This window comes from Streptomyces alboniger, from assembly GCF_008704395.1.
GTDB lineage: Bacteria > Actinomycetota > Actinomycetes > Streptomycetales > Streptomycetaceae > Streptomyces > Streptomyces alboniger.
On record NZ_CP023695.1, the window covers coordinates 3130657 to 3244650 of the forward strand.

Annotated in this window: 96 protein-coding genes, 1 tRNA gene, 3 pseudogenes and 1 riboswitch (1 of these 101 only partly in view); of the genes and pseudogenes, 41 read left to right on the top strand and 59 right to left on the bottom strand. The window is 71.9% G+C overall.

Going from position 1 to position 113994, the window contains the following annotated elements; translation table 11 throughout:
• Positions 1 to 7 precede the first annotated feature (7 nt).
• Positions 8 to 2119: a fructose-specific PTS transporter subunit EIIC gene (locus tag CP975_RS13725; RefSeq protein WP_055532027.1), complete on the top strand. Its 2112-nt coding sequence runs from the start codon at positions 8 to 10 to the stop codon at positions 2117 to 2119.
• 113 nt (positions 2120 to 2232) lie between these two features.
• Here CP975_RS13725 and CP975_RS13730 read toward each other — a convergent pair whose 3' ends face one another.
• From CP975_RS13730 to CP975_RS13760, 7 genes are all read right to left on the bottom strand, one after another.
• Positions 2233 to 3192 (bottom strand): cation diffusion facilitator family transporter, encoded by a 960-nt coding sequence (locus tag CP975_RS13730; protein ID WP_055532029.1) that lies wholly within the window; start codon positions 3190 to 3192, stop codon positions 2233 to 2235.
• Between the two features lie 111 nt (positions 3193 to 3303).
• Entirely contained in the window at positions 3304 to 4455 is a 1152-nt protein-coding gene (gene manA / locus CP975_RS13735) for a mannose-6-phosphate isomerase, class I (protein ID WP_055532031.1), read from the bottom strand.
• A gap of 76 nt (positions 4456 to 4531) precedes the next feature.
• Complete coding sequence (locus CP975_RS13740) at positions 4532 to 5740, bottom strand: SIS domain-containing protein (RefSeq protein WP_055532033.1); 1209 nt, start codon at positions 5738 to 5740, stop codon at positions 4532 to 4534.
• 148 nt (positions 5741 to 5888) lie between these two features.
• Entirely contained in the window at positions 5889 to 6065 is a 177-nt protein-coding gene (locus tag CP975_RS13745; RefSeq protein WP_150476927.1) for a Trm112 family protein, read from the bottom strand.
• A gap of 187 nt (positions 6066 to 6252) precedes the next feature.
• Positions 6253 to 7617: a phosphomannomutase/phosphoglucomutase gene (locus CP975_RS13750; RefSeq protein WP_150476928.1), complete on the bottom strand. Its 1365-nt coding sequence runs from the start codon at positions 7615 to 7617 to the stop codon at positions 6253 to 6255.
• A gap of 141 nt (positions 7618 to 7758) precedes the next feature.
• A complete protein-coding gene (locus CP975_RS13755; RefSeq protein ID WP_055528719.1) occupies positions 7759 to 9375 on the bottom strand; it encodes an L-lactate permease in 1617 nt (538 codons plus the stop codon).
• Positions 9376 to 9513: 138 nt separating this feature from the next.
• A complete protein-coding gene (locus tag CP975_RS13760) occupies positions 9514 to 9936 on the bottom strand; it encodes a DUF3499 domain-containing protein (RefSeq protein ID WP_055528720.1) in 423 nt (140 codons plus the stop codon).
• 262 nt (positions 9937 to 10198) lie between these two features.
• On the opposite strand from CP975_RS13760, the gene CP975_RS13765 reads away from it, so the two are divergent.
• Positions 10199 to 10651 carry a metallopeptidase family protein gene (locus tag CP975_RS13765; RefSeq protein WP_055528721.1) on the top strand — a complete coding sequence of 151 codons (453 nt, stop codon included), beginning with the start codon at positions 10199 to 10201 and terminating at the stop codon, positions 10649 to 10651.
• An 18-nt stretch (positions 10652 to 10669) separates the two neighbouring features.
• On the opposite strand, the gene CP975_RS13770 is transcribed toward CP975_RS13765, so the two are convergent.
• From CP975_RS13770 to CP975_RS13780, 3 genes are all read right to left on the bottom strand, one after another.
• Positions 10670 to 12166: a DUF5719 family protein gene (locus tag CP975_RS13770; RefSeq protein ID WP_055528723.1), complete on the bottom strand. Its 1497-nt coding sequence runs from the start codon at positions 12164 to 12166 to the stop codon at positions 10670 to 10672.
• Positions 12163 to 15828, bottom strand: coding sequence for a glycosyltransferase family 2 protein (locus CP975_RS13775; protein WP_055528724.1), 3666 nt, complete (start codon positions 15826 to 15828; stop codon positions 12163 to 12165). Before CP975_RS13775 ends, CP975_RS13770 begins: the two co-directional genes overlap by 4 nt.
• Positions 15829 to 16038: 210 nt before the next feature.
• Positions 16039 to 16302, bottom strand: coding sequence for a WhiB family transcriptional regulator (locus CP975_RS13780; RefSeq protein ID WP_016642094.1), 264 nt, complete (start codon positions 16300 to 16302; stop codon positions 16039 to 16041).
• A gap of 648 nt (positions 16303 to 16950) precedes the next feature.
• On the opposite strand from CP975_RS13780, the gene CP975_RS13790 reads away from it, so the two are divergent.
• From CP975_RS13790 to CP975_RS13800, 3 genes are read left to right on the top strand one after another with little or no spacing between them, the layout of a single operon-like run.
• Positions 16951 to 17466 carry a cysteine dioxygenase gene (locus tag CP975_RS13790; RefSeq protein ID WP_055528725.1) on the top strand — a complete coding sequence of 172 codons (516 nt, stop codon included), beginning with the start codon at positions 16951 to 16953 and terminating at the stop codon, positions 17464 to 17466.
• 34 nt (positions 17467 to 17500) lie between these two features.
• Positions 17501 to 18457 (top strand): 2-phospho-L-lactate transferase, encoded by a 957-nt coding sequence (gene cofD / locus CP975_RS13795; protein ID WP_055528734.1) that lies wholly within the window; start codon positions 17501 to 17503, stop codon positions 18455 to 18457.
• The gene (locus tag CP975_RS13800) at positions 18454 to 19818 is read left to right on the top strand and encodes a coenzyme F420-0:L-glutamate ligase (RefSeq protein ID WP_055528726.1); all 1365 of its coding nucleotides are present in this window, start codon (positions 18454 to 18456) and stop codon (positions 19816 to 19818) included. Before cofD ends, CP975_RS13800 begins: the two co-directional genes overlap by 4 nt.
• 31 nt (positions 19819 to 19849) lie before the next feature.
• On the opposite strand, the gene CP975_RS13805 is transcribed toward CP975_RS13800, so the two are convergent.
• The 3 genes from CP975_RS13805 to CP975_RS13815 form a co-directional block, all read right to left on the bottom strand.
• Positions 19850 to 20845 carry a DNA-3-methyladenine glycosylase family protein gene (locus CP975_RS13805; RefSeq protein WP_055528727.1) on the bottom strand — a complete coding sequence of 332 codons (996 nt, stop codon included), beginning with the start codon at positions 20843 to 20845 and terminating at the stop codon, positions 19850 to 19852.
• A gap of 49 nt (positions 20846 to 20894) precedes the next feature.
• Positions 20895 to 21977 carry a mannose-1-phosphate guanylyltransferase gene (gene manB, locus CP975_RS13810; RefSeq protein WP_055528729.1) on the bottom strand — a complete coding sequence of 361 codons (1083 nt, stop codon included), beginning with the start codon at positions 21975 to 21977 and terminating at the stop codon, positions 20895 to 20897.
• A 96-nt stretch (positions 21978 to 22073) separates the two neighbouring features.
• Positions 22074 to 23468, bottom strand: a complete 1395-nt coding sequence (locus CP975_RS13815; RefSeq protein WP_246201500.1) for a peptidoglycan recognition protein family protein — start codon at positions 23466 to 23468, stop codon at positions 22074 to 22076.
• A gap of 137 nt (positions 23469 to 23605) precedes the next feature.
• Here CP975_RS13815 and CP975_RS13820 point away from each other — a divergent pair, with 137 nt between their 5' ends.
• The 4 genes from CP975_RS13820 (at position 23606) to CP975_RS13835 (ending at position 29742) form a co-directional block, all read left to right on the top strand.
• Complete coding sequence (locus tag CP975_RS13820; RefSeq protein ID WP_055528731.1) at positions 23606 to 24358, top strand: TIGR03089 family protein; 753 nt, start codon at positions 23606 to 23608, stop codon at positions 24356 to 24358.
• A 352-nt stretch (positions 24359 to 24710) separates the two neighbouring features.
• On the top strand, positions 24711 to 25946 hold the full coding sequence (locus tag CP975_RS13825) for an LCP family protein (RefSeq protein WP_055528736.1): 1236 nt from the start codon (positions 24711 to 24713) through the stop codon (positions 25944 to 25946).
• Positions 25947 to 26171: 225 nt separating this feature from the next.
• Positions 26172 to 27926: an LCP family protein gene (locus CP975_RS13830; protein ID WP_150476930.1), complete on the top strand. Its 1755-nt coding sequence runs from the start codon at positions 26172 to 26174 to the stop codon at positions 27924 to 27926.
• A gap of 100 nt (positions 27927 to 28026) precedes the next feature.
• A complete protein-coding gene (locus CP975_RS13835) occupies positions 28027 to 29742 on the top strand; it encodes an LCP family protein (protein WP_055528732.1) in 1716 nt (571 codons plus the stop codon).
• A gap of 48 nt (positions 29743 to 29790) precedes the next feature.
• Here CP975_RS13835 and CP975_RS13840 read toward each other — a convergent pair whose 3' ends face one another.
• Positions 29791 to 30828 (bottom strand): glycosyltransferase family 2 protein, encoded by a 1038-nt coding sequence (locus CP975_RS13840; RefSeq protein WP_030793862.1) that lies wholly within the window; start codon positions 30826 to 30828, stop codon positions 29791 to 29793.
• 151 nt (positions 30829 to 30979) lie between these two features.
• On the opposite strand from CP975_RS13840, the gene CP975_RS13845 reads away from it, so the two are divergent.
• Complete coding sequence (locus CP975_RS13845) at positions 30980 to 32464, top strand: LCP family protein (protein ID WP_478492190.1); 1485 nt, start codon at positions 30980 to 30982, stop codon at positions 32462 to 32464.
• Between the two features lie 6 nt (positions 32465 to 32470).
• Here CP975_RS13845 and CP975_RS13850 read toward each other — a convergent pair whose 3' ends face one another.
• Positions 32471 to 33013, bottom strand: a complete 543-nt coding sequence (locus CP975_RS13850; RefSeq protein WP_055536059.1) for an acyl-CoA thioesterase — start codon at positions 33011 to 33013, stop codon at positions 32471 to 32473.
• 129 nt (positions 33014 to 33142) lie between these two features.
• Between CP975_RS13850 and CP975_RS13855 the strand changes: the two genes are divergently transcribed.
• The gene (locus CP975_RS13855; RefSeq protein ID WP_150476933.1) at positions 33143 to 34486 is read left to right on the top strand and encodes an LCP family protein; all 1344 of its coding nucleotides are present in this window, start codon (positions 33143 to 33145) and stop codon (positions 34484 to 34486) included.
• A gap of 125 nt (positions 34487 to 34611) precedes the next feature.
• Positions 34612 to 35808: a membrane dipeptidase gene (locus CP975_RS13860; RefSeq protein ID WP_055536057.1), complete on the top strand. Its 1197-nt coding sequence runs from the start codon at positions 34612 to 34614 to the stop codon at positions 35806 to 35808.
• A gap of 17 nt (positions 35809 to 35825) precedes the next feature.
• Here CP975_RS13860 and CP975_RS13865 read toward each other — a convergent pair whose 3' ends face one another.
• Both CP975_RS13865 and CP975_RS13870 read right to left on the bottom strand, forming a co-directional pair.
• The gene (locus tag CP975_RS13865) at positions 35826 to 36248 is read right to left on the bottom strand and encodes a VOC family protein (RefSeq protein ID WP_055536056.1); all 423 of its coding nucleotides are present in this window, start codon (positions 36246 to 36248) and stop codon (positions 35826 to 35828) included.
• A 59-nt stretch (positions 36249 to 36307) separates the two neighbouring features.
• Positions 36308 to 36670 (bottom strand): VOC family protein, encoded by a 363-nt coding sequence (locus CP975_RS13870; RefSeq protein WP_055536055.1) that lies wholly within the window; start codon positions 36668 to 36670, stop codon positions 36308 to 36310.
• Between the two features lie 91 nt (positions 36671 to 36761).
• Here CP975_RS13870 and CP975_RS13875 point away from each other — a divergent pair, with 91 nt between their 5' ends.
• The 3 genes from CP975_RS13875 (at position 36762) to CP975_RS13885 (ending at position 39578) form a co-directional block, all read left to right on the top strand.
• Entirely contained in the window at positions 36762 to 37295 is a 534-nt protein-coding gene (locus CP975_RS13875) for a CGNR zinc finger domain-containing protein (protein ID WP_055536054.1), read from the top strand.
• A gap of 119 nt (positions 37296 to 37414) precedes the next feature.
• Positions 37415 to 38620 (top strand): NAD(P)/FAD-dependent oxidoreductase, encoded by a 1206-nt coding sequence (locus tag CP975_RS13880; RefSeq protein WP_055536053.1) that lies wholly within the window; start codon positions 37415 to 37417, stop codon positions 38618 to 38620.
• Positions 38621 to 38678: 58 nt separating this feature from the next.
• Positions 38679 to 39578: an RNA polymerase sigma-70 factor gene (locus CP975_RS13885; RefSeq protein ID WP_150476934.1), complete on the top strand. Its 900-nt coding sequence runs from the start codon at positions 38679 to 38681 to the stop codon at positions 39576 to 39578.
• 102 nt (positions 39579 to 39680) lie between these two features.
• On the opposite strand, the gene CP975_RS13890 is transcribed toward CP975_RS13885, so the two are convergent.
• Positions 39681 to 41024 (bottom strand): UDP-glucose dehydrogenase family protein, encoded by a 1344-nt coding sequence (locus tag CP975_RS13890; protein ID WP_150476935.1) that lies wholly within the window; start codon positions 41022 to 41024, stop codon positions 39681 to 39683.
• A 187-nt stretch (positions 41025 to 41211) separates the two neighbouring features.
• Here CP975_RS13890 and CP975_RS13895 point away from each other — a divergent pair, with 187 nt between their 5' ends.
• Positions 41212 to 42369, top strand: coding sequence for an acyl-CoA dehydrogenase family protein (locus CP975_RS13895; protein ID WP_055536393.1), 1158 nt, complete (start codon positions 41212 to 41214; stop codon positions 42367 to 42369).
• Positions 42370 to 42553: 184 nt separating this feature from the next.
• Here CP975_RS13895 and CP975_RS13900 read toward each other — a convergent pair whose 3' ends face one another.
• Both CP975_RS13900 and CP975_RS13905 read right to left on the bottom strand, forming a co-directional pair.
• Positions 42554 to 42796 (bottom strand): hypothetical protein, encoded by a 243-nt coding sequence (locus CP975_RS13900; protein WP_055536394.1) that lies wholly within the window; start codon positions 42794 to 42796, stop codon positions 42554 to 42556.
• A 30-nt stretch (positions 42797 to 42826) separates the two neighbouring features.
• Positions 42827 to 43315, bottom strand: coding sequence for a glycine-rich domain-containing protein (locus CP975_RS13905; protein ID WP_055536395.1), 489 nt, complete (start codon positions 43313 to 43315; stop codon positions 42827 to 42829).
• Between the two features lie 285 nt (positions 43316 to 43600).
• Here CP975_RS13905 and CP975_RS13910 point away from each other — a divergent pair, with 285 nt between their 5' ends.
• Genes CP975_RS13910 through CP975_RS13920 form a run of 3 tightly spaced genes read left to right on the top strand, consistent with a single transcriptional unit; the run spans position 43601 to position 45079 of the window.
• Complete coding sequence (locus CP975_RS13910; protein ID WP_055536396.1) at positions 43601 to 43861, top strand: hypothetical protein; 261 nt, start codon at positions 43601 to 43603, stop codon at positions 43859 to 43861.
• Positions 43833 to 44216 carry a DUF6879 family protein gene (locus CP975_RS13915; RefSeq protein ID WP_055536397.1) on the top strand — a complete coding sequence of 128 codons (384 nt, stop codon included), beginning with the start codon at positions 43833 to 43835 and terminating at the stop codon, positions 44214 to 44216. The genes CP975_RS13910 and CP975_RS13915 overlap by 29 nt, the downstream gene beginning before the upstream one ends.
• Positions 44217 to 44230: 14 nt before the next feature.
• Entirely contained in the window at positions 44231 to 45079 is an 849-nt protein-coding gene (locus tag CP975_RS13920) for a helix-turn-helix domain-containing protein (RefSeq protein ID WP_055536398.1), read from the top strand.
• Between the two features lie 85 nt (positions 45080 to 45164).
• On the opposite strand, the gene CP975_RS13925 is transcribed toward CP975_RS13920, so the two are convergent.
• Genes CP975_RS13925 through CP975_RS13935 form a run of 3 tightly spaced genes read right to left on the bottom strand, consistent with a single transcriptional unit; the run spans position 45165 to position 48023 of the window.
• The gene (locus CP975_RS13925) at positions 45165 to 46349 is read right to left on the bottom strand and encodes a dipeptidase (protein ID WP_055534253.1); all 1185 of its coding nucleotides are present in this window, start codon (positions 46347 to 46349) and stop codon (positions 45165 to 45167) included.
• A 4-nt stretch (positions 46350 to 46353) separates the two neighbouring features.
• Positions 46354 to 46887 carry a 5-(carboxyamino)imidazole ribonucleotide mutase gene (purE, locus tag CP975_RS13930; protein WP_150476936.1) on the bottom strand — a complete coding sequence of 178 codons (534 nt, stop codon included), beginning with the start codon at positions 46885 to 46887 and terminating at the stop codon, positions 46354 to 46356.
• The gene (locus CP975_RS13935; RefSeq protein WP_030793909.1) at positions 46884 to 48023 is read right to left on the bottom strand and encodes a 5-(carboxyamino)imidazole ribonucleotide synthase; all 1140 of its coding nucleotides are present in this window, start codon (positions 48021 to 48023) and stop codon (positions 46884 to 46886) included. The genes purE and CP975_RS13935 overlap by 4 nt, the downstream gene beginning before the upstream one ends.
• 223 nt (positions 48024 to 48246) lie before the next feature.
• On the opposite strand from CP975_RS13935, the gene CP975_RS13940 reads away from it, so the two are divergent.
• Positions 48247 to 48783, top strand: a complete 537-nt coding sequence (locus CP975_RS13940; protein WP_055534254.1) for a GtrA family protein — start codon at positions 48247 to 48249, stop codon at positions 48781 to 48783.
• Positions 48784 to 48834: 51 nt separating this feature from the next.
• On the opposite strand, the gene CP975_RS13945 is transcribed toward CP975_RS13940, so the two are convergent.
• Both CP975_RS13945 and CP975_RS13950 read right to left on the bottom strand, forming a co-directional pair.
• A complete protein-coding gene (locus CP975_RS13945) occupies positions 48835 to 50106 on the bottom strand; it encodes an ATP-binding protein (RefSeq protein ID WP_055534260.1) in 1272 nt (423 codons plus the stop codon).
• Between the two features lie 312 nt (positions 50107 to 50418).
• Positions 50419 to 51096 carry a response regulator transcription factor gene (locus CP975_RS13950; RefSeq protein ID WP_055534262.1) on the bottom strand — a complete coding sequence of 226 codons (678 nt, stop codon included), beginning with the start codon at positions 51094 to 51096 and terminating at the stop codon, positions 50419 to 50421.
• A gap of 472 nt (positions 51097 to 51568) precedes the next feature.
• On the opposite strand from CP975_RS13950, the gene CP975_RS13955 reads away from it, so the two are divergent.
• Together CP975_RS13955 and CP975_RS13960 are read left to right on the top strand one after the other, a co-directional pair.
• Positions 51569 to 53056, top strand: coding sequence for a peptide MFS transporter (locus CP975_RS13955; RefSeq protein ID WP_055534264.1), 1488 nt, complete (start codon positions 51569 to 51571; stop codon positions 53054 to 53056).
• Between the two features lie 128 nt (positions 53057 to 53184).
• Complete coding sequence (locus CP975_RS13960; protein WP_055534266.1) at positions 53185 to 54027, top strand: alpha/beta hydrolase family protein; 843 nt, start codon at positions 53185 to 53187, stop codon at positions 54025 to 54027.
• Between the two features lie 138 nt (positions 54028 to 54165).
• Here the strand turns inward: CP975_RS13960 and CP975_RS13965 are convergent, their stop codons facing one another.
• From CP975_RS13965 to CP975_RS13985, 5 genes are all read right to left on the bottom strand, one after another.
• Entirely contained in the window at positions 54166 to 55161 is a 996-nt protein-coding gene (locus tag CP975_RS13965) for a hypothetical protein (protein WP_425474317.1), read from the bottom strand.
• A 23-nt stretch (positions 55162 to 55184) separates the two neighbouring features.
• Positions 55185 to 56174, bottom strand: a complete 990-nt coding sequence (locus CP975_RS13970; RefSeq protein ID WP_208835560.1) for a COG1470 family protein — start codon at positions 56172 to 56174, stop codon at positions 55185 to 55187.
• A gap of 55 nt (positions 56175 to 56229) precedes the next feature.
• A complete protein-coding gene (locus tag CP975_RS13975; protein WP_055529409.1) occupies positions 56230 to 56982 on the bottom strand; it encodes an LPXTG cell wall anchor domain-containing protein in 753 nt (250 codons plus the stop codon).
• Positions 56983 to 57186: 204 nt separating this feature from the next.
• Positions 57187 to 57696 (bottom strand): ATP-binding protein, encoded by a 510-nt coding sequence (locus CP975_RS13980; protein ID WP_055529407.1) that lies wholly within the window; start codon positions 57694 to 57696, stop codon positions 57187 to 57189.
• Positions 57697 to 57946: 250 nt separating this feature from the next.
• Positions 57947 to 58318: an STAS domain-containing protein gene (locus CP975_RS13985; protein ID WP_030793930.1), complete on the bottom strand. Its 372-nt coding sequence runs from the start codon at positions 58316 to 58318 to the stop codon at positions 57947 to 57949.
• Positions 58319 to 58568: 250 nt separating this feature from the next.
• On the opposite strand from CP975_RS13985, the gene CP975_RS13990 reads away from it, so the two are divergent.
• On the top strand, positions 58569 to 59522 hold the full coding sequence (locus CP975_RS13990) for an RNA polymerase sigma factor SigF (protein WP_055529413.1): 954 nt from the start codon (positions 58569 to 58571) through the stop codon (positions 59520 to 59522).
• Positions 59523 to 59763: 241 nt separating this feature from the next.
• Here the strand turns inward: CP975_RS13990 and CP975_RS14000 are convergent, their stop codons facing one another.
• The 5 genes from CP975_RS14000 to hutU form a co-directional block, all read right to left on the bottom strand.
• Positions 59764 to 59988, bottom strand: coding sequence for a hypothetical protein (locus tag CP975_RS14000; RefSeq protein ID WP_150476937.1), 225 nt, complete (start codon positions 59986 to 59988; stop codon positions 59764 to 59766).
• A gap of 104 nt (positions 59989 to 60092) precedes the next feature.
• Positions 60093 to 61265, bottom strand: a complete 1173-nt coding sequence (gene hutI / locus CP975_RS14005; RefSeq protein WP_150477886.1) for an imidazolonepropionase — start codon at positions 61263 to 61265, stop codon at positions 60093 to 60095.
• Between the two features lie 91 nt (positions 61266 to 61356).
• Positions 61357 to 62742 carry a formimidoylglutamate deiminase gene (locus CP975_RS14010; RefSeq protein WP_055533744.1) on the bottom strand — a complete coding sequence of 462 codons (1386 nt, stop codon included), beginning with the start codon at positions 62740 to 62742 and terminating at the stop codon, positions 61357 to 61359.
• A complete protein-coding gene (locus CP975_RS14015) occupies positions 62739 to 63941 on the bottom strand; it encodes an allantoate amidohydrolase (protein WP_150477887.1) in 1203 nt (400 codons plus the stop codon). Before CP975_RS14015 ends, CP975_RS14010 begins: the two co-directional genes overlap by 4 nt.
• Before the next feature lie 32 nt (positions 63942 to 63973).
• A complete protein-coding gene (gene hutU / locus CP975_RS14020) occupies positions 63974 to 65638 on the bottom strand; it encodes a urocanate hydratase (protein ID WP_055533741.1) in 1665 nt (554 codons plus the stop codon).
• 135 nt (positions 65639 to 65773) lie between these two features.
• Here hutU and CP975_RS14025 point away from each other — a divergent pair, with 135 nt between their 5' ends.
• The 3 genes from CP975_RS14025 to CP975_RS14035 all read left to right on the top strand — a co-directional run bounded on the left by CP975_RS14025 (position 65774) and on the right by CP975_RS14035 (position 69531).
• A complete protein-coding gene (locus CP975_RS14025; protein ID WP_055533740.1) occupies positions 65774 to 67174 on the top strand; it encodes a type III PLP-dependent enzyme domain-containing protein in 1401 nt (466 codons plus the stop codon).
• Positions 67175 to 67296: 122 nt separating this feature from the next.
• Entirely contained in the window at positions 67297 to 68664 is a 1368-nt protein-coding gene (locus CP975_RS14030) for an APC family permease (protein ID WP_055533738.1), read from the top strand.
• Positions 68665 to 68775: 111 nt separating this feature from the next.
• A complete protein-coding gene (locus CP975_RS14035) occupies positions 68776 to 69531 on the top strand; it encodes a dienelactone hydrolase family protein (protein WP_055533737.1) in 756 nt (251 codons plus the stop codon).
• 302 nt (positions 69532 to 69833) lie between these two features.
• On the opposite strand, the gene CP975_RS14040 is transcribed toward CP975_RS14035, so the two are convergent.
• Positions 69834 to 70421, bottom strand: coding sequence for a hypothetical protein (locus tag CP975_RS14040; RefSeq protein WP_055533736.1), 588 nt, complete (start codon positions 70419 to 70421; stop codon positions 69834 to 69836).
• An 83-nt stretch (positions 70422 to 70504) separates the two neighbouring features.
• Positions 70505 to 73468, bottom strand: coding sequence for an AfsR/SARP family transcriptional regulator (locus CP975_RS36235; RefSeq protein ID WP_281292885.1), 2964 nt, complete (start codon positions 73466 to 73468; stop codon positions 70505 to 70507).
• Between CP975_RS36235 and CP975_RS35760 the strand changes: the two genes are divergently transcribed.
• From CP975_RS35760 to CP975_RS14065, 5 genes and pseudogenes are all read left to right on the top strand, one after another.
• Entirely contained in the window at positions 73424 to 73702 is a 279-nt protein-coding gene (locus CP975_RS35760; protein ID WP_246201851.1) for a hypothetical protein, read from the top strand. The two genes, CP975_RS36235 and CP975_RS35760, sit on opposite strands and share 45 nt — an antisense overlap.
• A 350-nt stretch (positions 73703 to 74052) precedes the next feature.
• Positions 74053 to 74928, top strand: coding sequence for a hypothetical protein (locus tag CP975_RS14050; RefSeq protein ID WP_246201502.1), 876 nt, complete (start codon positions 74053 to 74055; stop codon positions 74926 to 74928).
• 76 nt (positions 74929 to 75004) lie between these two features.
• Complete coding sequence (locus CP975_RS14055; RefSeq protein WP_055536485.1) at positions 75005 to 77236, top strand: protein kinase domain-containing protein; 2232 nt, start codon at positions 75005 to 75007, stop codon at positions 77234 to 77236.
• Positions 77233 to 79437, top strand: a complete 2205-nt coding sequence (locus CP975_RS35030; protein WP_167532694.1) for a protein kinase domain-containing protein — start codon at positions 77233 to 77235, stop codon at positions 79435 to 79437. Before CP975_RS14055 ends, CP975_RS35030 begins: the two co-directional genes overlap by 4 nt.
• A 95-nt stretch (positions 79438 to 79532) precedes the next feature.
• Positions 79533 to 79847, top strand: a pseudogene (locus CP975_RS14065) (MarR family transcriptional regulator); the annotation flags it as partial.
• Between the two features lie 43 nt (positions 79848 to 79890).
• On the opposite strand, the gene CP975_RS14070 reads toward CP975_RS14065, so the two are convergent.
• Positions 79891 to 80724, bottom strand: a complete 834-nt coding sequence (locus tag CP975_RS14070) for a MurR/RpiR family transcriptional regulator (protein WP_055535025.1) — start codon at positions 80722 to 80724, stop codon at positions 79891 to 79893.
• A gap of 182 nt (positions 80725 to 80906) precedes the next feature.
• Between CP975_RS14070 and CP975_RS14075 the strand changes: the two genes are divergently transcribed.
• Positions 80907 to 81335, top strand: a complete 429-nt coding sequence (locus CP975_RS14075) for a hypothetical protein (RefSeq protein ID WP_055535028.1) — start codon at positions 80907 to 80909, stop codon at positions 81333 to 81335.
• A gap of 18 nt (positions 81336 to 81353) precedes the next feature.
• Here the strand turns inward: CP975_RS14075 and CP975_RS14080 are convergent, their stop codons facing one another.
• Positions 81354 to 82133, bottom strand: a complete 780-nt coding sequence (locus CP975_RS14080; RefSeq protein WP_055535030.1) for an SDR family oxidoreductase — start codon at positions 82131 to 82133, stop codon at positions 81354 to 81356.
• A 152-nt stretch (positions 82134 to 82285) separates the two neighbouring features.
• Between CP975_RS14080 and CP975_RS14085 the strand changes: the two genes are divergently transcribed.
• Positions 82286 to 83116: a helix-turn-helix transcriptional regulator gene (locus CP975_RS14085; RefSeq protein ID WP_055535032.1), complete on the top strand. Its 831-nt coding sequence runs from the start codon at positions 82286 to 82288 to the stop codon at positions 83114 to 83116.
• A 272-nt stretch (positions 83117 to 83388) separates the two neighbouring features.
• Here CP975_RS14085 and CP975_RS14090 read toward each other — a convergent pair whose 3' ends face one another.
• On the bottom strand, positions 83389 to 84780 hold the full coding sequence (locus CP975_RS14090) for a cystathionine beta-synthase (protein WP_030792370.1): 1392 nt from the start codon (positions 84778 to 84780) through the stop codon (positions 83389 to 83391).
• Between the two features lie 187 nt (positions 84781 to 84967).
• Between CP975_RS14090 and CP975_RS14095 the strand changes: the two genes are divergently transcribed.
• The 3 genes from CP975_RS14095 (at position 84968) to CP975_RS14105 (ending at position 88673) form a co-directional block, all read left to right on the top strand.
• Positions 84968 to 85999, top strand: a complete 1032-nt coding sequence (locus tag CP975_RS14095) for an SGNH/GDSL hydrolase family protein (protein ID WP_199783173.1) — start codon at positions 84968 to 84970, stop codon at positions 85997 to 85999.
• Between the two features lie 368 nt (positions 86000 to 86367).
• Positions 86368 to 87588 (top strand): acetyl-CoA C-acetyltransferase, encoded by a 1221-nt coding sequence (locus tag CP975_RS14100; protein ID WP_055535036.1) that lies wholly within the window; start codon positions 86368 to 86370, stop codon positions 87586 to 87588.
• A 236-nt stretch (positions 87589 to 87824) separates the two neighbouring features.
• On the top strand, positions 87825 to 88673 hold the full coding sequence (locus CP975_RS14105; protein ID WP_199783174.1) for a hypothetical protein: 849 nt from the start codon (positions 87825 to 87827) through the stop codon (positions 88671 to 88673).
• 48 nt (positions 88674 to 88721) lie between these two features.
• On the opposite strand, the gene CP975_RS14110 is transcribed toward CP975_RS14105, so the two are convergent.
• Positions 88722 to 89003: a hypothetical protein gene (locus CP975_RS14110; RefSeq protein ID WP_055535038.1), complete on the bottom strand. Its 282-nt coding sequence runs from the start codon at positions 89001 to 89003 to the stop codon at positions 88722 to 88724.
• A 132-nt stretch (positions 89004 to 89135) separates the two neighbouring features.
• Between CP975_RS14110 and CP975_RS14115 the strand changes: the two genes are divergently transcribed.
• Entirely contained in the window at positions 89136 to 89366 is a 231-nt protein-coding gene (locus CP975_RS14115; RefSeq protein WP_030792355.1) for a DUF4287 domain-containing protein, read from the top strand.
• Between the two features lie 114 nt (positions 89367 to 89480).
• Here CP975_RS14115 and CP975_RS14120 read toward each other — a convergent pair whose 3' ends face one another.
• The 3 genes from CP975_RS14120 to CP975_RS14130 all read right to left on the bottom strand — a co-directional run bounded on the left by CP975_RS14120 (position 89481) and on the right by CP975_RS14130 (position 93036).
• Positions 89481 to 90407 carry a Bax inhibitor-1/YccA family protein gene (locus CP975_RS14120; RefSeq protein ID WP_055535040.1) on the bottom strand — a complete coding sequence of 309 codons (927 nt, stop codon included), beginning with the start codon at positions 90405 to 90407 and terminating at the stop codon, positions 89481 to 89483.
• Between the two features lie 67 nt (positions 90408 to 90474).
• The gene (locus tag CP975_RS14125) at positions 90475 to 91833 is read right to left on the bottom strand and encodes an MFS transporter (protein WP_246201503.1); all 1359 of its coding nucleotides are present in this window, start codon (positions 91831 to 91833) and stop codon (positions 90475 to 90477) included.
• 15 nt (positions 91834 to 91848) lie between these two features.
• Entirely contained in the window at positions 91849 to 93036 is a 1188-nt protein-coding gene (locus CP975_RS14130; RefSeq protein ID WP_150476939.1) for a 4-hydroxybenzoate 3-monooxygenase, read from the bottom strand.
• Positions 93037 to 93203: 167 nt separating this feature from the next.
• Between CP975_RS14130 and CP975_RS14135 the strand changes: the two genes are divergently transcribed.
• Positions 93204 to 94823, top strand: coding sequence for an IclR family transcriptional regulator domain-containing protein (locus CP975_RS14135; protein WP_150476940.1), 1620 nt, complete (start codon positions 93204 to 93206; stop codon positions 94821 to 94823).
• A 31-nt stretch (positions 94824 to 94854) separates the two neighbouring features.
• On the opposite strand, the gene CP975_RS14140 is transcribed toward CP975_RS14135, so the two are convergent.
• Positions 94855 to 94937: transfer RNA gene (locus tag CP975_RS14140), tRNA-Leu, on the bottom strand.
• A 374-nt stretch (positions 94938 to 95311) separates the two neighbouring features.
• Here CP975_RS14140 and CP975_RS14145 point away from each other — a divergent pair.
• Positions 95312 to 96082 (top strand): ABC transporter ATP-binding protein, encoded by a 771-nt coding sequence (locus CP975_RS14145; protein ID WP_055528633.1) that lies wholly within the window; start codon positions 95312 to 95314, stop codon positions 96080 to 96082.
• A 128-nt stretch (positions 96083 to 96210) separates the two neighbouring features.
• A complete protein-coding gene (locus tag CP975_RS14150) occupies positions 96211 to 98721 on the top strand; it encodes an ABC transporter permease (protein WP_055528632.1) in 2511 nt (836 codons plus the stop codon).
• A 97-nt stretch (positions 98722 to 98818) separates the two neighbouring features.
• Here the strand turns inward: CP975_RS14150 and CP975_RS14155 are convergent, their stop codons facing one another.
• From CP975_RS14155 to CP975_RS14165, 3 genes are all read right to left on the bottom strand, one after another.
• A complete protein-coding gene (locus CP975_RS14155) occupies positions 98819 to 100120 on the bottom strand; it encodes an SAM-dependent methyltransferase (RefSeq protein ID WP_055528634.1) in 1302 nt (433 codons plus the stop codon).
• Between the two features lie 228 nt (positions 100121 to 100348).
• Entirely contained in the window at positions 100349 to 101752 is a 1404-nt protein-coding gene (locus tag CP975_RS14160) for an NAD(P)/FAD-dependent oxidoreductase (RefSeq protein WP_055528631.1), read from the bottom strand.
• A 362-nt stretch (positions 101753 to 102114) separates the two neighbouring features.
• Positions 102115 to 102708 carry a TetR/AcrR family transcriptional regulator gene (locus CP975_RS14165; RefSeq protein ID WP_150476941.1) on the bottom strand — a complete coding sequence of 198 codons (594 nt, stop codon included), beginning with the start codon at positions 102706 to 102708 and terminating at the stop codon, positions 102115 to 102117.
• A 103-nt stretch (positions 102709 to 102811) separates the two neighbouring features.
• Here CP975_RS14165 and CP975_RS14170 point away from each other — a divergent pair, with 103 nt between their 5' ends.
• Positions 102812 to 103234, top strand: a complete 423-nt coding sequence (locus CP975_RS14170) for a VOC family protein (protein ID WP_055536435.1) — start codon at positions 102812 to 102814, stop codon at positions 103232 to 103234.
• A gap of 7 nt (positions 103235 to 103241) precedes the next feature.
• On the opposite strand, the gene CP975_RS14175 is transcribed toward CP975_RS14170, so the two are convergent.
• The 11 genes and pseudogenes from CP975_RS14175 to CP975_RS14220 all read right to left on the bottom strand — a co-directional run.
• Positions 103242 to 104213, bottom strand: coding sequence for a Ppx/GppA phosphatase family protein (locus CP975_RS14175; RefSeq protein ID WP_055536436.1), 972 nt, complete (start codon positions 104211 to 104213; stop codon positions 103242 to 103244).
• Positions 104210 to 104743: a DUF501 domain-containing protein gene (locus CP975_RS14180; protein ID WP_055536437.1), complete on the bottom strand. Its 534-nt coding sequence runs from the start codon at positions 104741 to 104743 to the stop codon at positions 104210 to 104212. Before CP975_RS14180 ends, CP975_RS14175 begins: the two co-directional genes overlap by 4 nt.
• Positions 104744 to 104787: 44 nt before the next feature.
• Positions 104788 to 105267, bottom strand: a complete 480-nt coding sequence (locus CP975_RS14185; RefSeq protein WP_055536438.1) for an FtsB family cell division protein — start codon at positions 105265 to 105267, stop codon at positions 104788 to 104790.
• Positions 105268 to 105392: 125 nt separating this feature from the next.
• The gene (gene eno, locus CP975_RS14190) at positions 105393 to 106673 is read right to left on the bottom strand and encodes a phosphopyruvate hydratase (protein ID WP_030792311.1); all 1281 of its coding nucleotides are present in this window, start codon (positions 106671 to 106673) and stop codon (positions 105393 to 105395) included.
• Between the two features lie 353 nt (positions 106674 to 107026).
• Positions 107027 to 107230: pseudogene (locus CP975_RS36600) on the bottom strand (LysM peptidoglycan-binding domain-containing protein); the annotation flags it as partial.
• Positions 107231 to 107349: 119 nt separating this feature from the next.
• Positions 107350 to 107752: pseudogene (locus CP975_RS36605) on the bottom strand (transglycosylase family protein); the annotation flags it as partial.
• Positions 107753 to 107756: 4 nt separating this feature from the next.
• Positions 107757 to 107943, bottom strand: a riboswitch (cyclic di-AMP (ydaO/yuaA leader).
• A gap of 194 nt (positions 107944 to 108137) precedes the next feature.
• Complete coding sequence (locus CP975_RS14200) at positions 108138 to 109220, bottom strand: transglycosylase family protein (protein ID WP_055532420.1); 1083 nt, start codon at positions 109218 to 109220, stop codon at positions 108138 to 108140.
• 140 nt (positions 109221 to 109360) lie between these two features.
• Positions 109361 to 110671 carry a cytochrome P450 family protein gene (locus CP975_RS14205; protein WP_150476942.1) on the bottom strand — a complete coding sequence of 437 codons (1311 nt, stop codon included), beginning with the start codon at positions 110669 to 110671 and terminating at the stop codon, positions 109361 to 109363.
• A gap of 179 nt (positions 110672 to 110850) precedes the next feature.
• Entirely contained in the window at positions 110851 to 111888 is a 1038-nt protein-coding gene (locus tag CP975_RS14210; RefSeq protein ID WP_150476943.1) for a nucleoside triphosphate pyrophosphohydrolase, read from the bottom strand.
• A gap of 59 nt (positions 111889 to 111947) precedes the next feature.
• Positions 111948 to 112616 carry a SurA N-terminal domain-containing protein gene (locus tag CP975_RS14215; RefSeq protein WP_150476944.1) on the bottom strand — a complete coding sequence of 223 codons (669 nt, stop codon included), beginning with the start codon at positions 112614 to 112616 and terminating at the stop codon, positions 111948 to 111950.
• 185 nt (positions 112617 to 112801) lie between these two features.
• Positions 112802 to 113994, bottom strand: the 3' portion of a protein-coding gene (locus tag CP975_RS14220; RefSeq protein ID WP_281292905.1) for a serine/threonine-protein kinase. Its footprint extends 307 nt past the window's final position; the window shows 1193 of its 1500 coding nt (coding positions 308–1500); its start codon lies beyond the right edge, outside the window; it ends in the stop codon at positions 112802 to 112804.

Consider the following 113994-nt stretch of genomic DNA (forward strand, 5'->3'; position numbering starts at 1 on the left):
GATCCAGGTGACCAGTCCGGCCGGCCCGACCACGGGCGGCGACAGCAGCGGGCGGAAGAGGGTGAAGCTGCTCGCGGTGACCGCGTGCCCGACCGGCATCGCCCACACGTACATGGCGGCGGAGAAGCTCTCGCAGGCGGCGGAACGTCTCGGGGTCGACATGAAGGTGGAGACGCAAGGTTCCATCGGGGCCGAGAACGTCCTCACTGACAACGATGTCAAAGACGCCGACGGCATCATCATCGCGGCGGACAAGGACGTGGACCGCAGCCGTTTCGCGGGCAAGCGCGTGCTGTCCGTCGGGGTGTCCGAGGGCATCAGTCGTCCGGAGCAGCTGATCGAGCGGGTGCGGAGCGCGCCGGTGCACGGCGGTGGCGGGGGTGGTGGCTCCGTCGAGGCCCCTGCCGTGGGCGGTGGGGGCGGCCGGGAGCGGAGCGTCGCGTACAAGGCGCTGATGAACGGCGTCTCGTACATGATTCCGTTCGTGGTGGTCGGCGGGCTGCTGATCGCGATCTCGCTGGCGCTCGGCGGTGATGCCACGTCGAAGGGCTATGTCATCCCGGAAGGGACCTTCTGGGCGCATGTCAACGCCATCGGGGTCATCGGCTTCACGCTGATGGTGCCGGTCCTGTCGGGGTACATCGCGTACGCCATCGGGGACCGGCCCGCGCTGGTGCCGGGCATGATCGGCGGGTGGATCGCCAACACCGGTGAGCTGTACGACTCCAAGGCGGGGGCGGGCTTCATCGGGGCCATCGTGACCGGGTTCCTGGCCGGTTATCTGGTGGTGTGGATCAAGAAGGTCGAGGTCCCGAAGTTCGTCCGGCCGATCATGCCGATCATCGTGATCCCGATCCTCGCGACGACGGCGCTCGGACTGTTCTTCATCTACGTCATCGGCAAGCCGATCTCGTGGGTCTTCGAGCATCTGACGGACTGGCTCAGCGGTATGACCGGGACCAGCGCGATCCTGCTCGGCGCGATTCTCGGGCTCATGATCGCGTTCGACATGGGCGGTCCGGTCAACAAGACCGCGTTCCTCTTCGGTACGGGGCTCATCGCGACCGGCAACCAGACCGTGATGGGCATGTGCGCCGCGGCCATCCCCGTGATGCCGCTCGGGCAGGGGCTCGCCACGCTGATCCGGCGCAGGCTCTACTCGGAGCAGGAGCGCGAGACAGGCATGGCCGCGCTGTTCATGGGGTTGTTCGGGATCTCGGAGGGAGCGATTCCGTTCGCTGCCGCGCGGCCCGCGCAGGTCATCCCCGCCAATATGCTCGGCGGCGCGGTCGCCGGTGCCGTCGCCGGTATGGCGAGCGTCAAGGACGCGGTGCCGCACGGCGGGCCGATCGTGGCGGTGCTGGGCGCCGTCGGCGGCGTGCCGATGTTCTTCGTGGCCGTCGCCATCGGCACGGTCGTCACCGCGCTCGCCACGGTCACGCTGGTCGACCTCAGCGAGCGCAAGGGGCGGGGGGCCTTGCCCGTCGGCGACCGGGTCGGCAGGCCCGAGCCGGCGCTCGCGGGGGCAGGGGTGGCCTCGGGTGGCGCGACGGTCGCGGGCGGGGCGCTGCGGAAGGGGCCGTCGGCTCGGCCTGCGGCTCCGGCTTCGGATTCCGCTTCCGCTTCGGCTTCGGCTTCGGCTTCGGCTTCGGCCGACGCCCCCGAAGTCCTCTCCGGTTATCTCACCGAGCGGACCGTGAAGGTCCAACTGGACGCCCGCGACAAGGACACGGCGATCCGGGAGATGGCCGCGCTCCTCGCTACCACGGGCAGGGTCAACGACCTGGAGGAGCTGGTGCGGACCGCGCTGAGGCGCGAGGAGCAGGGCACCACCGGGCTCGGCGAGGAGATCGCCATCCCGCACGCGAAGACCGATGCCGTGGACGCGCCGGTCGTGGGGTTCGCCCGGTCCGCCGAGGGCGTCGAGTGGGGTTCGCTCGACGGGACGAAGGCCAAGTTGATCTTCATGATCTCCGTACCGGAGGCGGCCGCCGGGGACGAGCACCTGCGGATTCTCGCGCTGCTCTCGCGGAAGCTGATGGACACGGACTTCCGGGAGCGGCTGATGGCGGCGCCGGATGACGCCGCGGTCCTCGACGTGTTGCGCGAGGTGCGGTAGCCGGCGATCCGCTTCCGTCGTACGTCGACGGGCCCCGCACCAGCGTCGATGGGGCCCCGCACCAGCAAGGTGCGGGGCCCCATCGACGTACGTACGCGGCTACGGGAGCAAGGTCAGTGGCCGCCGGGCGACTTGCCCGGGTTGGTGCCCTCGGCTGCCGCCGCCTCACTGAAGATGTCCGGTTCGAGGTAGATCACGCGGGCGATCGGGACGGCGGCGCGGATGCGGTCCTCGGCGGCGTTGATCGCGGCGGCGATCTCGGTGGCCGTGTCGTCGTGCTGGACGGCGACCTTGGCGGCGACGAGGAGTTCCTCGGGGCCGAGGTGGAGCGTGCGCATGTGGATGACCTTGGTGACGGTGTCGCCGTCGACCAGGGCCTTCTCGATCTTCGTGACCTCTTCGGTGCCCGCGGCCTCGCCCAGCAGGAGGGACTTGGTCTCCGCGGCGAGGATGATCGCGATCGCGATGAGCAGTACGCCGATGCAGAGCGTGCCGATGCCGTCCCAGACGCCGTCACCGGTGGCCAGGGCGATGCTGACGCCGCCGAGGGCGAGGACCAGGCCGACCAGCGCGCCGAGGTCCTCCAGGAGGACGACCGGCAGCTCGGGGGCCTTCGCGCGGCGGACGAACTGCGTCCAGGAGAGGTTGCCGCGCAGGAGGTTGGACTCCTTGATGGCGGTGCGGAAGGAGAAGCTCTCCGCGATGATCGCGAACACCAGGACCCCGACGGGCCAGTACCAGTGCTCGATCTCGTGCGGGTCCTTGATCTTCTCGTAGCCCTCGTAGATCGCGAACATGCCGCCGACCGAGAAGAGGACGATCGAGACGAGGAAGGCGTAGATGTAGCGCTCGCGGCCGTAGCCGAAGGGGTGCTGCGGGGTCGCCTCGCGCTGGGCCTTCTTGCCTCCGACGAGCAGCAGCCCCTGGTTGCCGGAGTCGGCCAGCGAGTGGACGCTCTCGGCGAGCATCGATGAGGAGCCGCTGAAGATGAACGCGACGAACTTCGCCACCGCGATCGCGAGGTTCGCGGCGAGTGCCGCGACAATCGCCTTTGTTCCGCCTGACGCGCTCATAAGTGCCCGGGGTCCCTTCGCCTTCGAATGTGCTCGGCCATCGCCGGCGGGCTGTGCTTTGCCCGCCCTTTGCGGTGGGTCATTGTTGCAGCACGGGAGGGTGCCGCCGTGTCAGGCCACCACAGTGGCCCGGAAAACCGTGCCCACTCCGGACACTTCGACTCCTTCTCCCGCGGGGACGAATGCGGACTGGCCGGGCGTCAGGGGCAGTTCGCCCGCGCGGACCGAGCCCGCGGTGCAGAGCAGGATCTGCGGGGTGGTGGCGGTGAGGTCGTGCGGGGCCGCGCCCTCGGGCAGTACGAAGCGGGAGAGGCGGAACTCGTCGATCGGGGTTTCGTAGACCTCTTCACCCGTGGGCGCCGCCTCGGGGCGCAGGACGCCGGGGTCGGTCGCCTCGAAGCGGACCACGCGCAGGAGTTCGGGTACGTCGACGTGTTTGGGGGTCAGGCCGCAGCGCAGGACGTTGTCGGAGTTGGCCATGATCTCGACGCCGAGGCCGTCGAGGTAGGCGTGCGGGACGCCCGCGCCGAGGAACAGGGCCTCGCCGGGCTGGAGCCGTACGTGGTTGAGGAGCATCGCCGCGATGACGCCCGGGTCGCCGGGGTAGTGGTGGGCGATGCCCGCGTACGGGGCGTAGACGCCGCCGAGGCGCTGGGCGGCGGCTGTGAACTCGGTGACCGTCTCGGCCATCTGTTCGGGGTCGGCGCTCAGTACGGCCGTCAGGACCTCGCGCAGGGCGGCGTCCTCGGGGTGGGCGCGCAGCAGGTCGACGTACGGCTTGAGGGAGTCGACGCCGAGGGCGTCCAGGAGGTCGGCGGTCTCACCGGGGGCGCGGAAACCGCACAGGCCGTCGAACGGCGTGAGGGCGCAGATCAGTTCGGGCTTGTGGTTGGCGTCCTTGTAGTTGCGGTTCGGGGCGTCGACGGGGACGCCGCGGCGCTCCTCGTCCGCGTACCCCTCCTTGGCCTGCGCGAGGTCGGGGTGCACCTGGAGGGAGAGCGGCGCGCCCGCGGCGAGGATCTTGAGGAGGAAGGGCAGGCGCGGGCCGAACCTGTCGACCGCCGCCGGGCCCAGCTCGCGCTCCGGGTCCGCCTCGATGACCTCGTTCAGCGCGCCGCGGTCGGTGCGCGAGGGCGCGCCCGGGTGGGCGCCCATCCACATCTCGGCCTGCGGATCGCCGCTCGGCTCGACGCCCAGGAGTTCCGCGATGGCGGTGGTGGAGCCCCAGGCGTAGGGGCGGACGGTGTTGGTGAGGCGGTCCACGGAGGGGCTCTCCCTTACTGCGTACGCGAATGCTGAACTGCCGCCGGTTCGGCCGGCGGGGCTGTGACCTGCGGGGTCATGATCGGTCCCCCGAGGCGAGCGCCAGGTAAACGGCGGCGAAATCCGTGACGGCGATCAGCTCCGCGAGCGCTTCCAGTTCGTCGTCCGCCTCCGGTTCCAGCTCGCTCAGCGCGACGTCGTGGCCGTGCGCCAGTTCGCGGGCGGCGGGCGCAGCGGTGAGCCCTCCGGCGTCGACCGGGCGGTCGCGGAGCAGCACGACGCGCGCGCGGAGGGCGGCCGGGTCGTCGACGCGGTCGCGGAAGAAGTCGTCGGTGCCGTCGGTGTCCACGCCGCCCGCGGGGTTGCCCGCGAGGAGCGCGCCGTGGGCGGGCAGGGCCTCGGGAAGCTCGGAGGCGAGAGCGGCGTGCCCGGCCAGCTCGGCGAGGGTGGCGGCGAAGCGGCGGCCCGCGGCGCCCGCGGCACGGCCCTCGGTCCAGATCAGCGGGAACGCGTCGGCCAGCTCGGCGGCGAGCGTCTTGGCGGGGTTGCTGTAGGTGGCGATGGCCGGTCCGCAGCGTTCCGCCACGCGGTCGAGGCGGTCGGCGACCTTCTGGAGGGCGTCGACCGGGGCGGCGATCAGGCCGGTGCGGTCCAGGAGCACGAGGAGCGGGACGAGGAGGGCCCACAGGGTGCCGGGGGCGCCGGGCGCGGCCTCGTCCTCCACACGGCGCGCCTCGTACGAGCCGGAGTCGCGGTCGGCTTCGTCGTGCACGCCTTCGTACGCGCCGTAGGGCGAGGTGGCCAGGGGGACGGTGAGGCCGTGGCTGCCCTCCACGCTCTCGGCCAGGGGGGTGCGCGCGGGGGCGACGGCGACGACCGTGCAGCCGCGGCGGTACGCCTGTTCGGCGAGGAGCGTCAGGCCCGGTTCCGAGCCGTCCGGGGTGGCGATGAGCAGCAGGTCGACGGGGCCGACCCAGCCGGGGAGCGCCCAGCGCAGGGCGCCCGCGGCGGGGGCGACGCCGGTCGGCGCCAGCCGGACGACGGGGCAGCCGGCTCCCGCGAGCCCGTCGAGGAGGTCCGCCACGCAGACCGCGGCGGTGCCGGGGCCCGCGATCAGGATGGCGCGGGGGCGGCCGTCGGGCTTGAGGTCCGTCAGCCCGGCCTCCGTGGCGTGCCGGACCGCGGTGCGGACGCGGGCGCCCGCTTCGGCCGCGCCGCGCAGCAGGCCGCGTCGGTCGGCGCGGGCCAGCGCCTCGGGGGCGTCGAGCAGCGACTCGTCGAGCATGGGGGTGAGGCCTCCGATTCGCCGTGCGCGGCTTGGCGCGCGCTGCTGGGTCGTGCCGGGGCGGGTGCCCCTGCGCGGGGTGTGCCTGCGGGGTGTCCCTGCTCGGGGTGCGCCACGCGGGGTGCCCCTGCGCGGGGGTGCTCCACCGTTACGCGGGGCGGCGGGCCTCGTCGACCAGGAGTACGGGGATGCCGTCGCGGACCGGGTAGGCCAGGCCGCACTTCTTGGCGTCCGCCGTGCAGAGCAGCTCGGTGTCCGTCTCCTTGAGGGGGGCGTGGCAGGCCGGGCAGGCGAGGATCTCCAGGAGGCCGGCTTCGAGCGCCATGGGGTGGGTCCCTTCGAGCTGATGTGGTGAGGTTTTCCGAGCCAATGGGGTGCGGCTCGCGCGGTGCCGCGGTGGCGGTGTCCGGTGCTGCCACATCGCGGGCCGCGGCCTGGTCAGCCTACCTCCGCGCGGGGTGGGGCGCGGGGGGTGCGGGGAGGCCGGCGCCCCGCACCCCGGGCGGGCGGCGTCAGCCGCGGATGATGGCCAGGGCCTCGTCGCGGACCTTGGTCATCGTGGCCTCGTCCCGCGCCTCGACGTTCAGCCGCAGCAGGGGTTCGGTGTTGGAGGCGCGGACGTTGAACCACCAGTCGGCGGCGGTCACCGTCAGGCCGTCCAGCTCGTCCAGGGTGACCCCGTCCTGTGCCGCGTACGCCGTCTTGATCGCGGCCAGCCGGGCGGTCTGGTCGTCGACCGTGGAGTTGATCTCTCCGGAGCCGGCGTAACGGTCGTACTGGGCGACGAGTCCGGACAGCGGCCCGTCCTGCTCGCCGAGGGCGGCCAGGACGTGGAGGGCGGCGAGCATGCCCGTGTCCGCGTTCCAGAAGTCCTTGAAGTAGTAGTGCGCGGAGTGCTCGCCGCCGAAGATCGCGCCGGTCCTCGCCATCTCCGCCTTGATGAAGGAGTGGCCCACGCGCGTGCGCACGGGCGTGCCGCCGTTCTCCTTGACGACCTCCGGGACCGACCAGGAGGTGATCAGGTTGTGGATGACCGTGCCGCTGCCGCCGTGCTTGGCCAGTTCGCGGGAGGCGACCAGGGCGGTGATGGCCGAGGGGGAGACCGGGTCGCCGTTCTCGTCGACCACGAAGCAGCGGTCCGCGTCGCCGTCGAAGGCGATGCCCAGGTCGGCGCCCTCGGCGCGCACGCGCTCCTGGAGGTCCACGATGTTCGCCGGGTCCAGGGGGTTCGCCTCGTGGTTGGGGAAGGTGCCGTCCAGCTCGAAGTACATCGGCACCAGCTCCAGGGGCAGGCCCTCGAAGACGGTGGGGACGGTGTGCCCGCCCATGCCGTTGCCCGCGTCCACCACGACCTTCAGGGGGCGGCTGGAAGTCAGGTCGACCAGGCCGCGCAGGTGCGCGGCGTAGTCGGTGAGGGTGTCGCGCCGGGTCAGCGCGCCCGCGCTCGCCGCGTCCTCGGGGGCGCCGTCGGCCAGCCAGCCCTCCACCAGGGCGCGGATCTCCGCGAGGCCGGTGTCCTGGCCCACCGGGGCGGCGCCCGCACGGCACATCTTGATGCCGTTGTACTGGGCGGGGTTGTGCGAGGCGGTGAACATCGCGCCCGGCAGGTCGAGCGCGCCCGAGGCGTAGTACAGCTGGTCCGTCGAGCAGAGCCCGATCTCCGTCACGTCCACGCCGCGCGCCGCCGCCCCGCGCGCGAAGGCCCGCGACAGGCCCGGCGACGAGGGGCGCATGTCATGCCCCACCACGATCGCGTCCGCCGCCGTGACCTGGGCGAAAGCCGCTCCGAACAGCTCGGCCAGCGACTCGTCCCACTGATCCGGGACCACCCCGCGAACGTCGTACGCCTTCACGATCTGGGACAGATCAGCAGTCACGGCCAACCCTCTCTGCAAGCTCTGCGCGTTACGTCGGTACGTCGGTCACCCCACGTCGGTCACCCCACGTCGGTCGTCCCAAACTACCCGCAACGACCGACAAGAAGCCGTCCGCGGCGGCACACGGTGACCGGTCGCCCGTCACGGCAGCATCCAGCCGAGGACGACCGTGCTCTGCCCCACCACGATCAGGCACATCACGAGGAGCAGTCCGAGGCTCCACGGCAGCACCTTGCGCAGCAGATCGCCCTCCTTGCCCGCGAGCCCGACGGCGGCGCACGCGATCGTCAGATTCTGCGGGGAGATCATCTTGCCGAGGACCCCGCCGGAGCTGTTGGCGGCGGCGAGCAGTTCCGGTGAGAGTCCGGACTGCTGAGCGGCCGTCACCTGGAGCGCGCCGAACAGGGCGTTGGCGGAGGTGTCGGAGCCGGACACCGCGACGCCGAACCAGCCGAGCACCGGCGACAGGAAGGCGAGGCCCGCTCCCGCGCCCGCCACGTAGTGCCCGATCGTGGCGGCCTGCCCGGAGAGGTTCATGACGTACGCGAGCGCCAGTACGGACGTCACGGTGAGAATCGCGAAGCGCAACTCGTGGACGGTGGCGGCCCATTCCCGCACCGCCACGCGCGCGTGCACCCCGAGGACCATGGCCGTGAGCACGCCGGCGAGCAGCACGAGCGTGCCGCCCGTCGACACGAGCGGCAGCGAGAAGACGTTGCCGCCGACCGGGTCCCCCGAAGGGTCGGCGACAGCGAGGAAGGGCCATTCGAAGGTGCGGGTGGCCTTCGCGAGAGTGTCCTTGACGGCCGGTATCTGCGCGAGGGAGAAGACGGCGACGATCAGGGCGTAGGGGGCGTAGGCGCGCAGCACCTCGGGGCGCGGGTCGTCCTGGTCGAGGTCGTCGCTGCGTACGCCGGTCAGGACCGCGGCGCGTACGGGCTCGGCGGCCGGTCTGCGCGCGTGCGGCACCGCCAGGAGGGCGCCCGCGCCCGCGAGGGCCGCCCCGATGTCGGCGAGCTGCGCGGAGACGTAGTTGGAGGCCGCGAACTGGGCCGCGGCGAAGGCGAACCCGCATGCGACCGCGGGCACCCAGGTCTCGCGCAGCCCGCGCCGTCCGTCCACGAGGCCCACCAGGAGCAGCGGTACGACGAGGGCGAGCAGCGGGGTCTGGCGGCCGACGACCGTGGCGACGGTGTCCAGGGGGAGGCCGGTGACCTGAGCGAGCGTCACCACGGGTGTGCCCATGGCTCCGAAGGCGACGGGCGCGGTGTTGGCGACGAGGGCGACGACCGCGGCGCGCACCGGGTCGAAGCCGAGGGCGACGAGCATGACCGAGCAGATCGCGACGGGCGCCCCGAATCCGGCGAGCGCCTCCAGGAGCGCCCCGAAACAGAAGGCGACGACGAGCGCCTGGACGCGGGGGTCGTCGGAGAGCCGCCCGAAGGAGCGGCGCAGGATGTCGAAGTGCCGGGTGCGGACCGTCATGCGGTACACCCACAGGGCGTTGACGACGATCCACAGGATGGGGAAGAGCCCGAAGAGGGCCCCTTGCGCGGCGCTGGACGCGGTCTGGCCGAGTGGCATGCCGTACGCCAGCCAGGCGACGAGGACGGCGACCGCGAGGCCGATGAGCCCCGCCCTGTGCGCCTTCATGCGGACGGCGCCGAGGAGGACGAGGACGGTCAGAAGGGGCAGGGTCGCGGCGAGCGCGGAGAGGCCGAGCGAGTCGGCCACGGGCTCCAGTTGCTGCACGTACACGGAACGCCTCCCGGGCTGTGGGGTGGCGAAATCGTCGTGGCCTCGACGATCGGGCGTCAACGTGCGGAGCGGCGAAGATCCGGTGAAGGGGGCTCAGAAGTCCTGTGGAAGCTCAGCGGCCCAGTGGCCGCGGCCCGTTCAGGAGTCGGGAGAGCGCAGCACCCGGAGGTGGCCGCGGCGTGCGACCTCCATCGGGTCCGCCCTGCGGGCACCGCCGCCCGCCTCGGCCGCGCGCTCCTGCGGGCGGGCCGCCTCGCGCACGGCGTTGGCGAGCGCTTCGAGGTCGTCGCCCGAGGGGCGGGCCGGACCGGAGGCGTCGGCGAGCCGGACGACCTCCCAGCCGCGGGGCGCGGTCAGGCGCTCGGAGTGCTCGGCGCACAGGTCGTAGCAGTGGGGTTCGGCGTAGGTGGCGAGGGGGCCGAGAACCGCGGTCGAGTCGGCGTAGACGTACGTCAGCGTCGCGACGGCGGGACGGCCGCAAGCGGTGCGCGAACAGCGACGTACAGGGCTCACGACGTTGGACGGTACCGCACTCTTGAGCGGGCCGCGACGACTCCCCATGAGGTCACTCCCCCGTGTCGTGCCGTGCTCCCCGAGCGAGTGGGGCGCGGGGGTGCGGTGTTGACCTGCGCAGACCCTGGTGACTGGAGGGGCGGGTGGTGTTGAATTCGGTCACCACATGGCGTGAATCACGTCATTTGGCGTCAGCTCGGCGGTCCGGGAGAGATACGAAATCGAGTCCAAGCCCGGCTGGATCGGTCAGGAAGCGACATGCCGCGCACCGCACGGAAAGGGCGATCTCGGGGACTACGCTTCATCAGTGATGGACGACCCCGTACAGCCCCGCTCCGCAGACCCGAGGCCCCGCCGCCGCGACCGCCACGGCCGGGGCATGCGCGGCCCCGTGGCGCCGCCCCAGGTACCGCTCTCCGCGAGCCGCGCGGAGGCGTTCACGGACCTCGTGCAGGACTCCGTGGAGCGTCTTGAGCGCCGCTGGCCGCAGCTCGCGGAGGTCGACTTCCTGGTGCTCGAGGTGCCGCCCCTGGGTGGTCCCGACGGGGAGTGGCAGGACGAGGCGGTGCCGCTCGGCGGCTCCCTCCCGGCGTCCGAGGAGCGGCCCGCCCGAATCGTCGTCTACCGCCGGCCGGTGGAGATCCGCACCAAGGGGCGTGACGAGCGGGCCGCGCTGGTGCACGAGGTGGTCGTCGAGCAGGTCGCCGACCTGCTCGGCCTCTCCCCGGACTCGGTCGACCCGCGCTACGGCGACGAGGACTGACAGAGCCGACGGCGGCGCCTACTTCTGCAACACCGTCAGGTCCCGCTCCGCGTCCGGCACCGACACCGTCCCCCGGTCGTCCGGCAGCGTCTGGACCGTGAACATGGGGATGCCGTCCTCGGGCAGCGACAGCATCCGCGATCCGTAGACCTCGCCGCCGGACACGGGCTCCACGGTGAGGGCGTACGCGCCCTTGAGGCCGGCCGGTACCGGCGGCTTGGCGATCTCCAAGGTCGTGCCGCCCTTGACCGTGTACGTCTTCGCGGCCGGCGTGCCGCCCTCGGTGCCGGGCGAGGCGGTGACCTTCACCTTCGCCGTCCTGCCGGGGGCCACCAGGGAGAGCGTGGAGCCCTTGGCGCGGTTGTCGGCGACCGTCGCGCGCGTGCCCGCCGCGTTCGTCGCCGGGATGAACGCGGTCTCCTTGTCGCTGCCCTTGCCGCGGGTGACGCGCAGGGCGGCCACCACGGGCACCGCCTTGTCGGTCGGCGAGAGCAGCAGCGAACCGGCCTCCCCCTTGGTGATGTCACCCAGGTCCACGGCGGCGGTCATCCCGGCCTTGATGTGCAGGTTCTCGTGCCCGGCCGGGGTGATCGTGCCGGTCGGCGAGGCGAGCTGGAGCTTCACGTCGGCGTCCTCGGAGCCCGGCGCGAAGGCGACCAGGCGCACCGAGGTGGCGTCCTTCGGGATGCCGGGCAGGACGGCTTCGGCGGCCGGGTCGGCGGAGGCGGGCAGCCAGTCGCCGCCGAGCTTCTCGTCGGAGGACTGCACGGCGGCCGCGACCCGGCCGCTGCGCGCGGTCACGTGCATCGTGAGGTTCGTGTACTGCTTGTCGGCGAGCGTGGAGAGCAGCACCGGGACGCTGGAGTGCGGCTGGACCTGGATGGCATCGCCCACCGGGGAGGTGACCTCGCCGTCCGGGCCGAAGAGTTCCACGTCGACGACGGCCGCGGAGTCGTCGGGGTTGGTCAGGTGGATGTAGTCGCTGCGGTCCTTGGCGGTGCTCGCGGCCGGGAACCAGAAGTCCGTGTCGGGCGCGGTGCAGTTGGTTCCCTGCGCGCCTCGGCCACTGCCCGCGGAGTACGTCGTGGTCTGCTGCACGGTCCAGCCCGGGGCGAGCGGGCCGTCGGCGGTGCCGATGAGCGCGGGCGCCTCGGCGCCGGACTCCTCGCCGCCGACCGCCTCACCGGGCTTGTTCTGGGTCAGGAAGGGCTTGGCCTCCTTGCCCTTGGCATCCTCCTGCGGAGCGTCCGTCAACTGCTTGGTCACGGGAAGCAGTTCCGCCTTGCCCGTGCCCCCGGCGCCGCCCGCCTTCGGGGTGAACGCGGTGTACGAGGTCTCCGCGAGGTCGGAGGCGCTGGGCACCGGGCAGAGCAGGCTGGTGCGTTCGACGGGCAGCCGCGCGGCGGATTTCGCCCGGTCGTCGCCCTTGTCGTCGGGGCCGCTGGTCGCGGCGTACCCGGTGACGGCGCCGAGCGCGACGACCACGGCGATCAGGGACTGGGTGGTGCGGTTCACTGCTGGCTCCCGTCGGGGCGCTCACTGTCGGTGCCGTGGGGCGGCCGCGGGGGCATCGGGGACTGCTGCCCGCCGTACGGGTCCTCTCCGTAGGACTGGCCGTACTGCTGCCCGCCTCCGTAGGCGCCGCCCGCCCCGCCGTAGGAGGCGTACGGGTCGTACTGGCCGCCCTGGTAGGCGTCCGCCGGGTGGGACGGCTGTTCGTAGGAGCCGGGCGGGTACTGGTCGCCCTGGTACTGCTGCTCGCTGCCGTAGGTGCCCTGTTCGGTGCCCGCGTGGGCGGGTTCCTCCCACGCGCCGTACGACTGCTGCGGCGGGACGGCCGCCAGGGCCTCCTCCGAAGGAGGAGGCGGTACGTCCGTCTCCTGTGCGGCCTGCTCGCTCTGGGCCCGCAGCCTGCGCGCCCTGCGGCCCTCGCCCTCGACCGCCTGGGCCGGGATCGCTGGCTCATCGGGGAGGTCGTCGTCGACGTCGCGGCGCCGCCCGGGCAGCGCGAGCACCACGAGGACGACGGCGAGCGCGCCCTGCGCCCACAGCCAGGCGGTGTGGCCCACCGGGGTGTCGTATGTGACGTCCAGGCGGCCGCCCGACGCGGGCAGTTCGAAGCCCTGCGCCCAGCCGTCCAGCGTGGTGCGGGTCAGCGGGCGGCCGTCGAGGGTCGCCGTCCAGCCCGGGGCGGCGGAGTCCGCGAGCCGCAGCACACGGCCCGCGTCCCCCGAGGGGATCTTCGTGTGCAGCTCGACGGGGCCCGCGGCGACGGGCTCCGGGTCACCGGCCTTCGGGACGATGGCGGCGCGGGAGACCTGCCGGTCCACGCGCCACAGGGCGCTGCCGTCCTCCTGGCTGAGCCGGGTCAGTCCGGGGGTGGCGTCCAGCGTGCGGCTCATCTGGCGGGGGGCGCCCTCGCGTACGAGGACGTAACGCACCGCGTAGCCGCCGAGCTGATCGGCCTGGTCGGCGCCGGAGCCCGCGACGAGCCGGGCGACGATCTTGTCGAGCCTGCCGTCGGGGCCCGCCGACGCGGCCAGTTCGGCGTCGCCGAGCCGGGCGCCCGAGCCTCGTACGAGCGTGTAGGCGACCTCGGCCGCCGACTCGCTGTCGAGGACGAGGGTGCGGGCCTGGTCCTGTGTGCCGCTCTCCTCGGCGACGAACGCGGGCACCTGCACCGGATCGCGCCGCTCCAGAGGGCCGTCGGCGCCGCGGACCATCCATCCGGCGGCGACGAGCAGCGGCCCGGCCGCCGCGGCGAGGGCGATGAGCGCGGCCACCGGCTGCCGCCAGCCGAAGCTCTGCTCGGCGACACGCGCGCGTGCCCCGTCGGCGCCGAGCGCGGCGGCGGCGAGGAGCGCGATGCCGTAGCCGAGGGTGGCGGGGCCCGCCCACGCCGAGCCGTTCGACAGGACGGCGAAGACCAGCGAGACCAGAGCGGCCGTCCACGCGGTGCGCACGGCCAGCTGTCGCTCGGTGCGCAGCAGGGCGCCGAGGGCGGCCAGGACGATGCCGACGAGCAGCAGTCCGTCCACGGTGCCGGGGCCGCCGGGGCTGGTGCCGAGCAGGTCGAGCGCGCTCGCGGAACCGGCGCCGAACTCCAGGCCCGCTTCCTTGAAGAAGCCGAAGGGCAGCAGCGTCAGCGACCACGGGGCGAGCATGAGCAGCGGCGTGCCGACGGCGGCGAGGAAGCGCGGTCCGTAGGCGGTGATGTCGCGGCGGCGCAGCACGAGGAGGGCGAGGCCGAGCACCAGGGCGATCGGCCAGACGACCGGCGTGAAGGCCGTGGCGAGGGTCAGCAGCAGTGCGTACGCCCACGTGGCGCGCCAGGTGCCGCGGGCGGTGCCGGAGGCCGTCAGACCGGCGGCCGCGGCGCCCGCGCGCGCGATGAGCGGCAGCAGGACCGCGAGGACGGCGGTGCCGATGCGGCCGCCGGCGAGCGCGCCGGTGGCGGCGGGCAGGAAGGCGTAGGCGACGGAGGCCCAGGCGCGCAGCAGGCGCGAGGTGACCAGCGGACGGGAGGCGAAGTACGCGGCGATGCCGGCCAGCGGCACGGAACCGACGAGCAGCACGGTGACGGCGAGCCCGGTGGAGCCGAACAGCAGGGTGGACAGTCCGGCGACGAGCGCGAGGTAGGGGGGCGCGGCCGCGGTGCCGCCGGTGCCGACGGGGTGCCAGCCGTCCACGTAACGCGCCCACAGGCCCGAGGAGTCGGCGGGGGCGGGCAGCAGCGCGCCGCCCGCGAGCGCCCCGCTGCCGAGCAGGGCGCGGCAGGCGACGAGGGAGACGAACAGGAGCACTACGAAGAGCATCGGTCCCGGTTTGCGGGCGATGCGCTTGAGGCGGGCGAACTGCTCGATCTCCAGGAAGTCGGCGTCGTCGCCGCCGGGTCCGGACTCGACGGCGCCGTGCCGTCCCGCGCCCGCGGGGGCCTCGGGGTCGGAGCGGCCGACGAGGCTGCCCGCGGCCTGTTCGACGGTGGCCCGCACGGTGGCGCCGGGCGGCGGGAACAGGGCCCGCATCTCCCCCGCGTCGAGCACTGACTTGCCGCGCTGTTTGCGAGCGGTGAGGATCCGCCCCGGCCGCAGCAGGGTGGCCAGGAGTCCGGCGATCTCGTCGAGGGCCTGTCCGGGCGCCTTGCCGACGAGATACGTGACGGTGCGCAGGAGCGTGCCGAGGACGAGTCGGAAGAGCACCCAGGGCAGCACGGCCGTGCGGGCGTTGACGAGCAGGGTGTAGGCGGCGCCCGCCTTGTCCACGCGGTGGGGCGAGGTCGACGTACGGCCGACGCAGTCGACGGTGCGGCGCTCGCGCGAGGACGCCTCCGCGTGCCGCACGACGGCGTCGGGGGCGACGAGGACGCGGTGTCCCGCGGCGTGCGCGCGCCAGCACAGGTCGACGTCGTCGCGCATCAGCGGCAGGCGGCGGTCGAAGCCGGCGAGCTGTTCGTAGACGTCGCGGCGGATGAGCATTCCGGCGGTGGACACGGAGAGCACGGGCCGTACGTGGTCGTGCTGCCCCTGGTCCTGCTCGCGCCGGTCGAGGCCGGTCCAGCGGCGGCCGCTGTTGGCGATGGAGACGCCGACTTCGAGCAGCTGCCTGCGGTCGTACCAGCCGCGGAGCTTGGGGCCGACGACGGCGACGTCCTTGCCCAGCTCGTGTTCGTTCTCGACGGCGCGCAGCAGTTCGGCGAGGGCGTCGGGTTCGGGCGCGCAGTCGTCGTGGAGCAGCCACAGCCACTGCACGGGCTCGCCGTGCGGCAGGTCCGGCATGTCGTACGCGTCGTCGCGCCAGGACCGGCTCACCGGGTCCCAGCCGCTCGGGCGCTTCAGGTACGGCAGCTCTTCGGGGGTCGGCGTCCCGGCGCCGCGGACCGCCTCGTCGACGGCGGTGCCGAAGCCGGCGCGGCGGGCGAGGTGGAGTACGCGGTCGGGGCCGAGGGCCTCGGTGACCAGGCGGGCGGAGTCGTCCGCGCTGCCGGTGTCCGCGGCCACGGCCTGCTGTACGGGCCGCTCCTGGCCGAGCAGCCCCGCCAGGGCGTCGGGCAGCCAGCGGGCGCCGTCGTGGGAGACGAGGACGGCGGTCACGACGTGCCGCGGGAACTCGGGCGGGCGGGTCGGGTCGAACCCGGCGGCAGCGTCGTTATGGGCTGCCGAATGGCTGTGCACGGACATCGAGGTACGGGCCCCGGTTCGATGGACTGTGGTGGACGCCTGCGCCCTGCGGGGGCGCCGGGGCGTCCTGGACGGGGCCCCACACTAACGGCTGGCACCAGGACGGCCCGCCGCCTGTGGATGACCCACGGGCGACGGGCCGTTCGTCGCGCATTGATTGGGGGAGATGTGTGCCGAATTGCGGCGGCACCTGCGCGGATGCGCTTCCGTTCACACCGCTGCCTTCTTCAGTCGTCGGCGCTCACGCTCCGACAGGCCGCCCCAGATTCCGAAGCGTTCGTCATTGGCGAGCGCGTATTCGAGGCATTCGGAGCGGACCTCACAGGCGAGGCAGACCTTCTTGGCCTCGCGCGTGGAGCCGCCCTTCTCGGGGAAGAAGGACTCGGGGTCGGTCTGGGCGCACAGCGCGCGCTCCTGCCAGCCGAGTTCCTCGTCCGCGTCCTCGACCAGCAGTTCCTGAACCAGCTCGGTCATCTGCGCCCCTCGTCTGTCTGTGCGTCCCCGTGGTGCTGCCGTTACCGGTTTCGGCTGAACGACACGAGTGAAATTACAAGTGCGCCGATCCGGGCCAGTCAAGCCGAGATCTGCTATTGGGCCCCTTATTCACTCTGCGGAACCAAGGCTATGCGGAAAGTGTTCAAATCGGCATAAACCATGACACCCATCGGCGACCCGCCGGCACTCCCCTCCAGGAGGCTCCGGAAGGGGCCACACCGGGAAGGACGTCGATGTTTGAGTGCCGGTTGCTGCGCCATGTGTCCCGTGAACCCGGTGCACAAACCTTTCGCCTGCCCGAACAACCGGATGAGGTGAAAGCTATCCCACATTTCGGACATTGAGTTGACAGTGAAGGTGTAAGCAGGTGTTCTGGTGGGCATGCTCGCGAACCTGGCTCTTTCGATGACCCGCACCAGCGGGTCCATCGGTGCTGCCCACGCGCGCTGTTGCTGTTCCTGCTCCAGCTGTTGAGTCCATCCAGCTGTCGAGCCGCTTTCCCCGCGTCACGCTTCCCCGCATCACGCATCGCCGCCTGACCCGTCTTTCTCCGCTTTCTCCGCGTTCCCGCGCTCCACCCATCCCTCGCGACACCCCAGCACTCTTACGTTGAGGAACCACCGCACGATGAACAGCGACAGCGACCTCCAGATCGCCGGCGACATCCTCGAAGTCCCGCACCTCCTCCAGCCCGCCCGCGAGCACCCCGCCACCGTGGCCGAGTTCGTCGGCCTCGCCCGCGCCATCGCCGCCGACCGCTCCCAGTGGGAGCACCTCGTCCAGTACGACACCACCAGCCGCTGGTACCACCGCCTGCGCACCGGACCCGGCTACGAGGTCTGGCTGCTCTCCTGGGTGCCCGGGCAGGGCAGCGGACTGCACGACCACGGCCGCTCCTCCGGCGTGCTCACCCTCCTGGAGGGCGAGTTGACCGAACGCACCGAGCGGGGCACGCGGGCTCTCACTGCGGGCGCGCAGCGCGTCTTCGCGCCGGGGTACGTCCACGAGGTCGTCAACGACTCCCTCGAACCGGCCGTCAGCCTGCACGTCTACTACCCCGGCCTGACCGAGATGCCGATGCACGCCGCCCGGTGCGCGGCCACCGTCGCGGACGGCGTCGCGGAGGATGTCGTAACCGCCTGACGCACTGTCGTACCCGCCTGACATGCTGGGGACCATGCGCATTGTGGTTCTGGCCGGCGGCATCGGCGGCGCCCGTTTCCTCCGCGGGCTCAAGAAGGCCGCGCCCGACGCGGACATCACGGTCATCGGCAACACCGGTGACGACATTCACCTGTTCGGGCTGAAGGTCTGCCCCGACCTGGACACCGTGATGTACACGCTCGGCGGCGGCATCAACGAGGAGCAGGGCTGGGGGCGTACGGACGAGACGTTCAAGGTCAAGGAAGAGCTCGCGGCCTACGGCGTCGGGCCCGAGTGGTTCGGGCTCGGCGACCGGGACTTCGCCACGCACATCGTGCGGACGCAGATGCTGGGCGCCGGCTATCCGCTCAGCGCCGTCACCCAGGCGCTCTGCGAGCGCTGGCAGCCCGGGGTGCGGCTCATCCCCATGTCCGACGACCGCGTCGAGACGCACGTGGCCGTCACGGTCGACGGTGAGCAGAAAGCCGTGCACTTCCAGGAGTACTGGGTCCGGCTGCGCGCCTCCGTGGACGCGCACGCGATCGTGCCCGTCGGCGCCGAGCAGGCCAAGCCCGCGCCCGGCGTCCTCGAAGCCATCGCCGAGGCCGACGTCGTCCTCTTCCCGCCGTCCAACCCCGTGGTGAGCGTCGGCACCATCCTCGCCGTGCCCGGCATCCGCGAGGCGATCGCCGACGCGGACGTGCCGGTGGTCGGGCTCTCCCCCATCGTCGGCGACGCACCCGTCCGGGGCATGGCCGACAAGGTGCTCGCCGCCGTCGGCGTGGAGACCAGCGCCGCCGCCGTCGCCGAGCACTACGGCAGCGGACTGCTCGACGGATGGCTGGTCGACAGCGTCGACGCGGGCGTGGTGGAGCGCGTGGAGAGCGCCGGCATCCGCTGCCGGGCCATCCCGCTGATGATGACCGACGTCGACGCGGCGGCGGAGATGGCGCGGCAGGCGCTGGCGCTGGCCTCGGAGGTGCGGGCGTGACCTCGCCGGACGGCACGGGCCCGTCCTTCCGGGTGTGGGCCGTCCCCGGACTGCCCGAGGTGCGGGAGGGCGACGACCTCGCCAAGCTGATCGCCGCCGCCGAGCCGGGCCTCGCCGACGGGGACGTCCTGCTCGTCACGTCCAAGATCGTCAGCAAGGCCGAGGGGCGGATCGTCGAGGCGCACGACCGCGAGGCGGCCATCGACGCGGAGACCGTACGGGTCGTCGCGCGGCGCGGGACCCTGCGGATCGTCGAGAACCGGCAGGGCCTCGTGATGGCCGCGGCCGGGGTCGACGCGTCGAACACGCCCTCCGGGACGGTGCTGCTGCTCCCGTCGGACCCCGACGCCTCGGCGCGTGCCGTGCGGGACGGGGTGCGGGACGCGCTGGGGGTCGAGGTGGGGGTCATCGTCACCGACACCTTCGGGCGGCCCTGGCGGGCCGGGCTCACCGATGTGGCCATCGGGGCGGCCGGCGTGCGGGTGCTGGACGATCTGCGGGGCGGTGTCGACGCGTACGGCAATCCGCTGAGCGCGACTGTCGTCGCCACGGCCGATGAGCTGGCCGCCGCGGGAGATCTCGTCAAGGGGAAGGCCGCGGGGCTGCCGGTCGCGGTGGTGCGGGGGCTCGCCCATGTGGTGGGCGGCGGCTCCGGCGGCTCCGACGGCTCCGACGGCTCCGACGGCTCCGGTGACTTTACGGACGTAGGGGCTCGGGCGCTGGTGCGCGGGGCGCGGGACGACATGTTCCGGCTCGGGACGTCCGAGGCGGTGCGGGAGGCCGTGGCGCTGCGGCGGACCGTGCGGGAGTTCACGGACGAGGAGGTCGACCCCGGGGCCGTGCGGCGTGCCGTCGCCGCGGCGGTCACCGCGCCCGCGCCCCATCACACGACTCCGTGGCGGTTCGTCCTGCTGGAGTCCGCGGAGGCGCGGGTCGAACTGCTGGACGCCATGCGGGACGCGTGGGTCGCGGATCTGCGGCGGGACGGAAAATCGGAGGAGGCCGTCGCCAAGCGGGTGCGGCGGGGGGACGTGTTGCGCGACGCGCCCTATCTGGTGGTGCCTTGCCTGGTGATGGACGGGGCCCATACGTACGGGGACGAGCGGCGGGACGGGGCCGAGCGGGAGATGTTCGTGGTCGCGGCGGGCGCCGGTGTGCAGAACTTCCTGGTCGCTCTGGCCGGGGAGCGGCTCGGCTCCGCGTGGGTCTCGTCGACGATGTTCTGCCGCGATGTCGTGCGGGACGTTCTCGGACTGCCGCGGGAGTGGGATCCCATGGGGGCGGTGGCTGTGGGGCATCCGGCGGTTTCGCCTCCCGCTCGGGGCGTGCGGGATGTGGAGGGCTTTGTCACCGTCCGGTGAGGGGGCGGGGTCGCCTTCTCGACGCGCCTGGTCAGAGTAGGGCGATGTCTGTTCTGCGCATGCGCGGGGCTCTGCGCGGTGGTGTGTGGCCGCTCAGGAGGATCAGGCGGGTGGCGCGGTGGCGCTGGCCCTCGTAGGGGGTCAGGAGGCTCAGCATCGCCTCGTCGTCCGCCTCGCGGTCGTTCGCCAGGGCGTGGCCGACGATGCCGGGGAGGTGGAGGTCGCCGACCGTGACCGCGTCCGGGGCGCCGTTGCTGCGCTGGACGGTCTCCGCCGAGGTCCAGGGGCCGATGCCGGGAATCAGTTCGAGGCGGGCCCGGGCTTGCACGGGCTCCATCGCCGCCGCCTCCTCCAGACGGGCGGCCACCTTCGCCGCGCGCAGGATCGTCGACGCGCGCTTGTTGTCCACGCCCGCCTTGTGCCACTCCCAGGAGGGGATCAGGGACCAGGTGCGGGGGTCCGGCATCACGTACAGGTTCGGAGTGGGGCCGGGGGCCGGCTCGCCGTGGCCGCGGACCAGGAGGCGCCAGGCGCGGTAGGCCTCGTCCACCGTGACCTTCTGTTCCAGGATCGACGGGATCAGGGACTCAAGGACCAGGCCCGTGCGCGTCAGGCGCAGCCCCGGGCGGCGGCGGGCCGTCGCGGCGACGAGGCGGTGGCGGGGTACGAAGGCCGAGGGGTCGTCCGACGCGCCGAGGAGCGTCGGGAGGCGGTCGAGGAACCAGTCGGCTCCGGGGCCCCAGGCCTCCGCCTCCACCGTGCCGGAGCGCAGCGCCAGGCGGAGGGTGCCGGGGCCCTCCGGTGTGCGGCTCGCACGCCAGACCGAGCCGTCCGGGGTCGTACGGAAGGTGGGGTCCGCGGGGCCGCGCCGCAGGGGGCCGACGGTCACGCCGAGATCCAGCGGGAACGGCGGCTTCCACGTACGGGTGCGGACCGCCGTGGCCTGGCGGGGGACGCCCGCGGGTACGGCGGTTTCGCCACCGCGCACAGTGGTGCGAGTGGGGCGCGGGGCGAAACGGGACGACATCTCTATGAGGGTAGGCGACGGCCGTCCTCGCCGGGGCGCTCAGCGGCTCTCACTGGTCCGAGGAGAAGCGGATGGCGCCCGGCGGGAGCGTGGCCCCGCACCAGACGCGTGCGCCTTCGCGCAGTTCGTTGTCGGCGCCGACGCTCGCGCCGTCGCCGATCACCGCGCCCGAGAGCACCGCACGGGCCCCGACGCGGGCGCCCGAGCCGACGAACGAGTCGGTGATCACCGCGCCCGGTTCGACGACCGCGCCGGCCAGGACCGTGCTGCCGGAGATCCGCGCGCCCTCTCCGATACGGGCGTTCTCGCCGACGACCGTGCCGCCGGTGAGCTTGGCGCCCGGCGCGACGGAGGCGGTGGGCAGGGCCAGGCCCTCGCCGCGGCGCCCCGGGACCGCCGGGGAGGGCGCACGGCCGAGGACGAGGTCCGCCGAGCCGCGGACGAACGCCTGGGGCGTGCCCAGGTCGAGCCAGTACGTCGAGTCGACCATGCCCTGGAGGTGGGCCCCCGAGGAGAGCAGATCGGGGAACGTCTCGCGTTCGACCGAGACCGGGCGGCCCGCGGGGATCGTGTCGATGACCGAGCGGCGGAAGACGTACGCGCCCGCGTTGATCTGGTCGGTGACGATCTCCTCGGGGGTCTGCGGCTTCTCCAGGAAGGCGGTGACCCGGCCGGTCGCGTCGGTGGGGACGAGGCCGAACGCCCTCGGGTCCTCGACCCGGGTCAGGTGCAGCGAGACATCGGCGCCGGACGTCCGGTGGGTGTCGACCAGGGCGCGGATGTCCAGGCCGGTGAGGATGTCGCCGTTGAAGATCAGGACGGGATCGTCGGGGCCCGAACGCAGGTGCGACGCCACATTGCGGATGGCGCCGCCCGTGCCCAGGGGCTCGGTCTCGGTGACGTACTCGATGTGGAGGCCGAGGGCCGAGCCGTCGCCGAAGTACGGCTCGAAGACCTCGGCAAGGTAGGAGGTGGCGAGGACGATGTGTTCCACGCCCGCCGCGCGGGCCCGCGCCAGCTGGTGGGTGAGGAACGGGACGCCCGCCGCCGGAACCATCGGCTTGGGGGTGTGGACCGTGAGCGGTCGCAGCCGGGTTCCCTTGCCGCCGACCAGGAGGATCGCTTCTGTCACCTGTCGTCTCTGCTTCCTGCTGGGGCCGGCCGAACTTGAGTTTCGGCCGGCCAGTGTATGCAGACGGGTTTGCAGATCGTGCAGTGCGACCAGGGCTCAGCGGCCCTGCATGCGGGCCGACGAGGACCGGGCCTTGCCGAGCTTGTTGTACAGGCGGCTGCCGGGGCACTCGGTGGCGAATCCGTCACGGTGCCCCGAGATCACCCTCAGCCGGACGTTCCTGCCTTTCTTGTACAGGTTGCCGCCGCCGGACTTCAGGTAGGTAGTACCGCGCGGGTTGGCGCCGTACAGGCCGAGCTTCCACGCGGTGAGCCGGGCGATGGCGTTCACGGCGGCCTTCGGCGGGGTGGCGCGGCTGTACGTGCCGAGGACGGCAATGCCCATGCTCTTCGCGTTGAAACCGCGAGTGTGGGCCCCGAGGACCGGCTTGGCCACACCTCCGGCACGTCCTTCGTAGATGTTTCCGCACCTGTCGACCGCGAAGTTGTACCCGAAGTCACGCCAGCCGCTGCTTCTCACGTGGTAGCGGTAGATGCTGCGCAGTACGGATCCCGACTGTGAGCAGCGGTAGTTGTTGCCGGACGCGCTGTGGTGCACGAAAGCGGCCTTCACGGTCTTCGTGTACGCGAAGTTCCGCTCGCGGATCCGCTCGTCGGCGCCCCAGCCCTTGCGCGTGATGATGCGCGGGCGCGGGCCGATGTAGGGCCGCGCCTTGCCGACGGCCTCGGAGCCGCCGCGGGCGGCGATCAGGTCCGCCTCCGTCCGGCGCTTGGTCAGCGCCGGGATCACGGCGGCGTCGAGCGGGGCCAGCTCCGCGTTGACGGCCGAGGCCGCGGCGGCCTCGGCGGTCATGGCGGTGGCGCGCGGCACCTCGGCCGGGCCGCCGCGCGGCGGGGGCTCGTCGCCCGGGTCGACGAGTTCGAGGCGCAGGCCCTTGGGGAGCAGGGAGCCGGTGGGGGCGCGGTCGGCGTGGCGGTCGGCCTCCGCGCGTACGCGGATCTCCACGCCGTCGGAGTCGCCGACCCACAGCGGCGCCGTGGAGCCGCGGACCTTGCCGGTGCCGCGTTCCAGGGTCCCCGGGTCGGCCGCGTGTTCGTGGTTGTGCGTCTCGACGTGCTGCCAGCCGGACCAGGTGCTGGTGCCGCTCGCGCGGGTGCGGACCTGGACGGTGCCGTGCAGTTCGTCGGCCGGGTCGTCCCAGACGACGCCCACCAGCGAGAAGGGGCGGACGTCGCGCCGGGTCAGGCCCTGTTCGCGCTCCGCGGGGCCGGCGGAGCGGTCGGAGCCGAGGGGGGCGAGCGGCAGCGACTGGGTGCTGCCGGGGATCCCCTCCGCGCCGGGAGCCGCCGCGGCGACGGGAGCCTCCTTCGCGCTGGAGGCCGTCTTCACTCCGGGGGGTGCGGCCCGGGCTGTGGACGACGGCAGGGTGAGGGGCAGGGCCAGAGCGGCCGCGCAGGTGACGCCGATCGAGGAAGTAAGGAATCCACGCATACGTCTGATGGTCGGCATAGCGGAACGTATCTGTCCATTGGGGAATTGACGGACCGTCGGCCCGGCGCGTTCGATCGGTGGCCCGCGCTTCCCCGCCACGCCGGGGGGCGCGCGGGTGCCCGCGTACGCTTGCGCCCGTGAACGCCAACGACCGCACCCCTGCCGACCTGCTGCGATCCGCGCTCGCCTCGGATCCCGGCCGTCCCCTGGTGACCTTCTACGACGACGCCACGGGTGAACGCGTGGAATTGTCCGTCGCCACCTTCGCCAATTGGGTGGCCAAGACCGCCAATCTGCTCCAGGGCGATCTCTCCGCCGAGCCCGGCGACCGGGCCGTGCTGCTGTTGCCCGCGCACTGGCAGACGGCCGTGTGGCTGCTCGCCTGTTCGTCGGTGGGTGTGGTGGCGGACGTGGGCGGCGACCCCGCGTCGGCGGACCTCGTCGTCAGCGGGCCGGACACGCTCGACGCGGCGCGCGCGTGCTCCGGGGAGCGGGTCGCGCTCGCGCTGCGGCCGCTCGGGGGGCGCTTCCCTCAGACGCCGGACGGCTTCGCCGACTACGCCGTCGAGGTGCCCGGTCAGGGGGATCAGTTCGCTCCGTACGCGCCGGTGGATCCGGACGAGCCCGCCCTCGTGGTCGGCGGCGAGGAGCTGACGGGCTCGGAGGTGGTGGAGCGGGCCCGCGCCGATGCCGCGCGACTGGGCGTGGAGGCGGGGTCCCGGGTCCTCTCGGGGCAGTCGTACGAGGCCTGGGAGGGCCTGAGCCACGGTCTGTACGGGGCGCTGGCGGTGGGCGGGTCCGTGGTGCTGTGCCGGCATCTTGAGCGGCTTGGCGAGGAGGGCCTGGAGAAGCGGGTCGTGGAGGAGCGGGTGTCCGTCACCGTGCGGTAGGCCTCGCGGCGGGCGGCGGGGGATTTCAGGTGCGGGGCCGTTTGGGCTTGTCGCGCAGTTCCCCGCGCCCCTGAGGGGCGCCTCCCCGGCCGCACATCGCGTGCGTGCGTCGTGGCTTGGCGCGCAGTTCCCCGCGCCCCTACAGGGCGCTTGCTCTCCGCCGCACATCGCGTGCGGCTCCCTCGTGGCTGAGCGCGCCGTTCCCCGCGCCCCCTGCGGGGCGCCCCCTATGCGTACGTCGCCCGTTCGGCCTACGTGCGGTGCTGGTCCAGAGGCCCCTCGCGGCGTGGCGGGCCATGGTCGTAAGGGACGTATGAACGCACCGACGCAGCCATGAGGGGTGGACGCTCACGTGACCGAGACCGCTGGGGCGCCTTCCGGGCCGGATGAGGATCCGGGGCCGAAGGGTGCGTACGGGCCCGGGATGGGCGCGAGCCCCAGTGGGGTGGGTGCCGTGCGTCGCAGGCGGCGTTGGCTGCGCGGGCTGGCGATCGGGGTCGCCGTGGTGGTGCTCGCCGCGGGCGGCGCGGGATGGGCCGCGTACCAGAAGCTCAGCGGCAACATCACCAAGGACACCGACGCCGCCGCCGAGCTCTCGCGCTACGAGAAGGAGCGGCCGACCCCGCTGGTGCACGACGCGCAGAACATCCTGCTCATCGGCTCCGACACCCGCGCGGGACCGGCCAACCGCAAGTACGGCAGGGACCCCGGCACCCAGCGCTCGGACACCACGATCCTGCTGCACCTGGCCGCCGACCGGCAGAGCGCGACCGCCGTGTCGATCCCCCGTGACCTGATGGTGGACATTCCCGGCTGCCGCAGGCCGGACGGCTCGCGGACGCGGGCCCAGTTCGCACAGTTCAACTGGGCGTTCGAGTTCGGCGGGACGGCCTGCACGATCCGTACCGTCGAGAAGCTCACCGGAATCCGCGTCGACCACCACATGGTCGTGGACTTCGCGGGGTTCAAGGACATGGTCGACGCGGTCGACGGGGTGGAGGTGTGCCTCAAGGCCCCGATCGACGACGACGACGCCCACGTACGGCTCGCCCCTGGGCTGCGGACCCTCGACGGCGAACAGGCGCTCGGTTACGTACGCGCCCGCAAGAGCCTCGGCAACGGCAGCGACACCGAGCGGATGGACCGCCAGCAGGAGTTCCTCGGCGCGCTCGTCAACAAGGTGCAGAGCAATGACGTCCTGCTGAACCCGGCGAAGCTCTACCCCGTACTGGACGCGGCGACGTCCTCGCTGACGACCGACCCCGCCATCGCGAGCCTGCGCGGCCTGTACGAACTGGTGCGCGGCATGCGCAATATCCCCACGGAACGGGTGCAGTTCCTCACCGTCCCCCGGCAGTCGTACACCTACGACGCCAACCGCGACGAGCTGGTCGAACCGGCGGCGGAACAGCTCTTCACGCGCCTTCGCACCGACAGCCCCGTCTCGGTGGTCCCGGAAAAGCCCCGGAAACCGGCGCCGAGCCAGGAACAGGCGAGCAGCGACGGGAAACCCGACGACCCCTCGCATACGCCGTCACCCGCGCCGACATTCCGGGGCAACACGGCGGCGGAGACCGCCTGCGAGTAAAACGATCTTCAAGGCAAGGCCGCTTTCGACTAAGAAATAGGGCGGATTGCCCAGTTGTAGGGGAGTGGAATTTGTCACCGGCGTCGTCCGGCGCTGAACTGGGCGGATAGTGTGAGCGATCCGGTGCGCCGGGCCCTCTCGGCCACGCACCGCTGGAACGACTGACCGAGCGCCTTCTTGAGGGGGTAAGGCGCCGCGTGGCCCCGACGGAGGACGCAAACAACCGTGGACGCGCAAGGCCGTGGGCGGGCGGAGAACATCGATCCCGCAGACCAGTGGGTGCTCAACCCGGACACCGGTGACTACGAACTGCGACTGAGCCCCTCCGCAGGGCAAGGACAGTCGACGGTGCCAGGACCCCGTAGGGCAGCTCCCCGTCAGGGTGGGCGAGGCCGCCCCACGCCGGGCCGCGACCGCGAACGCCCGCGACAGGGCGAGCGCGACGAGCGCCGCGAGGTGCCCGGGCAGCGCAGGCGCCGCGTCAAGGAGCCGGAGCCGGCCGCCGGCGGCGGCAGGCGCAAGCAGCGGCCGAAGAAGTCCAAGGGCAAGAAGGTCCTGGTGTGGACCGGCGGCTCGCTGGCGTTCCTGCTGGTCACGGGCTGCGTCGGTGGCTATCTCTACTACCAGCACCTCAACGACAACATCACGTCGATCAACGACGACGGCGCGGGCACCGGCGGCTTCAGCAAGGACCGGGCCATCAACATCCTGGTGGTCGGCACCGACAAGCGCAGCGGCAGCGGCAACAAGGGGTACGGCGACGAGGGCAGCCTCGGCCACGCGGACACCACGATCCTGCTGCATGTCTCCAAGGACCGTACGAACGCGACGGCGTTGAGCATCCCGCGCGACATGATCACGGACATTCCGGACTGCCCCACCACCATGAAGGACGGCAGCAAGAAGACCATCCCGGGCTCGACGAACGTCCGCTTCAACGAAAGCCTCGGCCAGAACGAGCGGACGCCGAGCTGCACGATGCGCACGGTCACGAAGATCACCGGGATAAAGCTCGACCACTTCATGGTGGCCGACTTCAACGCGGTCAAGACGCTCTCCAGCGCGGTCGGCGGTGTGGAGGTCTGCCTCGCCAAGGACATCGACGACCCCAAGTCGCATCTGAAGCTGTCCAAGGGCACGCACACGATCGAGGGCGAGAAGGCGCTCGCGTTCGTGCGCACCCGGCACACGGTGGGCAACGGCGGCGACTTGAGCCGCATCGCGCTCCAGCAGCAGTTCCTCAGCGCGCTGATGCGCAAGCTGAAGTCGAGCGACACCCTCACCAACCCGACGAAGATGTTCTCCCTGGCGGAGGCCGGCACCAAGGCACTCACCGTCGACTCCACGATCGGGGACATCATGAAGCTCCGTGACCTCGGCATGGAGCTGGGCAAGCTCGACATGAAGAACCTGAGCTTCGCCACGCTGCCGGTCAAGGACAACCCCGCCGAGAAGACCCCCATCACGGTCGTGCCCGACCCGCCCAAGGCGGACCCGCTCTTCGCGATGCTGCGCGCCGACCAGTCGCTGACCGAGGTGAAGAAGAAGCAGAAGCGGGAGAAGGCCGCGGTGGCCGCCCGCCTCAAGGGTCCCAAGGCCGACGCCTCCGAGGTGCGGGTCGACATCTACAACGGCAGTGGCAAGACCGGCGCCGCTCAGACAACTCTCACGTGGCTACAGAACAATGAGGGCGTGCTCAAGTCCACCCAACTGGGGAACGCGCCCTCGGTCATCAAGAAGACGACGCTGGAGTACGGACCGGCCCAGGCGGACCAGGCCCGTCGGCTCGCCGACATCATGGGGCTGCCCGCCTCCGCCCTGAAACCGGGCAAGAGCGAGAAGAACGCACAGGGACTCCCTGCCATGAAGCTGACGCTCGGCGGCGACTTCAAGGGCGCGGGCGTGCCCATCGCCCCGCCGAAGAAGGCGCCGGAGGGGATCCAGAAAGTCGAAGCCGACAAGACTGTGTGTGCCAAGTGACCTGAAGCGGTCGTTCTGCGTCTAACAACGCGCCAAGGACAAGACTCCAAGGCGTCGCGGAGCGGCCGCGGTTCGGGAATGGGGCGGGGAGGGGCTGGGGATGAGGCAGAACAGCGTGCGTAAGGAGGGGGCGCGACAACGCGCCCCGCACGCAAGTGATCACGGCTGGGACGACGGCCCGCACGACGGCGGCCCGCGCCGGGGCCGCTCGCGCCAGGACGACGCGCGCTCCGGGGAGCCCTCGGGCAGCGCAGGCACGCCCCCCAAGGACGGTGGACGGCCCCCCGGCCACCGGCGCAAGCGCGGCTCGGGCGGCGGTGGCGCACGGCCGCCGCGCCGCAAGCGCCGCGTCCTGCGCTGGTCGGCGACGATCCTGTCCGTACTGATACTTGGCACGGCCGGCGCCGGATACCTGTACTACCAGCACCTCAACGGCAATCTGGAGACGGACGACCTGAACCTCGGCGAGCACCGGGCCCCCGAGCCCACGCCCAACGCCGCGGGACAGACGCCGCTGAACATCCTGCTCATCGGGTCGGACGCGCGGGACTCCAAGGAGAACCAGAAGCTCGGCGGCGCCAAGAACACCTTCGGCTCGCCGCCGCTCGCGGACGTCCAGATGCTGCTGCACCTCTCGGCCGACCGCTCCAACATGTCGGTCGTCAGCATGCCGCGCGACACGCTGCTCCAGATCCCCAAGTGCACGGACCCCGACGACGGCAGGGTCTACCCCGAGACCGGCCCGCGGTACATGACCAACGAGTCCCTGGGCCGCGGCGGCCCCGGCTGCACGGTCGCGACCTGGGAGAAGCTCACCAACATCCACATCGACCACTTCATGATGGTCGACTTCTCGGGTGTGGTCTCCATGGCGGACGCCATCGGCGGCGTACCGGTCTGCGTGGACAAGAACATCCACTCGCGCGACAGCCAGGGCCACGGCTCGGGCCTGAAGCTGAAGAAGGGCACCACGGAGGTCAAGGGCGAGCAGGCCCTCCAGTGGCTGCGCACCCGCTACGGCTTCGAGGGCGGCACCGACATCAGCCGCGCCAAGGCGCAGCACATGTACATGAACGCGCTGGTCCGCAAGCTCCGCGAGAACACCGGCCTGACCAGCCCCAACCAGCTGCGCAAGCTCGCCGAGGAGGCGACGGACGCGCTGAAGGTCGACGACGGCCTCGGCACCATCAAGAAGCTGTACGACCTGGGCAACGAGCTCAAGAAGGTCCCGCCGAGCCGTACGACGATGACGACCATGCCGTTCGAGTACGTGGGCGCCCGCGTCATCCCCAAGCCCGGCGACGCCGAGCAGCTCTTCCGCCTCGTACGCGACGACATCCCGCTGGACGGAAAGGGCAGGAAGAAGCCCGCGAAGGAGAAGCTCTCGGACGATCCGGCGGCCGCCGACGACCAGATCGCCGTCCAGGTCCAGAACGGCACGCGGACCGCCACGGAACCCCCGACCTCCGGCCGGGCCAACACGGTGGCGCAGCTCCTCACCGGCAAGGGCTTCACGAAGGCGACGGCGGACACGACGACGGTGCTGACCGAGGGCAAGACCGTCATCCGCTACCCCAGCGCCGAGCTCGAGGGCGACGCCCAGCGGATCGCCAAGGCGCTGAAGCTGCCGCTCAGTTCCGTGAAGAAGTCCACGGACGTCTCCGGGGTGACGCTCGTCGTCGGCGCCGACTGGCGCGAGGGCGACGCCCCGCCGAAGCCGTCGAAGAAGGACGACAGGACGCCGGACTCGGCGGACGCGCTCAGCGGCTCCGACAAGAAGGCCTGCATGAAGGTGGACCCGGACTTCACCTGGTAGCCCCCCGCCGGCCCCCGAGGGTGGCCCCCCGCGCACGCGAGGGGCCGTTCAGGCCTGCTGGGTCTCCCCGAGGACCGCCGGGCGGCGCGAGGCGATGACCTTCCTGGCCAGCGAGCGCGGGCTGGTGAGGAAGCCCCAGCCCCACGACATGTGCATGGTCGCCAGCGCCACCGGGATCTGGAGGCGCGCCTTCAGCGGCAGGCCCTTACCCGCGGGGACGGACCCGGCCGCGATGGCCGCGAGATAGCCGCCGGGGATCACGAAGCCCCACGGCGTGAGCGCCGCGCCCACCACGACGCCGGCCGCGATCGCGCAGAGCGCGGTCGGCGGCGCGAGATAGCGGAGGTTGATGGAGCCCGCGTGGTAGCGGGCGACGACGTGGCGCCAGCGGCCGTAGTCCTTGTACTGCTTGGCGAGCGCCTTCACGCTCGGCCGCGGGCGGTAGGAGACCAGCAGGTCGGGCGAGAACCAGATCAGGCCGCCGGCCTCGCGGATGCGGAAGTTCAGCTCCCAGTCCTGGGCGCGGATGAACTCCTCGTTGTAGCCGCCCTGCTGCTCCAGGGCCTCACGGCGGAAGACGCCCAGATAGACCGTCTCGGCCTGCTGGGCCTCGCCGCCGGTATGGAAGGCGGCGTTGCCCACGCCGATCTTCGACGTCATGGCGGCGGCGACCGCGTGCTCCCAGTCGTTCTGGCCCTCGGCGTGCATGATGCCGCCGACGTTCATCGCGCCGGTCTCCTCCAGGAGGCGGACGGCGGTGGTGATGTAACCCGGCGAGAGCGCGGCGTGGCCGTCCACGCGGACCACGATCGGGTGACGGGAGGCCTTGATCGCGGCGTTCAGTGCCGCCGGCGTACGTCCCGTCGGGTTCGGGACCGTGTGCACCCTCGGGTCTTCCCTGACCAGCTCCGCGGCGATCTCGTCCGTGCGGTCGGTGGAGGGGCCGAGCGCGACGACGACCTCCATCTCACCCGCGTACTCCTGACGCAGGATCGCGTGGACGGCCTCGCGCAGATGCCGCTCCTCGTTGAGGACGGGCATGATCACGGATACGGCGGGCGGCTGCGCCTCAGACTTCGCGTTCATCACGCGTCACGTTACCGCGAATGGGGGACACGGGCGCGCGCCGTCCGGGTCGCTACCCCGGGCCGCATTTCGTATGGGCTTACGTTTCTCGGGTCCCCCAGGCCGCCGCCCACCCCCAGCCACAGCCCGTCTCCGCGGAGGTGTCCCCCACGTGCCCACACCGCCCCGCTACCCCGCTCCCCCGCCGCGCCGCCCGCACCCGCAGGGCCGCAGGCCGCCCGCACGCCGGTCCGCAGGGCGGGGCAAGCGGCGGCCGCGCTGGGCGATGCGGGTGGCGATCACGTGCTCCGTGACGGTGCTCGCGGCGGCCGGGATCGGGCACACCGTGGTGACCAGCCTCGACACCGGCATCAAGCGGGTCGACGCCTTCAAGGACATGAAGAACCGGCCGGCGTCGGGCAACGGCATGAACGTCCTGCTCGTCGGCACCGACGGCCGCGACAGGATCACCCCCGAGGACAAGCAGAAGTACCGCCTCGGCGGCGCGCCCTGCCACTGCACGGACACGATCATGATCGTGCACATCTCGGAGGACAGGGACCGCGCCAGCGTCGTGAGCCTGCCGCGGGACTCGTACGCCGATCTGCCCGCCCACACCGACCAGACCAGCGGCAAGCAGCACCGGGCGCACCCCAACAAGATCAACGCGGCGTACGCGGAGGGCGGGCCGAACCTCACGGTCCGGACCGTCGAGCACATGACGAAGGTCAAGATCGACCACTATCTGGAGGTCGACTTCACCAGCTTCATCAAGACCGTCGACGTGCTCGGCGGCGTCGAGATCTGCACGGCCAAGCCGCTGAGGGACTCGCACACGGGCCTCAACCTGGCGGTCGGCACGCACGCCATGAACGGCGGCGAGGCGCTTCAGTACGTACGTTCGCGGTATGTCGACGGGGCGTCCGACCTCGGCCGGATGCAGCGCCAGCAGCGGTTCCTCGCGGCGCTCATCGCGAAGGCGACCAGCAGCGGAGTCCTGCTGAACCCGGTCAAGTTCCGCGACGTGACACTGACGCTGCTCGGCTCGGTCCGGGCGGACAAGGGCTTCGGGACGAGCGACATGCTGGACCTCGGGCGGGCGATGCGGGGCTTCTCGCCGTCGTCGTCGGAGTTCACGACCGTGCCGCTGAGCGAGACGGGCCAGGTCCTGCCGGGCATCGGCTCGACGCTGAAGTGGCATCCGGAGAAGTCCGCGAAGCTCTTCAAGGCCCTGCGCGAGGACCGGCCGCTGGCGTCGCACCGCGTCAAATCCAAGTACACGCTGGTGGACGTCTCGCCGCAGCAGATCCGGGTGCAGGTGGAGAACGGCACGGGGACGCCGGGGCTCGGCAAGCGCGTGGACGCGGAGCTGCGGGCCACCGGGTTCCGCACGACGGGCCTGCCGACGGACGTGCCGAACGCCCAGCGGGCCCCGGCGCCCCGGACCGTCGTCGCCTACGACCCGCGCTGGGACCGCTCCGCGACCTCCCTCGCGACCGCCCTGCCGGGCTGCGAGATGCGCAAGGTCGACCGGCTCGGGCCGACGCTGAAGGTCGTCGCGGGGACGGACTTCAAGGCGGTGCGGCCGGTGCGGGCGGAGGACGAGCTGCAAGGGGAGTTCGGAGCGGTCACGGGGGATCAGGTGGTCTGTCCGTAGCCGCCGTCAGTCCTCACTCGGCTGCTGCGCCCGCAGTTCCTTGATGGCTCGGCGACGGGCCAGTCGATGCGTACGGCGAATCTGCGCTTCCTTGAACCGCCGCTCGTTCCGTTCCGAGTCCGGGACGACCGGCGGGACCGTGCGGGGCTTGCCGTCCGCGTCGACGGCCGCGAAGACGAGGTAGGCCGAGCCGACCTGCTGCGCCGGCGTCGACTCGTTCCAGCGCTCGGCCATCACGCGTACGCCGATCTCCATAGACGTGCGCCCCGTCCAATTGCACTGCGCGTGCACGTGGACGAGATCACCGACGCGGACCGGCTCCAGGAACACCATCTCGTCCATGGACGCCGTGACCGCCGGCCCGCCCGAATGCCGCCCCGCCACAGCCCCGGCCGCGTCGTCCACCAGCTTCATGACCACACCGCCGTGCACCGTCCCGAGAAGGTTGGTGTCACCCGCGGTCATGATGGTGCTCAACGTGGTGCGCGAGGCCGCGGTCGGCTTGCCGGGAAGCTCGTTCCCGGTCCCTATGGGGGCGTGATCTGTCATGCCCTCCACCTTATGTCGGACCTTTGAGCGAGCCCTCCCCGGCCGTTTTGCATCAGCTCTGCAACAGCCCTGGCCCGAATTCCCGACCGCCCTGTATGCCGCCCCGTCCGGCATAGCACACTGGGCCACATGAGCGATTGGCCAGACGATCAGGCGGGCGGCCGTGGTTACGGCCGCGGCAGCGGGAACCCCCAGCCCGACGGCGCCCGCGTGATGCGGCACGTCCAGCGCGGGGGGCCCGCCCGCCCCGCGGGGCCGCCGCCGGGCAACGTCCCGCAGCAGCCTTCGTACGACGACGGGTACGACGACGCGTACGGGAACGGGCAGCCGTACGGCGACGCCCGCGACGAGGTCTTCGAGCCCCGCACCCCGCGCCGCGACGCGTACGGCCAGAGCTACGACAGCGGCTACAACACCGGCCAGGTCTACGGCCAGCCCGCCGGCGGGGGCGGCCAGGGCGGCGCGGGCCGGCCGCCGCGCGCCGGGCGTCCCGCGCCGGACTGGCGGCGCCGCATCAAGATCGGCTCGATCACCCTGGTGAGCGTGCTGCTCGTGACGACGGTCGCGACGTACTTCTGGGCCGACGGCAAGCTCAAGCGCGAGGTCGACCTCTCCAAGGTCATCGAGCGGCCCGAGGGCGGCGCGGGCACGAACTACCTGATCGTCGGCTCGGACAGCCGCGAGGGCATGTCCGACGAGGAGAAGAAGAAGCTCCACACGGGCTCCGCCGAGGGCAAGCGCACCGACTCGATGATGATCCTGCACGTCGCGGACGACGGCGGGAACACGATGATCTCGCTGCCCCGCGACTCGAACGTGACGATCCCGTCCTTCAAGGGCGCCGAGTCCGGCAAGCTCTACCCGAACCAGGGCCGCCAGGTGAAGCTGAACGCCGCGTACGCGGAGGACGGCCCCGAGCTGCTCGTGCGGACCGTCGAGTACAACACCGGCCTGCGCATCGACCACTACGCCGAGATCGGCTTCGGCGGCTTCGCCAAGATCGTGGACGCGGTCGGCGGCGTGGAGATGGACATCCCCAAGGCCTTCAAGGACAAGTACTCGGGCGCCGACTTCAAGGCCGGCAAGCAGACGCTCGACGGGCAGGACGCCCTCGCCTTCGTCCGCACCCGGCACGCCTTCAGCAGCGACCTGGACCGCACGAAGAACCAGCAGAAGTTCCTCGCGTCCCTCGCCAACCAGGCGGCGACGCCCGGCACGGTCATGAACCCGTTCAAGCTCTACCCGACGATGGGCGCGGGCCTGGACACCCTGGTCGTCGACAAGGACATGGGCCTGACGGACGTGGCCTCCATGTTCTGGGCGATGAAGGGCGTCACGGGCGGCGACGGCAAGTCCATGAACATCCCGATCGCCGGTATGGCGGGCGGCAACGTCCTGTGGGACAAGGCCAAGGTCAAGCAGCTCGTCAATCAGCTCAACAGCGACGAGAAGGTGACGGTCCAGGGCGGCTGAGCGGGCCCCTTGGCGGACGTGCGGCGCATCGGCGTACCCCGAACGGCCCGCCTGGCGCGAACCCACGGCTCCGGCATGCCACGGTGGTGCGAACTGCCGCCACCGCCGATGTCCGGAGCCCTGCCATGGCAGACCTACAGGACGAGATCAACGCCACCGCCGAAGCGGGGAAGCTCGACCAGCCCCCCGCCCCACCCGACCCGCATGCCGAGCCGCGTCCCGAGCCAGTCGATGAACGGGAGCCCGGGCTCGACCCCGACGCCGAGTCCGATCCTGAGTCGGAGCTTGAGCCGGGTCCCGCGTCGGTACCGGCCGACGACCCGCTCGCGCGGGCCCGTGCCGTGCTCGCCGCGCATCCCGTCGCCGACGGATACAGCGGTCTGCCGGGAGCGCTGCGCGACCTGCCCTGGTACGACTTCGAGACGGGCGACAGCGGCCTGGAGAGCGACCTGCCGAGGCTGCGCGCGGGGCGGGTCGGAGCGCAGTTCTGGTCCGTACACGTGCCCGAGTGGCTGAGCGCCGACCGGGTCGTGCGGGCGACGCTGGAACAGATCGACCTCGTGAAGCACGTCGTCGGCGCCCACTCCGAGGGGCTGCGGCTGGCCCGTGACGCCTCGGAGGCCACCGACGCCCGCAACTGCGGCCGCATCGCCACGCTGATCGGCCCCGCCCGCGGCGCCGCGCTCGGCGACTCGCTCGGCACGCTGCGCGCACTGCACAGCCTGGGCGTGTGCGCGGTCACCCTCTGCGGCACGTCCTGGGCGGGCACGGCCGGGCTGAGCGCGTTCGGCGAGGAGGTCGTGCGGGAGATGAACCGGCTCGGGGTCCTCGCGGACCTGTCCGGCGCCTCCGAGGCGACGGTGCGACGGGTGCTCGCCATCTCCAAGGCGCCGGTGATCTTCACCCGCTCCGGGGCCCGCGCCGTGCACGACCACCCGGACAACCTCTCGGACGAGGTGCTCGCCGAGGTGGGCGCCGCCAAGGGCCTGTGCATGGTGCCGCTGGCCGCGGAGCGGACCGGTACGTCGGTACGCGACGTGGCGGACCACGTCGAGCATGTGCGCGGCGTGGCGGGGCCGGAGTGCGTCGGGCTCTCGGGGACGTACGACACTCCTGACGTGCACCCGGACGGCCTCGTCGACCCGTCCTGCTATCCGCGGCTGATCGCCGAACTCATCGAACGCGACTGGTCCGAGGCCGACGTGGCGCTGCTCACCTGGGGCAACGTCCAACGCGCCCTGCGCGGCGCCGACTTCACGGCACGGGCCGCGCGGGAGCGCAGGACGGCGTCGACGGCGACCATAGAGCACCTGGACGGCTGATCCTCGGCCGCCTTCGGTCAGGGGATCTTGCAGAGGCAGAACGGGTGCCCGACCGGGTCGGCGTACACGCGGAAGTCGCGCTTGCCCCCGTCGTCGTCCAGGTCGAGGGGGCGCGCGCCGAGTGCGAGCACCTTCTCCTGGGCGGCGTCGATCTCCTCGTCGGTGCGGCCCGCGTCGAGGTCCAGGTGGACCTGCTGGGCGTTGAGGTCGCCGCGCGGCCACTCGGGCGGGCGCAGGTCCGGCACCCGCTGGAACGAGACCTTGACGCGGCCGGGGGCCACGAGGTCGACCCAGTCGCCGTCGCCCTCGATGGTGCCGCCGATGACCGCGGCGTAGAACTCCGCGAGTTCACGGGGGTGCGGGCAGTCGAAGACGACGTTGCGCAGGTGTGCGATGGGGGCGGTGGAAGGGGTGGGATCGGTGTCGTGGCGGTCGGTCATGACTCCTCCTTCTCGTCCGTCTCAGCAGTGCGGTTCCTGCTCAGCAGTGCGGCTCCTTCTCAGCAGGCGCAGAGGCAGAACGGGTGCCCTGCCGGATCGGCGTAAACCCGCCAGTTGCGGTCGCGGTCGGCGGCGTCCAGGACCGTCGCGCCGAGCGCCAGGGCCTGCTTCTCCGCGGCGTCCATGTCTTCCACTGTGAGATCCAGGTGGAACTGCTGCGACCCGTCGGGCGCGGGCCACTTCGGCGGTACGAACCCGGGGGCCTCCTGGAAGGCCAGCGGCGTGCCGCCGTGGCCGGCGAGGTCGACCCAGCCCTCGTCGGCGGGGGTGGGGGTGCCGCCGACGACCGCGGCGTAGAACTCCGCGAGGGCGAGCGGGTCGGGACAGTCCAGGACGACGGCACCGAGCTTGGCGAAAGCCATGTTTCCTCCAGGTCAGCTACGGATTACCACATGAAGGCTTCAGGCAGTAACGGTTACTTCATACTCCCCCAGAAGAGGTAACGTCGCAACCATGAACGACAGAGCACCCGCGCCGGGAGGGCTCGCACTGATCCAGGAGCTGGTGAACTCACTGGACCTGGAGTCGGGCGCCGACCGCCTGGACACCGAGGAGGGGCGCAACGCCTTCGGGCTCGCCCCGGGGGACGTGGCCGCGGCGCGCGAACTCCGGGAGTCCCTGCGGGCGGCCTGCCTCGCGCACGCCGGGCACCCGGCACACGCCCCGGTGCGGGAGCTGAGCGAACTCCTCGCGGCGGGGCCACTGTTGGTGAAGGTGGACGGCGCGTCCGGCGCGGCGTCGCTCGCCCCCGCGGACGGTTCGGCCCTCACCGCGCGGGTGGCCTCGGCGATCGCCGAGGCGCTCGTCTCCGGTACGTGGCTGCGACTCAAGGCGTGCGAGGCGGTGACCTGCCGCTGGGCCTACTACGACCGCAGCCCGGCCGGGCGGAGCCGGTGGTGCGACATGGGGGTGTGCGGGGCCCGCGCCAAGATGCGGGCGTACCGCGCACGGAAGTCGGCGTCGTCCCCGCCGGACAGGCCAGGCTAGGGATCCGCCCGCCCTGAAGTGACCTGCGCCACAAACTGTCACAGCTATGAAGCGCCCGGTGTCTTGAGGCCGAACCCCTTCGAGGGGACTTCAGGCGGACTTCAAGCGGAGGAGACACCATGGCTGAGAACACCGATGTGGTCGTGATCGGCGGCGGTTACGCCGGCGTGATGGCGGCCAATCGTCTGACGCTGCGCGGCGACGTGACCGTGACGCTGATCAACCCGCGCCCGGACTTCGTCCACCGGATCCGCCTGCACCAGCTGGTGGGCGGGACCGGCGACGCGGTCGTCGGCTTCCGCGAGGTCCTGAGCGAGCGCGTCCGGCTGACCGTCGACTCCGTGGCGCGGATCGACACGGCGGGCCGCAGCGTGGCGCTGGCGTCGGGCGGCACGGTCGGCTACGACTACCTGATCTACGCGGTGGGCAGCGGCAGCGCCGACCCCGGCGTGCCCGGAGCCGCCGAGTTCGCCCACCCCCTCGCGGACCTGGAGGAGGCGGAGCGGCTGCGGCCGGTCCTCGACGACGCGCCCGCGACGGCCCCGGTGACGGTCGTCGGAGCCGGTCCGACCGGCATCGAGACCGCCGCCGAGCTGGCGGAGGCGGGCCGCGCCGTGACCCTGGTCTGCGGCGGCGTACTCGGCCCGTACCTGCACACCAAGGGCCGCCGGTCGGTGGCCACGCGGCTGGCGCGGCTCGGGGTGACCGTGCTCGACGGTTCCGGTACGAAGGTGACGGCGGTGACCCGCGACGCCGTACGGCTCGCCGACGGCCGCGAGCTGCCGAGCCGCGTCACCGTCTGGACCGCCGGTTTCGGCGTGCCGGACCTGGCCGCCCGCAGTGGGCTGAGCACCGACGCCCTGGGCCGCCTGCTCACGGACGAGACGCTGACCAGCGTGGACGACGAGCGCGTCGTAGCGGCCGGGGATTCGGCGGCGCCGTCGGGTCTGCCCCTGCGGATGAGCTGCCAGGCCGCGATGCCGCTGGGCGCGCGGGCCGCCGACACGGTGATCAGCCGGATCGCGGGTGAGCGGCCGGCGGATCTCAAGCAGTCGTTCGTCGCCCAGTGCATCAGCCTGGGCCGCAGCGACGGCATCTTCCAGTTCGCCAACAGGTCCGACGTGGCGGTGGGGTTCCACATCGACGGTGGCCTCGGCGCGAAGGCCAAGGAGGCCGTGTGCAAGGGCGTCCTCAAGCATCTGGCCGACGAGGCGGGCAAGCCCGGTTCGTACCGCCTGCACCGCGTCCCGGGAGACGCCAGGCGCCGCCACCTGCTCCGGGCCGGACACGGCGGGACGCCGGTGGCCGTTGAGCGGACGGCCTGACCGGACACCGACAGGTGGGGCAAGATCGGACGGCTGCCGAAGAAAAGGACGTCGAGACATGAGTGACCGCCCCGCCGACCCCGCGACCGAGACGTTCGTCGCCCACCGCAACCTCCTCTTCACCGTCGCCTACGAGATGCTCGGCTCGGCGGCCGACGCGGAGGACGTCCTCCAGGAGACCTGGCTGCGGTGGGTCGGGGTCGATCAGGAGCAGGTGGACGACGAGCGCGCCTACCTCGTCCGGATCACGACCCGGCAGGCGCTCAACCGGCTGCGCACCATGAAGCGCCGCAAGGAGGCGTACGTCGGCCAGTGGCTGCCCGAGCCGCTGCTCACCGCGCCGGACGTGGCCGAGGACGTCCTGCTGGCCGAGAGCGTGTCGATGGCGATGATGCTCGTCCTCGAAACGCTGTCGCCGACCGAGCGCGCCGTCTTCGTGCTGCGCGAGGCGTTCGACATCGGCTACGAGGAGATCGCGGCGGCCGTCGACAAGAGTCCGGCCGCGGTCCGCCAGATCGCGCACCGCGCCCGCCGGCACGTCGACGCCCGCCGCCCGCGCCAGAAGGTCTCCCCGCGCCGGGCCCAGGCGGCCCTTGAGGCGTTCCAGCGTGCGCTGGACACCAGGGACATGCAGGGCCTCCTCGACGTGCTGGCACCCGAGGTCGTCCTCGTGAGCGACGGCGGCGGCATCAAGCGGGCCGCGCTGCGGCCGGTCGTGGGCGCCGACAAGGTGGCGCGCTTCTACCTCGGCGGTACCGCCAGGGCCGGAGTCACGATCACCACCGAGCCCACCGTGGCCAACGGCTCCCCCGCGCTCCTCGTGCGCCTGGACGGCGAACTCGACGGCGTCCTGGCGGCCCACGTCGAGGACGCGCGCATCACTGGCCTCTACTACGTACGCAACCCGGAGAAACTGTCGCGTGTGGCGTCGGAAACGCGGCTGACGCGCTGGGGATAACGCGGGGCAAACGGGCGGGTGGGTGGGAAACACCCGCCGCGAAGCGGGCGGACCAGGGGATAACGCAGGCCAACCGCTCAAGGCAGGCGGAACGGACCCCCGCTAGGCCGCAGGCCTGCCCATCGCTCGGTAGGTCCAGCCCGCCGCCCGCCACACCTCGGGGTCGAGCGCGTTGCGGCCGTCCAGGACGACCGGCGCCGCCGCCACGGAGGCGAGTTCCGCCGGATCCAGCTCGCGGAACTCGCGCCACTCCGTGAGGTGCAGCACGACGTCCGCGCCGCGCACCGCGTCCTGTGCCGTGTCCGCGTACGCCAGCGTGGGGAAGAGCCGGCGCGCGTTCACCATGCCCTTGGGGTCGTAGACCGTCACCTGCCCGCCCTGGAGGTGGATCTGTCCCGCGACGTTGAGGGCGGGGGAATCACGGACGTCGTCGGAGTCCGGCTTGAACGTGGCGCCGAGCACCGCGACCCGCTTGCCGAGGAAGGACCCGCCGCCCAGCGCCTCGCGCGCCATCTCGACCATCTGGCCGCGCCGCCGCATGTTGATGGAGTCGATCTCGCGCAGGAAGGTCAGCGCCTGGTCCGCGCCGAGTTCACCGGCCCGCGCCATGAAGGCGCGGATGTCCTTCGGCAGACAGCCGCCGCCGAAGCCGATGCCGGCCCGCAGGAACTTCTTCCCGATCCGGTCGTCGTGCCCGAGCGCCTCCGCCAGCTTCACGACGTCACCGCCCGCGGCCTCGCACACCTCCGCCATGGCGTTGATGAAGGAGATCTTCGTGGCGAGGAAGGAGTTGGCGGAGGTCTTGACCAGTTCCGCCGTGGGGAAGTCCGTGACGACGAACGGCGAGCCCTCCGCGACCGGCGTCGCGTACACCTCGCGCAGCAGCTTCTCGGCGCGCTCGCCGCGTACGCCGACCACGATCCGGTCGGGGTGCAGCGTGTCCTGGACGGCGAAGCCCTCCCGAAGGAACTCCGGGTTCCACGCCAGTTCGACCTCGCCGCCCGCCGGGGAGAGTTCCAGGACGCGGGCCGCGAGGCGGTCCGCGCTGCCGACCGGGACGGTGGACTTGCCGACGACCAGAGCGGCCCTGTTCAGGTGCTTGGCCAGCGACTCCACCGCCGAGTCGACGTACGACATGTCGCAGGCGTACTCACCGTGCTTCTGCGGGGTGTTCACGCAGATGAAGTGGACGTCGCCGAATTCGGCGACCTCCGCCCAGTCCATGGTGAAGCGCAGCCGCCCGCTGGAGCCCTCGATGCCCGCGACGTGCTTGCGCAGCAGCTCCTCCAGGCCGGGCTCGTACATGGGGACCTCGCCCCGCTGAAGCATGTCGATCTTCTCGGGGACGACGTCGAGACCGAGGACCTCGAAGCCGAGTTCGGCCATGGCCGCGGCGTGCGTGGCGCCGAGATAGCCGGTGCCGATCACGGTGATCTTGAGGGCCATGCGGTGCTCCAGACGGTCTGCGAGGGCTTGTCGCTACGGTGCGCTGACCGAGCATAGTCGGGCGTGTCAGGGCCTCTCACCGGGCATGTTTGCCGCTGTCGCCAAGCTCACGTATCCCCCGCACCGGGGGCGGCACTAAAATTTGGGTTACTTAACGGTAATTAGCATCCTTGGAGCGTGAGAGACCTTGGCCGGATCGGCTGATTTCGACCTGTACCGCCCGTCCGAGGAGCACGACATGCTCCGGGACGCGATCCGCTCGCTGGCCGAGGCGAAGATCGCGCCGTTCGCCGCCGCGGTGGACGAGGAGGCCCGCTTCCCGCAGGAGGCCCACGACGCGCTCGTCGCGAACGACCTGCACGCCGTGCACGTCCCGGAGAGCTACGGCGGCGCGGGCGCCGACGCCCTGGCGACCGTCATCGTGATCGAGGAGGTGGCGCGCGTCTGCGCCTCGTCCTCCCTCATCCCGGCCGTGAACAAGCTCGGTTCGCTGCCCGTCATCCTCTCCGGCTCCGAGGAGCTGAAGAAGAAGTACATGGGCCCGCTCGCCGCCGGAGAGGGCATGTTCTCGTACTGCCTCTCCGAGCCGGACGCCGGTTCGGACGCGGCGGGCATGAAGACCAAGGCCGTCCGCGACGGCGACTTCTGGGTCCTCAACGGCGTGAAGCGCTGGATCACCAACGCGGGCGTCTCCGAGTACTACACGGTCATGGCCGTCACCGACCCGACCAAGCGGTCGAAGGGCATCAGCGCCTTCGTCGTCGAGAAGTCCGACGAGGGCGTCTCCTTCGGCGCCCCGGAGAAGAAGCTCGGCATCAAGGGCTCCCCCACCCGCGAGGTCTACCTCGACAACGTCCGCATCCCCGCCGACCGCATGATCGGCGAGGAGGGCACGGGCTTCGCGACCGCCATGAAGACCCTGGACCACACCCGCATCACCATCGCGGCCCAGGCCCTCGGCATCGCGCAGGGCGCCCTCGACTACGCCAAGGGCTATGTCCAGGAGCGCAAGCAGTTCGGCAAGCCGATCGCCGACTTCCAGGGCGTGCAGTTCATGCTCGCCGACATGGCGATGAAGATCGAGGCCGCCCGGCAGCTCACGTACGCCGCGGCAGCCAAGTCGGAGCGCGGCGACAAGGACCTCACCTTCCAGGGCGCGGCCGCCAAGTGCTTCGCCTCGGACGTCGCGATGGAGGTCACCACGGACGCGGTCCAGCTCCTCGGCGGCTATGGCTACACCCGTGACTACCCCGTCGAGCGCATGATGCGCGACGCGAAGATCACGCAGATTTATGAAGGTACGAATCAGGTGCAGCGGATCGTGATGGCGCGGAACCTGCCGTAGCTGGGTTTTCGCAGGTCAGCGGCTCTTTTCGACGGCTCTGGGCGGATAATCGCCCCTCACCTGCACAAACCCGAACGGCCCCCGGCGCTTGCCGGGGGCCGTTCGCATGGGCTGGGTCAGGTGACCTCCGCCCGTCCTTCCGTGGGCGCCGGGCGTCAGCTTCGTTGGTCAGCGTCGCAAGCGGTTATTCGTCCTTCGGCGGAATGACGAATCCTCGCATCGGTCCCGAACCCGGTTTCTCCTCCGGGAACTTGGCGGCCACGGCTGCCAACGCATCAGCCGTCGTCTCCCGGCGCGTGGCAGCGTCGGCCGTGTCGTACACGCGCCAGGGCCCCGACGCATTCTCCGGGTCCTCGGGTCCGACCACGCCGGGGATACCCAACTGCCGCAGCACGGCGTCGACCTGCCGGGCCTGCTCAGCGTTCACGCTTCCGCCTTCCGTCTACTCGCGGCCAGCCTAGCTACCGCCACCGCCCGAGCAGTGCGAAGCGCACTTGCCCGGATTGATCGGGCCGCAACCGCCGGGCTTGGGTGTGTGGGAGCAGTTCGCCGCCACCGATACCAGGGCCTCGGTCGGGCCCGTCCACAGTTCGCTGTCCAGGGTGTGCCCGGCCTGCTCGACGATGGCCACCGTACGTGTGAGCGCGTGTTCATGGTGCCGCTCTTCGTCGGGACGCTCGGGCCAGTGATGCACGAACCGCCCCAGACGCGCGCACAGCTTCTCGTACAGGTTTGTATGCAGAATCAGCGCGTGCCATCCCTCGTCCACCACGTTGGAGGGCGTGATCTTGACGGTCGGGAACTGCGCGGCGGCGTCCATGAACTTGAGCGCTTCCACCACGATCCGCTCGGCCGTAGCCTCCTCCATGCCGGGGTTGTTGTCGATGACGGTTGCGACGACACCCCCGAACGCGGCAGGGGTGAGTAATGCGCGTACATCGTGCATGTGCGTTCCTCCCTGTTGTGGCACTTCACAGCCCACCCCGGCGACTCCGCTCCTTGACCTCGGCAACCCTGGCGCCGAGTTCTCCCTCGCTCCCGCTCACCATGCCCGCCCTTCCGATCGTTCCGCGTCGATGTGGCGACCGTAGGAAGCGGGGAGGACCGGGCTCCACAAACTTGCATGACCTTGCAGGCCAATTCATTGGGCTCGTTGCGGTATTGACGCCTTCTTCCCAGTTCAAAGATGCTGGCGCAAGCCCGAGCAAGTACCTGGACCAGGGAGCCTGCCATGGCCGTAGAGTTCGTTGGGATCGACCCCGACACCGACACCGACCGGGACCACTGCCCCACAGTGTGGGCGGACGCGGAAACTCAGGAGATCTTGTTGCAGGGGTGGAAGCCGAGCCCCGAGACTCAGGCGGTGTGCGAGGGAAGCAGTCCCGCGAACGGTCCGGTGCCCGAGACCGAAGCTATCGTCAGGATTCCGGCCCGGATGATCCCGATGATCAGGGAGGCGTGTGATGCCGTCGAGCGTGCCCAGCTTCGCTGAGCTGCTTGGCCAGTGCGAGCGGTCGGCCGTCCACCTGGAGTTGCGCGACTCGTACGCAGCCACGGAACGGTTCGAGGCGTGGAAGCGTGGGGAGCGGATCAAGTGGGAGGATCGCGAGTCCTGGTGGCATCCCTATGACCAGTTGATCGCTGACGCCGTGGCCAGGGGCGTGGTGATCCGCAGGGCGCGTGTGGTCTCCGAGCCGGTATCGGAGTACATCCACTGGGAGCTCTCAGGTGACGGCGCGGTGGTGGAGGACGAGATCACGGCCGATCCGGAGGCAGTGAAGCTGTGCTTCGCTGCATTTGAAACGGTCTGGGAACGAGCGATCCCGCACCACCAGTACAAGGTCTGACGAAAGCCGGCTCCATGCCCCCGCACCCCTCGACACGCGTTCAGAAGGCCCGCGAAGCCCTGGCTGGCCGACTGCGTGAGATCCGGAAGGACGCGGGGATCAGCGGGCGGGAGCTGGCCGTCAGGTGCGGTTGGTCCGAGTCGAAGTCGTCCCGGATCGAGAATGCCAGGACGCCTCCGTCCGATGCCGATATCCGGGCATGGTGCCGGGCCTGTGCCGCCGGGGACCAGGCCCCGGACCTGATCGCGGCCAACCGGCAGTCCGCCGAAGCGCATGTGGAGTGGAAGCGGCTTCAGCGGACTGGCCTCCGGAGGCTCCAAGAGAGCACCGGCGACCTGTACCAACAAACCAAGTCCTTTCGCGTCTACGTATCCGACGTGATCCCTGGCTTCCTTCAGACACCGGGGTACGCCTCCGCCTTGCTGTCCTCCATCGCGGGGTTCCGAGGAACACCGGACGACGTAAGCGAGGCCGTGGAAGCTCGGATGTGGCGTAACGAGGTACTCAGGAAGGGCGAGCACCGATTCTCCTTCGTGCTGGAAGAGTCGGTGTTGCGCTACCGGCTGTGCAGCGCCGAAACCATGGCGGCCCAGCTCGGGCACCTGCTCGGCGTCATGGGCCTTCAGAACGTCGCCGTGGGCATCGTCCCGTTCTCGGAGCCACGGGCCGTGTGGCCCATGCCGACCTTCACGATCTTCGATGAAGGCAGAGTGCACGCGGATACGCTCGACGCCGCTTACACGCTCACGCAGCCCAGCCAGGTCGAGCTTTACGCCCGAGCCTTTGAAGGTCTCTCGCAGCAGGCCGCGCGGGGAGCGGGGGCCCGCGCTCTCATCGCGGACGCAGTGGCCTCCCTGGGCTGACCAGCGACGGCGACAAATGTACGCCGATGGGGTGCCGCCCGACCCGGGCGGCACCCCATCGGCGTATCCGCGAGCGCCGGCCGCGTCAGCCGTCCAGCTGTTCCAGCGTCGCGATGGACGGGCCCCTGCGGGACTGCACGTCCCTCGCCACGTCCTCGGCCGCGCCCAGTACCCGTACCGCGTTCTGCCACGTCAGCTTGGCCAGGTCGGGCTTCGACCAGCCGCGGTCGAGCAGTTCCGCGATGAGGTTCGGGTAGCCCGCCACGTCGTCCAGGCCGTCCGGGGTGAACGCCGTGCCGTCGTAGTCGCCGCCGATGCCGATGTGGTCGATGCCCGCCACCTCGCGCATGTGGTCGAGGTGGTCGGCGACCGTGGCCGCCGTCGCGAGGGGGCGGGGCGTCGACTCCTCGAAGGCCGCGTGGGCCTTCATCGCCTCGGGCGTCGTGTCGAGGTGGTGGAAGCCGTGCGCGCGCATGTTCTCGTCTGCGGCCACCGTCCAGTCGACCGCCGCCTGGAGCACGAACTTCGGTACGAACGTCACCATCGCCACGCCGCCGTTGGCGGGCAGCTTCTCCAGGACGTCGTCGGGGATGTTGCGCGGGTGGTCGCACACCGCCCGCGCCGACGAGTGCGAGAAGATCACCGGGGCGACCGAGGTGGCCAGTGCCGCCCGCATCGTCGTCGCCGCCACGTGGGAGAGGTCGACCAGCATGCCGGTGCGGTTCATCTCGCGTACGACCTCGTGGCCGAAGGGCGACAGGCCCCCGACGCCCGGCTCGTCCGTCGCAGAGTCCGCCCACGCGATGTTGTCGTTGTGCGTGAGCGTCATATAGCGGACGCCCAGCGCGTGCAACGCCCGCAGCGTGGCGAGGGAGTTGTTGATCGAATGACCGCCCTCGGCTCCCATCAGGGAGGCGACACGCCCTTCGGAGCGCGCCTGCTCCATGTCCGCCGCGGTCAGCGCGCGAGCCAGGTCCGCGGGGTGGCGGGCCAGCAACCGCTCGACGCAGTCGATCTGTTCGAGCGTCGCGCTGACCGCCGCGTCGCCCGCCAGATCCGTCCGCACGTACACCGACCAGAACTGCGCGCCGACACCGCCCGCCCGGAGCCGGGCGATGTCCGTGTGCAGGCTGCCCGTCTGGTCCGCCGCGATGTCGAGGCGGTCCAGGTCGTAGCCCGCCTTCTCACGCAGGGCCCACGGCAGGTCGTTGTGGCCGTCGACGACGGGGAAGTCGGCGAGCAGGGCGCGTGCTTCGTCGAGGGAAGTCATGCGATCACTTTCCCGAACCGAAGCCGAATCCGGAACCCACTCCCTCGACCTTGGTGCGCAGCCGCTTGCCCTTCTCCGTCGCCTGGTCGTTCAGATCCTGCTGGAACTCCCGCATACGGGACAGGAGTTCGGCGTCGTGCGAGGCCAGGATCCGGGCCGCGAGCAGACCCGCGTTGCGCGCGCCGCCGACCGAGACGGTCGCCACCGGGACGCCCGCGGGCATCTGCACGATGGACAGCAGGGAGTCCATGCCGTCCAGGTACTTCAGCGGTACGGGGACACCGATCACCGGCAGCGGGGTCACCGAGGCCAGCATGCCCGGCAGGTGGGCCGCGCCGCCCGCGCCCGCGATGATGGCCTTCAGGCCGCGGTCCGCCGCCTGCTCGCCGTACGCGATCATCTCGTGCGGCATGCGGTGCGCGGAGACGACGTCGACCTCGTAGGGGACCTCGAACTCGTCGAGGGCCTTGGCGGCGGCCTCCATGACGGGCCAGTCCGAGTCGGAGCCCATGACGATGCCAATAACGGGGGAGGTCATTCGGTGATCGTTCCTCTGAGGTAGCCGGCTGCGTGGCGGGCGCGGTCGAGGACCTCGTCCAGGTCGTCGCCGTAGGTGTTGACGTGCCCGACCTTGCGGCCGGGCTTCACGTCCTTGCCGTACATGTGGATCTTGAGCTGCGGGTCGCGCGCCATGCAGTGCAGATACGCGGCGTACATGTCGGGGTAGTCACCGCCCAGCACGTTGGCCATCACGGTCCACTTGGCGCGCGGGCGGGGGTCGCCGAGCGGCAGGTCGAGCACGGCCCGCACATGGTTGGCGAACTGCGAGGTGATCGCGCCGTCCTGCGTCCAGTGGCCCGAGTTGTGCGGGCGCATCGCCAGTTCGTTGACGAGGATGCGGCCGTCGGGCGTCTCGAAGAGTTCGACGGCGAGGTGGCCGACCACGCCCAGCTCCTTGGCGACGCGCAGCGCCAGCTCCTGCGCCTCGCCCGCGAGGGCCTCGTCCAGGCCGGGCGCCGGGGCGATCACCGTGTCGCACACGCCGTCGACCTGCTGGGACTCGACGACGGGGTAGGCGACGGCCTGGCCGTGCGGCGAGCGGACGACGTTCGCCGCCAGTTCGCGTACGAAGTCGACCTTCTCCTCGGCGAGCACCGGGACGCCGGCCCGGAAGGGGTCCTCGGCGTCCTCGACGGAACGTACGAACCACACCCCCTTCCCGTCATAGCCGCCACGCACCGTCTTCAGGATGACCGGAAACCCGTCGCCCTCGGCCGCGAAGGCGGCCACGTCGGCCGGGTCCCTCACGATCCGGTGGCGCGGGCACGGCACGCCGATCGCCGTGAGCTTCTCGCGCATCACGCCCTTGTCCTGGGCGTGCACCAACGCGTCGGGCCCCGGGCGGACGGGGATGCCGTCCGCCTCCAGGGCCCTGAGGTGCTCGGTGGGTACGTGTTCGTGATCGAAGGTGATCACATCGCAGCCCCGCGCGAAGTCACGCAGCGTGTCCAGGTCGCGATAGTCGCCGATGACGACATCGCCGACGACCTGCGCCGCGGAATCCTGCGGGGTGTCACTGAGGAGCTTGAATTTCAGGCCGAGGGGGATGCCCGCCTCGTGGGTCATGCGGGCGAGCTGACCGCCGCCGACCATGCCGACTACCGGGAACGTCACACCCCCAGGGTATCGGCCGCTCCCGGCCACCCGGGAACGGCCGGATCCCGTCGCCCGCGTTCCCTTCCGTCACGGCGGTGCCGCGGTGTCCGGACGCCCGCGAGCGCCCGAGGGGACCGCTGGTTAGCATGGCTGGGTCGACACGACCGAAACACCAATCCGTCGGCACGTACACGACCGGCCGCGCGGCCGGTGCGAATCGACGGGGGCTGGGGCGACCACCATGACGGAACGGGGTGCGCTGCGGGCGCGTCTGGATCGGCTCGCGCGCGAGGTCGCCAAGTTCGGGGCCGTCGGAGCGGTCGGCACGCTGGTGAACTTCGGCGTCTTCAACCTCGTACGCCACTTCACGGATCTGCACGTCGTGCGCGCGAGCGTGATCGCCACGCTCGTCGCGATCGTCTTCAACTACGTGGGGTTCCGCTACTTCACGTACAAGGACCGTGACAAGACCAGGCGCACCCGGGAACTCACCCTGTTCCTGCTGTTCAGCGCGGTCGGCCTGGTGATCGAGAACGGCGTGCTCTACGCGGCGACGTACTGGTTCGGCTGGGACGGCAGGCTCCAGGCAAACTTCTTCAAGTTCCTCGGCATGGGCATCGCCACGCTCTTCCGCTTCTGGTCGTACCGCACCTGGGTGTTCAAGGCGCTGCCCGCGGGCGAGGACGTGGCCCCTGCGGCCCCTGCGGAATCGTTCCTGAAGAAGCCCCCGCTCGATGAGTCGGACGAGCGCCGGCCCGCGGTGCGCCGCGCGAGCTGACGCCTACGGGCTTACGGGCTTTACGGGCTCATTGATTCGCCGCTCGCTGGCTCATCGGACCGTCTTTTCCGCGGCCGTCTCGTTCTTCGAGAGCGGGGTGCGTGACAGGAAGAGGCCGAAGATCGGTGGCTTCGTCTGGAGCATCTCCAGGCGCCCGCCGTCCGCCTCGGCCAGGTCCCGGGCGACCGCGAGGCCGATTCCCGTCGAGTTGCGGCCGCTGATGGTCCGCTCGAAGATGCGCGCCCCGAGGTCGGGCGGGACGCCGGGGCCCTCGTCCGTGACCTCGATGACCGCCTGGTTGCCGGTGACGCGGGTGCGCAGCGCGACCGTGCCGCCGCCGTGCATCAGGGAGTTCTCGATCAGCGCCGCGAGGACCTGCGCCACCGCGCCCGGCGTGCCCACCGCCTCCAGGTGCCGCTTGCCGGAGCTGACGATGGCGCGGCCCGCGCTGCGGTAGGCGGGGCGCCACTCCTCCAGCTGCTGCTTGATGACCTCGTCCAGGTCGAAGGCGACGGCGGATCCGGTGCGCGGGTCGCGGGAGTTGGTGAGCAGCCGCTCCACGACGTCGGTGAGCCGCTCCACCTGCGCCAGCGCGATGGTCGCCTCCTCCTTCACCGTGTCCAGCTCGTCGGTGACGGTGATCTCCTCCAGGCGCATGGACAGGGCGGTCAGCGGGGTGCGCAGCTGGTGGGAGGCGTCGGCGGCCAGGCGCCGCTCGGCGGTCAGCATGCGGCCGATCCGGTCGGCGGAGGCGTCCAGGACGTCGGCGACGCGGTCCAGCTCCGGTACGCCGTACCGCTTGTGGCGGGGCCGGGAGTCTCCGGAGCCGAGGCGTTCCGCGGTCTCGGCGAGGTCGGTGAGCGGCGAGGCGAGACGGTTGGCCTGGCGCACCGCGAGGAGCACCGCGGCGACGATGGCGAGCAGCGCCACGGCGGCGATGATCAGCAGGGTCCGTCCGACTTCCCTGGTGACGGCTGCGCGCGGTTCCTGGACGGTGACCCGCTCGCCCTGCTCGCCGGGGCTGGTGGCGCTGATCACGTCGCCGGTGGGGCGCTTGCCGATCTCGATGGGCGCGCGGCCGGGGATGTCGATACGGGCGTAGCGCGCGGTGGCGACCTGGTCGCGCAGGATGGCGCCGCTGATGTGCTCCTGGCTGATCAGGCGGCTGTCGACGATGCTGGCGAGGCGCATGGCCTCGGAGTCGACGCGTTCCTGGGCGCTGCTGCTGATGGTCCTCGTCTCTACGATGACGAGGCTCACTCCGAAGACGGCGATCACTACGAGGACGACGGCGAGGGTGCTGTTGATCAGGCGGCGGCGCATCTACTCAGTGTCGCGGATCTCAGCTGGCGGGGCGCCCCTCACGCCGCTCAGAACAGCGCCCCGAAGGGGCGCGAGGAACGGCGCGGCCAGCCGACCACGACCCGCAGACGCGTCTGCCCACGGCGGTTCAACGGCGGGCGCGGCCCCGCGGTGGCTGATCGCGCAGTTCCCCGCGCCCCTGACGGGGCACCCCTCACGCCGCTCAGTACAGCGCCCCGAAGGGGCGCGGGGAACGGCGCGGCCAGCCGACCACGACCCGCAGACGCGGACGGGGCACCTCCCCGAGGCCGCTCCCAGCCTGCGGGGAACCGCTCAGCTCTTCTCGAAGCGGAAGCCGACGCCCCGCACCGTGGCGATGTAGCGAGGGTTCGCCGCGTCGTCGCCCAGCTTTTTGCGCAGCCAGGAGATGTGCATGTCCAGCGTCTTGGTGGACGACCACCACGTCGTGTCCCAGACCTCCCGCATCAGCTGGTCGCGCGTGACGACCCGGCCCGCGTCGCGCACGAGGACCCGTAGAAGGTCGAACTCCTTTGCGGTGAGCTGGAGTTCGTCGTCGCCCATCCAGGCGCGGTGCGACTCGACGTCGATCCGCACGCCGTGCGTGGACGGCGCCTCCTTGTGCTCGGTGGCGCCGCGCCGCAGCAGGGCCCGGACCCGGGCGAGCAGTTCGGCGAGGCGGAAGGGCTTGGTCACGTAGTCGTCCGCGCCCGCGTCCAGGCCGACGACCGTGTCCACCTCGTCGGCCCGCGCGGTCAGGATGAGGATCGGCACCGTGAGCCCGTCGGCGCGCAGGCGGCGGGCGACCTCCAGGCCGTCCATGCCGGGGAGCCCCAGGTCGAGTACGACCAGATCGACACCGCCCTGGAGTCCGGCGTCGAGAGCGGTCGGGCCGTCCTCACGCACTTCGACCTCGTAACCCTCCCTGCGCAGGGCGCGGGCCAGCGGCTCCGAGATGGACGCGTCGTCCTCGGCGAGCAGTACACGGGTCATGGAGTGATGGTAGTCCGCGGTGGACAAGGGTCGTGCGGTGATCGCACAGTGGGGGGCGGGACCTTCGTCTATAGGACGTGATCCTGACAAACACCTTTGTTTGTGCGTCGTTGGTTGCATGGAAACCTGTGATCCATCTCTCAAGTCCTTCCATATGCATCCCTGCCGTGTCGTATGGTGACCCAACGCCTGATGCACTATTCAAGGACCTTTGGCCCGCTGTGCGCGCCTTAGGTCTCTTTTATGTGCGGGCCGGCTTCGGCCAGCCTTGAATCGAATGACCTGTGGTCGGGCCCTGCGCGCGAGGATGCGCCCAGGGTGCGGATCCCGGAGTTCGCCTTCCCTCTCCCCCTCACCGGGGGTGGACCTCCCCCCGGGCGTGGGGCAGGGGCGGGCGGAACCGGTGCCGACCGCCCCCCACCGGGCGCGCTCACGCTCCTGCCGCGCGTCCCGAACCCACGAGGATCGACCCATGGCGTCCAGCCTGACGAAGGACTCCGCCAGTACCCCTGGCTCCGAGAAGACCTTCTTCGGCCACCCCCGCGGACTGGCCACACTGTTCATGACCGAGATGTGGGAGCGGTTCTCCTACTACGGCATGCGCGCCCTTCTCCCGCTCTACCTGGTGGCCCCCGGCGGCCTGAACCTGGACGCGGGTACGGCGATCGCCATCTACTCCGTCTACATGTCGACGGTGTACCTGCTCGCCCTGCCGGGCGGCTGGTTCGGCGACCGGGTCTGGGGTCCGCGCAAGACGACGGCCATCGCGGCCTGCGTGATCGTGCTCGGCCACCTGATCCTGGCGCTGCCCTCGGACGCGACCTTCTACCTCGGTCTGCTGTTCGTCGCCATCGGGTCCGGCCTTCTGAAGGCCAACATCTCGACGATGGTCGGCCACCTCTACAACGGCCCCGCCGACCCGCGCCGTGACGGCGGCTTCACGCTGTTCTACATCGGCATCAACATCGGTGCCTTCGTCGCGCCGCTGACCATCGGCACCGTCGGCCAGAAGGTCAACTGGCACCTCGGCTTCGCGCTCGCCGCGCTCGGCATGGCGTTCGGTCTGATCCAGTTCCTGGTCGGCAGCCGCCACCTCGCGGAGAAGTCCAGCTTCGTCCCGAAGCCGCTGGACGCCGCGGAGCGTGCCTCCACGCTGAAGAAGTCCATGCTGTGGCTGCTCGTCGCCGTGGTCTTCTACGCGATCGTCGTGGGCACCGGCACGTACACGCTGACCTGGGCGACCGTGCCGCTGCTGCTCATCGGTCTGGCCGTGCCGATCATCGTGCTCGCCCGCATCAAGCGGGACAAGGAGCTGACGGCCACCGAGCAGTCCAAGGTCTCCGGCTACATCTGGTTCTTCGTCGCCGCCGCCGTCTTCTGGATGATCTACGACCAGGGCGCGTCGACCGTGGCCCTCTTCGCGGAGAAGCACGCGGACACCAGCGTCTTCGGCTGGGAGTTCCCGGTCTCCTGGTTCCAGTCGGTCAACCCGGTCCTCGTCATGGCGCTGGCCCCGGTCGCCGCCTGGCTGTGGCTCTACCTGAACCGCAAGAACAAGGAGCCGAACACCGTCGTCAAGTTCGGTGCGGGCCTGGCCCTGACCGGCATCTCCTTCTTCGTCTTCCTGCTGCCGCTGACGATGGCCGGCGACGGCAAGGTCAGCCCCTGGTGGCTCGTCCTGATCTACTTCTGCCAGACCGTCGGCGAGCTGTGCATCTCCCCGGTCGGCCTGTCGGTCACGACCAAGATGGCCCCGGCGAAGTACGGCTCCCAGATGATGGGCGTCTGGTTCCTCGCGGTGACCGCTGGTGACGCGGTGGCGGGGCTGCTCTCCACGTACGGCGTCGACCTGAACAAGACGGGCGTCGTGGCCGTGGAGGCCGCGCTCGCGGTCCTGGCCGGCTTCGCGGTCTTCATGTACCGCAAGAACGTCAAGCAGCTCATGGGCGACGTCCACTGACGCACCCCGGTTCAGGCCTCCCGGTTCAGGCCTCGACCTAACCGAACGCAGGGCCGCCGCACCACCCGGTGCGGTGGCCCTGCGTGTTTATGCGGGTGCCGGGCGGCCCGCGGGTGAACCATCAGCCCATGCGCCGCACCTTGCTCTCCCTCGCCCTCTGCGGGGCGCTCCTGTCCTCCAGCGCCGCCACCGTCGAGGCGGCCGCGCCCCGGCCTCCGGACGGGCAGGTCTTCCCGTACGGCGCCCACGCGCGCCAGAACATCACCGTGTACGGGCCCCGGTCCGCGCACCGGCCCGCCCTGGTGATCCTGCACGGTGGTTCGTGGGCCAGGGACACCGACTGGAGCGGCCGGGCGCGGTGGTTCGCGGCCCGTGGCTTCACCGTGTACGACACCGACTACCGGCTGACCTCCGACGCGGCCTGGCCCGCGCAGCGCGACGACGTGCTGGCCGCGCTGCGGTGGGTCCGGCACCGGGAGGGCGGCGAGCGGCCGCTCGTACTCGGCTCGTCGGCGGGCGGGCACCTGGCCGTGCAGGCCGGGACCTACGGGGCGGGGCGCTCGCGGGCGCGGGCGGTCGTGGCGCTGTCCCCCGTGGCCTCGCCGTACCGTGCGTGGGCGGACGGCGGGGCGCCCGGTGCCTCCGCCGAGCGGCGGTCGCTGCGCAGGGCCGCCGAGCGGCTCGCGGGGTGCTCGCCGGACCTCGGCGGGCTGCGCTGCTGGGCCCGGTGGGACGACCTGGCGGCCGCGTCGCACGCCTCCGGCGCGAAGGACTCCCCGCTCCTGCTGATCCACTCCGTGGGTGACTTCGTGCCGCCGGCGCACTCGGCCGAGCTGGCGTCCGCGCAGCGCCGGGCGGGCCTGACCGACGTCAGCACCCGCACGGTCCGGGGCGCGGCCCACGGCGGCACTCTCCTCAAAACCCCGAACACGGAGCGGACGACCCTCACCTGGCTGAGGGCACACTCGTAACGCCCTCGCGACAGCGCCCCGTCCGGGGCGCGGGGAACGGCGCGAGCGACCCAAAACAACCCGCACCCGCCGAACCCCCCGACGGTCACATACGCGACTGCGGACCGCCGCCGACTGACCGCGCAGTTCCCCGCGCCCCTAAGGGCGCCTACCCGACGCGGGCCCCCCGGGGTCCGCGTCGGGGGTGAACCACGGCAGAGCCGTCGTCGGCTCAGCGAGGCGAACCGGCCGCCCGCCCCGATGGCGGCCGCCCCCGCGCCGCCGCCTCGGGCGGAGGCGGTCGACCACGGCCATGCCGGCGCGGAAGACGGCGGCGGGCACCACAAGGCAGAGCAGGAGCCAGAAGACGGTGACGCCCCAGGGCCTGCCCACCTCCCACGGCTGCTCGGCGAGCACCTTCCCGCCGGACTTCAGCGAGACCAGATAGTCGCCGTGCGCCCCCGCCGCCAGCTCCACCGGCAGCTTGATCCGCGCCTTCTCGCCGGGCGCGATGGTGCCACGCCACTGCTGCTCCTCCCACTGCGGAGCGAACACGCCATGGGAGGTGCCGACCTGGAAGATCGGGTCCTTGACCGGCTCCGAGCCGATATTGCCGACGGTGAGGACCAGCGTGCGCCGCGGCGGGGACCCGAACCAGGTCAGGAGGCCGCTGGAGCCTTCGAGGCCGGTGTCGGTGAGGATCGAGAGACTGCCGCCCTCGGCCCGCTGGGGCAGGGGCTTCACGGGGTGGCCCGCGACCTTGAACTCCGCGTCGGCCCGCGCCTTCCTGCCCGTCACCGTGGCGACGTGGACGACACAGGGGCAGGGCTTGGGCGGCTCAGCGACCGGAAGCTCCTTGCGGAAGGCACCGTCCTCGTCCGTGGTGACCGCGCGGCCCTCGGAGTTGGCGCAGGAGTTGGTGCCGCCGACGACGCCCCTGCCGGGCGCGGACTGGCCGCAGACCAGCATCATGAGCAGGGCGTTCGGCCGCCACCCCGTGCCCGTGACGGTGACGGAACCCCCCTGGCCCGCCTGCGACTTGGAGAGTCGTACGGTCGGCTTGTCCGTAGCCGACGCGGGCGCCTGCGGCAGCAGAAGGAGGATAAGGACTAAGCCAAGCGGCGCGAGGGGCGTCAAGGCCCTCAGGCCGGACAGGCCGGGGCTCTTTCGCTTGCCGTTCACTGCTTCCCCCCTGCCCCCGGACCCGTCCCCGTCCCCACCTCCGCCAACTCCCGCCCGGCGCAAGGCTCCTGCCCCTGCTCCCCGGCCGGTTCCGGCACCTCGGAGTCACGTCTGCGTCCGCGTACGACATGAAAGGCACCGCCCGCCACGGCGAGCAGCCCCGCTCCCCCGCCCGCCACCGCGCCCCACGGCACGAAACGGGCCGACGCCGTGGCGCTGTCGCGGGCACCACCCGGGGCCGACACCGTCAACCGCACGGACGCCGCGTCCAGAGCGGGCGCGTCCGGCCAGGGCTCGGTCAGGGAGACGCGGCGGCCGGGCGGCAGTTCGACCGGCAGCGTGCGGGGCGGACGGTCGACGAGCGTGCCGAAGACGCCCTCGGCATGCACCGCGAGCTTCGGGGCCAGCACCGTGTTACCGCGGTTGACCAGGTCGTACGTGATGCGCTTGCCGCCCTTGTCGGCCTCGCTGACCTTGACGTGCTCGATGGTGAGCGCGGCGAGCGTCGGCCCCTCGACCCGCAGGTGCAGCCGCACCCTCTCCGTACGTCCGCCGACGCTCGCGACGATCATCCCGGGATGGTCGCCCGGCACCGCGCCCGGCGGGACCGTCACGGTGAACGGCACCTCGGCGCGGGTGCGCGGCGGCACCTCCACCCGCCGCTCCCCGAACCGGATCCACGCCCCGGAGCCACTGCCGCCCGCGTCCGCGCCCCGCAGCGACACCGTGCGGGGCCTCGGCCCCGGGTTGGTGACCGCCACCGTGTCGTGGAGCACCGCGCCCGGGGCGCCCTCGGCATAGAAGGAGGGCCGCCCGTCCTTCGCGGGGCGCGTGCCCTCCCCGGCGGAGGGCGCGACGGACCAGGCCGAGGGCCCGGCGCCGTCCGCGTGCGCGGGGCTCGCGGCCGCCGCCAAGCCGAGGGCGGCGGCACACAGCACGGCGGCGCGCGCGGAGGACGGCATCGACGGCATCGGCGATATCGACATCGGCGGCTCCAGGCTCCAGGCTCTTCGTTCGGCGGGCCGGGCTGTCGGTCGCGGGCTACCGGGAGCGCGTCGCCTGGTTCCTGCGGGTCAGCCAGAGCGCGCCCGCCGCGCCCGCGAGCAGCACGGTGCCGCCGAGGGTGCCGAGCGCGATCGCGGAGTCGGCGGGGCCGGTCTGCGGCAGTTCGGCGCCACCGGACACGGCGGCGTCGGAACCGCCGGACGTACCGCCGGACGTACCGCCGGACCCGGTGTCGGACCCACCCGAATCACCGGGACCACCCGAACCGCCCGTTCCGCCCGAGCCCTTGACGTCCAGTTCCAGGGACGGCTTCGGGTTGTTGGACGGCGTACACGTGGTGGTCGTCCCGAGCGCCTTGATCGTGAGGACCCCGGCGGTGAAGGTGACCTTGCCGCTCTTCTTGGGTGTGTACGTCCCCGACAGGTCACTGATCTTGATGGGGGTGTTGGCGGGAATCGCCTCCGAGTTCGGCGCCCCGGAGACCGGCACGGTGCCGCTCTCGGCGCCGCCCAGCTTGATCACCGCACTTGGCTTCATCGCGCCCTTGCCGAGCTCCACGGGGCTGGAGGAGACGCCCTTCTGGAAGGACATCGTCAGCTTGTAGCCGCCGCCGCTCTTGACGCTCTTGATGTCGATCGGCGACACGGCGCTCTTGTCCCCGATCGGCGTCTTGCACTTGTAGTCGACGTCCTGGACGGTGGCCTGCGCGGCAGGGGCGGCCATCAGCACCGCTGAGCCGCCGGCCAGGGCGGTGGCAAGCGCGAGCGCGGCCGATTTCTTGTACGACACCTCGTGATCCCCTCATGCCGGTCGTCGTGGCGTGCCGCGGTGCGGAGTAACGCTGGATTACTGACGGCACATCAGATTGGGCGCTCAAGGTACGCCCGGGACCTTGCCGAGGGAAGACAAAAGACGCGCCGGATCGCGATGATCCGGCGCGTGCGCGAACCGCGGGTGACGCGCGGGCGCGAGCCGCGGGTGACAGCCGCGGAGCTAGGCGGGCGCGCCCAGTTCCGCCCAGACCGTCTTGCCCGTGGCGTCGGGGTTGCGGACGACGCCCCAGTCGAGGCAGAGCCGCTGGACGATGAACATGCCGTGCCCGCCCGGGCGCCCGGCGCGGTGCGGGGTCCGTGGCGCGGGCTGTCCCGCGCCCTTGTCGGAGACCTCGATGCGCAGCACCTTGCCGTCGCAGGAGAGCCAGAGCTCGTCCGGGCCCTCGGCGTGCAGGCAGGCGTTCGTGACGAGCTCGGAGACGACGAGCAGGACGTCCTCGGCGGCGGCCTGCCGGTCGGCGCCGTCCGCGGGCAGCCAGCCCCACGCGTGCAGCGCCTGGCGCGTGTAGTCCCGGGCGAGGGGGACGATGCCGCTCGCGCCGTTCAGGCTCAGCCTGCGGACCTGGCGAGCCGCGGACTCCCCGGAACCCCGGTCCGCGGGAGCGTCCGCGACGGCGGCCTCGGACTCCGGACCACGGTCGCCCGGCGAACAAGGCCGGGTGGTGCTCATCAGCGCTTCACCTCACCGACAAGAGGACTGAGCACTCTGGACGCGCAGAGGACTCTGGACAAGTGGAGGACTCGGGACGAGTAGGGGACATCGGCTGCTTGCCGTTCTGACAGATGACGGATCCAGGTCTCTCCTGCCCGGACGAAGCGTGAGAACACCCACTTGTTCGTCCCGGCCCGTGTGACGCTGGTAACGCCTTGATCACACAGAGACAACTGACGCGTAACTCTCGCGTTGCACCGTCATGGACTCAGTCCGCCAGCAGGGCAGCTTCGAGGGTCTCGTGAACAGTGAAGACGGCCTCCGCACCGGTGATCTCGAACACCCGGGCCACCACCGGCAGCATCCCGGCCAGATGGACTCCGCCACCCGCGGCCTCGGCCTTGAGCCGGGCCCCGAGCAGCACGTTGAGCCCCGTGGAATCACAGAACTCAAGACGCGAGCAATCGACGACGAGCCGTGCGTAGCCGTCCGCGAGACAGCTTTCCAGCGGTTCGCGCAGGAGATCGGCGGTGTGGTGATCCAGCTCACCCGCCGGAGTCACGACGGCGCTCGAGTCCGCCTTCCGCACTTCGACCAGGAGTCGGCCCCTGTGCGCACTGCCGACCGTGCCGCGGTCCATGCCGTCACTCTCTTCCGACCGTCGTGACTGTTGATGACGCCTCCGAACATTACGCCCTCTGAACGGTTCGGGGTACCCGAACATCCCCCCGAAATCGGACATTTAGCCGCACAACGCACTTGCAAGCGGTGCGCGGAAGCGGGTAGGGGTAGAAGAGACACCAATCGACACGGACGGCTTTGGAGGCGCCGCACACCGCAGTGCACGTATTGGCATCGGCAGCCATATGCCGAGAACGATGGAGGACACCATGTCACCCCGGCTCGACGAATCGCATACTGACCAGGCGACGTCGACACTCCCGCCGCACCGCTCCGCCACGATCCCGGGCCCGTCCCACGAGCCCCTGCCCGCCCCGAAAGCCCTCGAAGCATCCGAAGGTCCCGAAGCCCTGGAAGGGCTCGACGACCTTCCCGAGATCCCGCCGTACGCCGAGGTGGGGGCACTGGACGCGCGGGCCCTCTCCAAGACTCTCTTCGGCCGCCTCGAATCACTTGAGGAAGGCACGCACGAGTACGCGTACGTCCGCAACACCCTGGTCGAGCTGAACCTCGCCCTGGTGAAGTTCGCGGCCTCCCGGTTCCGCTCCCGCAGCGAGCCGATGGAGGACATCATCCAGGTCGGCACGATCGGCCTCATCAAGGCGATCGACCGCTTCGAGCTGAGCCGCGGCGTCGAGTTCCCCACGTTCGCGATGCCGACGATCGTCGGTGAGATCAAGCGCTTCTTCCGCGACACGAGCTGGTCGGTGCGCGTACCCCGCCGCCTCCAGGAGCTCCGCCTGGACCTCGCCAAGGCGGGCGACGAGCTGGCCCAGAAGTTCGACCGCGCCCCCACGGTGGGCGAACTCGCCGAGCGCCTGGGCATCTCGAACGACGAGGTCGTCGAGGGCATGGCCGCGTCCAACGCCTACACGGCCAGCTCGCTGGACGCCCAGCCCGAGGAGGACGACTCCGAAGGCGCGCTCGCGGACCGCATCGGTTACGAGGACCACGGACTCGAAGGCATCGAGTACGTCGAGTCCCTCAAGCCGCTGATCGCCGAACTGCCGCCGCGCGACCGCCAGATCCTCTCCCTCCGCTTCGTCGCCAACATGACGCAGTCGGAGATCGGCGAGGAGCTGGGCATCTCGCAGATGCACGTCTCGCGACTGCTGTCGCGCACTCTCGTCAAGCTCCGCAAGGGACTGACGGTCGAGGAGTGAGCCGGCACGGCGCCGCTGTGCGCTTGAACGGCCCAGTGGGGCCCGCCCCTTGACGGGGGCGGGCCCCACGGCCGTTCTCCCCCACGCCTACCCCTCCCCCAGCTCGCACCAGACGGTCTTACTGCTCTCCCCCTGCTCGACGCCCCACCGCAGCGAGACCGCGTCCAGCAGGGCCAGACCGCGCCCCGCCTGACAGGGAGTTCCCCGGGGGGCCACCCGCGAAGGTGGCCCCCAGCGGTGCTCAGCGCCTCGGCGGCTTGACCCACCCCTTCTTGACCAACTGGTCACAGTGCCACTTGCCCTGCTTCGGGCTCTCGCCCTTGTCCGCGGTCGCCTTGAGGCAGTCCGCGTAGGGGAAAGGGGGCCCCTGAACGGGGGCAGCGGGGGCGGCCTGGGCGGTCGCCGCCGACAGGCCGAGCCCACCGGCGGCCAGGGCGAGGGCCAGGGCCATGCTCATTCGACGCACAGAGTTCTCCTCTTCTCGTGCCGAGGCGGAACGCCCCGGCGATCGCTCAACGAGAGAGGCGGTCAGCGGGAAATCACCCATCCGCTTTAACTCGGTACCGGGCGTCAGACCTGCCGGACACCCCGCCGCCACACCCCGCTGACCAGCGGCACCCCCGGCCGGTACGCCAAGTGGACATGGCTCGGGGCGTCGAGGAGGGCCAGGTCCGCGCGGGTGCCCTCGCGGAGTACGCCGATGTCCGTGCGGCGCAGGGCCGCCGCGCCGCCCGCCGTCGCCGACCAGATCGCCTCGTCGGGGGTCATGCCCATGTCCCGTACCGCCAGGGCGATGCAGAAGGGGACCGAGGACGTGAAGGACGAGCCCGGGTTGCAGTCCGTGGAGAGGGCCACCGTCGCGCCCGCGTCCAGGAGGCGGCGGGCGTCCGGCCACTGCGCCCGGGTGGAGAACTCCGCGCCCGGCAGGAGCGTCGCCACCGTGTTGCCCTGCGCCAGGGCGTCCACGTCCGCGTCCGTCAGATGCGTGCAGTGGTCCGCGCTCGCCGCGTCCAGTTCCACCGCCAGCTGGACGCCGGGGCCGTACGAGAGCTGGTTCGCGTGGATGCGGGGGTGCAGGCCCTTCGCCTTGCCCGCCGTCAGGATCGCGCGGGCCTGGTCCCCGTCGAACGCCCCCTTCTCGCAGAAGACGTCGATCCAGCGGGCGTGCGGGGCGCAGGCGTCCAGCATGGGGCCCGTGACCAGGTCCACGTACGCCGCCGGGTCCTCCGCGTAGTCCGGGGAGACGATGTGGGCGCCCAGGAAGGTGACCTCGTCCGTGTGCCGCGCCGCGATCCGCAGCGCGCGGGCCTCGTCCTCCGTCGTCAGGCCGTAGCCCGACTTCGTCTCGAAGGTCGTCGTGCCCTGGTGGAGGGCCTCCGCCAGATAGCGGGTGAGGTTCGCTTCCAGGTCCTCGTCCGTCGCCGCGCGGGTCGCCGCGACCGTGGTGCGGATTCCTCCCGCGGAGTACGCGCGGCCCGACATACGGGCGTTGAACTCCTGGGTGCGGTCGCCCGCGAAGACCAGGTGGGAGTGGGAGTCCACGAAGCCGGGGATGGCGGCGCGGCCTTCCGCGTCGTACGTCTCGTCCGCCGCCGGGGCCTTCGCCGCCGGGCCCACCCAGGCGATGTGCTCGTCCTCCAGGACCACGGCCGCGTTCGTCAGAAGGCCGAGGGGCGTTCCGTCGCCCTGCGCGGGGTCATTGGTGACGAGGCTCGCGATGTTGGTGATGAGGGTGGTGGTCACAGGGGTCACAGGTGTCACAGGTGCTCCATGGGGGGGGCGGGGCAAACGCCGGAGAGGGGTCTGGGGATTGCGGGCGCGGGGCCCCGGGGGGTCACTCTCGTAGTGCCGCGATCGCCTCCGCCAACGCCGACGGCACGTCGGGGACCAGGGCGTGCGCCCCGTCCCGTACGACCACCCGGCCCCCGGCAACGACATGGCGGACGTCCGTCGCCGTCGCCGCGAACACCGCCGTCTCCGCGCCCAGGCGGGGGACGGGGCCCGCCGTGCGGACCGAGTCCAGGGTGATCGTGGTGAGGTCCGCGAGCGCGCCGGCCTCGATCGTGCCCGCGTCCGGCCAGCCCAGCGCCCCGTGGCCGTCCGCCGTGGCCGCGCGCAGCAGCGCCGCCGCCGTCCAGTGGCCGCGCGTGTGCGAGCGCAGGCGTTCGTTCAGTTCCATCGCCCGCGCCTCTTCGAGGATGTCGATCACCGCGTGGCTGTCGCTGCCCAGGGAGAGGGGGCTGCCCGCCCGCTGGAGCGCGACGGCGGGGCCGATGCCGTCCGCCAGGTCCCGTTCCGTCGTCGGGCACATGCACGTGCCCGTGGCGGTGCGGCCGAGCAGGCCGATGTCCTCCTCCGTGAGGTGCGTGTTGTGGACGCCGGTCGTGCGCGCGCCGAGCACGCCCCGGTCGTGGAGCAACTGCGTGGGCGTACAGCCGTGTACCGCCTGGCACGCGTCGTTCTCCGCCGTCTGTTCGGAGAGGTGTACGTGGAGGGGCGCCCGGCGTTCGGAGGCCCACTGGGCCACCACGCCCAACTGCGCGGCCGGGACCGCCCGTACGGAGTGGACCGCCGCGCCGACGCGGGCGTGAGGCCGCTCCTTGAGGGACGAGGCCCGTTCCGCCCACGCCTGTGCCGTGCCGTCGGAGAAGCGGAGCTGGTGGTGGTTCGGGGGCTCGCCCCGCGTCTCGGAGAGCAGGCCCGAGGCCACGTACGCCGTGTCCAGGAGCGTGATGCGCACGCCCGCGTCCGACGCGGCCTGGATCAGTGCCTCGCCCATCGCGTTGGGATCGGCGTACGGGGTGCCGCCGGGCCCGTGGTGGAGGTAGTGGAACTCGCCCACCGTCGTGATGCCCGCCAGCGCCATCTCGGCGTACACCGCGCGGGCCAGCGCGTGGTACGTCTCGGGGGTCAGGCGGTCCGCGACGCCGTACATGACCTCCCGCCACGTCCAGAACGTGCCCGAGCCGACCTGGACGGTGCCGCGCAGGGCACGGTGGAAGGCGTGCGAATGGGCGTTGGCGAGGCCGGGGAGCGTCAGGCCGCGCAAGGCCGTCGCGCCGGGCGGGGGTGCCTCGGTGCCGGTGCGGACGGCCGTGATCCGGTCGCCCGTCACCTCCACCGCCACGCCTGGCTCGACGTGCGTGCCGAGCCAGGCGTGTTCCAGCCAGTACGTGTCCGTCCTGCCCGCCTGTGCGCCCGTCTGTGCGTCCGTCGTCACGTGCACGCCAGCCCTTCCAGTACGTCGGCGAGTGCGGTCACCCCGGCCAGGCAGTCGTCCTCGGCGGCGTACTCGGCCGGGGAGTGCGAGACGCCCGTGGGGTTGCGTACGAACAGCATGGCGGTCGGGACCGAGCCGGACAGGATTCCGGCGTCGTGTCCCGCGCCCGTGCCGAGGACGGGGACCGGCCTGTCGGAGTCCCCGCGCAGGATCGTGCTCAGCTCGTCGCGCAGAGCGTGCCCGAACTCGACGACGGGTGTGAAGGACTCGCGTACGACGTCGAGGTCGACGCCGTGCCGCTCCGCGTACTCGCGGGCGGCCTTCTCGACGCCGGTGACGACCGTGTCGAGGGTCGACTGGTCGGCCGCGCGGGAGTCGAGCCAGCCGCGCACGAGGGACGGGATGGCGTTGACGCCGTTCGGCTCGACGGAGATCTTGCCGAACGTGGCGACCGCGCCCGCCAGTTCGGCTTCGCGGCGGGCGGCGAGGACCGTCTCCGCGTACGTGAGCATCGGGTCCCTGCGGTCCACCAGGCGGGTCGTGCCCGCGTGGTTGGCCTCGCCCCGGAAGTCGAAGCGCCAGCGGCCGTGCGGCCAGATGGCGGACGCGATGCCGACGGGGTCGCCCGACAGGTCCAGGGCGCGGCCCTGCTCCACGTGCAGCTCGACGAACGCGCCGATGCGAGCGAGGCGTTCGGGGTCGGGGCCGATGCTGTACGGGTCGTAGCCCGCCGCCTCCATCGCCTGCGGGAGCGTGACGCCGTCGCCGTCGCGGAGCTTGTGCGCGGCCTCGATGGTGAGCTGCCCGGCGGTGAGCCTCGATCCCACGCAGGCCAGGCCGAAGCGGGCGCCCTCCTCGTCACCGAAGTTGACGATGGCGAGGGGCTTCGTGAACTGCGCGTTCCGGGCGCGGAGTGCGTCCAGGGCGGCGAAGGAGGAGACGACACCGAGGGGGCCGTCGAAGGCGCCGCCGTCGGGCACGGAGTCCAGGTGCGAGCCGGTGACGACGGCGTTCCCCCGGGCCGGGTCGCCCAGCCAGGCCCACTGGTTGCCGTTGCGGTCCAGTTCGTAGGTGAGGCCTCTGGTTTCCGCTTGGGCCTTGAACCAGGCGCGGCAGTCGGCGTCGGCGGGCGTCCAGGCGTGGCGGCGGTAGCCGTGGCTGGCGGCGTCCCTGCCGATGGGCTTCAGGTCCCTCCACATCTCCTGGAACGTCGGCGTGGACCGAGCGCCGCTCACGCGCCGTCACCCTCCCGCATCGGAACCCGCACACCCTTCTCGTCCGCCACGGACTCCGCGCTGTCGTACCCGGCGTCCACGTGCCGGATGACCCCCATCCCGGGGTCGTTGGTGAGGACGCGGCGGATCTTCTCGCCGCCCAGCTTCGTGCCGTCGGCCACCGAGACCTGCCCCGCGTGGATGGAGCGGCCCATGCCGACGCCGCCGCCGTGGTGCAGGGAGACCCAGCTGGCGCCCGATGCCACGTTCACCATGGCGTTCAGGAGCGGCCAGTCGGCGATCGCGTCGGAGCCGTCGAGCATGGACTCCGTCTCGCGGTACGGGGAGGCGACCGAGCCGCAGTCCAGGTGGTCGCGGCCGATGGCGAGGGGGGCCTGGAGTTCGCCGGAGGCGACCATGTCGTTGAAGCGCTCGCCCGCCTTGTCCCGCTCACCGTAGCCGAGCCAGCAGATGCGGGCGGGCAGGCCCTGGAAGTGGACGCGCTCGCCCGCCATCCTGATCCAGCGGTGCAGCGATTCGTTCTCGGGGAAGAGGTCGAGGATCGCCTTGTCGGTCTTGTGGATGTCGGAGGCCTCGCCCGACAGGGCCGCCCAGCGGAAGGGGCCCTTGCCCTCGCAGAAGAGCGGGCGGATGTAGGCGGGGACGAAGCCGGGGAAGGCGAAGGCGCGGTCGTAGCCCGCGAGCTGGGCCTCGCCGCGGATCGAGTTGCCGTAGTCGAAGACCTCGGCGCCCGCGTCCATGAAGCCGACCATGGCCTCGACGTGCTTGGCCATCGACTCGCGCGCGCGGGTCGTGAAGCCCGCCGGGTCCTTCGTCGCGTACGACTGCATCTCGTCGAAGTCGACACCGGTCGGCAGGTACGCGAGCGGGTCGTGGGCGGACGTCTGGTCCGTGACGATGTCGATGGGGGCGGACTCGGCGAGCATGCGCGGCAGGAGGTCCGCGGCGTTGCCGAGGAGGCCGATGGAGAGGGGACGACGGGCGTCGCGGGCCTCGACCGCGAGCTGGAGGGCGTGCTCCAGGGAGTCGGCCTTCACGTCGAGGTACTTGTGCTCGATGCGGCGCTCGATCGCGCGCGGGTCGCAGTCGATGCAGATCGCGACGCCGTCGTTCATCGTCACGGCGAGAGGCTGGGCGCCGCCCATGCCGCCGAGTCCCGCCGTGAGGGTGATCGTCCCGGCGAGCGTGCCGCCGAACTTCTTGGCGGCGACGGCGGCGAACGTCTCGTACGTGCCCTGGAGGATGCCCTGCGTGCCGATGTAGATCCACGAACCGGCCGTCATCTGGCCGTACATGGTGAGGCCGAGCTGCTCCAGGCGGCGGAACTCCTCCCAGTTCGCCCAGTCGCCGACGAGGTTGGAGTTGGCGATCAGGACGCGCGGCGCCCACTCGTGCGTCTGCATCACGCCGACGGGGCGGCCGGACTGGACGAGCATCGTCTCGTCCTGCTTCAGGGTCTTCAGCGTGCGCACCATGGCGTCGAAGGAGCGCCAGTCGCGGGCCGCCTTGCCCGTGCCGCCGTAGACGACGAGCTTGTCGGGGTGCTCGGCGACCTCGGGGTCCAGGTTGTTCTGGAGCATCCGGAGGGCGGCTTCCTGCTGCCATCCGAGGGCGCTGAGTTCCGTGCCGCGCGGTGCCCGTACGGGGCGGGGTCCGGACATGGGGCGGTGCCTCCTCGAAGCCGTGCGTCGTACGTCTGTTATTCACATCCTGGAGTTATGAATAGAGCTAGTCAATAGCGAACGAATGCGCGAGTACGCCAGCGGGGGCCCTGCCCGGATGATTGGCTGGATCACATGGCCCACGACGAGGACGACCAGCAGACGGACCAGGACGACCAGCGGACACAGGTACTCCCGACAGGCGCCGCAGCCCCCGCCGCCCGCCGCGACCAGGCCGTCCGAGCCGCCGTCGAACAGGGAGTCGTCGGTCCCGCCGCCCCCCTCGCGGGCCTCCTCGACATCGCCGGCATCCGCGCGAGCGCCGCGGCCCTGCGGGACGCCTTCGAGACGGTCACCCCGCCCGGCACCCCCGTCCTGCACGCCTTCGCCGTGAAGGCCACCCCACTCGTCCCGGTCCTGCGGCTGCTGCGCTCCTCGGGCATCGGCGCCGAGGTGGCGAGCCCCGGCGAGCTGGCCCTGGCGCGGGCCGCCGGTGTCACGCCCGCCGACACGGTCCTCGACTCCCCCGCCAAGACACCCGCCGAACTGCGCCAGGCCCTCGCGCTCGGCATCGCCGTCAACGCCGACAACCCGCAGGAGCTGGCCCGCATCGACTCCCTGGTCGGGTCGGCGCCGACCGGCTCACCCGTCGGACTGCGCGTGAACCCGCAGATCGGCGGCGGCGCGATCGGCGCCCTCTCGACGGCGACGCCCACCTCCAAGTTCGGCATCCCGCTGCGCGACGAGGGCGCCAGGGAGTGGGTGATCGGGGCATGCCTCGACCGGCCGTGGCTGACCCGTCTGCACGCGCACTCGGGGTCGCAGGGCATGCCGCTGGAGATGATGGTGCGCGGGGTCGGAGCGACGTACGAACTGGCCGAGGAGATCAACGAACGCGCCGGGCGGCGTCAGATCGACACGATCGACATCGGCGGCGGTCTGCCCGTCAACTTCGGCTCGGACGAGGAGAGCCCGACCCACGCGCAGTACGCGCGGCGCCTGAAGGCGCGGTTGCCGGGGCTGCTCGACGGGCGGTACGGCCTGGTGACCGAGTTCGGCCGCTCGCTGCTCGCCAAGCACGGCACGCTCCTCGCCCGCGTCGAGTACGCGAAGAAGGCGGGCGGCAGGCCCATCGCGGTGACGCACGCGGGCGTCCAGGTGGCGACGCGGACGGTGTACGCGCCGCTGTCGTGGCCGCTGCGGATCGCCGCGTACGACGCGAAGGGGCGGCCCAAGAGCGGGCCCGCCGTCGGCCAGGACATCGCGGGCCCGGCCTGCTTCGCGGGCGACCTGCTCGCCGAGAACCGGCCGCTGCCGCTGCTCGAACAGGGCGACTACGTGGCCGCGTTGGACACGGGCGCCTACTACTTCGCGGCCCACTACTCGTACAACAGCCTCGCAAGGCCCGGTATCTACGGCTTCACGACCCACGCCGACGAGGTGCGGTTCGCCGCCGCGCGGGAGCCGCAGACGGTCGACGAGATCGTGGCGGAGGCGGGCGGGGGCGCCGAGCGGGACGCGCTGCGGTATCTGTAGCGCCCCTGACGGCGCGCACGTGCGAGGCCGCTCCCAGGCTCTGAGGTTGCTCAACTCGCGCATAGTGACGTGGCTCACGGGCAGACCCCTTCTCCCAGGCCACGTTCTCGGGGGAGGCACCTGTGACGACATCCGGCACGCCCACCGCCGCACCACAGCCGGCGGAGGAACCCACGCTGCACCGGGCCATCGGCCCCAAGCTGCTGATCCTCTTCGTGATCGGCGACATCCTCGGCACGGGCATCTACGCCACCACCGGCAAGGTCGCGGGAAAGGTCGGCGGCGCGCTCTGGCTGCCGTTCGCGATCGGGTTCGTCGTGGCGATCCTGACGGCGGCCTCGTACGTCGAACTGGTCGGGAAGTACCCGAAGGCCGCCGGGGCCGCGCTCTACACCCAGAAGGCGTTCAAGACGCCGTTCCTCACCTTCATCATCGCCTTCATGGTGATGTGCTCGGGGCTCTCGTCCGCGAGCGCCGCGGCCCGCGCCTTCAGCGGTGACTACCTCGCCGAGCTGACGGGCGACGCGCTGCCGCCGACGCTGATCGCGATCACGTTCATCGTGCTGCTGGCGGCGCTGAACATGCGGGGCGTCTCCGAGTCCGTGAAGACCAACGTGGTCCTGACCCTCGTCGAACTGACCGGCCTCGCGATCATCCTGGGGATCGGCGCGTACGCCGTACTGTCCGGGGACGGCTCACCCTCGCGCCTCACCGAGTTCGAGGCCGGGGGCGGCACCGCGTACGCCCTGATGACCGGGGTGCTCGGCGCGACCGCGCTCGGCTTCTTCGCCTTCGTCGGCTTCGAGGACTCGGTGAACATGGCCGAGGAGACCAAGGACCCGGTGCGCACCTTCCCCCGCGCGATCTTCATCGGGGTCGCGGTGACGGGCACGATCTACGTCCTGGTGGCGCTGGTCTCCTCGCTCCTGGTCGACTCCGGCACGCTGGCCGGTTCGAGCGGCCCCCTGCTGGAGGTCGTGAAGGCGGGCGGCGTCGACTTCCCGCACAAACTCTTCGCGCTGATCGCCCTGTTCGCGGTCACCAACTCGGCACTGATCAACATCATGATGGCCTCCCGCCTCTGTTACGGCATGGCCAACGAACGCATCCTGCCGCGCGCCATGGGCCGCGTACTCTCCAGGCGCCGCACCCCGGTCGTCGGCATCGTCTTCGTCTCCGTGCTGGCGATCGGCCTGGTCTCGACGGGCGAGATCGAGGGGCTCGGCGACACGACGGCGTTCCTGCTGCTGTGCGTGTTCGCGGTGGTCAACGTGGCGGTGCTCGTCCTGCGCAAGGACCGCGTCGACCACGCGCACTTCCGTACCCCCACCGTCCTGCCGGTCCTCGGCGCGATCACGGCCCTGATCCTCGCGAGCCCGCTGGCGGACCGCCCGGCGGAGGTCTACATCCGTGCGGGCGTCCTGATCGCGATCGGGGTCGTGCTGTGGGTGGTCAACAAGGCGGTGATGAGGGGACGGGACGAGGAGTGAGCTGCGCTGCGCTCTGCTCGTTCCGCTCTGCTCGTTCCGCTCTGCTCGTTCCGCTCTGCTGAGGGCTAATACCGGCGCGCCCGGAGCCGGCGATCACTACGGTCCGTTCACATGACTCATACGACGCATGTGACGGCGACGACGGCGATCACGACGCGCACGGTCGAGTACCCGGCCGACGGCCTGACGATGGTCGGGCACCTCGCGCTCCCGGCCGGTACCGACCGCAGGCCCGCGGTCCTGATCGGGCCCGAGGGCCCGGGCCTGAACGACTTCCAGCGTCGCCGGGCCGACGCTCTCGCCGAACTGGGTTACGTGGCACTGGCCTTCGACATCAACGGCGGGCGCTGGTTCACCGACCCCCAGGAGATGCTGGCCCACACGACCCCGCTGCTCGCCGACCCCGACCGGATGCGGGGCATCGGCCACGCGGCGCTCGACGTGCTGCTCGCGGAACCGCGTACCGACCCCGACAGGATCGCCGGCATCGGCTACGGCACCGGGGGCGCGATCGTGCTGGAACTCGGGCGTGCCGGCGTCGACCTGCGCGCGATCGGGACGGTCAACGCGCTCCTCACGGGCCGGCCGGGCGAGGCGGCGCGCATTCGCTGCCCGGTGTGGGCCGGGGTCGGCTCGGAGGACCCGATCATGCCGCCCGCACAGCGGGACGCGTTCGCCGCCGAGATGCAGGCCGCGGGCGTCGACTGGCGCCTCGTGGTCTACGGCGGCGCGCTGCACGCCTTCCACCACCCGCGGATCGACCATGAGCAGACCGTCCTCCCCGGCATCGGCCCCCACCCGCTGCACGCGCAACGAGCCTGGCAGGACATCGTCGGCCTGCTCGCGGAGTGCGTGCCCGTGACGTGACGGAGTGATCCGCGAGGCAGCGGCGGTTCAGGACCGAGGCCCGGCCCGCCGCCCACGCACCCACGGAGGCGGCGCGACGCCGTCGGCCGGCGCACCGGGTACCCGCCCGCGACGGACTGGCTGATTCACCCGACGGCCGCGGTTCGGAACCGAGACGCGGGCCCGGCGGCCGCACGGCCCCAGGGGCAGGCGGCGCCGGGGCCCGCGGGCACGACAGCGCCCACCTGCCCACCGAATGCCCGCCCGCCACGGGCTGATCCGCTCGGCAACCACCGTTCAGGACCGAGCTGCGGGCCCTTCGGTCACGCTGGTGCGGAAGCCGTGCGGCGTCGGGCCCCGCCCGGTGCCGCGTCGCCCGCTGCCGGGCCCGTCGTGCGGTACGCCTTGGCCGTCTTGCCCGCGGGGGCGCCCGCGCCGCGGTCGAGCCAGTCGACGCGTACCCACAGCAGTACGTCGCCGTCCTCCTCGCGGCGGCCGAGCCAGGCCGCCTTCGCCCACAGGCCCGCGCCCGCGCCCGCCAGGACCGCTCCGCCCGCCGCGGGGACGGCGAAGCCGCTGGTGAGTGCGGCGAGGAAGGCTGCGGCGAGCCACCAGCGGTGGCCCCGGCGCCAGTTGCGTACGGTCACGGAGCGGCTCTGAAGCACGTCGTACTTCCCGGCGCGGGTTGCCTCACGGGCCAGAGCGAGGTAGCGCTTCCTACGGGCGTACGCGATGACGGCGGCGGTCACGAGGAAGAGCGCCGCTCCGGCGAACGCGCCGATACGGCGGCTCGTGAGCCCGTCCGGCAGCGCCCCGGCACCGGCGGCCGCCACCCCCAGCCACCACAGGGGCGCGGCCCCGGCCCGCACCACCACCGGCACCCTCGCCAGCCCATGTCCACCGCGTCCCACGTCGCCTCCCGCTCCCGTGCCTCCTGCCGTGCTGCTTCGGCGCAGGAGGGTAGCGCCGGAATCTGAGGAGAGGGTGAGAATCGTCAGGCTTCCAGTGAGCGCGCGAGGCGGAACTGCCGCTCGGCCTCCACCGGGTCGCCCGCTGCCGCGTACGTGCGTCCGAGGCGGCGCCGGACCTCCATCTCCAGGGGCCTGCTGGTGTGCTCGGTGAGCGTGGCAAGGGCCTCCCGTTGGAGGGTGATGGCGAGCGGCAGGTCCCCGTGGCCGTGTTCCGCGGCGCCGAGCAGGGACAGGCTCGTCGCGCGCAGTTGCAGGTCGCCGACCTCCTGGGCCAGTTCCACCGCCCGCCGGGCCAGGTCCTTGACCTCGGTGTGCCGGCCGAGTGCCAGGTAGGCCTCGGCGGTGAAGCACAGGGTCTTGCTGATCATTCTGGGGCGGCCGATCTTCTCGGCGAAGGTGAGGGAGGTGGCGTAGTACGTGAGGGCCTCCTCGTGCCGGCCCTGCTGGTCGCGGAGGGCGCCGAGATTGCAGGTCGACATCCCGGCCAGCCAGTCGTCGTCGAGCCGGGCCGCCATTTCGATGACCTCGTTCAGATGGGCGACCGCTTCCGGGAAGCGGCCCAGCGCGCGCTCCGCGGCGCCCATGCCGGCGGTCGCCCGGGCCTGTTCACGCAGGTCGCCCTGGTGGCGGGCGAGGCGCAGCGCGTCGGTGCACCAGGCGTGCGCCTGCTTGAAGCGTCCCTGGTAGATGTCCGCGATGGCCAGGCAGTTGCGCAGGGAGGAGGGCATCCGCCGGTCGTCGGCCAGGTCGGCGCCGGGCAGCGCGAGCTCCAGGGCGGAGCGGCACTCGTGGTAGCGGCCCTGGCGGACCAGCGGGTCGACCAGGGACTCGGCGATCCAGCAGGCATGGTCGTGCTGCCCGGCGGCGGCCGCGAAAGCGACCACGTCGAGCAGTTGGGCGCCCGCGGCCTCCAGCCACGCGTCGGCTTCCCGCCAGTCCGAGAAGGGGGAGCGGGAGACGTCGGGGCCGGTCGGGAAGCCCTCGGGGCCCCAGTCGCTGGCGATACGACCCGCGGCCGTATAGAGGTGCAGCACGGCGGCGCGGTCCGCAGCGGCCTCCTCGGGCACGGCGGCGGCGAGGCGGCGCGTGTGGTCGCGTACGAGATCGTGCAGCCGGTAGCGGCTGGGCCGGGGCTGCTGCAACAGGCTCGCGTCGACCAGGCGTTCCAGAAGATCCTCGGTGTCCTGGAACGAGCGGCCCAGCATGACGGCGGGGGTGAGCCCGTCGAACTCGGCGGTCGGCGACTGCCCCAACGCCCGGAAGCCGCGCCGCAGTTCGGGGGCGAGCAGGTCGTAGGACATCCGGAAGGCGGCTTCCACGCTGCGGTCCTCGGCCCGCAGCTCGCCCAGGCGGCGCTCGTCGTCCGACATCCGGCCGACCAGGTGGGCCAGCGTCCAGGACGGGCGGTTCTGCAACCGGGCCCCGGCGATGCGCAGCGCCAGCGGGAGGCCGCCGCAGCGGCGGGCGAGTTCCTGCGCGGCCTCCGGTTCCTGTTCGGCGCGCGGCTCGCCGAGGAGGCGCGCGAGCAGGGTGACCGCCTCGCCCGTGTCCAGCGGCTCCACGGTGAGCCGCCGGTCGGCGTCGAGACCGGGCAGGCGCTGGCGCCCGGCCACAAGGACCCGGCTGCCCGGGCCGGCGGGCAGCAAGGGGCGCACCTGCTCCGCGCTGAGGGCGTCGTCCACGACCAGCAGCAGCCGCAGGGAACTGGTGGCGGCGCGCCAGGCGGTCACCAAGTCGTGCAGCTCATCGGGGAGTTCGTCGCCGACGCCGTTGACGGCACGAAGCAGCCGGTGCAGCGCGCGCTGCGGGCGCAGGCTCTCGTGGGGGGCGCCGTGCGTGTGCAGGTCCACGAAGAGGCAGCCGTCCGGGTACTGGTCGTGGAGCGTCCAGGCGGCGCGGACCAGCAGCGCGGTCTTGCCGACGCCTGCCGTGCCGTCGACGGCGGCCACGGAGACGGAGCCGGGGGCCGCCGGCGCGGTGAGCAGGGCGAGCTCCCGCTCCCGGCCGATGAGGCAGGCGGTGTCGCCGGGGAGTTCGTTGCGGCGGGGGCGGGAGGGGGGTGTGGGGGATGCGGGCGGGGCACTCTCGGGGGGCGGTACTGGCGTGGGCGCCGGTGCCGGTGCGGCTGCCGCTCCGGGCGGCACCTGCGCGGCCACCGGGCCCGTGGCGCGGGGTGCGGACGAGGCGGCCGGTGCGGGCGGGGAACTCTCGGGTGGGGGTACTGGCGTGGGCGCCGGTGCCGGTGCGGCTGCCGCTCCGGGCGGCACCTGCGCGGCCGCGGGGCCCGTGGCGCGGGGCGAGGTCCGGCCGAGCAGCAGCAGATCGTCCCGGCGCAGCACACCCTGGTGCACCCGGCACAGCTCCTCGCCGGGCTCCACTCCCAGTTCGTCACGGAGCCGGTCCCGGGTCTCCTGGAAGACGGCGAGCGCTTCGGCCTGTCGGCCGCTGCCGTACAGCGCGCGCATCCGCAGGGCGGCGAGTGGTTCGTCGTGCGGCTGCGCCGCGGGCGCGGCCAGCAGCCCGTCCAGAGCCTCCGCGTACCGCCCCAGGAGCAGCAGGCACTCAGCCCGCTCCTGGTGGAGGGTGCGCCGCTGCCGGACGAGACGTCGGCGCTCGGCCTCGGCGAGTGGTCCTGGCAGCCCTGCTAGGGGCTCCCCGCGGAACAGGTCCAGTGCCCGCGTACAGCTGTCGAGCGCGGCGGTGAGGTCGCCCGCGGCTCTCGCGCCGCGCGCCACGGCGGACCGCCGGGCCAACTCCCGGATATCCGTTCGGACTTCGCCCGGTACGAAGCGGTAGCCGCCGCGCTCACCGCGGATCACGGAGTCGGCGGGGCCGGCGCCGGGCGCGTCCAACGCCTTGCGCAGGGGGTAGACGTAGCTGGGCAGGACCCGGCGGCCCGTGCCCGGGGGTTCGAGTCCCCATACGTCGTCGAGGAGTTGCTGATGGGTGACCAGTGCTTCGGTACGCAGGACCAGTGCGGCCAACACCGCCTGACGCCGCACGGGCCCCAGGTCGAGAGGCACCTCGCCGCGGTGGGCGCGGACGGGTCCGAGCAGGGCGAGGCGCAGGGGGCCTGCGGCCGCCTCAACGGTCGCACCGGCCACGTCTCCCGGGTACACCTGGCCTCCCGCACCCGCCGGGCCCGTGTCACCTGCCGCGCCTCCCGCGCCCACCAGGCCCGCATCGCCCGCATCGCCCGCATCGCCCGCATCACCCGCTGAGGCCGGACCGCCCGCCGCACCTCCCGGGCCCGCCCGGCCTCCCCGGTCCGCCGGGTCCGCCGGGCCAACCGCGTCCGGCCAGCACCCCGCACCCCGTACGCCCCCCGCATCCCTCGCGTCCCCGGCATCCCCCACATCCCCCGCCTCCGCCGCGCCCCCTGCATCCATCCCATGCGTACTCACCCGAACTCCCCCCGTGATCCACGCACTTCCCCGCAGCTCCCTGCGGTTCCCCGTTTCCCTGCGGCAGCCGAATCCTCTGCTTCAGCAGAATTTCATCGGCATTGCAGTGTCTCGCGAGAGGGTTCGGCGCGTCGTGTCCGGTCCCGGTCAAGGAAGCGAGCTGTGCCGTGAGTGAGAACCCGCACGTGGACCCCCGGCAGGGCTTCGGCGCGAGCCCCCAGGGCTCCCAGGGCCACCAGGGCCCCGGTCAGGCGCCGCCCCCGATGCCCGGCCAGGCGCCACCGCCCGTCCCGCCGCAGGCGCCGAACGCACCTTCGGCCTGGTCGCAGCCTGTTCCGCCGGGCAACCCCGGCGGCCCCGGCGACTCGGGCCCGCCCGGCGGCCGGCGCGTCTGGCTGATCGGTGGCGCCGCGGCCCTCGCCGTGGCCGTCATCGTCGGCGTGGTCGTCGTCACGTCGGGGGACGACGACAAGGGGGATACCGCGGCGAGCAAGCCCCCGAGCGCACCGGGCGGCGCCGCCAAGCCCAAGGCGCCCTCGGTGGGGAAGTCGTTCACCAAGGTGCCCAAGGGGTGCGAGCTGATCAAGGCGTCGACCATCGAGAAGATCGCGCCCGGCGGCAACAAGTGCACGCCCGGCCTGATGGACAAGAAGGACCTGCCCACGATGATCACCAGAATGCCGAGGTGGGAGCCCAATGACTACGGCGGCCCCTACCAGAGCCTGACCGTGAGCCTCACCGTCAGCGCGGGCGTCAAGGGCCAGTACGACCTCAAGAAGAAGACGGCTCTCAGCGACCTCAGCGGTCTGCGCAAGGTGGAGGGATCCAAGCCGGTCAGCGGACTCGGTGAGGAGGCCGTCGTCGTCAGCACCATCGACGCCCAGGGCGGGTCACTGGCCGTGAGCGAGGTGGTCGTCCGTGAGGGCAACGCCGCGCTCGCCGTGGACTTCACCTACAGCCGGGAATCCTCCGACACCACCCGGAAACAGGCCGAGGACGCCGCCGTCGCCGCCGCCCGCGACGTGCTCGCCTCGATGAGCTGACCGCCGCGACGACGACGTGCACACACATCCTTATGAAGGCGACGGCCCCACGGCCGCGCAGCCCACGCAAACCGCCGTGCAGCCGACGCAAACCGCTGTGCAGCCCCCGCACACCACGCTGCCGCGGCCGCCGAGCCAGGCCCCCGGGCAGCAGAGTCCCGCCCGCATCGGCCCCTACGAGGTCTTCCAGCTCCTCGGCGAGGGCGGCATGGGCAGGGTCTTCCTCGCCAGGTCGCCGGGGTCGCGGCTGGTCGCCCTGAAGGTGATCCGGCCCGAGTACGCCGAGGCGCCGAACTTCCGCGGGCGGTTCCGGCGCGAGGCCGAGTCCGCGCGCCGCGTCAGCGGCTTCTTCACCCCGCCGGTGCTCGACGCGGACGCGGACGCCCCGCAGCCCTGGCTGGCCACGGCCTACGTCCCCGCGCCCTCGCTGCACGACGTCGTACGCGGCTTCGGCGTGCTGCCCGAGACCGGCCTGCGGGCCCTCGGCACCGGCCTCGCGGAGGCGCTGCTGGCCATCCACGACGCCGGCATCGTCCACCGCGACCTCAAGCCCGGCAACGTACTCATCGCCGAGGACGGGCCCCGCGTCATCGACTTCGGCATCAGCAGTGCGGTGGACGCCACCCAGGTGACCCGGACGGGCGCCGTGGTGGGAACACCCGGGTTCATGGCGCCCGAGCAGATCATGTCGAGCCGCGAGGCCGGACCCGCGGCCGACATCTTCTCCCTGGGCTGCGTCCTGGCCTTCGCGGCCACCGGGCAGGGCCCCTTCGGTTCCGGCGGGACGGCCGAGATCCTCTACCGGGCCGTCCACCACCCGCCCCAACTGGACGGCGTGCCCACGGCGTTGCGGCCGCTGATCAGCGCTTGCCTGGACAAGGACCCCGCCCGCAGGCCGTCCGCCGCGTCGGTCCTGGCCGGGCTGGGGAGCGCCGACCCGGCCGCGCTGCTCACGGACGGCCTGCGCGAGGACCTGGCGCGACGGGAGGCGCACGCCGCCGTCCTGGTGTCCGCGCCGCCCGTACCCATGGTGTCCCTCGCACCGTCCGCCGACCCGTCCGCCACCGGCGCCCCGAGCGGCCCGAGCCGGCGCAGGTTCCTGTGGATCGCCGCGGCCGGTACGACCGTCGCGGCGGGCGGCGGGGCCGCGGCGCTGGCCGGGTGGCGGTCGGAGCGCGACAAGACCCCCGCCCGGGGAGGCGGCGGCGCCGCGGGCACCACCGGCCGGCCCGAGCCCGAGGTCCCCGCCGGCCCGAAGCCGCAGTGGTCGGTGCCGTTGAAGAAGCTGGAGGGCGCCCGACTCCAGCTGCTCGGCGACACGTTGGTGCACTGGGAACAGAGACGCGCGATCGCCTACGACCCCGCGACCGGCAAGCAGCGCTGGACGGGCTCGCTGCGCCTGCCCTCCGACGTATCGAGCGACCCGAAGTGGCTCGGCGTGCGCGGCTCGACGCTGTTCGCCGCGGCCTGGAGCGGCGAGCAAGGCTATCTGTCCGGCGTCGACGCGGCGGGCAAGCAGAAGTTCACCCACGCGGTCACCAAGACGCGGGCCGGCGCCTCGTCCGCCGACTTCGTCGACGACATCCTGTCCGCCGACGGGTCGGTCGCGGTCGTCGGCACCAGCGGCCACAAGGGTTACGGGGTGCTCGCGGTCGACCTCGGCTCGGGCGAGGTGCTGTGGTCGCGCCCGATCAACGGCAGCGACTTCCAGGCGTACGCCGCCGGGGGCCTCTGCTTCCTCCAGGACAACGGCACCCTCCGCGGCCTCGGCCTGCGTTCGGGCGCCGAGCGCTGGAAGGTCCGGGACGTCGTCAAGCCGGGCGCCTATCCGCACCTGGCCACCGACGGCAAGACCCTGCTCGTCACCAGTACGAAGGCGCAGGCCTTCCGCGCCACCGACGGCAAGAAGCTGTGGACCGCCGTCAACGAGACGACCACCATCAGCGCGGCCAGGGTGCGCGGCGAGCGGGCCTACCTCTACGACGGTCCGGGCACCGCGTTCGCCCTGGACATGCGCGGCGGTAAGCAGGTGTGGCACACCGCGAGCCCGGTGCGCCTGACGACCCCGGGCGGCGCGAAGTCCGAGGGACCCACCGTCTCCTCGTCCGTGGTGGCCATCGCCACCTGGGCCACCGGTGACACCCCGGGGTTCGTCGTCCTGCGCGCCTCCGACGGCAAGCCGCTCTGGGCGCACCAGCCCACGCGGAAGACCGGCGGCAAGAGCGACTGGCTGCTTCAGATCTCCGGCAGCACCCTCTTCGCCGCATCCGAGACCACCCTCCACGCCTTCCGGAGCGACAAGCCGTGACCACGCCGCCCACGCCACCCATGCCGCCGTCCGCGCCGACGCCGTCCACGCCCCCGCCAGCCGCCTCCTCCGCGCCCCCCACGCCCCCCGCCTCCTATATCGGCCCCTACCGGGTGATCCGGGAACTCGGCGCGGGCGGCATGGGCCGCGTCCACCTCGCCGCGTCGCGCAGCGGCCGTGCGGTGGCCGTCAAGGTCGTACGTGCCGAGCTGGCCGCCGATCCCGACTTCCGCCGCCGCTTCAAGGCCGAGGTCGACGCGGCCCGCGCGGTCTCCGGGGCCTTCACCGCGCCGGTCGTGGACGCCGACCCCGAGGGCCCGCAGCCGTGGCTGGCCACCGCGTACATCCCCGGCCCCTCCCTCACGGACGCCCTGGATGCCCACGGGCCCATGCCCGAGCCCACCCTGCGCGTACTGGGCGGCGGTCTGGCCGAGGCGCTGGCCGCGATCCACCGCGCCGGGCTCATCCACCGCGACCTCAAGCCGTCCAACATCCTGCTCACCCTCGACGGCCCCCGGGTCATCGACTTCGGCATCAGCCGGGCCGTCGACGGAACGGTACTCACCGCCGAGGGCCAGGTCGCGGGCTCGCCCGGCTTCATGTCGCCCGAGCAGTCGAGGGGCGGCGAACTCACGCCCGCGAGCGACGTGTTCGCCTTCGGCGCGGTGCTCGCCTTCGCCGCGACCGCCGTTCCGCCCTTCGGTACCGGCGCGGCGCACGCCCTGCTGTACCGGGCGGCGTACGAGGAGCCGCAGCTGGACGGCGTGCCCCAGGGCCTGCTCGGCATCGTCGCCGCGTGCCTCGACAAGGACCCCGCCCGCCGCCCCACCGTCGAGCAACTACAGGCGTGGCTGCGCCCGGAGACCACCGCGGGCTGGCTCGGGGCGGTCGAACTCCAGGTGACCGAGGACCAGCGCACGCTGCAAGGCGCACTGCGCACCCCGCTGCTCAGCCGGCGCCGGCTACTGACCGGCGGCGCCGCGCTCGCCGTGACGGCGGCGGCGGGCGGTACCGCCTGGTACCTGCTCTCGCGCGACGGGGGCGGCACGGACACGGCCGCGACCCCCGAACTCGACTGGACCAAGGAGCTCCCGCGGCCCGCCATGGCCCTACAGGCGGTGACCCGGTCCACCCTGCTGTGCAGTGAGAAGGCCTCCGGTGCCTGCTTCGACCGGGACACCGGCAAGCTCCTGTGGAAGGATCTCGGCGGCCAGAACACCGACGCCCTCCCCGACGACAAGCGCGTCTACACGGTACGTACCGACGGCAAGGTGCACGCGTTCGACGGCCGGTCCGGCAAGGAGTTGTGGGACGCGTCCCCGCCCGGGGACAGCGCCCCCGAGCTGAACTTCTCGGACGGCGAGCTGGTCATGATCACAAGCGGCGGGCGCTTCCACGCCCTGGAGGCGTCGAGCGGTGACGTGCGGTGGACCTCGCGCGACGAGAAGGACGTCAGCATGATCATCGGCGCCACCCCGGCGGGCGCGATGCTCGCCTGGGCGGGCGCGTCGAAGGCGGAACCGGGCGCGATGCTCAGGGGCTACTCCGCCCTCGACCGCAAGACGGGCGAGCGCCTCTGGGCGAAGGACCTCGTCACCCTTGACCCACCGGGCAAGGGCAAGGTGCTCTACGGCCTCGACGCCAAGATGAAGCTGCTCGCCGTCGACCCCGACGACGGCAGGACACTCTGGAGCGAGCCCACCGAACTCCCGCCCACGAACAGCGAGATCCTCGGCTGGACAAGGTCCATCAGCCTGCTGGAGGGCACCCTGTTCTGCTACCCGAGCACCAACTTCGGCGGCTCGACCCGAGGCCTGCTCGCCGCCTTCGACCCCAAGTCGGGCAAGACCCTGTGGTCGGTACAGACCGCCGCCCGCGGCAACCGCGGCTACGCACGCTCCGGTGCGACCGTCTGCTACCTGGACAAGAAGGTCCTGTACGGGCTCGACGCCGAGACCGGCGCGAAACGCTGGACGGCCGGGGCGGGCCTGGCCGACCTCACCTTCCTGGGCGCCCTGCGCGGACTCTTCCTGGCCTCGGGCAGGAAGGGCCTGTACGCCTTCCACGCCGACACCGGCAAACAGGCCTGGCACTACCGGGCCACCGGCGGCTCCGGCCACTGGTCGACGGACACGTCCGGCGACCGCCTGTACGCGACGTGGTCCGGCAAGCTCTTCCGCTTCTCGGTTCCGAAGGGGTAGGGGCTTGACCTCAATCGCGCTTGAGGTCCTACGGTCCACCCCATGACGACGAACCAGCAGATCTCCGACGCCCGACTCGCCGCACAGCCCGCCGCTCCAAGAACGACATCTCACCCGATCGCGAGGGGATGACCCTCCCCGAGCTGCGGGACGCCATGGCCTCCTGCATACGGCCCGAGGACGACCTGGCGGCCGAGGCCGAGGTGCTCGTCGGGCGTGGCTGGCTGGCCCGGGACGCCGAGGAACGGCTGTGGCTCACCGAGGAGGGGGAACAGGCCCGCGTCGAGCTCAAGCGCAGCGCTCCCGCGATCCGCGCCGCCCTCCACGAGGGCATCGACGACGCGGACCACGTCACCACGATGAAGGTGCTCCAGCAGCTGATCCGCAACGCCGGGGGCACGGTCGCCTGACCGGCCGAGGAGCACCCGGGCCCACCGTGCACCCGCCTGCGGCTCACTCCACGAAAAGGCCGCGCGCCGCCGCCCCCGCGTCGAACTCCTCCAGGCGCGCCTGCGCGTCGGGGAGGGCGTCGCACATGGACTCGAGGAGGGCGCGGCCGAGGAGCATCGGGGCGCAGGCCGTGTCGAAGGCCAGGCCCGTGCCGACCGCCGCCGGGAGCAGGACGTGGGAGTGCGCGGCCACCGGCGCGAACGGCGAGTCCGCCACCGTGATCACCGTCAGGCCCGCCTCCCGCGCGTGGGCCAGCGCGTCCACGACCTCCCGGGGGTGGCGCGGGAGCGCGAAGCAGAGGAGGGCGGTGGCGCCCGCGCGGACCGCCGCGTCGACGCGGTCGGTCAGCATCGTGCCGCCCTCGTCGAGGAGGCGTACGTCGGGGTGGACCTTCGCGGCGAAGTACGAGAAGCCGTACGCCTGGGCGGCGGCGGCCCGCAGGCCGAGGACGGGCAGCGGGTGGGAGGCGGCGAGGAGGCGGCCCGCGCGCTCCACCTTGCCCGGGTCCGCGAGGGCCTGCGCCAGGTGCCGCAGGTTCTCGATCTCCGCCTCGACGGCCTGTTGATATTCGTTGAGGGCGTCCTCGACGGCCGTCTCGGCGGGCGCGACCTCCCGCAGGTGCTTGCGCAGCGCGGGATAGCCGTCGAAGCCGAGCGCCACCGCGAAGCGCGTGACCGAGGGCTGGCTGACCCCGGCCAGCTCGGCCAGCTCGACGCTGGAGAGGAAGGGGACGTCCGCCGCCCGCCGCACCATGCAGTGCGCGATGCGGCGCTGCGTGGGCGTGAGCCGGTGCCCCTCGAAGAGCGCTTGCAGCCGCGCCGCAGGACTGTCACTCATACCGTTCCCCTCACCGCGCCCGTTCCCCGACACCCTATTCAGTCAGCAGGAGCCCTGCATGACGATATACAGCCCCGGCGGACCCGGGCCAGGCGCGACGCCCCGGCGGGGGCTTGGCCCCGGGCGGAAAGGGGGGTTACCCCCACCGCGGGGGAGGACCGGGCGCCGTAACGTAGACCGGTATGGAAGCCCGTGACGCCGAACTCAAGGCCGACCTCAAGAAGGAACTCGACGCCACTCTGCACGCCCGCAGAGAGCTCGGCGAAGAGTACGACTCCGCCTTGGTCGACTCGTTCCTCGGGAAGATCGAGCAGCGCCTGGACGGCACGGTCGACCGCCGTATGCGCCGTCACCTGGCCGAGCAGCAGATGGCCGCCGCCCGCGGCGCCCGCTCGCCCGGCAACCCCCTCGACTCGTGGAGCGAGCGGTTCGGCTTCGGCGTGATCTCGCTGATCCTCGCGGTCCCGCTCTCCGCGATCGGCGCGGTCAACGGCGGCCTGACCGGCCTCCTCGTCACCTGGGCGGGCATCTTCGGCGTGAACGCGGTGCACGCGACGCGCGGCACCCGCGCCCATCGCGACAAGGGCCGCACCTCGGAGTGGGACGACTGAGCCCCACCCCGAGGGGGCTCATGCCTGGCGCGTGGGCAGTACGACCAGCTGGCGCAGGTTGACGTGCCGGGGGCGGCTCGCCACGTAGGCGATGAGGTCCGCCACGTCGTCCGAGGCCAGTGACCCGATCGCGTCGAACATGCCGTCCAGCTCTCCGCTCAGCTCCTCGTTGTCGATGTGTCCGCGCAACTCCGTCTCCGTCAGGCCGGGCTCGATGTTCGTGACGCGTACGCCGCGCGGGCCCAGCTCCGTGCGCAACGACTCGGAGAGGTAGGTCAGCGCGGCCTTCGTCGCCCCGTAGACCGCGTAGTGCGGGAACGCGGTGTGCGCGGCGATCGACGAGATGTTGACCAGGTCCGCCGTGCCGCCCTCCCCGGCCGCCGCGATCAGGTCCGGCGTGAACGCCCGGATGATCCGCAGCGCGCCCGCCACGTTTGTGTCCAGCATGCGCTGCCACTCGTCGGTACGACCCTCGGTGACCGGGTTGGGGAACATCACGCCCGCCGCGTTCACCACCAGGTCCACTCGCCCGTACGCCGCCCGGACCCGCTCGGCGACGGCGTCCACCGAGGCCTGGCCGGTGACGTCGGCGGTGAGGGCGAGCGCGCTGCCGCCGTCCGCCTCGATCTTCCCGGCCAGCTCCGCCAAGCGCTCCGCCCGCCGGGCGACGAGCACGACCCGTGCGCCCCGGCCCGCGAGCAACCGGGCCGTGGCCTCTCCGATGCCGCTGGCGGCTCCGGTAACGAGGGCGGTACGGCCCTCAAGTGCGGTACGGCCCTCAAGTGCTGTGTACGTCATGGGGGTTCTCCCTGGTGGTCCGATCGCCGGGGCTGCCCCGGCGGTGTCGGTGGCCAACTCTGCGACGGCCACGCACCGTTACCCAGGGCTGTGCTCTTCCTGGGTCCGGCAGTACCAGGTTCGAACCGCTCGCGCCGCCTACGATCGAACTCATGGACGGCGATCTCGGAGATTTCCTGCGCTCACGGCGCGCCCGCATCCAGCCCGCCGACGTGGGCCTCGCCTCGCACGGCCGCCGCCGCGTGCCCGGCCTGCGCCGCGAGGAGGTCGCGCAGCTGGCGGGCGTCAGCGTCGACTACTACATCCGGCTCGAACAGGGCCGCGGCCCCTCGGTCTCCGACGCCGTGCTCGACGCCATCGCGCGCGTGCTGCGCCTGGACGAGACCGAGCACACCTATCTGCGCACAGTGGCTCGCCCACGCCCGCGCCCGCCGAAGGACAAGTCGGCCGCGCAGCGGGTCCGCCCCGGGCTGCGGCTCCTGCTCGACACCATCGACCGCGCGCCCGCCTTCATCTTCGGCCGCCGCATGGACGTCCTTGCCTGGAACGCCCTCGGGGACGCCCTCAACGGCTGGTCCCGGCTGTCGCCCGCCGAGCGCAGCGTTCCCCGCCAGGTCTTCCTGGAGGACGCGGCGCGCGGGTGTCATCCGGAGTGGGAGGCGGTCGCTGCGGAGACCGTCGCGTATCTGCGCATGGACGCCGCGCGATGTCCCGGGGACACGGAACTGTGCGCCCTGGTAGGCGAGTTGTCGGTCAAAAGCGAGGCCTTCCGGCGCCTGTGGGCGGACCACCAGGTCAAGGAGAAGACCCACGGCGTGAAGCGGATCAACCACCCCGTCGCGGGCGAACTGATCCTCCCGTACGAGACGCTGACCCTGCCCGGCGACCCGGAACAGACCCTGGTCGTCTACCTGGCGGAACCCGACACCGAGGCCGCCGAACGCCTGGCGATGCTGGGCAGTTGGGCACTGAGCGCCCCGTAGGGGGCGCGGCGCGTCGTCGCGGGGACCGCCGCACCCCCGGGTCACCCAGGGGGCGGGACGACGGCGGTCCCCGCGAGGGACGTGGGCCGGGTCAGGGCCAGGTCACGTCCCGGCGTCCATGGAGGTCCGGGAGCCGCTCCGGAGTTCCTGACGCCGACAACAACCAAGGTGCCGCAGCAGTGTTAAGCGAGTGCTGCGCGAACGTGTCGCACGCGTACCACTTCCACGAAGTCCGCCCGGCGGCTCCCGACGGCCCCCGGCGCACCCCGGCTCTACTGCCCCTGCTGCTCCGCGAGGAACGCGAGCAGGTCCTGACGGCTGACGACACCCGTGGGCTTGCCCTCGACCAGGACGATCGCCGCGTCCGCGCCACCGAGCACCGACATCAGGTCGCCCACCGGCTCACCGGAGCCGACCTGCGGCAGCGGGTCCGACATGTGCTTCTCCAGCGGGTCGGAGAGCGAGGCGCGCTGCGTGAACAGGGCGTCGAGCAGCTCGCGTTCGACGACCGAGCCGATGACCTCCGCGGCCATCACGTCGGGGTGGCCGGCGCCCGGCTTCACGATCGGCATCTGCGAGACGCCGTACTCGCGCAGCACCTCGATGGCCTCGCCCACCGTCTCCTCGGGGTGCATGTGCACCAGCGAGGGCAGCGCGCCGCCCTCCTTGCGGCGCAGCACGTCACCGACGCGCGGCGCGTCCCCGGCCTGCTCCAGGAAGCCGTAGTCGTTCATCCACTCGTCGCTGAAGATCTTGCTCATGTAGCCGCGCCCGGAGTCGGGCAGGAGGACGACCACGACGTCGTCGGGGCCGAGCCGCTCCGCGACCCGCAGCGCCGCGACGACCGCCATGCCGCAGGAGCCGCCGACCAGCAGCCCCTCCTCCTTGGCCAGGCGCCGCGTCATCTGGAAGGAGTCCTTGTCGGACACGGCGATGATCTCGTCGGTGACGTTACGGTCGTACGCCGTCGGCCAGAAGTCCTCGCCGACGCCCTCGACGAGGTAGGGGCGCCCGGAGCCGCCGGAGTACACGGACCCCTCGGGGTCGGCGCCGACGACCTTCACCCGGCCCTCGGAGACCTCCTTCAGGTATCCGCCGGTCCCGGAGATGGTGCCGCCGGTGCCGATGCCCGTCACGAAGTGGGTGATCTTCCCCTCCGTCTGCTCCCACAGCTCGGGGCCGGTGGAGTGGTAGTGGGAGAGCGGGTTGTTCGGGTTGCTGTACTGGTCGGGCTTCCAGGCGCCGGGCGTCTCACGCACGAGGCGGTCGGAGACGTTGTAGTACGAGTCCGGGTGCTCGGGGTCGACGGCGGTCGGGCAGACGACGACATCGGCGCCGTATGCGCGCAGTACGTTGATCTTGTCGAGGGACACCTTGTCCGGGCAGACGAAGATGCACTTGTAGCCCTTCTGCTGGGCCACGATGGCGAGCCCGACCCCGGTGTTGCCGGACGTCGGCTCGACGATCGTCCCGCCGGGCTTCAGCTCCCCGCTCTGCTCGGCCGCCTCGATCATGCGCAGGGCGATGCGATCCTTCACGGATCCGCCGGGGTTGAAGTACTCGACCTTGGCCAGGACGGTCGCCTGGATGCCCTCGGTCACGTTGTTGAGTTTCACCAGCGGGGTGTTGCCGACGAGACTGATCATCGAGTCGTGGAATTGCACCGTTGTCTCCGGGCTGCGATGTAGTGCGACGAATAACGAATGGGTGCGGTCAGCCTAAAGGGGTGCGGTCGGGCCGGGGTCCATCTCATCCGTTCACCTCCCGTTGCGATTGGCCGACCGTGCTTACGGGGCAATGAGTGGATGTACGGCTGTACGGCGATTCGGCACGAGGAGGTGGCTGCGGGGCATGTCGAGGGCGAGGGTGGCACGGCGGATCGCCGCGGGCGCGGCGTACGGCGGCGGAGGCATCGGGCTCATCGGGGCCGCGACGGTCGGTGTGGTGCTCGCCGAGGTGCAGCTGGCGAAGCGGTCCGTGGGCGGCGGCCACGCGGTCCCACCGCGGTGCGACGGCCGCTACGGCAGGGCGTACACCGAGGACGCCGGCCAAGACTCCGGCCGCCCCGACTGCTCCGAACCGGTGCTGTTCGCGATGCTGGGCGACTCGACGGCCGCGGGGCAGGGCGTGCACCGGGCCGGACAGACCCCGGGGGCGCTGCTCGCCGCCGGGCTCGCCGCGGTCGCGGAGCGGCCCGTCGACCTGCGGAACGTGGCGCTGCCGGGCGCCCAGTCGGACGACCTGGACCGGCAGGTGACGCTGATCCTCTCGGACCCCGCCTGGGTGCCGGACGTCTGCGTGATCATGATCGGGGCGAACGACGTGACGCACCGGATGCCGCCGACGCGGTCGGTGCGGCACCTGTCGGCGGCGGTGCGGCGGCTGCGGACGGCCGGGGCGGAGGTGGTCGTCGGCACGTGCCCCGACCTCGGCACGGTGGAGAACGTCTACCAGCCGCTGCGGTGGCTGGCCCGCCGGGTCTCGCGGCAGCTGGCCGCGGCGCAGACGATCGGCGTGGTCGAGCAGGGCGGGCGGACGGTGTCGCTGGGCGATCTGCTGGGCCCCGAGTTCGCGGCGAACCCGCGGGAGCTGTTCGGTCCCGACAACTACCACCCCTCGGCGGAGGGGTACGCGACGGCGGCCATGGCGGTGCTTCCCACGCTCTGCGCGGCGCTCGGGCTGTGGCCCGAGGAGGAGCGACCGGACATCTCGCGGCGCGAGGGCTTCCTGCCGGTGGCGCGGGCCGCGGCGCAGGCCGCGGCGGAGGGCGGCACGGAGGTCACCGCGGCGATGCCGGTGGGCCCCCGGGGGCCGTGGGCACTCCTCAAGCGCCGTCGCCGGCGCCGCATCCACGCCCCCGAGCCGTCACCGCTCCCCCACTGAGCTTCGCGCCGCGGTCGCGCAGTTCCCCGCGCCCCTTTCCCGGCATCCTCGCCCTCGCACGCCGGACCAGGCAGACCCCCCAGGGGCGCGGGGAACTGCGCGACCTGCCACTACGCACCCGCACCGCGACGTCGGTCACGTCGGCCACCCGCGGGCCCGGCGGAGGCTTGGCGCGCAGTTCCCCGCGCCCCTGACGGGGCACTCCTCAGGACCTCGGCGGAGAACGCGGCCCGTACGCCCAGGGCCCCGCCGGCCTGAGCAACCGCTTAGAAATGCGTCCCGCGTCACACGCCCCACCCGATGACCGACAGCAATACGTGCAGGTAACTTCCCAGTGAGTCCTGCCCCCTCGCCACTGGAGCGTCCTGATGCCCGAAGCCGTGATCGTCTCTGCCGCCCGTACCCCGATCGGCCGCGCCTTCAAGGGCTCGCTGAAGGATCTGCGCCCCGACGACCTGACCGCCACGATCATCGAGGCCGCCCTCGCCAAGGTTCCCGAGCTGGACCCGAAGGACATCGACGACCTGATGCTCGGCTGTGGTCTGCCCGGTGGCGAGCAGGGCCACAACCTCGGCCGCATCGTGGCCGTGCAGCTGGGCATGGACCACCTCCCCGGCTGTACCGTCACCCGCTACTGCTCCTCCTCCCTCCAGACCTCCCGCATGGCCCTGCACGCCATCAAGGCCGGAGAGGGTGACGTCTTCATCTCCGCCGGCGTCGAGATGGTGTCCCGGAGCGTGAAGGGCACCAGCGACGGCCTTCCCGACACCCACAACCCCCTCTTCGCCGACGCCGAGGCCCGCACCGCGGCCCGCGCCGAGCAGACCGGCACGGACTGGCACGACCCGCGCGAGGACGGCCTGATCCCGGACGCGTACATCGCGATGGGCCAGACCGCGGAGAACCTCGCCCGCGCCAAGGGCGTCACCCGCAAGGACATGGACGAGTTCGGCGTCCGCTCGCAGAACCTCGCCGAGGAAGCCATCAAGAACGGCTTCTGGGAGCGCGAGATCACCCCGGTCACCACCCCGGACGGCACGGTCGTCAGCAAGGACGACGGCCCGCGCGCCGGTGTCACGTACGAGGGCGTCCAGGGCCTCAAGCCCGTCTTCCGCCCCGACGGCATGGTCACCGCCGGCAACTGCTGCCCCCTGAACGACGGCGCCGCCGCCCTCGTGATCATGAGCGACACCAAGGCCCGCGAGCTGGGCCTGACCCCGCTCGCCCGCATCGTCTCCACCGGCGTCACCGGCCTCTCCCCCGAGATCATGGGCCTCGGCCCGGTCGAGGCCTCCAAGCAGGCGCTGCGGCGCGCGGGGCTGACCATCGACGACATCGACCTCGTCGAGATCAACGAGGCCTTCGCCGCCCAGGTGATCCCCTCCTACCGCGACCTCGACATCCCGCTGGAGAAGCTGAACGTCAACGGCGGCGCCATCGCCGTCGGCCACCCCTTCGGCATGACGGGCGCCCGCATCACCGGCACGCTCATCAACTCCCTCCAGTTCCACGACAAGCAGTTCGGTCTGGAGACCATGTGCGTCGGCGGCGGCCAGGGCATGGCGATGGTCATCGAGCGTCTGAGCTGACACAGGGTCGGCGCGCGTTGACGCTCCGTTTCTGCATCTTTTCGTGACCCAATCTCCCCCAGGATGTGACCTATCTCCTGGGGGAGATGCATATGCCCAGCTCACAGCAGATCTGAGCAGGTACACCAGGCCAAAAGACCTGTCCACTTAGTGACGTTATGCACTGACAGGTGGATCGTGCAGGCTTCAAGCTGATGTAGGAAGTCGGGGGTCGACTTGAAACCGGGAGTACGTCAGTGAGCGCCTTGCCTCTTGCCTTGCTGCTCTCCACGGCCGCTGCCACGGCCGTGGGCGCCGCCGCCCTGCACGCAGTACACGGCCTTCGGAAGCAGCTCGCCGAGATCACGGCACTGCGGACCGAGCTGGCCGAAAGCCGTGCCGCCGCCGACCGCCCGCACCCGACGGTGCCGGGCGCCCGTAGCGCCGTGGACGCCGACGAGATACGCGCGGCGGTCGCCGAGGCGCTCGCCGAGGAGCGGGAGCGGGAGCTGGCCGAGGCGCGCGCCTTCTGGGCCGCCCAGGAGGCCCGTGAGGGCTCGGACGCGCCCTCCCTGCTGCACGGGCTGCCCGGCATTCCCGACGGGATCGCCGAAGAGCTGTTCCTGCCGCGCCAGGCCGACTTCGCGGGCCTTGAGGCGGACAGCCTGGAGCCGGTGATCGAGCCCTTCGCCGACCCCGCCGCCGACGAGAGCGCCGGGGACTCCCCCGAGCTGGCCGCGGCCCGCCGCCGCCACCCCTCGCACCCGGACTTCGTGCCGGTGCAGACGCCCGCGTCGGAGGCGTACGGCGACCACGAGCGCACGGTGGCCTGCCTCGAAGAGCTGGCCGACGCCCGCACCGCCCTCGCCGACGTCCGCCCCGGCCCGCTGGGCACCCTCGACGTGTACGTCTTCGCGGACGGCACCACGCTGTGCATGACCCCGGGCCACCGCGAGACCGCGGAGCTGCTCGCCGAGGCGCTGCGCGAGGGCCACGCGCCGGTCCTGCTCGGCGGCTCCGGCATCTCTGGCGCGTACGCCCTGACCTTCGAGTGCGGCGCCGAGAACGTCTACATCCTCGCCGACCGCGTCATCGCGTCGGTCTGACCCGGGCCCGTCGGTCCGATCCGGGGCCCGGCTCCGGGGCCCCGGGCGTCAGACCCCGGCCCGCTTCTGCGCCTGCGCCACCAACTCCAGCGCCCGCGCCAGTTCGTCGGGGTCCTCCAGTACGAGGGCCAGATCTCGGCCGGCGACGGTGATCTGGTCGGCGGCGGCGAACATCCCCGCGTCCGGCATCTCGCGCGGCGGGGTGCCCGGCTCCTCGATGGCCTGCGCGCGCACCGCCAACTCCCTGGCCAGAGCGAGCGCTTCGGTCGCGGCCCCGCGTTGCAGCCGGCTCTGCGGCGCGGCCCGCAGGCGGTCGGCGAAATGGTCCACTGCGGCTGTCAAAGGCGTCGTATCGAGCACCCCGCGACCTTATGCGCCTTTCCGGGACTGTTGCCAACGCCCGCACGCTCAGGCACGGTGGCGTGAAGGACGGAACACATCGCGACGCGTCCGGAGGCGCCGATGTCCCAAGTCTTCTCCGAGGAGACCCACCGCAACCTGCTCGCCCGAATCCCCCACTGCACCGGTCGTGAAGTCTCCGACTGGTTGCGCGCCGTGGAGGAAGGCCCCTCTCTCTTCCGCTTCGAGGAGAAGGTCAGCTGGCTCCGAGCCGAACACAACCTCGCGTACGGCCATGCGAAAGCGATCATCCACGAGTACGACCTGAGGCGGGCCGCCCGCAAGTTCCTCTGACCCCCCACCCCCGACACAGACGCGAACACACCCCCGGCACGACGAAGGGCCCGCGGATCGGTTCCGGTCCGCGGGCCCTTGTGCCGTAACGGTTCAGCCGTCGAGCGGCCTGCGTCAGTCGTTCCCCTGGAGGATCGCGATCAGGCGCAGGAACTCGAGGTAGATCCAGACGAGCGTCATCGTCAGACCGAACGCCGCGAGCCAGGCCTCTTCCTTCGGCGCGCCGTACGCGATGCCGTCCTCGACCTGCTTGAAGTCCAGGGCGAGGAAGCAGGCGCCGAGCAGGATGCCGACGATGCCGAAGACGATGCCGAGGCCACCGCTGCGGAAGCCGAGACCGTCACCGCCGCCGAAGACCATGAACAGGAGGTTCACGGCGGTCAGCAGCAGGAAGCCCATCGCCGCGGCCATCACGAAGCCGTAGAAGCGGCGGTTGACGCGGATCCAGCCCGCCTTGTACGCCACGAGGACTCCGACGAAGACCGCCATCGTGCCGAGCACGGCCTGCATGGCCGCCCCGTCCGCGATGCGGTTGTCGACGACGCTGGAGACGACGCCGAGGAAGACGCCTTCCAGCGCGGCGTACGTCAGGATCAGCGCGGGCGAGGCCTTGCGCTTGAACGACTGGACGAGGCCGAGCACCATCGCGATGAGACCGGCGCCGATGGCGATGCCGTACGACTTGCCGATGCTGGCGTCGTCGACCGGCAGCAGCGCCCAGGCGAGCGCCGCCGTGACCAGCAGCGTGCCGAGCGTGGTGGCGGTGCGCATGACGACGTCGTCCATCGTCATGCGGCCGGTCGTGCTTACGGGCGCCTGGGGGGCGCCGTGCTGCACGTCCTGCTGGGCGTACGGATTGGTGGCGTACGGGTTACCCGCGGGGGCCTGCTGGCCGCCGTACGGATTGCCCTGCGCGTACGGGTTGCCCTGGGTCTGGGTCGCGGCTGCGGGTCCCCCGGCCTGCGGCTGCGCGCCGAAGCCGGCGTAGCCGTTGTCGCGGCTGAACCCCCGTCGCGAGAAGACCGGGTTGCTGCTCCTCATTTCACTCCTCCATGGCCACCGTGCGTGGCTTTGCCCTCAAGAGTAATGCGTAGGCAAAAGGATGGACCTAGTGCTTGGGGAGGATCTTTCCCTCTCTGTGACCGAGAACGCCCGGGACGGCCCCTACTGTTCCCGGATCGGAACCGTTCCCCCGCACGAGTGGCACCAGCGAGATCGCGACGGCGCCGAGGACGGCGGCGGCCGCGAAGGTCGTGAAGCCGAGCGAGGCGTTGCCGCCCGCGACCACCGCGCCGCCCAGCCACGGCCCGACGACCGCGCCGGTGCGGCCGACGCCGGCGACCCAGCCGAGCCCCGTGGCGCGCTCCGCGGGGCCGTAGACCGAGGATGTGGCCGCGTACACCATGACCTGCGCGGAGAAGAGCCAGACACCGGTGACGAAGACGACGGCGTAGGCGATGGGGAGCGGCAGCTGGGCCTTGAGCAGGAAGGCGCCGCACGCGGTGAGCACGAACCAGATCGCGGACACCCTGACGGCCCCGAAGCGGTCGGCGGTGCGCCCGGCGACGAGCATGCCGACGATGCCGCCCGCGTTGATCACCAGCAGGAAGGTGACGGAGGAGGAGAGGGAGTAGCCGGAGGCGCGCATCAGCTCGGGGAGCCAGGTGGAGACGCCGTAGACGAGGAGGAGCCCGGCGAAGGAGGCGAGCCACAGCAGCGGGGTGGCCAGGCGGCGGCCCGGTGCGAAGAGCGAGGCGACGGCGGCGAAGCGGCCCCTCGCCCCGGCCCCGGGGGCCTCGGCGGGGGTCGGGGGCGGCAGGTGGTAGCGGGCGGCGACCGCCTCGGCCTCGCGCACGCGCCCCTTGGCGAGCAGGACGCCGGGCGACTCGGGCAGCCACTTGACGACGAGCGGGACGGCGACGAGCGCGGGGATCACGCCCGTCCAGAAGACGACGCGCCAGCCGTGGCCGGGACCGAGCGCGAGTCCGAGGCCCGTCGCCGCCATGCCGCCCGCGTGGTACGAGGTCATCATCAGACCGGTGGCGAGCGCCGCCCTGCGCGGTGGTGCGAACTCGGCGACGATCGCTAGGCCGATCGGCATCAGCCCGCCGAGCCCGAGCCCGGAGACGAAGCGCCCCGCGCCGAAGAAGGCGGCGCCCGGCGCGAGCGCGCACAGCGCGGAGCCCAGCGAGAAGAGGACGACGCTGCCCGTCACCATGGGCTTGCGCCCCGCCCAGTCGGTGAGGGTGCCGCAGCCGAGGGCGCCGATCAGCATGCCGAAGGTGGTCCAGGAGCCGATGGTCCCGGCGGTCGACGTACTGAAGCCGAAGCCCTCGTCGTCGAGGAGGTGCGGCATGACGGCGCCGTAGATGTTGACGTCCATGCCGTCGAAGAAGACGACGAGCCAGCACAGGGCGAGGACGGGCGCGACGGAGCGGAAGGTGCGCTCGGGGGCGGGAGGGGTCACGTGCTGCCTCTCTTCCTACTGCGGCTCGTCGAAGGGGAATCCGGTGTAGGCCTCGGCCAGGTCGGTCTCGGCGGCGCGTGCGGTGGTGATCCGGTCGAGGCCTGCGAGCTGGATGCGGTCGTCGAAGGGGGTGGCGCCGGGGGCGCGGTGCAGCAGGGTCGTCATCGCGTACGAGAAGCGCTCGGCCTGCCAGACGCGGCGCAGGCACGTCTCGGAGTACGCGTCCAGGCCGCTCGGGTCGCCCTTCTCGCGCAGCAGGACCAGGGCGCGGGCGAGCGTGACGACGTCGCCGACCGCGAGGTTGAGGCCCTTCGCGCCGGTGGGCGGGACGATGTGCGCGGCGTCCCCGGCGAGGAGGAGCCGGCCGTGGCGCATGGGCTCGTGGACGTAGCTGCGCATGGGTGTGACGGACTTGGCGGTGACGGGGCCGCGGCGCAGGGTCCAGGCGGGGTCGTCGGTCTCCAGGCGGCGGTTCAGCTCGTCCCAGATCTCCTCGTCGGTCCAGTCGTCGGCGTCCGTGCCCTCGGGAACCTGGAGGTACGCGCGCGTGACGCTCGGCGAGCGCATGGACAGGAGGGCGAAGCCGCGCTCGTGGCGGGCGTAGACCAGCTCGTCGTGGGAGGGCGGCACGTCGGCGAGGATGCCGAGCCAGCCGTAGGGGTACGTGCGCTCGAAGACCCGGGAGAGTTCCGGGGGCACCGCCTTGCGGGCCACGCCCCGGAAGCCGTCGCAGCCCACTACGTAGTCGCACTCCAGGACGTCTTCGCGGCCCTGGTGGCGGTAGCGGACCAGAGGACCGTCGGTCTCCGCGTCCTCCACGGCCAGCGCCTCGGCCTCGAAGAGGAGCGGGCCGCCCGTCGCGAGCCGCAGGGCGATGAGGTCCTTGCAGACCTCGGTCTGGGCGTAGACGGTGACGGACTTCCCGCCGGTCAGCGCGGGGAGGTCGACCCGGTGCCTACGGCGGTCGAAGCGCAGTTCGATGCCGCCGTGCCGGAGGCCCTCGCGGTCCATGCGGGCCCCCGCGCCCGCCGCGCGCAGCACGTCGACGGTGCCCTGTTCCAGGATCCCGGCGCGCTGGCGGCGCTCCACGTAGGCGCGGTCGCGGCTCTCCAGGACGACGGAGTCGATCCCCGCCTCGTCCAGGAGGCGGGCGAGGAGCAGCCCGGCCGGCCCCGCCCCGATGATCCCGACGGTGGTTCGCATCCCTCGCCCCTCAGCTTGTTCGCCTGGTGAACTTTCGTTCATAATGCGCTGACGGGAGTCTCGGGCCGCGCCTGCCGGGTGTCAACGGTCGTGCGGCGCCCGGTTCCGCGAGGGGCATCTGGTCCGCGAGGGGCACCCGATCCCGCGAGACATGAGGAGCGGCCGCCATGCCGGAAGAGTCCGTACGCCCCCTGGAGCGCGGTCTGGCCGTCCTGCGGGCCCTCGCCGTGGCGGAGCCGGGTCAGCTGCGGGCCGGTGACCTCGTACGGGCCACGGGCCTGGCCCGCTCCACGGTGGACCGGGTCGTGACGACCCTGGGCCGCCTCGGCTACGTACGCACGCGGGGGCAGCAGCTCCACCTCGCGCCGCGCCTCATGGAGCTGGGCAACGCCTACCTCGCCGCCAGCGGCCTGACCGGCGAGGTGGCCGCGCGCACCGCCCGGCTCGCGGACGAGCTGGACGAGTCGGTGTCGCTCGCGGTGCCCGACGGCGACGGAGTGCGCTTCGTGACGCAGGCGGCGCGGCGGCGCGCGATGTCGGTGGCGTTCCGCATCGGAGACCTGCTGCCGCCCGAGCGCTGCGCCCCCGGGGCGCTCTTCGCGGACGCCTGGGGCGAGCAGGAGTGGGCCGCCTGGCACGCGCGCGTGGCGGCCGTCCCCGCGCACGAGGCCTACCCCGCACTCCCACCGGGCCCCGCCCCCACGGCCGCCCCCGACCTCCACGCGCGCGTGGCCCGCGCGAGGGAGACCGGCTGGGCCCTGGACGACCAGCTGATCGAGCCGGGCCTGATCGCGGTGGCGGTCCCGGTGCGCGACACCACCGGCCGGGTCCGGTACGCCCTGTCGGCGGTGAGCCACACCAGCCGGTACACGGCGGAGGCCCTGGCGGAGGCGATGCTGCCGCGGCTGCGGGCGGAGGCGGCGCGGCTGGAGGGCTTGTCCGGGCCGGAACCGGAATCGGAACCAGAACCGGGAGTTCCGGTGACCGTCAAGGAGGAGCCGGGTCCCGGCTTCCTCCAGTCCCTGGCCCGCGGACTGGCCGTGCTGCGCGCCCTCGGCGAGGCCCGCGGCGAAGGGCTGCCGCTCACCGCGCTCGCCGCGGCCACGGGGCTGCCGAGGGCCACCGCGCGGCGCTGCCTGCACACCCTGGAGCAGGCGGGGTACGCGGCCCACGACGGACGCCTCTTCCGCCCACTGCCCCGCGTCCTGGAACTCGGCCACGCCGCCCTCTCCCGGCTCACCTTCGCCGAACTGGCCGAACCGCACCTGCGCGAGCTGGCCGACCGGATGCACCAGTCGGCGTCCGTGACGGTCCTGGACGGCACGGACATCCGGTACGTCGCGCGGGCGGCCACGGTCCGCGTGATGAGCGTCCGCATCACGGTGGGCACCCGCTTTCCCGCGTACGCCACCGCGATGGGCCGGGTGCTGCTCGCCGGGCTCCCCCGGCAGGAGCGTGAGCGCCTCCTGAAGGCAGCGCCGCCCCGCGCCCTCACCCCGCGCACCCCGACGGACCCCGTCGAGCTGGCCCGCGTCCTCGACCGCGCCGCCGCCGACGGCCACGCCACCGCCGACCAGGAGCTGGAGGACGGCCTGCGCTCGGTCGCCGTACCGGTGAGGGACGCGGCCGGGCAGGTGGTCGCCGCGCTGAACATCGCCCAGCACGCGGGCACCGCCCCGCTCTCCCGGACCCGGGACGCCCTGCTCCCCGCGCTGCGCGCCACGGCGGCCGCGATCGAGACGGACCTGCACACGGCGGCCCGCTTCAACGAAGTACGAATGAGCTGACCGGCGGGGCAGTTGACCTGCATGGCGGAGGTGCCCGGAGCCGGACTCGAACCGGCACGCCCCCGAGGGGCAGCGAGGTTTAAGCTCGCCGTGTCTGCATTCCACCATCCGGGCAGGCCATGGGCCCCGCAGCAAGGATTCGACCCTATCGGGAGGCGTCCCCCGGACAGCGGATGGGGGACCCGATGTTGTCTTATTTTATTGACGTCTGAGGGAGCATCAGCCCCCGGTACGGACCATCGGTACTTGCCAAAGGCCTTATCCCCACCTCCGGCCGGCCTCATGGGCCTCTGCGCGGAATGACGGAATTTAGCCGCCCGCCCGTCCTCCCTCCTCCGGGACACCCGTCATCCCCAGGTATGACAAGGCGCCCCGGGGTCCGACCCGAGAGGGCCCCCGGAACCCGATCAGCGGCTGACTCCTGGGCACTGATCAGGCAGCACGATGGAGTACGTCCCCACTCGTCGTCCCGACAGGAGCACCGTCCCGTGACCACCACCCCTTACGCCACCCGCGCCACCGCCGTGGCCGCGCGCGCCACGGATCTCTCCAAGGTGTACGGACAGGGTGAGACCCAGGTGGTCGCCCTGGACCACGTCTCCGTCGACTTCGGGCAGGGCGAGTTCACCGCGATCATGGGCCCCTCGGGCTCGGGCAAGTCGACCCTGATGCACTGCGTCGCGGGCCTGGACAGTTTCAGTTCCGGGTCGGTCCGGCTCGGGGAGACCGAGCTGTCCACGCTCAAGGACAAGCAGCTCACCAAGCTCCGCCGGGACAAGATCGGCTTCATCTTCCAGGCGTTCAACCTGCTGCCGACCCTGACGGCCCTGGAGAACATCACGCTCCCCATGGACATAGCGGGCCGCAAGCCGGACAAGCGGTGGCTGGAGCAGGTCATCGAGATGGTCGGCCTGTCGGGGCGGCTCGGCCACCGGCCCACGGAGCTGTCCGGCGGGCAGCAGCAGCGGGTCGCGGTGGCCCGCGCGCTCGCCTCCCAGCCGGAGATCATCTTCGGTGACGAGCCGACCGGAAACCTCGACTCGCGGTCGGGGGCGGAGGTCCTCGGCTTCCTGCGGAACTCCGTGCGGGACCTCGGGCAGACCGTCGTGATGGTCACGCATGACCCGGTGGCCGCGTCGTACGCGGATCGCGTGATCTTCCTCGCCGACGGGCGGATCGTGGACGAGATGCTGCGGCCCAGCGCGGAGGGCGTGCTTGACCGGATGAAGGACTTCGATGCGAAGGGGCGGACCAGCTAGGCGTCCGGTCGCTCTGTTCTTCGACTGCGGGTCGGCCGTGGCCGGTCGCGCAGTTCCCCGCGCCCCTTCGGGGCGCTAGCCCAGCCCCGCGTTCTTCGGGGGCACTCCCCTCACCTGGACTCACACCCATGTTCCGTACTGCCCTGCGCAACGTGCTCGCGCACAAGGCCCGGTTGTTGATGACCGTGCTCGCCGTCATGCTCGGCGTCGCCTTCGTCTCCGGCACGCTGGTCTTCACCGACACCTTCGGCAACGCCTACAAGAACAAGTCGGCGAAGAGCTTCGACCACGTCTCCGTCGCCCTCCTCTCCGACGGCGGGTCCGGGGACGAGGAGAAGCAGAAGCCCCGGCTCACCGACTCCCTCGTGAAGAAGGCCGGCACGCTGCCCGGCGCCGACTCCGCGATCGGTTCCGTCGCCGGGTTCACCGCGCTCGCCGACAAGGACGGCAAGCTGGTCGGCGGCGAGTGGGGCACCACCGGCGCCAACTACTACCCGGGCAAGGGCGGCAAGGACCCGCGCTACGACCTCGTCGACGGCGCCGCCCCGAAGTCCGCCGGCGAGCTGGCCCTGGACTCCCGCACCGCCGGGCGCACCGGCTACAAGGTGGGCGACACCGTCCGCTACTCCACGGACGGCCCGGTGCGGACCGCGAAGGTCAGCGGCATCTTCGACACCGACGAGGGCAGCGTCGTCGCGGGCGGCAGCCTCGTGGTCTTCGACAACCAGACCGCGTTCAAGGCGCTCAACAAGAACCAGTACGACGAGATCGACGTGAAGGCGGCCGCGGGCACCTCCGAGGCGTCCCTGGAGAGCGCGATCGAGAAGATCGCGCCCAAGGACTCGTCGACGACGACGGGCGGCGAACTCAAGTCCCAGCAGGACGAGATGATCGAGGAGCAGACCGAGTCGATGAGTCAGGTGCTGCTCATCTTCGCCGGGATCGCGCTCTTCGTCGGCATCTTCATCATCGCCAACACCTTCACCATGCTGGTCGCCCAGCGCACCAAGGAGCTGGCACTCATGCGGGCCGTCGGCGCCTCGCGCCGCCAGGTGACGCGCTCCGTGCTGATCGAGGCCTTCATCGTCGGCATGATCGCCGCCGTGACCGGTTTCGCCCTCGGCATCGGTGTGGCCGTCGGCCTGGAGTCCCTGATGAACTCCGCGGGCGCCTCGCTGCCCGACGGACCGCTCGTCATCGCCCCGACCACCATCGTCGTAGCCCTGATCATCGGCGTGGTCGTGACGATGCTGGCCGCCTGGCTGCCGGGCCGCCGCGCCGCGAGGATCGCGCCGGTCGCCGCGATGAACAGCGTCCACGCGACGCCGACCATGCGCGGCCTCGTGGTCCGCAACACCATCGGTTCGGTCATCGTCGCCCTCGGCGCGGTGATGCTCTTCATGAAGGACAACTACGTGAAGTCGGGCGGCGCGGGCGTCATGCTCGTCGGCGTCATCGTCCTCACCCCGCTGCTGTCCCGCCCGTTCATCGCCGCCTCGGCGCCGCTCCTGAAGCCGTTCGGCGTCACCGGCAAGCTCTCCCGCCTCAACTCGGTGCGCAATCCGCGCCGTACGGCGTCCACCGCCGCGGCCCTGATGATCGGCCTGACCCTCATCACGGCGATGACGGTCGTCGCCACCTCCATGAGCAGCGCCATCAACAAGATGGCCGCCGGTTCCATGAAGGCCGACTTCAGCGTCTCCATGGCGAACTTCCAGCCGCTGGCCCCCGAGGTCCGCGAGAAGCTGGACAAGATCCCGGACGCCGAGGCGACCAGCCCGGTGCGCCAGGCCTACGGCGAGGCCGACGGCTCCTTCACCACCATCTCCGGTGTGGACCCGAAGACCTTCGGCAGCCTGGTCGGCTTGGACTTCACCGGCGGCTCGATGGACGGCCTGAAGGCCGGTGGAGTACTCATCGACGAGAAGCTGGCGAAGGACCAGGACCTCAAGGCGGGTGGCACCCTCCCGCTGAAGTTCGACGACGACGGCAAGACGGTCAAGGTGAAGGTCGCCGGGGTCTACGAGGGCAACGAGATGCTCAACGGCGTCTTCGCCCCCACCTCCGTCGTCGACCCGCACCTGACCAAGGTCGTCGACAAGCAGGTGCTCGTGAAGATGAAGGGCGGCGCCTCCGACAAGGCCGAGGACGCCATCGTCAAGGCCCTCGGCGAGAACCCCGCCATCACCGTCCAGGACAAGGACGCGATCAGCAACGCGGTGGCCGGCGCCATCAACATGATGCTGAACATGCTCTACGGCCTGCTGGCCATGGCAGTCCTGATCGCCGTGCTCGGCGTCATCAACACCCTGGCCATGTCGGTCTTCGAGCGCAAGCACGAGATCGGCATGCTGCGGGCGATCGGCCTGGACCGCGCGAAGGTCAAGCAGATGGTGCGCCTTGAGGCGGTCATCATCTCCCTGTTCGGCGCGGTGCTCGGCATCGGCCTCGGCCTCTTCATGGGCTGGGTCGCGGGCGGCACCATCGCCGACTCGGTCTCCACGTACGCCATGGAGGTCCCGGTCGGCCGGATCGTGATCTTCCTCGGGATCGCGGCCCTGGTCGGTGTCCTCGCGGCGGTGTGGCCGGCCCGCAGCGCGGCGAAGCTGAACCCGCTGATGGCCATCAAGAGCGAGTAGCCCGCGTACGTACGCGAAAAGGGGCCCCGGGCGGATCACCGTCCGGGGCCCCTCCCGCGTACGTACGCGGCTACGACTCCCACGTACGTACGCGGGGCTACGACGCGCGCCAGTCGCGCGCCCGCAGCGGCATCCCCGAGGCGCCGTCCTCGGGGGTCCGCACCGCGAGGACCTGGTTGACGCCGATGCGGTTGCGCTCGAAGGAGAGCGCGGACGCCGCCATGTACAGGCGCCAGATGCGGGCGCGGCCGGGCGAGGTCAGGCGCTGGGCCCTCGGCCACTGCGCCTCCAGGTTGGCGACCCAGCGGCGCAGGGTGAGGGCGTAGTGCTCGCGGATGGCCTCCACGTCGCGCACCTCGAACCCGGCGCGCTCCAGCTGCCCGACGGTGGACCCCACCGGGGCCAGCTCGCCGCCGGGGAAGACGTAGGCGTCGATGAAGGCGTCGACCTCGTACGCCGACTCGTCGGCCTGCGGGCGGCGCGCGATCTGGTGGTTGAGGAGCCGTCCGCCCGGCTTCAGCAGGGCGTGCAGGTCCTGTGCGTACTCCAAGTAGCGCTCGGAGCCGACGTGTTCGGCCATGCCGATGGACGAGATGGCGTCGTACGGCCCGTCGCGCACGTCACGGTAGTCCTGGACGCGGATCTCGATCCGGTCCGTCAGGCCCTCCTCCGCGATGCGCTTCCTGGCGTAGGCGGCCTGTTCCTGGGAGAGCGTGACGCCGACGACGGTGGCGCCGTGCTCGCGGGCCGCGTGGATCGCCATGGAGCCCCAGCCGCAGCCGACGTCGAGCAGGCGCGTGCCGGGCTTCAGGGCGAGTTTGCGGGAGATGAGCTCCAGCTTGTCGCGCTGGGCGTCCTCCAGGGTGCCGTCGGGCGAGGCCCAGTAGGCGCAGGAGTAGACCATCGAGGGGCCGAGCACCAGCTCGTAGAAGTCGTTGCCCACGTCGTAGTGGTGGCTGATGGCCTGCCGGTCGCTGCCCTTGGTATGCAGATGGAGGCGGCCGCGGCCGCGCATCTCCTCCGGTGGCGGCGCGGGCGGCAGGAAGGGCGCGGAGAGGGCGAACAGCGAGCGGGCGGCGGCGCGCACCTCGGGGTCGCGCAGGGCCTGGCGCAGGCTCCTCGCGTCCTCGCCCCGCTCCCAGACGAACTCCGCCATCCGGTCCAGCGTCTCGTAGAGGTCCCCGTCGACGTCCAGGTCACCGGCCACCCAGGCGCGGGCCAGGCCCAGTTCGCCCGGTTTCCACAGGAGGTGGCGCAGGGCACGGCGGTTGCGTACGACGAGGGTGGGGGCGCCCGGGGGCCCGGCCTCCGAACCGTCCCAGGCCCGGATCCGTACCGGCAGCTCGGCTCCCATGAGCTGCTCGGCAAGGTTCTTCAGCCGCAGTGCGGCTTTCTGCATGGCGCACACCTCCGTGAGGTCGACCCCGGAACGGTCCGAATCGTCCCAACGGTCCGACACCACGTAAACACCGAAGAACCCCGTGCGCAGTCCCGCCCGCGCGTCATGGAACGGCAAAATAGATGCCGGGAACACCTATCTGCAACCCGGTACGCGGGTACGCCGAAGGGGGCCGCCCGCACCACGGATGGCGAGCGGCCCCCTTCGGGGTGGATCAGTGACGCGAGGTCAGGAGGCCTTGGCCTTCTCCTCGGCCTTGACCGCCGGGGCGGGCTCGGCCGCGACCTGCGGCTTCGGGGCCGGCTTGGCGGCCTCGTAGAACTCCTCGCGAGGCGCTTCCAGAGCACCGAGGGAGACGACCTCGCGCTTGAGGAACATGCCGAGCGTCCAGTCCGCGAAGACGCGGATCTTGCGGTTGAACGTCGGCATCGCCATGCCGTGGTACGCGCGGTGCATGTACCAGGCGAGACGGCCCTTGAGCTTGATCTTCATCTTGCCCATGACGATCATCGCGACGCCCTTGTGCAGGCCGAGACCGGCGACCGCACCCTTGTTGGCGTGGCTGTACTCCTTCTGCGGGAAGCCCCGCATGCCGGAGATCACGTTGTCGCCGAGGACCTTCGCCTGACGCAGCGCGTGCTGGGCGTTGGGCGGGCACCAGGCGTTCTCGTTGCCCGCCTTGCGGCCGACCATGTCCGGCACCTGGGCGTTGTCGCCCGCGGCCCAGATGTAGTCCGTGCCCTGCACCTGGAGCGTCGTCTGGGTGTCCACGTGGCCGCGCGGGCCGAGCGGCAGACCGAAGCGGGAGAGCGCCGGGTTCGGCTTGACGCCCGCGGTCCACACGATGGTGTTGGAGTCGACCTCGAGGCCGTTGTTCAGGACGACGTGGCCGTCGACGCAGGAGTCCATGCCGGTCTTGAGGTAGACCTCGACACCGCGGCCCTCCAGGTGCTCCTTGCCGTACTGGCCGAGCTTCGGGCCGACCTCGGGGAGGATCTTGTCCGCGACGTCGACGAGCACGAAGCGCATGTCCTCGCGCTTCACGTTCTTGTAGTACTTGGCCGCGTCGCGGGCCATGTCCTCGACCTCGCCGATGGTCTCCGCGCCCGCGAAGCCACCGCCGACGAAGACGAAGGTCAGCGCCTTGCGGCGGACGTCCTCGTCGGTCGTGGAGTCAGCCTTGTCCAGCTGCTCCAGGACGTGGTTGCGCAGGCCGATGGCCTCCTCGATGCCCTTCATGCCGATGCCCTGCTCGGCGAGGCCGGGGATCGGGAAGGTGCGGGAGACCGCGCCCATCGCGATGACGAGGTAGTCGAAGGGCAGCTCGTACGCCTCGCCCACGAGGGGGGCGATGGTGGCTACCTTCCGGTCCTGGTCGATGGTGGTGACCCGGCCGGTGAGTACCTCGGCCTTGGGCAGCACGCGTCGCAGCGGGACGACGACGTGCCGCGGCGAGATGCTGCCGGCGGCGGCTTCGGGGAGGAAGGGCTGGTAGGTCATGTACGACCGGGGGTCGACGACCGTGACGGTCGCCTCTCCGAAGCGCATCTTCTTGAGAATGCGCCGAGCTGCGTACAGGCCTACGTACCCACCGCCTACTACGAGGATCCTGGGACGCTCCGTGGTGCTCATGCCATCGAGTATCCACCTGCCGGGCGGGGGTCGCTCGTGCGCCCCTTCACAAGCATGGAGAGGGCCTCTGCTACACTTCGCCGCCCACGTGACCGAGGTCATGGTGTCCCGGGGGAACCACGGTGCAACGCGAGTCGTTGTCCACCCCTTGTGAGCTGCCGCTCTGGCCCCGCCCCCGGAGTGGACCACCGCGCCGCTCCACCCCTCGGCCGCCCTCCCGCAAGGTCCCGGCCACCCCCCGGGAAGCGCGCGGATGACCTTTTCGGGGGCTCGACTGCCCCCAACCTCGCTCATGAGGGCCGAATTCCTTGTGAAGAACTTCACGAACTTTCCCGACGGTCCGTCGTCGAAGGGCTCCGGAGTCAGTCGTTCCGGGTGCGCAGCCCGCTCAGGAGCCGGTCCAGCGCCCGCTCCGCCCCGCCCGGCGCCCCCGGATCCTCGGACCGGGCCAGCCACAGCGCCGCCTCGTTCATCGCCCCCGACAGGAGCCGCGCCAGCGGTTCGACCGGCTGGTCCTCGATGACCCCGGCCCGCACGAGGGCGTCGAGCGCCTCGGTGAGATGCCGGGCGGAGGAGTCCTCGTCCATGGCCCGCCACTCGTCCCACCCGAGCACGGCCGGGGCGTCTGTCAGCACGACGCGGCGCACCACCGGATCGCGCCCGGCGGCGAGGAAGGCCCGGCAGCCGGCCCGCAGCTGCTCCCAGGGGTCCACGTACCGCCCGGCGGCCTCGGCCACCCTCTCGCCCAGCTCTCGCTGCACCTCGGCGACGACGGCCCGGAAGAGCCCCGCCTTGCTCTCGAAGTGGTGGTAGGCCGCCCCCTTGGTCACCCCGGCAGCCTGCGCCACCTCGGCGAGAACGACATCGTGATAACCGTCGACGGCGAATCTCCGACGCCCCTCGGCGAGCAGCGCCCGCCGGGTCGCCGCCCGCTGCTCGGCCCGCATGCCAGCCATGCCCGACCCGCCCTTCCTTTTCGCATACCCCAGGTATGTTACCGTCCCCTCCTCGCATACCCGGGGTATGCGAGGAGGCCCGCACAGGCAGAGGGAGACAGCCATGACGGTCAAGCTCGGCAGCTTCTACCCGGTGATCGCCACCAGCGATGTCGCCGCGGCACGCCACTTCTACACCCGCCACTTCGGCTTCGAGGTGACCTTCGAGGCCGACTGGTACGTGAGCCTCCACCGCCCGGACGCCCCGCAGTACGAGCTGGCCCTGCTCGACCACACCCACCCGACCCTCCCCGAGGGCCACCGCACCCCGCTCAGGGGCGGCCTCCTGCTCAACTTCGAGGTCGACGACGCCGACGCGGAACACCACAGACTGGTGGGCGAGGCGGGCCTGCCCGAACTCCTCTCCCTGCGCACGGAGGAGTTCGGCCAGCGCCACTTCATCGTCGCGGCACCGGACGACGTCATGATCGACGTCATCACGGTCGTGCCGGCGACCGGGGAGTACGCGGGGCAGTACGTCCAGTAGACGCCGCTCAGTCCAGCAGCCGCTCGTCGTCGATCTCCCGCGCCACCTGGTACGCAATGCCGTCAAGGATGTCGTGCTCGCTCACGACCACCTCCTCCGCGCCGATCCTGTCCATGATCGCCAGCAGCACCAGGGCGCCCGACGCGATCACGTCGACGCGGCCCGGGTGCATTGCCGGGATCCCGGCGCGCTCGGCGTGCGTCGCGGTCATCAGGCGCTCGGTGATGGCGGCGACCTGGTCGTACGCGAGGCGGGAGTGGTGGATCGCGGCGCTGTCGTAGGTCTCCAGGCCGAGCGCGATCGCGGCCAGCGTGGTGACCGAGCCCGCGAGGCCCACCAGGGTGCGCGCCTCCTTCAGCGGGACCGTGTCCTCGGCGAGGTCGAGCGCCGCCTCGATGTCCGCGCGGACCGCGGCGAACTGCTCCCGTGTCGGGGGGTCCGCGACGACCCCGTCGCGTACGAGATGACGCTCGGTCATCCGGACGCAGCCGACGTCCACCGAGCGGGCCGCCCGCACCTTCTCCGCGCCGACCACGAACTCCGTGGAGCCGCCGCCGATGTCCACGACCAGATACGGCTTGGCGAGGTCGTCGCGGCCCGTCAGCTCCTTGGTCGCGCCGGTGAAGGAGAACTCCGCCTCCTGCGCGCCGGTGATGACCTCCGGCTCGACGCCCAGGATGTCCAGGACGCCCCGCACGAACTCGTCGCGGTTCTCCGCGTCGCGGGACGCGGAGGTGGCGACGAAGCGGACACGCTCGGCGCCGTGCGCCTTGATCGCCTCGGCGTACTCGCGGCAGGCCGCGAAGGTGCGTTCGAGGGCCTCGGGGGCCAGCCGCCCCGTCCTGTCGACGCCCTGGCCGAGGCGGACGATCGTCATCCGTCGGTCCAGGTCGTCGAGTGCGCCCGTGACCGGGTCGGTGTCCGCGACCAGGAGGCGGATCGAGTTCGTGCCGCAGTCGACGGCGGCGACACGGGTCACGCGTCGTCCTCGGGCGCGCACGGGGTGACACAGGGGCCCTTCGCCCACCACTCGGGCAGCATCGCGATCGCCTCGTCGCCGAGCGGGTTCACCCCGGGGCCCGCGGCCAGGGAGTGGCCGACCAGGACGTGCAGGCACTTCACGCGGTCCGGCATACCGCCCGCGCTCGGGAAGCCCTCCAGGACCTCGATGGCGTCGCGGCGCGCGATGTAGTCCTCGTGGGCCGCGCGGTAGGCGGCGGCCAGCTCGGGGTCGGTCGTAAGCCGCTCCGACATCTCCTTCATGACGCCGTTGGCCTCAAGGGTGCCGATCGCGGACGCGGCCCGCGGGCACGTCAGGTAGTACGTGGTCGGGAACGGCGTCCCGTCCGGGAGGCGCGGCGCCGTCTCGACGACGTCCGGCTGTCCGCAGGGGCAGCGGTGCGCGATGGCCCGCAGCCCGCGCGGCGGACGGCCGAGCTGCTGCTTGAAGGCCTCGACGTCGGCGTCGGTGGGCTCGGTGCGCGGGGTGGTCGGCGGGGGCGTTTCCATGCCTGTCTTTCCATCAGTGGTCGATCGACGAGGCGATCGACGGGTCAGTCGTCCGAGCGGTCGGCCTTGTCGACGCCGTCCCAGACGTTCGAGTACCAGGGGCGCGAGGCCGCCCCCTGATCCGCGCGCCGGCTCTTCGCCGCCGCGGGGTCGATCACGGTGAAGCCGGTCTCGCCCGGCATCACGTAGTGCAGCCGGTCCCGGATGCGCTGCTCCGCGTACGCGTCGTCCTGCCAGCGGGCCTTCTCGTCGCGGAGCTTCTCGACGTCCGCCCGGTGCTCGGCCTTCTGCCGGCGCAGGTCGTCGATCTCGGCGCGCTGGGAGACGTACTGCCTCATCGGGTACGCGAGCGCGACGACCAGGGAGCAGATGACGAGCGCGAGCAGGGCCGCGCGGCCGGTGAGCCGGGAGCGGCGCGCCTGGCGCTTGGTCTGGGATCGGTAGACGCGCTCGGCGGTCTGTTCGCCGAGCAGCCGCAGACGGGTAGCCGTGGAGAACCGGTCCTTGGTCCCGGCCTTGGCCATGGTTCCGCCTCCCCAGAGCAGCGCGGCGCGTAAACGTACGTACGTCCCCGCACACGGTACGGGACCGGGTGCGGGGACGTAGGTAACTACGTGGCTGCGCGAGCGTGCTCAGCCCGTGGCGCGGCTCAGCCCTTGAAGCGCGGGAAGGCGCTGCGGCCGGCGTAGACCGCGGCGTCGTCGAGGATCTCCTCGATGCGCAGGAGCTGGTTGTACTTGGCGACGCGCTCGGAGCGGGCCGGGGCACCGGTCTTGATCTGGCCGCAGTTGGTGGCGACGGCCAGGTCGGCGATGGTGACGTCCTCGGTCTCGCCGGAGCGGTGGGACATCATGCACTTGAAGCCGTTGCGCTGGGCCATCTCGACGGCGTCCAGGGTCTCGGTCAGCGAACCGATCTGGTTGACCTTGACGAGCAGGGCGTTGGCCGAGTTCTCCTCGATGCCGCGGGCCAGGCGCTCCGGGTTGGTGACGAACAGGTCGTCGCCGACCAGCTGCACCTTGTCGCCGAGCTTCTCGGTGATGGTGTTCCAGCCGGCCCAGTCGTCCTCGAACAGCGGGTCCTCGATGGAGACGAGCGGGTACGAGGAGACCAGCTCCGCGTAGTACTCGGTCATCTCGGCGGCCGTGCGGGACTTGCCCTCGAACTGGTAGGTGCCGTCCTTGTAGAACTCGGACGCGGCGACGTCGAGGGCGAGCGCGATCTGCTCGCCGGGCACGTAACCGGCCTCCTTGATGGCCTCCAGGATGAGGTCCAGGGCGGCGCGGTTGGAGTCGAGGTTCGGGGCGAAGCCGCCCTCGTCGCCGAGGCCGGTGGCCAGGCCCTTGCTCTTCAGGACCTTCTTCAGCGTGTGGTAGACCTCGGTGCCCCAGCGCAGCGCCTCGGAGAACGACTCGGCGCCGATCGGCGCGATCATGAACTCCTGGATGTCGACGTTGGAGTCGGCGTGCGACCCGCCGTTGAGGATGTTCATCATCGGGACGGGCAGCAGGTGCGCGTTCGGGCCGCCGAGGTAGCGGAAGAGCGGCAGGTCGCTGGCCTCGGAGGCGGCGTGCGCGACGGCCAGGGAGACGCCGAGGATGGCGTTGGCGCCGAGCGAGGCCTTGTTGTCCGTGGCGTCCAGGTCGAACATCGCCTGGTCGATGAGGCGCTGCTCGGTGGCGTCGTAGCCGACCAGCTCCGGGCCGATCTGCTCGATGACGGCGAGGACGGCCTTCTCGACACCCTTGCCCTGGTAACGGTTGGGGTCACCGTCACGGAGTTCGATGGCCTCGAAGGCACCGGTGGAGGCGCCGGACGGGACGGCGGCACGACCGGTGCTGCCGTCGTCGAGGCCGACCTCGACCTCGACCGTGGGGTTGCCTCGGGAGTCCAGGATTTCCCGGGCTACGACGACGTCGATGGACGGCACGAGCATCTCCTTCTGGGAGTGTGACGCGTAAACACGATTACGCGGGGCCGCTTCGGCCCTGCGTCTCCCGAGCCTAACCGGCCCGGAGGCTTCGGCCAGCCGACCGCCCGTCCCGTGGGACGGGCAACGGCCCAAATACTGGGGAAACGGGACGGAAGCCCGTGTTTCTACTCACCGGTAGCCAGGTCTGCTCGCTGTCGGCGAACAGCGGGCGGACAGCAGTCGGACGGCGGGGGGGCAGCGGCCGACATGGCCCCGCCCCGGTGCGTACGGGGGATACGCGCACCGGGGCGGGGAGCCCGTGGGGACGGGGAAGCGGCCGTGCGTCCGCCGAGGCACGGCCGCGGGAGGGGTCAGCTCAGGTGGAGCTGCTGGCCCGGGAAGATGAAGTCGGCGTCGTCGATGATGTCGCCGTTGAGCTTGTAGACCTTCTGCCAGCCGCCCTTGACGTCGTGCGCCTCGGCGATCTTGGACAGCGTGTCGCCGGTCTTGACCTTGTACTCGCCGTCGCCCTTCTCGACCTTCTTGCCGGTCGGGGTCTCGACGGTCTTCTTCGACTCGGTCTGCGGCGCGGGCTGCGGCTTCGGGGCGGCCTGCTTCGGCGCGGCCTGCTGCTGCGGGGCGGACTGCTGCTGCGTCTGCTGCGGCTGCGGCTTGCTCTGCTGCTGCGGGGCCTGCTCCTGCGAGCCGCCGCCGCTGCTGGGCGAGGCGCCCGAGAGGCCGACGCCGCAGGACGGCCAGGCACCCTTGCCCTGTCCGGCGAGGACCTTCTCGGCGATCTCGATCTGCTGGGCCTTGGAGGCCTTGTCGGCGGTGGGCGCGTACTTCGTACCGCCGTAGGCGGCCCAGGTGGACGGCGAGAACTGGAGACCGCCCTGGTAGCCGTTGCCGGTGTTGATCGACCAGTTGCCGCCGGACTCGCACTGGGCGACGGCGTCCCACTCCTGGGGGGTGGCGGCGGAGGCGGAGCCCGCGGCCATCAGCGGGGCGGCCACGGCGGCACCGGTGACACCGGCGAGCGTGACGACACGGGTGGCCTTGGACGGACGGCGGTGCTTGCCCTTGCTGGAAAACAGCATGAGTTGATCCCCTCACCGACGCCTGCGAGGTGAGCTGTCGGGTTCGGGCCAGTGAAGTTGCCCGGTCGCACTCTCCCGAGTGCGACTTCACCCCTAGCCGGTCCCGTACGTCCCGCTCCCTCTCGGAAGCCGGCGTCCGGACCCGGCGCTTACCTTGGGTCCCCCGCTCCTGCCTACGGCGCTATAAGCGACGACTGTTCCCGTCCGGCCGTTGGCAGGATTCGGCGTACCGACCGGCGGGGCCCACCAATGGCGAGCGGTGACGACCGTAGTCACGCGATCGCCGGAATTTCAAAGACGATCAGGGCTTCTGAGACCCATCTCTCACTCGCGCCAATGCGGACATTCAGCGCGAAGTACCCCCCGGACGGTTCGTCAACTACCCCTACTTTTCGCCCAAATCGAGGCTCTGACCGGGGAGGATGAGGTCCGGGTCGTCGCCGACGGTCTTCTTGTTCTCGGCATAGAGGCCGTGCCAACCGCCCTTGACGTCGAGGTCGTCGGCGATGACCGAGAGGTTGTCCCCGGAGCGGACCGTGTACGTCCCGTCGGCGACCTTCTCCGTGCGTTCGGCGCCGCGCGAGGCGTGCCGTCCCGGACGGTCGCCGCCGCTCTCGCTGCCCGCGGCGGGGCCCTCGGCCGCGCGGTCGCCGCGGTGGCGGCCGGGGGCGGAGTCGTCGGAGGGGGCGGCCGGGTCACCGGAGTCCGAGCCCGAGGCATCCGAGGCGTCGGAGGAAGTGCCGTCCTTGCGGCCGGACTTGCCGGAGTCGCCCGCCTTGCCCTTGTCGTCCTTGTCGCCCGACTCGTCGTGATTCTTGTCTCGTGAGGCGTCGTCGGAGCCGGGCGTGGCGCTCGCGTCGTCGGCGGAGCCCGGGGCGCCTGACGCGTCGTCGGACGGGTCGGCGGAGTCGGAGGACTTCTCGTCCGACGCGCCGCCCTTCTCGCCCGTCCCCTTGTCCGCCTTCTTGTCGGCCTTCTCGTCGGCCTTCTCGTCCGTCCCCTTATCCGGGTTGTCCGGGGCCTTTCCGGAATCGGCCGAGTCGGTGGACTCCGGCAGGACCGGGTCGCCCGGGTCCACGTCGGCCTCGGCGCCGCCGTCGGTGAGTCCGGCGATCGGGGCGCAACTCGGCCAGGCCTTGGGGCCCTGGGCGTCGAGGACCTTCTCGGCCACGGCGATCTGCTGGGACTTGGAGGCCTGGTCCGCGCTCGGCGCGTAGTCGAGGCCGCCGTACTGCTCCCACGTCTCCTGGGAGAGCTGGAGTCCTCCGTAGTAACCGTTCCCCGGGTTGGCGCTCCACGCGCCGCCGCTCTCGCACTGGGCGAGCTTGTCCCACGTCACCGTCTCGGCGGCGCTCGCGCCGGTGGCTCCGAGGAGCGGGATGGCGATGGCGGATCCGGTGACTCCTGCCGCGACGATCAGGGCCGGGGCCTGGCGGGGGCGTCGGTGACGACCATTGCCGGAGAGCATGCGGTTGCCTTTCACGAGACTATTGCGGCGACTTGGGCACCGGGTGCCCGAGTCGACGTGAACGTAGCCGCAGTCGAACACTTGTCACAAGTCGATGCAGCGGAGATCACGTGAACATCACATTTGTGACGGCCCGTCAGCTACAGCTCGAACGGCGGTCGATTCTGTGCGGTTGTGAACTCCACCGGCAGGGTGCGCAGTCCGCGCATGATCAGCCCGCCACGCCACCGCAAATCGGCGGGATCCGAGGCGAGTCGCAGATCGGGAAGGCGCCGCAGGAGGGTGGCGAGGGCGGCCTGGGCCTCCAGGCGGGCGAGCGGGGCGCCGAGGCAGTAGTGGATGCCGTGCCCGTATCCGAGGTGCTGGTTGTCGGTGCGGGAGAGGTCCAGGGTGTCGGGCCGCTCGAAGCGTTCGGGGTCGCGGTCGGCGGCGGCGAGCACGACGAGTACGGGGTCGCCGGCCGCGATGCGCTGCCCGCCGACGGTCAGCGCCTCGGTGGCGAACCGCCAGGTGGCCAACTCCACGGGCCCGTCGAAGCGGAGCAGTTCCTCCACGCCCGTCTCCAGCAGGCCCATGTCGCCCTCCGCCAGCGCCTTTTGCAGACGCGCGCGTTGCTCGGGGTGGGTGAGCAGGGCGTACATGCCGTTGCCGATGAGGTTGACGGTTGTCTCGAAGCCGGCGAAGAGAAGGATGAAGGCCATGGCGGCGGCCTCGTTCTCCGTGAGGTGCTCGCCGCGGTCGGAGGCGCGGATGAGACCGGAGATGAGGTCGTCGCCGGGGGCCAGGCGCTTGCGGTGGATCAGATCGGCCAGATAGCCGCGCATCTTCTTCACCGACCGCGCGACCCCGCCCCGGGGTCCGCCCCCGTGGCGGATCATCATGCCGGCCCAGTCGCGGAAGTCGTCCTGGTCCTCGCGGGGGACGCCGAGCAGGTCGCAGATGGCGTAGATGGGGAGCGGGAAGGCGAACTCGTGGATGAGGTCGGCCTCGCCCCGCCCGGCGAAGTCGTCGATCAGGCCGTCCGTCAGCTCCTGTACGCGCGGTGCGAACTCGGCGACGCGGCGCGGGGTGAACGCCTTCGACACGAGGCGGCGCAGGCGGGTGTGGTCCGGCGGGTCGATGTTGAGCAGATGCGTCATCAGCTCGGCCTTGCGCTCGCCGGGGATGCCGGTCTTGCCCTTGGCGTGCGCGGACTCGTCGTGGTGCGCGGGGTTCTTGCTGAGCCGCTGGTCGGCGAGCGCTTGCCGGGCGTCCGCGTACCGGGTGACCAGCCAGGCCTCGATGCCGCTGGGCAGCGTGGTCCTGTGCACCGGGGAGTTCTCCCGCAGCCAGGCGTAGGCGGGGTAGGGGTCGGTGGCGAACTCCCAGGTGAAGAGCTCTGGCCCCTGGGCCTTGGGCGGTGTCTGCTGGGGGCACCCGGCGGGGGGCTGGTCGGGCTGCTGGTCGGGCATGGGACGACGGTACTGGCCGGGGGCCTTGGGTGGGGTGGGGGGCTTCGGTGGGTGGGCGGTGGGTGGCGGGTTTCGTGTGGTCCCTCGCGGTTCCTCGCCGGGGGCGGTCTGAGCGGGCCTCGCCTGCGGCGGGGCTGGGCGGGGCTTGCCGCCCTCCCTCGCCGTGGACGGGTGCGGGTCTATTTGTGGTTGCTCGCGCCGTTCCCCGCGCCCCTGCGGCGCGCTTCGCGGCCCTCCGCTGTGCGCACCGCGTCTCGGTAGGCCCGTGCCGCTGCTCGTAGGGAGGCTTCCGGGTCGATGCCCTCGGCTTCTGCTCGGAGTGCCAGTGCGAGGAGTTCGTAGCCCACGCCCTCGCCCTTCGGGAGCTGGACGTCCAGGCCCGCCGTCCGGACGCGTGAGGCGAGCTTCGCGGTGAGGGCCAGGGACGGCTGGCCCAGCGGGATGCCCTCCGTGAGCGAGGTGCGCCGCTTCTCCTCCGCCTTGGTCCGCAGCCAGTGCGCCTTCACTTCCTCGGGAGTGTCCGCCGAGTCGTCGCCGAACACGTGCGGATGGCGGTGGATGAGCTTGTCCACGATGCCGCCCGCCACGTCGTCCACGGAGAAGGGCGCCTCGGGGTCCTCCTGGGCGATGCGGGCGTGGAAGACGACCTGGAGCAGCACGTCGCCGAGTTCCTCGCGCAGTTCCTCGCGGTCGCCGGTCTCGATCGCCTCGACCAGTTCGTACGCCTCCTCGATCCCGTACTTCGCCAGGCCCTTGTGCGTCTGCTGCGAGGACCAGGGGCACTCCTCGCGGATCTGGTCCATGACCTGGACGAGGTCCAGCAGGCGGGCGCCCGGCAGGTCGTAGGAGGCGGGGAGCAGTTCCAGGTCCGGCATCGCGACCCGGCCCGAGCCCGCGAGGCTGGCCAGGCCGTCGGTGAGGGGGCGGTCCCCCTCGGCGCCGGCGACGACGAGGACCGTGCGCCCGCCCGCGCAGGCGTCCACCAGTTCCTCGGCGGTGGGCGACGCGTGCGTCACGGCCACGCCGGCCTCGCGCAGATACGGCAGCTGGGGGTGGTCGGCGTCGCCGCACAGCACCTCGTCGGCGTCGCGCAGGGCCTGCCAGGCGGGCCAGGACAGGAGGCCGGGCGCCACGCGGTGGCTGGTGGTCAGCAGGATGACTCGGCCGACGGCCGCTGCGGCGGTGGCGGCCGTGGTGGTGGCGGTGGTGTCGTTCACCTGACGAACGTAACCCAGCCCCCCGAGGGGAATTGTTCCCGGCTCCCGCCCGGCGGCCCCTATGCCTGGCGGTCCCCGGCGGCCGCCCCGGACTCCGTCACCTGGCGCACCCACGGCGTCTTCGCGTCCGCGCGCTTGTTCTTGTCGACGTCCCAGGTGCCGTAGCGCGGGTTCAGGTCGATGTCGAGCTTCTTGGACGCGGCCGTCAGGGCCTTCCAGAAGAGCGCCTGGCCCTGCGGCGAGTTCATGTCCGCGTCCAGCTTCTTCGCGAGCTTCTGCGCCTCCACCTCCGTACGGAGGCTGTCGTCGAGGCGGGCCGGGGCGACGCTGTACTGCTGGAGCCAGGCCTCCTCCAGTGCCTTCCTGCCGCCCGCCTGCTGTTCCAGGCCCGCCCGCATGGTCTGGACGTCGCGGCGCGTGACGCTCACCCCGGCGTCGGCGGCCGCGCGGTGCAGCACCTCGTCGAGGACCATCGTGTGCAGCGTGGCGCGGGTGAGGCCGCCGGACTTGGAGATGGCCTGCGCGTACTGGGCGTCGTCGGGGATGGCGGCCCGCTGCGCGTCGCGCACCTCGTTCACCCGGCCCTCCAGCTGCGCGACCGTGATGCGGTCGCCGCCGATGACGGCCGCGGCGCCGGGGTGCGCCTCGCTGCCGCAGGCGGTGAGGAGGGGGGCCGCGGCGAGCGCGGCGGTGGAGAGGATGAGCGCTGTGCGACGACGGCGGTGCAAGTGAGCCTCCCGAGGAGATTGTGCGGCGGTGCACAAAGTCTTGCGGTGATCGATGGTAGGCAGTGGCCGTCTTCTCGGCCAGCTATTCGACCAACGATTCGGCGGGAGTTGGGGCACCCAGGGTCACCCGGCCCGCCCAGGGGCCGACCGCTCCCGCTGTCAGCGGCCCGCTCCCACTCCCGCTGTCAGCGCACCTGCCCGAGCCACTGGAGGGTGCGCCGGATCTCCGCGGGGAAGGGGTGTCCGGGGCCGTGCACGATGTCCGCGTCGTGCAGCAGCCGCGCGAGCGTGTCGTGGGCGGCGGCCCGGTCGCCGAGGGCGAGCAGCAGGTGGCCGATGCGGCGGCGGATCTCCAGGGACTGGCGGCGGTCGTCCGTCGCGTACTGGTTCTCGTAATAGGGGAGCAGCGCACGGTACTCGGCGAGGGCCGCGGCCGGTTCGCCGAGCTGCTCCAGGCACTGCGCGGCCTCGTAGCGGAACTGGAGGGAGTGCGGGTCGGCGTGGCCCGACTCGGCGGCCCGCTCGTCGGCGAGGCGCCGCAGTTCGGGCAGGGCGCGGCGGTACTGGCCGTCGTCCATGAGCGTGGCCGCGTACTGCTTGCGGAGTGTGCGGACGACCGGTGAGTTCTCGCCGTGCTCGGCGGCGGCCGCGGGGAGGATCGCGCCGAGGATGTCCACGGCCTGGGTGATGCGGCCCTCGCCGAGGAGCCGCTTGACGTCCTCGACGGCCCGGACGACGTCCTGGCGCGGCGGCGGACTCGGCGGCCGCTGCGGCATGTCGGGGGCGGGCGCGGGCGTCGCGGCGCGGTCCGGCCAGGGCGCGTGCGGGCGCAGGAAGGGCCGGGTGGGGTCGAGCGGGCGGCCCGAGGGGACGCCGCGGGCGGGCAGCAGCGGCGCCAGTTCCTCGTAGACCTGCTGGGCGCTCCCCGGCCGGTGCTGGGGGTCCTTGGCGAGCAGGCGCAGGACCAGGGATTCCAGGGCCTCGGGCACCTCGGGGCGCAGTCGGCGGACCGGCAGCGGCGGCTCGTACAGGTGGCGGTGCAGGACGCCGAGGGCGGTGGAGCCGGAGAACGGCACGTCGCCGCTGAGGAGTTCGTGCAGGAGCACGCCGAGCGCGTAGAGGTCGGTGTACGGGCCGACGGCGCCGCCCATCGCCTGCTCGGGCGCCATGTACGCGGGGCTGCCGATCGGTGAGCCGGTGTGGGTGAGGCGGGTGGTGTCGGTGTCCATCACGGAGGCGATGCCGAGGTCGAGGACGCTGATCGTGCCGTCCTGCTTGACCATCACGTTCCGCGGTTTGAGGTCGCGGTGGACGATCGGCACGGCGTGCACCGCGGAGAGCACGGCGCACAGCTGGGCGGCGACGGCGACGGCCCACG

What these genes read in the sequence shown, in the direction of transcription:
- CP975_RS13730 (WP_055532029.1), bottom strand. Translation starts at nt 3,192, where the DNA reads ATGAGCGCGTCAGGCGGAACAAAGGCGATTGTCGCGGCACTCGCCGCG.
- CP975_RS13740 (WP_055532033.1), bottom strand. Translation starts at nt 5,740, where the DNA reads ATGCTCGACGAGTCGCTGCTCGACGCCCCCGAGGCGCTGGCCCGCGCC.
- CP975_RS13745 (WP_150476927.1), bottom strand. Translation starts at nt 6,065, where the DNA reads ATGGCGCTCGAAGCCGGCCTCCTGGAGATCCTCGCCTGCCCGGCCTGC.
- CP975_RS13760 (WP_055528720.1), bottom strand. Translation starts at nt 9,936, where the DNA reads ATGGGGAGTCGTCGCGGCCCGCTCAAGAGTGCGGTACCGTCCAACGTC.
- CP975_RS13765 (WP_055528721.1), top strand. Translation starts at nt 10,199, where the DNA reads ATGGACGACCCCGTACAGCCCCGCTCCGCAGACCCGAGGCCCCGCCGC.
- CP975_RS13775 (WP_055528724.1), bottom strand. Translation starts at nt 15,828, where the DNA reads ATGTCCGTGCACAGCCATTCGGCAGCCCATAACGACGCTGCCGCCGGG.
- CP975_RS13780 (WP_016642094.1), bottom strand. Translation starts at nt 16,302, where the DNA reads ATGACCGAGCTGGTTCAGGAACTGCTGGTCGAGGACGCGGACGAGGAA.
- CP975_RS13790 (WP_055528725.1), top strand. Translation starts at nt 16,951, where the DNA reads ATGAACAGCGACAGCGACCTCCAGATCGCCGGCGACATCCTCGAAGTC.
- cofD (WP_055528734.1), top strand. Translation starts at nt 17,501, where the DNA reads ATGCGCATTGTGGTTCTGGCCGGCGGCATCGGCGGCGCCCGTTTCCTC.
- CP975_RS13805 (WP_055528727.1), bottom strand. Translation starts at nt 20,845, where the DNA reads ATGTCGTCCCGTTTCGCCCCGCGCCCCACTCGCACCACTGTGCGCGGT.
- CP975_RS13815 (WP_246201500.1), bottom strand. Translation starts at nt 23,468, where the DNA reads ATGCGTGGATTCCTTACTTCCTCGATCGGCGTCACCTGCGCGGCCGCT.
- CP975_RS13835 (WP_055528732.1), top strand. Translation starts at nt 28,027, where the DNA reads ATGAGGCAGAACAGCGTGCGTAAGGAGGGGGCGCGACAACGCGCCCCG.
- CP975_RS13840 (WP_030793862.1), bottom strand. Translation starts at nt 30,828, where the DNA reads ATGAACGCGAAGTCTGAGGCGCAGCCGCCCGCCGTATCCGTGATCATG.
- CP975_RS13850 (WP_055536059.1), bottom strand. Translation starts at nt 33,013, where the DNA reads ATGACAGATCACGCCCCCATAGGGACCGGGAACGAGCTTCCCGGCAAG.
- CP975_RS13855 (WP_150476933.1), top strand. Translation starts at nt 33,143, where the DNA reads ATGAGCGATTGGCCAGACGATCAGGCGGGCGGCCGTGGTTACGGCCGC.
- CP975_RS13860 (WP_055536057.1), top strand. Translation starts at nt 34,612, where the DNA reads ATGGCAGACCTACAGGACGAGATCAACGCCACCGCCGAAGCGGGGAAG.
- CP975_RS13865 (WP_055536056.1), bottom strand. Translation starts at nt 36,248, where the DNA reads ATGACCGACCGCCACGACACCGATCCCACCCCTTCCACCGCCCCCATC.
- CP975_RS13870 (WP_055536055.1), bottom strand. Translation starts at nt 36,670, where the DNA reads ATGGCTTTCGCCAAGCTCGGTGCCGTCGTCCTGGACTGTCCCGACCCG.
- CP975_RS13875 (WP_055536054.1), top strand. Translation starts at nt 36,762, where the DNA reads ATGAACGACAGAGCACCCGCGCCGGGAGGGCTCGCACTGATCCAGGAG.
- CP975_RS13880 (WP_055536053.1), top strand. Translation starts at nt 37,415, where the DNA reads ATGGCTGAGAACACCGATGTGGTCGTGATCGGCGGCGGTTACGCCGGC.
- CP975_RS13885 (WP_150476934.1), top strand. Translation starts at nt 38,679, where the DNA reads ATGAGTGACCGCCCCGCCGACCCCGCGACCGAGACGTTCGTCGCCCAC.
- CP975_RS13890 (WP_150476935.1), bottom strand. Translation starts at nt 41,024, where the DNA reads ATGGCCCTCAAGATCACCGTGATCGGCACCGGCTATCTCGGCGCCACG.
- CP975_RS13905 (WP_055536395.1), bottom strand. Translation starts at nt 43,315, where the DNA reads ATGCACGATGTACGCGCATTACTCACCCCTGCCGCGTTCGGGGGTGTC.
- CP975_RS13910 (WP_055536396.1), top strand. Translation starts at nt 43,601, where the DNA reads ATGGCCGTAGAGTTCGTTGGGATCGACCCCGACACCGACACCGACCGG.
- CP975_RS13915 (WP_055536397.1), top strand. Translation starts at nt 43,833, where the DNA reads ATGCCGTCGAGCGTGCCCAGCTTCGCTGAGCTGCTTGGCCAGTGCGAG.
- CP975_RS13920 (WP_055536398.1), top strand. Translation starts at nt 44,231, where the DNA reads ATGCCCCCGCACCCCTCGACACGCGTTCAGAAGGCCCGCGAAGCCCTG.
- CP975_RS13925 (WP_055534253.1), bottom strand. Translation starts at nt 46,349, where the DNA reads ATGACTTCCCTCGACGAAGCACGCGCCCTGCTCGCCGACTTCCCCGTC.
- purE (WP_150476936.1), bottom strand. Translation starts at nt 46,887, where the DNA reads ATGACCTCCCCCGTTATTGGCATCGTCATGGGCTCCGACTCGGACTGG.
- CP975_RS13940 (WP_055534254.1), top strand. Translation starts at nt 48,247, where the DNA reads ATGACGGAACGGGGTGCGCTGCGGGCGCGTCTGGATCGGCTCGCGCGC.
- CP975_RS13945 (WP_055534260.1), bottom strand. Translation starts at nt 50,106, where the DNA reads ATGCGCCGCCGCCTGATCAACAGCACCCTCGCCGTCGTCCTCGTAGTG.
- CP975_RS13950 (WP_055534262.1), bottom strand. Translation starts at nt 51,096, where the DNA reads ATGACCCGTGTACTGCTCGCCGAGGACGACGCGTCCATCTCGGAGCCG.
- CP975_RS13955 (WP_055534264.1), top strand. Translation starts at nt 51,569, where the DNA reads ATGGCGTCCAGCCTGACGAAGGACTCCGCCAGTACCCCTGGCTCCGAG.
- CP975_RS13960 (WP_055534266.1), top strand. Translation starts at nt 53,185, where the DNA reads ATGCGCCGCACCTTGCTCTCCCTCGCCCTCTGCGGGGCGCTCCTGTCC.
- CP975_RS13970 (WP_208835560.1), bottom strand. Translation starts at nt 56,174, where the DNA reads ATGTCGATATCGCCGATGCCGTCGATGCCGTCCTCCGCGCGCGCCGCC.
- CP975_RS13980 (WP_055529407.1), bottom strand. Translation starts at nt 57,696, where the DNA reads ATGAGCACCACCCGGCCTTGTTCGCCGGGCGACCGTGGTCCGGAGTCC.
- CP975_RS13985 (WP_030793930.1), bottom strand. Translation starts at nt 58,318, where the DNA reads ATGGACCGCGGCACGGTCGGCAGTGCGCACAGGGGCCGACTCCTGGTC.
- CP975_RS13990 (WP_055529413.1), top strand. Translation starts at nt 58,569, where the DNA reads ATGTCACCCCGGCTCGACGAATCGCATACTGACCAGGCGACGTCGACA.
- CP975_RS14015 (WP_150477887.1), bottom strand. Translation starts at nt 63,941, where the DNA reads ATGTGGAGGGACCTGAAGCCCATCGGCAGGGACGCCGCCAGCCACGGC.
- hutU (WP_055533741.1), bottom strand. Translation starts at nt 65,638, where the DNA reads ATGTCCGGACCCCGCCCCGTACGGGCACCGCGCGGCACGGAACTCAGC.
- CP975_RS14025 (WP_055533740.1), top strand. Translation starts at nt 65,774, where the DNA reads ATGGCCCACGACGAGGACGACCAGCAGACGGACCAGGACGACCAGCGG.
- CP975_RS14035 (WP_055533737.1), top strand. Translation starts at nt 68,776, where the DNA reads ATGACTCATACGACGCATGTGACGGCGACGACGGCGATCACGACGCGC.
- CP975_RS35760 (WP_246201851.1), top strand. Translation starts at nt 73,424, where the DNA reads ATGGGTGACCAGTGCTTCGGTACGCAGGACCAGTGCGGCCAACACCGC.
- CP975_RS14070 (WP_055535025.1), bottom strand. Translation starts at nt 80,724, where the DNA reads ATGAGTGACAGTCCTGCGGCGCGGCTGCAAGCGCTCTTCGAGGGGCAC.
- CP975_RS14075 (WP_055535028.1), top strand. Translation starts at nt 80,907, where the DNA reads ATGGAAGCCCGTGACGCCGAACTCAAGGCCGACCTCAAGAAGGAACTC.
- CP975_RS14080 (WP_055535030.1), bottom strand. Translation starts at nt 82,133, where the DNA reads ATGACGTACACAGCACTTGAGGGCCGTACCGCACTTGAGGGCCGTACC.
- CP975_RS14085 (WP_055535032.1), top strand. Translation starts at nt 82,286, where the DNA reads ATGGACGGCGATCTCGGAGATTTCCTGCGCTCACGGCGCGCCCGCATC.
- CP975_RS14095 (WP_199783173.1), top strand. Translation starts at nt 84,968, where the DNA reads ATGTCGAGGGCGAGGGTGGCACGGCGGATCGCCGCGGGCGCGGCGTAC.
- CP975_RS14100 (WP_055535036.1), top strand. Translation starts at nt 86,368, where the DNA reads ATGCCCGAAGCCGTGATCGTCTCTGCCGCCCGTACCCCGATCGGCCGC.
- CP975_RS14115 (WP_030792355.1), top strand. Translation starts at nt 89,136, where the DNA reads ATGTCCCAAGTCTTCTCCGAGGAGACCCACCGCAACCTGCTCGCCCGA.
- CP975_RS14120 (WP_055535040.1), bottom strand. Translation starts at nt 90,407, where the DNA reads ATGAGGAGCAGCAACCCGGTCTTCTCGCGACGGGGGTTCAGCCGCGAC.
- CP975_RS14130 (WP_150476939.1), bottom strand. Translation starts at nt 93,036, where the DNA reads ATGCGAACCACCGTCGGGATCATCGGGGCGGGGCCGGCCGGGCTGCTC.
- CP975_RS14135 (WP_150476940.1), top strand. Translation starts at nt 93,204, where the DNA reads ATGCCGGAAGAGTCCGTACGCCCCCTGGAGCGCGGTCTGGCCGTCCTG.
- CP975_RS14150 (WP_055528632.1), top strand. Translation starts at nt 96,211, where the DNA reads ATGTTCCGTACTGCCCTGCGCAACGTGCTCGCGCACAAGGCCCGGTTG.
- CP975_RS14155 (WP_055528634.1), bottom strand. Translation starts at nt 100,120, where the DNA reads ATGCAGAAAGCCGCACTGCGGCTGAAGAACCTTGCCGAGCAGCTCATG.
- CP975_RS14160 (WP_055528631.1), bottom strand. Translation starts at nt 101,752, where the DNA reads ATGAGCACCACGGAGCGTCCCAGGATCCTCGTAGTAGGCGGTGGGTAC.
- CP975_RS14165 (WP_150476941.1), bottom strand. Translation starts at nt 102,708, where the DNA reads ATGGCTGGCATGCGGGCCGAGCAGCGGGCGGCGACCCGGCGGGCGCTG.
- CP975_RS14170 (WP_055536435.1), top strand. Translation starts at nt 102,812, where the DNA reads ATGACGGTCAAGCTCGGCAGCTTCTACCCGGTGATCGCCACCAGCGAT.
- CP975_RS14180 (WP_055536437.1), bottom strand. Translation starts at nt 104,743, where the DNA reads ATGGAAACGCCCCCGCCGACCACCCCGCGCACCGAGCCCACCGACGCC.
- CP975_RS14185 (WP_055536438.1), bottom strand. Translation starts at nt 105,267, where the DNA reads ATGGCCAAGGCCGGGACCAAGGACCGGTTCTCCACGGCTACCCGTCTG.
- CP975_RS14200 (WP_055532420.1), bottom strand. Translation starts at nt 109,220, where the DNA reads ATGCTCTCCGGCAATGGTCGTCACCGACGCCCCCGCCAGGCCCCGGCC.
- CP975_RS14205 (WP_150476942.1), bottom strand. Translation starts at nt 110,671, where the DNA reads ATGCCCGACCAGCAGCCCGACCAGCCCCCCGCCGGGTGCCCCCAGCAG.